We start from the raw sequence: 112507 nt of genomic DNA, 5'->3' as shown, positions 1-112507 counted from the left end.
CACGCTGGTCATCACCCACGACCTCGGCGTGGTGGCCGAGGTCGCCGACCGGCTTGCCGTCATGTACGGCGGGCAGGTGGTGGAGCAGGGCCCGACCATGGAGGTGCTGAGCGCGCCCCGCCACCCCTACACCCAGGGCCTGCTGCGGGCCATCCCGCGCCTGCTGGGCGACATCGACGAGGCCCGGGCCCTGCCGGGCCGCCCGCCGACGCTGGGCACCATCCCAGCGCAGGGATGCGTGTTCAGGGAACGGTGCGTCCTGCGCATGGACGTCTGCGAGACGGAACGGCCGCCGGTCGTCGTCTCCGGGACGTCGATCGTGGCCTGCCACGCGGTCGAGGCCGGTGCCGGGGCGGCAGCCGGGGACCGGCCGGCCGCCCCGGCACCGGTGGAAGTGCCGGAGGTCGTGGGAGCGCAGCGCGCCACCGGGGTACATGAAGGACGGGGGGAGCAACCGTGATCACGGGGCAGAACATTACGAAGACCTTCAAACAGCGGGGGAGCGTGCTCGCCGGCCGGGAGGTCAAGGCGCTGCGCGGCGTCGACTTCGCCATCGAGAAGGGCGGGGCGGTCTCGTTCATCGGCGAGTCCGGCTGCGGCAAGACGACGCTGGGCCGGATCATCGCCGGCCTGGAGAGCCACGACTCCGGCGAGATCACCATCGACGGCGTCTCCATGTCGTCGCTCAAGCCGCGCCGGCGGCAGCCGTACTTCCGCCGGATCCAGCTCATCCACCAGGACCCCTACTCGGCGCTCAACCCGACCCGCACGATCCACCAGACGCTGAACGCCCCCCTGGCCCTGCGGGCCCGGCAGACCGGCCGTCCGAGCTCGTGGGTGGACGGACGGGCCGAGGAACTGCTGGCGCTGGTCGGGCTCGACCCGGCCTATGTGCTGCCGCGCTACCCCCACCAGCTCTCCGGCGGGATGCGCCAGCGCGTCGTGATCGCCCGCGCGCTCACCGTGGACCCCGAGATGCTCGTCGCCGACGAGGCCGTCTCGATGATCGACGTGTCGCTGCGGCTGGGCATCCTGGCGCTGCTGAAGGACCTGCGCGAACGGCTCGGGGTGAGCGTGCTGTTCATCACCCACGACGTGGCGACCGCGCGCTACATCGGCGACGACGGCGAGCTCTACGTCATCTACCGGGGCCAGGTCGTCGAACGCGGCAACGTGGACACCATCATCTCCGACCCCGTCCACCCCTACACGCAGTCGCTGCTGTCGGCCATCCCGGTGCTGCACGGCCTGGAGCGGCCGGGCGAGCAGCCGGTGGTGCCGACCGAGGCGCTGAACGAGAGCCACCACGACGCGGGCTGCCTGTTCGCCCGGCGCTGCCCGTTCCGCACCGAGCGCTGCGAGTCCGAGCAGCCGCTGCTCGGTCGGGGAGAGGGCTTCCCGCAGGAGCACGCCTGCTTCCACCCCGAGCGCCGCAGCGTCGTCGCCACACCCATCGGGCTCGGGTGAGGGCCGTGCGGGCAATCCGCGGAGCCACCGCCGCCGACGCCGCGGCGATCGGCGAGGTCGCCGGGGCCGCGCTCGTCCTCGACGCCGCCGAGGCGCCACGGCTGGTGGCCCGGCTCTCCGACCCGCCCCCGGAGCGCCGCTGGACGGCGCTGGTGACCGACGACCTCGACGCCGTGCTGTTCGCCTCGGTGTCGGCGCGGGACGGCTCCGCCGGGCACATCGACCTGCTGGCCGTGCGCCCCGGCGCCCGGGGCGAGGGGCGCGGGCGGGCGCTGGTCGCCGCGGCCGAGGAGTGGCTGCGGGCCGAGGGGGTCACCGAGGCCCGTTTCGCCGGCAACCCGCCCTGCTACGCCTGGCCGGGCATCGACGTGCGTTACACCGCCGCGGCCTGCCTGGCCGAGAGCCTGGGCTACGAGCGCTACAACGTCGCCTGGAACATGACCGCGGACCTGTCGGTCGACCTGTCCACCGAGGCCGACCTCCTGCGGCTGGCCGACAAGGGCGTCACCGTGCACGCGGCCGGTCCCGGCGAGCGCGCCGCCGTGCTCGGCTTCATCCGGGAGCACTGGAACGACAACTGGGCGTGGGAGGCCGCGCAGGCGAGCGGCTGCCACTACGCCTCCCGGGACGGGCAGATCCTCGGTTTCGCCGCCTGGGGGGCCCGGCCCGCCTGGTTCGGCCCGATGGGCACCGCCCCGGCCGCGCGGGGGCTCGGCGTCGGCCGGGTGCTGCTGCGCCGCTGTCTCGCCGAGCAGCGGGAGGCGGGCCTGGCGAGCGCGCAGATCTCCTGGGTGGGGCCGCTGGGCTTCTACTCCCGGGCGGTCGGCGCGCACGCCGAGCGGGTCTTCTGGCTCTACCGCCGCGACCTGCGGTGACGCTCTGATGTCAGGGGTAGAGCAGCGGCCCGCCGTCCAGCCAGGTCTCTGGGGAGACGGGGGGCGGGCACAGGTCCGCCGGGTCCTTGCCCGCGTCCATGGTGTGCCGCAGCGAATCCGAGCCCCAGAGCTGGTCCATGAAGTACGACCTGCCGTCCTCACTGTGCCAGGCGAAGTCCTCCGGATGGAGCGACCGCGCCAGGTGCAGCATCGACAGGCCGGTCAGCACGGGCCGGAACGCCCCCTGGTCGTGCACGTGGAGCTGGACCCCCCGTACGGCCAGGCCCGCGTGCTTGTGGAAGGTCGGGGTGAACCAGGTGTCGCGGAAGCGCACGCCCGGCAGGCCCAGGCCGTTGAGTCCGGCGGCGAACCTGCCGTCCAGGTAGGGGGCGCCGACCAGTTCGAACGGCCTGGTGGTGCCGCGCCCCTCCGACAGGTTCGTGCCCTCGAACAGGCCGGTGCCCGGATAGACCAGCGCGGTCTCCCTGGTCGGCATGTTCACCGAGGGCATCACCCACGGCAGGCCGGTGGCCTCGAAGGGGGTGTCGCGCCGCCAGCCCTCCATGGTGATCACCCGCAGGTCCGCGCCGATCGAACGGTTGACGTGGACGGCGAGCTCGCCCGCGGTGAGGCCGTGCCGTACCGGGACGGCCGCCCGGCCCACGGGACCGGCGTAGGCGGGGTCGAGCAGCGGGCCCTCCGCGACGGTCCCGCCGATGGGGTTGGGCCGGTCGAGCACGGCGAAGCGCAGGCCGAGCCGTGCGGCCGACGCGATGAGGTCGTACATCGTCCAGACGTAGGTGTAGAAACGCGTGCCGACGTCGGAGATGTCGAAGACGAGCGTGTCGACCCCGGAGGACGCCACGAGGTCGTCCAGCGGGCCGCCGTCCTTGTCGTAGGTGTCGAAGACCGGCAGCCCGGTCGTGGGGTCGAGACTCTCCTGCCCGCCGAAGCCGGCCTGCGCCGTGCCCCGTATCCCGTGCTCGGGGCTGAACAGCGCCGTCAGCGGCACTCCCGCCGTCCGCAGCGCCGTGGCGCCGGGCGTCAGGTCCGGCAGGACGCCGGTCGGGTTGGTGATCAGGCCGATCCGGTCGCCGTGGAGGAGGCCGGGATCGGCGGCGAGCCGCTCGATTCCGGTGCGTACGTAAGACATGGCTCCATTGTCCGAAGAAAATTTGCATAATAGAAGTAGGAGATGAAAATTAGCGACATGGGGCGACATGATTGATCCACTCGCAAGCCTGTCAACGGAGCAGAGTGATCCGCGCTACAGCGACATCGATCGGCTCTCGACCGAGCAGGTCGCCCGGCTGATGAACGCGGCCGACGTCACCGTGCCCGCGGCGGTGGCCGTGGAGATCCCGGCGATCTCGGCCGCGATCGACGCGATCGCCGCCCGGATGCGGGACGGGGGGCGGCTGTTCTACGTGGGCGCGGGGACGTCGGGCCGGTTGGCCGTGCTGGACGCCTCCGAGTGCCCGCCGACCTTCGGCACCGACCCGGAGCTGGTGCAGGGCATCATCGCGGGCGGCGAGCCCGCGCTGACCCGGTCCGTCGAGGGCGCCGAGGACGACGGTGACGCGGGAGCCGCGGCGATCGCCGACCGGCAGGTGGGCGCGCTCGACTCGGTGGTCGGCGTCTCCGCCAGCGGCCGGGCGCCGTACGTGCTCGGCGCGCTCGCGGAGGCCGGCCGCCGCGGCGCCCTCACCGTGGGACTGTCGTGCAACGCCGGAGCCCCGCTCTCCGCGGCGGCGCTGCACCCGATCGAGGTGATCGTCGGCCCGGAGGTGGTGACCGGCTCCACCAGGCTCAAGGCCGGGACCGCGCAGAAGCTGGTCCTCAACATGATCTCCACGATCGCGATGGTCCGGCTGGGCCGGACCTACGGCAACACCATGATCGAGGTGTCGGCGATGAACTCCAAGCTCGCCGACCGGGCCACCCGGATGGTCCGCGACATCACCGGCGCGGACCTGTCGGTCGCCCGGCCCGCCCTGGAGGCGGCCGGATGGCACGTCAAGGTCGCGGTGCTGATGATCGAGCGCGGCCTCGACCCGGACGACGCCCAGCTCCTGCTGCGGGCCCACGGCGACCGTCTGGAGTCGGCGCTCGCCGCCGGAGAGGCGCAGGGTGCCTGAGGGCCCCGGCGGGGCCACCGGGACGTCCGGCGGCCCCGCCGGGGTGCCTGCCGGGCCGGGGACGTCCGGCGGCCCGGCCGGAGCCGGTGGGCCGGGGCTGGGTGTCGGGTCCGGCGGTCAGGCCGGTGGGGCGGGCGGGGGACCCGGGAGGGTGGCCGCGCCCGGCGGCTCGGCGGCGCTGGCCGCGATCCTGGCGGCGGCGGTGCCGGACGTCTGCTCGGCGGCGGTCGCCGTGATCGCCGTGGACGGGGCCACGGCCGCCGCCGCGGCACAGGGGGAGCTCGTACGGTACGCGGGTGCCTCGGGGGGCCTCCTGGCCGACCGCCCGGCCGTACGGCGAGACTCGATCTTCGATCTCGCGTCGCTCACCAAGGTCTTCACGACGGCCGTCATCCTGTCGCTGGCCGAGGAGGGCCGGCTCGACCTGGACGGGCCCGTCCCGGCCTGGCTGCCCGCCGGGCCCGCCGGGGCCACCGTCCGGCACCTGCTCACCCACACCGCGGGCCTGCCGCCCGGCCGCCGGGCCCACGAGGAGCTCCCCGGAGACGGGCCCGAGGTCCTCGCCGCCCGCCTGGAGCGCATCCTCTCGACACCGCCGCCGCACCCGGCCGGTGAGCTCCACCTCTACTCCGACGTCGGCATGATCATGGCGGGCCGGATCGCCGAGCTCGCCGGGGGCGCACCCCTCGACGAGCTGCTCCGCGCCCGCGTCACCGGCCCGCTCGGCCTGGACGACACCGGATACCGGCCCGCGCCGTCGCTGCGTCACCGCATCGCCGCGACCGAGGACAAGCCCGAGCGGGCCGGCTCCGGATGTGTGCGGGGCGAGGTCCACGACGAGACCGCCCACGGCCTGGGCGGGGTCGCCGGGCACGCCGGAATCTTCTCCACGGCCGACGACGTGCTGCGGTTCGCCGAGGCGCTGCGCACCGGAGGGGCCCCGATCCTGCGCCCGGACACGGTCGCGGAGATGACCCGCGACCAGGGCGTCAGGGGGGCGGCGTTCGGCCAGGGGCTGGGCCTGCGGATCGGCGACCCCGCCGTCGTCGGCCCGCTGACCTCCGCCTACGGACACTCCGGCTTCACCGGCACCGCCTTCGTCGTGGATCCCGGCCGGGCCCTGACGGCCGTCCTGTTGACCAACAACGTCCACCCGCTCCGGGGCCGCGCCGGCATCCGCGACCTGCGGCACGCCGTCGCCGCGCAGGCGCTGCGGCTGGCCTGACGCCCGTGCCCCGCCTGGCGCGGCGGGGCCGGCGTCACCTGCTCCGGCGGCGGGTGTCGGCCATGAACTCGTCGAGCGCGCCCCTGGTGGCTCGCAGCGCCGCGTCCGAGGTCTCGAACGTGCGCTGGGCGATGCCGACGAAGATGCAGTCCACGATCAGGAGCTGGCTGATCCGGCTGGCCAGCGCGCCGGGGCGGAACGCCGTCTCCCGGCCGGCCGAGACCAGGACGTGGTCGGCGAGCTCGGCCAGCGAGGAGCGCGGGTTGTTGGTGATCGCCACCGTGGTCGCGCCCGCCTTGTGCGCGACCTGCATGGGCGCGATCACGTCGGGGGTCTCGCCGGTGCAGCTCACCCCCACCGTGACGTCGCCCTCCCCGAGCAGCGCCGCGCTGGTCAGCGCGAGGTGCGCGTCGGTGAAGGCATGGCTGGAGCGGCCGATCCGCATCAGTTTCTGCGCCATGTCGGCCGCCACGAGGCCGGAGGCGCCGACCCCGTAGACGTCCACCCGTCGGGCGGCGGTCATGGCCTCCACCACCGCGCCCAGCCGGTCGGGGTTGAGCTGCGCCGCGGTGTCGGCCAGCGCCTCGGACTCGGCCCGGGTGACCTTCGCGATCACGTCGGTGAGCGGGTCGTCGGGCCCCAGGTCACCGGGGACGAGCCGCTCCGGCTCCTCCCGGGCCACCGCGGCGGCCAGGGCGAAGCGGAGCTGGGAGTAGCCGGCGAAACCGAGGGCTCGGGCGGTGCGGACGATCGTGGCCTCGCTCGTTCCGGAGACCGCGCTGAACTCGGTGATCGTGCTGCGCGCGACCATCCCCGGATCGTCCAGGATGAGCCGGGCGATCGCCTGAGCCGCGGGGGTGAGGGAGGGCAGGACCGCTCTCACCGTGGCCACCAGGTTCACGGGGGTGGGGCCGTCTTGGTCGTTCATTCGGGCACCTCTTCTGTCGGGATCAAGCCTATTGGCCGCCGGTCAGCCATAGGGCTGCGGCACGGGCCGAAACCCGGGAAATGCCGTGGGTTGCCACATAGACCGCGCCGATGGGCTCGCCGGGCAGTCCGGTCTCGATCACGATCGCGTCGGGGCGCCGCCGTACGGCCCGCGCCAGCAGGTCCCTGACCCACGCGTGGCGGGGGGCGTCGTGCACCACCAGGACGAGCGGGCGTCCGTCGTCGGACAGGTCGGGCAGCTCGGCCGTCTCGCCGGCGACGGTGTGCCCGCCGGTGCCCGGCAGCAGCTCGGTGAGGGCGCCGACGAGGCCGGTGGGGGTGGCGGGGTCGATCGCCAGGTTCAGGCGCGGGGCGATGTCGAGGACCAGCGGCGGCCGGGAGAGGACGGGCCGGGCGGGCGGGGCGCCCGCGGCGGTGACCACGCGCATGGCGGCGCGGGCCGCCAGCATGCCGAGCTCTTCGCCCTCGGCCCGTGGGTCCCGCGCCCCTCCCGGGTCGGAGACGCCCGCCGCCCCACGCGGGACTCCCGCGTCGAGGGCCCCCGCGTCTCCGGCTCCGTCCGTCCCATGCGCCCTTCCGGCGTCTCCGGCTCCGTCCGCGCCGCGCGCCCGCGCGGCGGCCTGCCCGGCGTGCCAGCCGGCCAGGGCCAGCACCCGCGCCGCCGCCTCGGCCAGGCGCTCCTCGGGCAGCCTCCCGTCGTGCACGGCCTCCACGATCGCATCCCGCAGCGCGTAGACGCTCTCCCCGCCCGGGGAGGACACCCCGACGCAGATCGCGTCCACCCCCGCGGCCAGCGCGCGGACCGCGATCTCACCCGGCGGGTGCAGGGCGGCGACGGCGCCCATCTCGATCGCGTCGGTCACCAGCAGCCCGTCGAAGCCCATCTCCTCGCGGAGCAGGCCGGTCAGGACGCGCCTGCTCAGGGTGGCGGGGTTGCCGGGATCGAGCGCGGGCACCAGCAGGTGGCCGCACATCACGGCCCGCACGCCGGCCTTCACGGCCGCGTGGAACGGCGGCAGGTCGCGCTCCCGGAGGAGTTCGAGGGAGGCGTGCACGGTCGGCAGCGCGTGGTGGGAGTCGGTGACGGTGTCGCCGTGGCCGGGGAAGTGCTTGGCGCAGGCGGCCACCCCGGCACTCTGCAGGCCCGTGATCCAGGCGACGGAGTGCCGGGCCACCAGCTCGGGGTCCGGGCCGAAGGAGCGGATGCCGATCACCGGGTTGGCGGGGTTGGCGTTGACGTCCACCACGGGGGCGTAGTCGAGGGTGATGTCGGCCGCGGCGAGGAGGCGGCCGATCTCGCGGGCGACCCGTTCGGTCCGTCCGGCGTCGTCGGCCACCCCGAGGGCCAGGTTGCCCGGCCAGGAACTGCCAGTCCTGGCCTCCAGCCGGGTGACCGCCCCGCCCTCCTCGTCCACCGCGACCACCACGGCCGGATTCTCCCGGCGCAGCCCGGCGACGAGTCCGGCGGTCTGCGCCGGATCGGTGAGGTTGCGGGCGAACAGCACGGCACCGCCGAGGCCCTCGCCGAGCGCCCGGCGCAGCCAGTCGGGCGGCGCGGTGCCGTCGAAGCCGGGCTGGAGCACGGTCATGGCCAGCCGGGCCAGGGTGGGGCTGTGGTGAGGCATGAGGGCACCTTCTCGCCGGAGACGTCTCGGGGCAGGTTACACATCAATGACACTTTCTTTCATCATCATTGCTTTGAAAGTAACTTTCTGCCATTCTCGCCGTCGAGACCCCGTGACCCTCCTGACCGGCTCCGCGTCCGTTCAACGGCCTCCGGCTGCGCTGCCCCGCGGCCGCGCGGCCGGAGCGGTCAGGGACGGCCAGGGGCGCAACACCCCCCTTGGAGTCCGTATGAACTCACCCACCCGACGCACCGTCCTACGCGGCCTCGCCCTCGCCGCCGCGGCGACCGCCGTTCCGCTCCCCGCCTTCGCCTCCTCCTCCGCCGAGTATGCGCCGCCGCTGCGCCAGATGCGCGGCATGTGGATCGCCTCGGTGGTCAACATCAACTGGCCGTCGAAGACGGGCCTGACCGTCGACCAGCAGAAGGCCGAGTATCTCGCCTGGCTGGACCTGGCGCAGGCCCGCAAGCTGAACGCGGTGTTCGTGCAGATCCGGCCGACCGCCGACGCCTTCTGGCCCTCGCCGTTCGAGCCCTGGTCGCAGTATCTGACCGGCACCCAGGGCCAGGACCCCGGCTACGACCCGCTGGCGTTCCTGGTCGAGGAGACGCACCGGCGGGGCCTGGCCTTCCACGCGTGGTTCAACCCCTACCGCGTGTCGATGCAGCCCGACCCCGCCAAGCTCCACCCGGACCACCCGGGCAGCAAGCACCCCGACTGGATCGTCCCCTACGGCGGCAAGCTCTACTACAACCCGGGCATGCCCGAGGTCCGCGCGTTCGTGCAGGACGCCATGATGGACGCGGTGACCAGGTACGACATCGACGGCCTCCACTTCGACGACTACTTCTACCCGGTCAACACCCCCGCCTTCGACGACAGCGCGGCCTTCGCCAAGTACGGTCAGGACTTCCCCGACCTCGCGGCCTGGCGGCGCAACAACGTCGACCTGCTCGTGCAGGAAATGCAGCAGCGGGTACGGCAGGCCAAGCCGGAGATCGCCTGGGGCATCAGCCCCTCGGGCATCTGGCGCAACAGGACCACCGACCCCCTGGGCTCGGACACGGGCGGCAGCCAGTCATACGACAACCTGCACGCCGACACTCGCGGCTGGGTCAAGAAGGGCTGGCTGGACTACATCGCGCCGCAGCTCTACTGGTACATCGGCCAGTCGAACGCCGACTACGCCAAGCTGGTCCCCTGGTGGTCCGACGTGGCGGCGGGCACCGCCACGCAGCTCTGGATCGGCCAGGCGGCCTACAAGGCGGGGGCTGCCGGGCAGCCGGCCCAGTGGTTCCAGCCCGACGAGCTCACCAGGCACCTGACCCTCAACCGGAACCACCCGCAGGTCGGTGGCGACATCTGGTACAACTCAGGCGACGTGCGTGACGACCGGCTCGGCTCGGTCACCACCGTCGTAAACGACCACTACACGCGTCCCGCCCTCGGCCCGCTGCTGCCCCGGCTCGCCGACGGCGAGGCCCCGCGCCGCCCCGTGATCACCTGGGCGCGCCGGGTGGACGGGGGCGTCGAGCTGCGCGCCGTCGCCACGGGCAAGGACGTCCCGTTCCAGTACGCGATCTTCCGGATCGACGGGCACGCCAGGCCCGAGGACTTCGCCGACGCCCGCAACCTGGTCGCGGTCGTCCCCGCCGAGCGGCACCTGCGCTGGGTGGACCCGGCGGGAACCAGGAACGCCTGCTACTACGTGACGGCCGTCGACCGGGCCAACCGGCAGAGCCGGCCGAGCCAGGGCCGCCGCGTGCACTGGTGACCCGCCCGTGCCGTCGCCGGGTGCCGTGAGCCGGTGACCGGCCCCGGCACGGACATCATCCGGGACAGGCCCCGGCCGCCCCGTCCGGGCGGCCGGGGCCTGTCCCGGTGGAGGCGGTCTCCTGCGGGCGGACGGCTCCGTGCCGGGGCCGTCGCCGGGCGACACGGGTGGTCGCCTCCGGCCCCGCGGGGCCGGAGGGCCGGGCGCGCGGGGCCCCTCGGCGAGGATCAGGGGCCGCACGCGCCCGGCCCTCAGCGCTCCTGGGCGATCAGCCGCCGGTGGGCGCCGGGCGCCGGGTGGACGCCGGCGCCGTGCAGGGCCAGGGCGGCGGCGCCGGCGGCGCTGTCGCGGGCCGGCACCACCACGCCGCCCTCCAGCCTGGCGCGGACCTCCGCCGCCAGCAGGGTGGGCTCGGTGAGCAGGGAGCCCGCCAGCACCAGCGGTCCCGGGCCGGGCCCCAGCGAGCGGACGGTGCCGGAGAGCCGGCGGGCGGCCTCCTCCAGGATCGCGACGGCCACCGCGTCGCCCGCGGCCGCGGCCGACTCCACCTCCGGCGCCAGCCGTGCCAGCCAGGCGGGACCGTCATCGGCGATCCCCCGGTGGACCATGCTCACGATCTGGTGGGCCGGCGCTCCGCCGAGGGTCCCCCGGTGCAGCGCGGTAGGCGCGGCCCGTCCGTCGAGCGCGGCCAGCACGGCCCGTACGGCCCGCCGCCCGATCCACGTCCCCGACCCCTCGTCGCCGAGCAGCCAGCCGTGCCCGTCGACCCGCCGGACGAGCCGCCGGTCCTCGATCCGGGCGGCCACCGCGCCGGTGCCCGCGATCAGGACCGCTCCGGAGGGTTCCTCGGTCGCCCCGGCGAAGGCCGCGAGCATGTCGGGCACCACCGAGGGCCGCCCGGCCAGACCGGCCGCGTGCCATGCCCGCGTGGCGACGGCCTCGGCCTGCTCGCGCGCCGAGCCCGCGCCCGCCAGCCCGAACACGCCACCTGCCACCCGCCCCGGATCGAGGGTCTCCAGCGCCGCGCTGAGCGCCGTGCGCAGGCTTCCGCCGGGATCGGCGGCCGACAGGGCGTTGGCGCCCCTGCCGTATCCCCGTCCCACCACCTCGCCGGACTCGGTCGCCACCACGCACCGGGTGCTCGTCCCGCCGCCGTCAACGCCGATGACCAGTGTCGTCACGCGAACTCCATGTGTAGATAATCTCCTCATGACTATATTCGTATGAAAAATTCCTGCAAGGAGAAGACGTGCGCGTGCTCGGACTGATCTCGGGGACGTCCCATGACGGGATCGACAGCGCGGTCGTGGACTGGTCGATGAGAGACGGCGTGCTCACCGGAGCCGTCGAGCGCACCGGCGAGCGGCCCTACGACCCCGGACTCCGGGCGCGGATCGTCGCCGCGCTGCCGCCGGCCCCGGTCGACATGGCCGAGGTATGCCGTCTCGACACCCTGATCGGCCAGGCGTTCGCCGACGCGGCCGAGGCGGCCGGTCCGGTCGACCTCGTCTGCTCGCACGGCCAGACGCTGTACCACTGGGTGGAGGACGGCCGGGTGCGGGGCACCCTGCAGCTCGGCCAGCCCGCCTGGATCGCCGAGCGGACCGGCGTGCCGGTGGTCTCCGACCTCCGGGTGCGGGACGTGAGCGCGGGCGGGCAGGGCGCGCCGCTGGTCTCCTTCTTCGACCTGCTGCTCCTGGCCGGCCTGCCGGGCCGCAGCGGCGCGCTCAACCTCGGAGGAATCGCCAATCTGACCGTGCGGGAGGCCGGGATCGCCTACGACACCGGCCCGGCGTCGGCGCTGATGGACGCGGCGGTCTCGGCCGCCACGGGCATGCCCTACGACGAGGACGGCCGGCTGGCGGCGGCGGGACGGGTCCACCCGGAGCTGCTGGAGGAGCTGCTGGCCGAGCCGTACTACCGGGCGCTGCCGCCCAAGAGCACCGGCAAGGAGCTCTTCCACCCGGGCTACCTGGCCCGGATCGCCGAGCCGTACGGGCTGGCCCTGCCCGACCTGCTGGCGACCCTGGCCGCGCTGACCGCCGAGACCGTGGCCGCGGAGATCCGGCGGCACCGGCTCGACACGGTGATCGTGTCGGGCGGCGGGGCGCGGAACCCGGCCCTGATGGACCTGCTGCGCGCGCGGGCCGGGCAGGCCCGCATCCTGCCCAGCGACGGGCTCGGCGTCCCCTCCGACGCGAAGGAGGCGATCGCCTTCTCGCTGCTCGGGTGGATGACGGCGCACGGGCTGCCCGCGACGGTCCCCGGCTGCACGGGTGCCGCCGGGCCGCGGGTGCTCGGCACGGTCACGCCCGGCCGGGGACCGCTCACCCTGCCCGAGCCGCTGCGCCGGGCGCCGGAGCGCGTGCGGATGGACGCAGCGCCGGTCCGGGGGCGGCACGCGGGTGACGGCCCGGCGGCGCTCCGGTAGCGGGCCGTACGGCGGCCCGGACCATCCTGCTAAGACGTCATCTCATTTGGTGAGGTGTCGTCGGATAAACGGTGCCGTTCCCAGGACGAGTGCGGCGAAGACGGTCAGTCGTTGAACGCCAGGCTGAGCGGCGAAGCTGCTGTGCTGGATGCCGTAGACCGCGTACCAGTTGGCGGCGAGGTCGGTCGCCATGATGACGCAGGCGAGGTCGACTCCTCGGCGTTTGCCCCTGATCAGGAACACAGCGGCGAGCGTGTCGAAGAGCGCCAGCGACGACCAGTAGAGGTTGAGCCAGCTCGGTGCCCAGGCGTAGGGGTGCAGACCGTGGCTGAGAAAGTCGGCTACATGCGCGGAAGCGCCGACGAAGAGCAGCATGGCCGCGATCACGCAGACCGATATGACCGCCCAGCGCGGGGTGTGGCGCATCCATCCGATCACGCTGTGGATCGTCCCATTTCCGGGCGCTGCCCGTCAGGCCGCCAGCCTGTGATAGCAGATGAGAGCGGCTGCGATCCCAGCAAAGGCCGGGAAGTGCTCGGCCTTGCGCTCGTAGCGGCGGTGCAGGCGGCGGCAGCCGCACATCACGGTTGCGGCAAGCCCTGCAACACTTCTCAGTATGGGAGAGCCAGTCGAGATCATGCCTTACGACCCTGCTTGGCCAGCCATGTTCGCCAAGTGGGGCACGTGCCTACGTGTCGCCCTCGGTGATGCTGCGGCTCGTATCGACCACATCGGGTCCACCTCGGTGCCAGGATTGGCGGCCAAGCCGGTGATTGACATCCAGATCTCAGTGGCATCGCTGGAAGCGACGGATGCATTTCTGCGCCCGCTGACAGAGATGGGGCTCGTATACCGGGCGGACAATCCCGAACGGACCAAACGCTACTTCCGGGAATCTCCAGGTCAGCGCCGTACCCACGTGCACGTGCGGCAACTGGGCAGCTTCTCACAGCAGTTCCCACTACTGTTTCGCGACTACCTCCGGTGCCACACGGCTGCCGCGAACGAGTACGCGGCAGCCAAGAAGCACTGCGCAGCCAAATTCCGCAACGACCGTCCCGGCTACGTCCAAGCAAAAGATGCCTTCGTATGGGACATCATCCGACGCGCTGACGCCTGGGCCCAGCACACCGGCTGGGCTCCCGGTCCCAGTGACGCCTGACCAAGCCTTCCGATCACAGTCGAAGCCAGGGCCGTCGGAGTTACGAGACAACCCTTACGGCAGAAGTCACCTCATTTGGTGAGTTGAGTCTGCGGTAGCAGATCAGGGTGCAGGCGATGCTGGTGAAGGCGAAGAAGTGCTCGGCCTTGCGTTCGTAGCGTCGGTGGAGTCGTCGGCAGCCGGCGAGCCAGGACATCGTTCGCTCGATGGTCCATCGGTGTCGTCCGAGTCGCTGGGAACTCTCGATGCCTTTACGGGCGATGCGGTGGCGGATGCCTCGGCCGGAGAGCCATCGCCGCAGGTGGCGGTAGTCGTAGCCCTTGTCGGCGTGAAGCTTGCCGGGCTTGCGCCGGCGCCGGCTACGGCGTGAACGGATCGGGGGTATGCCCTTCACCAGCGGGATCAGGGCCTGACTGTCGTAGAGGTTGGCGCCGGAGATCCCGACGGAGATGGGCAGACCGGTCCGCTCAGTGATCAGATGGATCTTCGACCCGTCCTTGCCCCGGTCGACAGGATTCGGACCCGTTAGCTCCCCCTTTTCATCGCTCGCACGCTGACCGAGTCGATTGCGCACCTCGACCAGTCCAGCTCGCCCCGAGAGCCGAGCTCGTCGAGGACCAGGCGGTGCAGCTTGGCCCACACCCTGGCCTTCGACCACTCGGCGAACCGGCGGTGAGCCGTGGCCCGGGAGGGCCCGAATGATGCGGCAGGCAACTGCTGCCAGGCGCACCCGGAGGTGGCTACGAACACGATCGCCGCCAGCACCTCCCGATCGCCATGCCGACGCCGGCCACCACCCTGAGGCCGCGAAGGAGCCTCCGGTACCACCCGCTGGAACAACTCCCACAGCTCATCCGGCACCAGCCGCTCAACGATCCCCGCCACGGGCACAGCCTACCGAGCCAATTGAGATGGCTTCTAAATCCCGTTACATATCTAATTCTCATTACATATCAGGTATCAGCGAGTCAAAGCTCTTGAAAAATTGACATGATCGATTCACGATTCTCCGGGTGGGCTGTAAAGATCATGTGCGGCCCACGTCGCCCTCCCCGGCGGGACACTCCCGCCCGGCGTGAAGGAGAATGTGTGTCCAACACCTCCCGGCACTGGCGAGCGCTCCTGACCGGAGCCGTCGCCGCCCTCGCGCTCGTGCTCCCCCAGGGGGTGGCCCAGGCCGCCCCCGACCCTGAGAAGATCGACAAGACTGTCCTGGCGGAGCTGGCCGCGGACGACAAGGCCACCTTCTGGGTGCGCCTGAAGAGTGACGCCGACCTCAGCGCGGCCCGCAGCGCGAAGACCAAGTCCGAGAAGGCCAGGCAGGTCTTCCGGGCCAAGACCGAGCTCGCCGCGTCCTCGCAGGCGGGCCTGCGCAAACTCCTGACCGCCCAGCACGCCGACTTCACCCCGTTCTGGATCGCCAACGCCGTCCGGGTGACCGGCGACGCGAAGCTGGCCGCGGAGATCGCCAAGCTGCCCGAGGTGGAGCAGATCGAGCCCAGCCGCGTCACCAAGCTGCCCGAGCCGCTGCCGGGCAAGGAGGTGGCGAAGGTCGACGCGGTCGAGTGGAACATCGACCGCGTCAACGCCCCGAGGGTCTGGAGCGAGCTCGGCACCCGGGGTGAGGGCATCGTCGTGGCCAACATCGACTCCGGTGTGCAGTTCGACCACCCGGCGCTGGCCGCGCAGTATCGCGGCAAGAAGGCCGACGGCAGCGTCGAGCACGACTACAACTGGTTCGACCCGGCGGGGGTGTGTCCCAGCGCCGCGCCGTGCGACAACAACGACCACGGCACCCACACCATGGGCACCATGGTGGGCGGCGCCGACGGCGCCAACACCATCGGCGTCGCCCCCGGCGCCAAGTGGATCGCGGCCAAGGGCTGCGAGACCAACAGCTGCTCCGACGCCTCGTTGCTCGCCGCCGGGCAGTGGGTGCTCGCGCCCACCGACCTGAACGGGAACAACCCGCGGCCCGACCTGGCGCCGGACATCGTCAACAACTCCTGGGGCGGCGCCGGCTTCGACGCCTGGTACAAGGAGACCGTCGAGGCGTGGGTCGCGGCGGGCATCTTCCCCGCCTTCTCCAACGGCAACGTCACGGGCGCGGGGTGCAACTCCAGCGGCTCGCCCGGGCAGTACGGCTCCAGCTACAGCGCCGGCGCCTTCGACGTCAACAACGCCATCGCGAGCTTCTCGACCCGGGGCTCCGGCGAGAACGGCGAGATCAAGCCCAACCTCGCGGCGCCCGGCGTCAACGTGCGCTCGTCCGTGCCCGGCGGGTACGACGCCTTCTCCGGCACGTCGATGGCCAGCCCGCACGTGGCGGCCACCGTGGCGCTCATGTGGTCCGCCTCTCCGGCCCTGCAGGGTGACATCGCCGCCACGCGGGAACTGCTCGACCGGACCGCGATCGACGTCGACGACACGCGCTGCGGCGGCACCGCCGCCGACAACAACGTCTGGGGCGAGGGCAGGCTCGACACCTTCGCCGCGGTCCAGGCCGCTCCCGTCGGTGAGCTCGGCGCGCTGCGGGGCACCGTCACCTCCGGCGGCTCGCCGGTGGCCGCGGCGACCCTCACCGTCGCCGGGCCGCTGAGCCGTACGGTCACCACCGCGCAGGACGGGACGTACGCGCTGCCCCGCCTGCTGGCCGGCGACTACCAGATCACCGTCAAGAAGTTCGGGTACGGCGACGCCACCGCGGCCGTCACCGTCGTGGCCGACCAGACGGTCACCAAGGACGTGGCGCTGACGGCGCAGCCCTCGGGCACGGTGTCGGGGACGGTCACCGCGGCGGGCACACCCGAGGCGGGCGCCGCGGTGGTCGCGGTGGGCACCCCGGTCAGCGCGGTCACCGACGCCGCGGGACGGTACCGGCTCACGCTGCCGACCGGCGGCTACGAGCTGAAGGTCACCCCGGTCTCCCGGTGCGCCGGCGGCCTCACCGTGCCGATCACGGTGGACGGCGACCTGACCAAGGACGTCGACCTGCCGCGCCGCGCCGACTCCTTCGGCCACACCTGCGCCGGCGCCGCCGACGCCTACGTCGCGGGCACCGACAAGCAGACGCTCACCGGCGACGACGCGGCCCAGCAGATCACGCTGCCGTTCACCTTCCCCTTCTACGGCGGCGGCCACACCAGCGCCTGGATCAGCAGCAACGGGTTCCTGAACTTCGCCGCCAGCAGCACCGCGGCGAGCAACGGAGCGCTGCCCTCCACCGGCACGCCCAACGCGGCGCTCTACCCCTACTGGGACGACCTGGTGCTGGACGCCCAGTCCGGCGTCTACACCGCCACCCTCGGGACCGCGCCGGACCGCACCTTCGTCGTCGAATGGCGCAACGCCCGGTTCTACTCCGAAGCCGACCAGCGCATCTCGTTCTCGGCGCTGCTCGGGGAGGACGGCTCGATCGGGTTCCGCTACCGCGGCATCGGCAGCGAGCGCGCCTCCGGGACCAGCGCCACGGTGGGCATCGAGAACGCCGCCGGCACCGACGCGCTGCAGTACTCCCACAACAGCGCCGCGCTCAGCGACGGCCAGAGCCTGACCTTCACCGCCAGCCGGCACGGACTGCTGACCGGTGTCGTCACCGACGCCAACGACGGCAAGCCGCTGGCGGGCGCGACGGTGAAGGTGGGCGACGTGGCGACCTTCACCACCGACGCCAACGGCGCCTTCCTCGGCCAGGTCCTGGTGGGCGACTACCGGGTCGAGGTCTCCAAGGACAACTACGGGACCTTCACCCAGGAGGTCACCGTCACCGCCGCGGCCCGGACCCGGGTCGACACGGCCCTGGCCACCGGCCGGGTGACGGCCTCGGCCGGTGAGCTGACCCTGGTGATGCCGGCCGCCTCCAGCCGGAGCGGCACGGTCGAGCTGTCCAACCTGGGCGGTGCCACGGCCTACACCGTCGTGACCGACCCCGCCCAGGGCTGGCTGGCCGTGACGCCCGCCGCCGGCGACCTCGGCCCGGGCAAGTCGGTGACGTTGAAGGTCACCGCCTCCAGCGAGGGCGTCCAGCCGGGCGGCGTCCGCACCGGCAAGCTGCTGGTGCGCTCGGCGAGCGGCCGCAACCCGCAGATCGAGATCGTCGTGACGGTCGTGGTGCCCAAGCACCAGGTCGCCGTCGACGCGGGCGGGACCAAGGACGTCGTCGACGCCGCCGGGGACCGCTGGAGCGCCGACCGCAAGTACACCCAGGGCGGCCACGGCTACGTGGGCAGCAACAAGACGAACACCACCAGCAGGACGATCCAGGGCACCGCCGAGCAGGGACTGTTCAAGAGCGCCCGGGAGTCGATGCTGGAATACCGCTTCGACCAGGTGCCCAACGGCACCTACACCGTCGAGCTGGGCTTCGCCGAGACCCGGGCCATGCGTGAGGGCAAGCGCGTCTTCGACGTCATCGTCGAGGGCCAGCTCGCCATCCCGGCCCTGGACCTGGCCCTGGAGGCCGGCACCTACACCGCCGTCACCCGGCAGTACACGGTGAAGGTCACCGACGGCCAGCTCAACGTGCGGTTCGCCGAGCGGACCGGCGATCCCATCGTCAACGTCATCCGCATCTCCGAGCGCCCCGACAAGGCCACCCCGTAGCGGCCTGAACCCCGCCGGCCCGTCCCGCCCCCCTGGCGGGACGGGCCGTGCCCGTCCCGGGGCGCACACGCCCTGCTTGGCGAAGAAATCGCCGAAACATATGCGATGCGTGCTCAGGATCATGTTCGTTGCCCTTTTCTGAGGGCACGTCCCGATTTGTGACGGAGCGTGAAGCCCGGCGGCGCCATTGTCTCGGCGGTGACCAGCGAGGACGTACCTGGCGCACCGCGTCTCCTGACAGTGGACAGGGCGACTCCGGCGGCGCCGCAGGCGGGTCTCCCGCGGTGGGCCGCCACTGCTCCGCTCAGCGCATGTGTCGGATGATCGGGGGGTTCCGCCGGCGGCCGTGTTCGGGCGGCCGGAGCGGCGGCGCCTCCCTCGCTCGTAGTGTCGCGGGCTCGCGACAAGGATGGGGTCGGGGATGAAGATCGTTGGAATTGCCGGCAGCGTTCGCCCGGGGGCGTACGTCCGGAAGCTGCTGGAGGCGTCGGCCCGGGAACTGCCGGCCTCGGCGGACTTCGAGATCTGGGACGGACTGGATCAGGTGCCGCCCTTCCAGGAGGGGCCGCTCCCGCGGGGGGTGGAGCAGCTGTGCCGCACCCTCTCCGGGGCGGACGGCGTGCTGATCGCGGCACCGGCGCACAGCGCCCTGCCGGCCCAGCTCGGCGAGGCGCTGGAGTGGGCGGCCTCCCGGCGCGGCGGCGCGGTCCTGGTCGGCAAGCCGGTCGCGGTGGTGACCGCCTGCCTGTACGCCCACGAGGCCACGTGGACGCAGATCGAGCTGTGCCGCGCCCTCGCCGCCGCCGGCGCGATCGTGCACGGCGTCGACCTGCTGGTGTCCCCGGCCGTGAGCCAGTTCGACTCCGAGGGCAGGCTCGTCGATCCGGCCTTCCGCACCCGGCTCTGCGGGATGCTCGAGAAGCTGTGCGCGTCGGTGCCCGTCAAGCCCGTGGTGCCTTTCGCCAGGACCACGGTGTAGGCCCGCGGCGGCCACCGCGCGACCTCCGGTGCCGGCCCGCCTGGACGGTCAGGGCGGTGGCCGCCGCGTGCCCGGGACCGCGCGTTCCGGGACCCCTTATGTTCGACATTCGTCGAACACTGCGCTAGCGTCCCGTCTCAGGCGGACAGTCGGACGAGCCGGATCGGAGACGGCGATGGGCATCGGTCGGATCGGTGTGTGGCACCCCATGTTCGGGCGGGACCGGGTCCCGGCCGTGCGGCGGGCGGCGGCGGAGATCGAGAAACTCGGCTACGGCACCCTGTGGTACGGCGAGGCGTCGGGGACGAGGGAGGCGTTCAGCCTCGCGGGGATCCTGCTTGCGGCCACCGAGAACGTCACGGTCGCCACCGGCATCGCCAACATCTGGGTGCGGGACGCGACCGCCATGGCGGCCGGGGCGAGGGCGTACGGCGAGGCGTACCCGGGACGCTTCGCCCTGGGCGTCGGGGTCAGCCACGCCCCGCTGGTCTCCCAGCGCGGCCACGACTACGCCCGCCCGCTCGCGGCGATGAGCGCCTATCTCGACGCGATGGACGCCGTAGCGCGCGATCTGCTGTTCACCGACGACCCGCCCGCGCCCAGGCTGCTGGCGGCGCTGCGCCCCCGGATGCTGGAGCTCGCCCGGGACAGGGCCGACGGCGCCCACCCCTACTTCGTGCCGCCGGAGCACACCGCGCTCGCCCGCGAGACCCTCGGCCCCGACCGGATCCTCGCCCCCGAGCAGGCCGTGGTCCTGGAGAGCGACCCCGCCAGGGCGAGGGAGATCGCCCGTGCGCACATGGCCGGCTATCTGCGGCTGCCGAACTACGTCGGCAACCTGCGCCACCTCGGCTACCGGGACGAGGACTTCACCGACGGCGGCAGTGACCGGCTGGTGGACGCGATCGTCGCGTGGGGGGACGTGGAGACCGTCGCCCGGCGGGTCGGCGCGCATCTCGACGCCGGCGCCGACCACGTCGCCCTCCAGCCCCTCCCCTCCGACCTGCTCGGGGGCGTCGCTCAGCTCGCGGAGCTGGCCCCCGCCCTCGGGGTGCGGCCGGGGGAGTAGGGCGCCACGTCCGGGGGCCGGCACACCCGCCCGCTCCACGCTCCCGCGGCCACCACGACGGCCTCGGCCGGCACGGGCGCGCCGTCCAGGAGCACCCCGCCCTCCGCGGTCAGGGCCGCCCCCCGGACCGGCGCGCCCCGCCGCAACCGCGGTGCCAGGCCGTACGAAAATAGGAAGGGGGCAGGGGAGGTCGTCGTGGATGGCTCGGACGAGGAGCGGGTGCTGCGGACCCTGGGCGCGGCGCTCGACGCCGGCGCCCCGGTCGTCCGACACGTGCTCAGGCGCTTCCCCGAGGGCGCGCCGTTCCTCTGGCTGAGCTTCCCCGGGTCGGGGGACGCCGCGGTCTTCGTCCACGGCTCCCAGTGGATCTACCTGAGCGAGCCGGAGGAGGGAGGGGTGGCCACCCAGCTCGTGGCCGGCCGGCTTGACGAGGACCCCGCGCTCGTCGCCGAGCGGCTGGTATCGGTCATGGCGCCGATCCACGGCCGCGCGGGCGGCCCCACCCGCGTGCTGAAGGCGTTCGGGGTCGGCCTGGCGGCGGGTGCGGGCGCGGGCCTGCTGAGCACGCTGATCATGGCCGTGCTCGTCGGCGGCAACGGCTACCTCTCGGACACCTCGACCACCGCGGTGTACGTCCTGGCCGCCCTGCTCGCCGTGGTGACCGGCCTGTGGCTGGCGGTGCGCTGGTGGAGGCTGGGCTGAGCGCCGAGTGATCGCCGCCCCGGAGGGCAGGGACGGGTGAGGCGATCAATTGGAGGGACGGCATGGCCGAGCTGCTGGTGATCTACAACGGGGAGGCGGGCGGCGCGGACGACGCCGCCCGGGCGGCGGCCGTGGACACGCTGCGCGGCGGCGCCGACGTGGTCGAGGCGCCCGTCGGTCAGAAGGACCTGGACGAGATGCTCGACGCCCATCCCGGCCGGGACGTGGTCGTGCTGGGCGGGGACGGCTCGCTGCACGTGACGGTCGCCGCCCTGCGCCGGCGCGGCGAGCTGGGCACCCGTACGGTGGGGCTCGTCCCGCTGGGCACCGGCAACGACTTCGCCCGCGGGCTGGGCCTCCCACTGGACCCCCAGGTGGCGGCCCGGGTCGTGCTCGCGGGCCGGCCCCAGCCCCTCGACCTCCTGACCGACGACGAGGGCGGGACCGTCGTCAACGTGGTGCACCTCGGCGTCGGCGCGGAGGCCTCCGAGCGGGCCAAGCCGCTCAAGTCCGGGCTCGGACGGCTCGCCTACGCGGTCGGCGGGCTGCTGGCGGGCGTGCGGAGCCCCGGGTGGCGGCTGCGCGTGAGCCTGGACGGCCGGCCCCTGGCCGAGGGGCGCCCGGTGCTCATGGTCGGCATCGGCAACGGCGTCACCATCGGCGGAGGCACCCCGCTCACCCCCGCGGCCAGGCCCGGCGACGGCATGGTGGACGTCGTCGTCGCGCTGACGACCGGGCCGCTGGACCGGCTCGTCTACGCGCTGCGGCTGCGCCGGGGGACCCATCCGGGCCTGCGTGACGTCGTCACCGGCCGGGGCCGTGAGGTGACGGTGACCGGCGGGCCGGTGCCGGTGAACGCCGACGGCGAACTGACCGGCCCGGCCGTCCACCGTCGCTGGACGGTCATGCCCGCCGCCTGGCGGATGTTCACCTGAGCGGCGGCCGTCCGGCTGTCCGGCGGTGCTGCCCGGCCCGCGTGCCCGCCCGGCCGGACCCGCCCGGCCGGACCCGCCCGGCCCACGTGCCCGCCCCCGGCCGGCCGGTCCGGGCCTCCGCCGGCCGGGTGCCCGGCTCAGCCGAGCGACTCCGACACCAGGGCCCTGGCCGCGTCCTGCACCTCGGCGAGGTGCTCGGGCCCCTTGAAGGACTCGGCGTAGATCTTGTAGACGTCCTCGGTGCCGGAGGGCCGGGCGGCGAACCAGGCGCTGTCGGTGCTGACCTTGAGCCCGCCCAGGGGGGCGCCGTTGCCGGGCGCCGAGGTGAGCACCTGCCGGATCGGCTCGCCGGCGAGGGTCTCGGCGGTGACCTGGTCGGCCGAGAGCCTGGCGAGCACGGCCTTCTCCTCCCGGCTCGCGGGGGCGTCGACCCGCGCGTAGGCCGGGTCGCCGAAGCGGGAGGTCAGGTCGGCGTAGTGCTCGCTCGGCGAGCGGCCGGTGGTCGCGATGATCTCCGAGGCGAGCAGCGCCAGGATGACGCCGTCCTTGTCGGTGGTCCACACCGAGCCGTCGCGGCGCAGGAACGACGCCCCCGCGCTCTCCTCGCCGCCGAAGCCGAGCGAGCCGTCGAGCAGCCCGGGCACGAACCACTTGAACCCGACGGGCACCTCCATCAGCCGCCTGCCCAGGTCGGCGGCCACCCGGTCGATCATGCTGCTGCTCACCAGCGTCTTGCCAACCCCGGCGTCCGCCGGCCAGTCGGGACGGTGCGAGTAGAGGTAGGAGATCGCCACGGCGAGGTAGTGGTTGGGGTTCATCAGGCCCCCGTCGGGGGTGACGACGCCGTGCCGGTCGGCGTCGGCGTCGTTGCCCGTGGAGACGTCGAACGCGTCGCGGTTGGCGATCAGGGAGGCCATCGCGTAGGGCGAGGAGCAGTCCATCCGGATCTTGCCGTCCCAGTCCAGCGTCATGAACCGCCATGTCGGGTCGGTCAGCGGGTTGACCACCGTCAGGTCCAGCCGGTGCCGCTCGGCGATCTCCCCCCAGTAGGCCACGCTCGCTCCGCCCAGCGGGTCGGCGCCGATGCGGACCCCGGCGGTCCGGACCGCGTCGAGGTCCAGCACCGAGGGCAGGTCGTCGACGTATCCGCCGAGGAAGTCGTGGCGGCCGGTCGTGTCGGCGGCCATGGCCCTGGCGTAGGGGATCCGCCGGACCTCCTTCAGCCCGTCCGCGATCAGCGCGTTGGCCCGGTCCTGGATCCAGGAGGTGGCGTCGGTGTCGGCCGGGCCGCCGTTCGGCGGGTTGTATTTGAAGCCGCCGTCGCCGGGCGGGTTGTGCGAGGGGGTCACCACCACGCCGTCGGCCCGCCCCGCCGTACGTCCCCGGTTGTGGGTGAGGATCGCGTGGGAGAGCGCCGGTGTCGGCGTGTAGCCGTCACGGCTGTCGACCAGGACCCGCACCCCGTTGGCGGCGAACACCTCCAGTGCCGACACCCGCGCGGGCTCCGAGAGCGCATGGCTGTCGGCGCCGAGGAACAGCGGGCCGTCCACTCCCTGCGACGCACGGTATTCCACGATGGCCTGGCTGGTCGCGAGGATGTGGTCCTCGTTGAACGCCACGTTCAGCGACGAGCCGCGATGCCCCGACGTCCCGAACGCCACCCGCTGGCCGACTTCCTGGGGGTCGGGGTGCAGGGCGTAGTAGGCGGTCACCAGACGGGCCACGTCCACCAGGTCGGACGGCTGGGCGGTCTTGCCCGCGCGCTCGTGCGTCATTGCGGTCTCCTTATGTCATCACGGCCAACGGTACCCATCCGCGAACAGGCGGAACTCTATTGAAAGCCGTTGTCCGCCGTTGATCCTCCCGTCTCATCGCAATCAGTGGAAAGGGGACATATGTATAGGTGCGGCGGGGCCGCCCGTGACCTGCTCCACCGGCCGGGCCGGCCGGTGGGCCGCGGGCGGCTCAGAGCCGGGGGACGACTCCCAGGACCTCGGCGACGTGGTCGATCATCATGCCGCGCCCCTTGAGGTCCGCGATGACACTGCCGGCGACGACGCCGTCCTGGCCGAGGAGCTGGCCGCCCGAGAAGCCTGGGCCCGCGGCGTCGTCCATCTGTCACACAGCCGGGGGCAGCACGGCGGCTGGGGCTTCGGGACGGCGGTGCGCACCTACCGTGGCGACTACGCGCCCATCGGCCAGTTCGGCTGGGACGGCGGAGCCGGCACCACCACATACGCCGACCCGGACAACCGGCTCGTCGGCATCCTGCTCACCCAGACCGGGATGTCCACCCCGGATTCGGCGCGGGCCATCCACGACTTCTGGACCACGCTCTACCAGGCCATCGACGACTGACCCGCCTACCCGGCCGAGGTCGGTCCGGCGGAAGACCCCGACCAGGCTCCGGCTTTCGACGCCACCACGTTCGGCACCGCTCGCCTGTCCATGTTCAAAAACCGATCTCAACGTCCAACACAGCACCAGGGCCGGAACCAGGGCCGTTGACAGGTGTTCCGGCCGGTGTGGGAAGGTTGATCGTTATGACAACGCCGCCACCCCTGCCTGCCGCTGTCATCGGATCGTGTCGGCTGGTGCCGCGCAAGGCGCGGGACGCCGACCGCGAAGAGCCCGCTGAGGTGTTCACAGCCAACAATCACGCGCACGGGCCGGCCGGCCGCCTGGACTTCACCGCAGCCGGCACCTTCTGGGCACACGACGCGCGGCCAGAAGGTGCCGCCGCCCTGAGCGCGTTCCGGCTCTGATGGCGGACAAGCGCGCCGCGCGGGCCGCCCGGTCGATCGACGTGACCCGGCTTCCCGAGGACGTCTTGGCGCTCATCGACGCCCTCGAGCCCGGGGAGGAACTGGTCATCACGCGGGCCGGTGAGTCGATCGCGGCGATCTCCAGCACCCTTCGCGTGCTCGACGGCGCCATCGTCGAGCCCGGCACTGCAGAGGAGGCTGACGAACAACCTCCGATCGACTACGACAACGTGACGGTCGTCGCCACCGCGATGAAGCTGTCGACGTCGGCTCGAGTCGCGCTGTCCACCCAGCTCGGCTCGGACTACGTCGTGCTCGACATGCACGCCGCTCCCACGACAGCCGACGTACTGCTGACGCCGCCGGTCAGCCCCCAGTTGATCGCAAGTCTCCGGTCGATGTTCCCGAAAGCTCGTGTCATCATCACTGAGATCGAGGACAACGAGCTCGGAGTCGACTACCACGGCCCGGTCCGGCGCCTGCTCGACGCCGGCGCGGAGGCGTATCTGCCGCCGGCGACCATCCCTCGTCTGGCGATGCAACTTGACTACACCCTCACCCAGCTGCGCCAGATCACCGACGACGCCACCACACCACTGGAGATCGAACCCGCCACGAGACCACCAGGTGACACTCAAGATGTGGCGTGAGCAGATCACGGGCGTAGATCCCGTGTCCCTTGAGGTGGCGGCTCGCCGTAGCCATAGGAGGTCCAGGCCTTCACCGGCGCCGCGCTACCTCCAGAAGTCCAGCCGGTGTTCGGCGGCGTAGTCGATCGGCCGCACCGCGCCGGGCGCGAGCGACTGGGTGCCTCGGGGGAGCGGCTGCCACCTGGGCAGGTCCGGGCCGTTGGGCGAGCCGGTGCGGGCGAAGTTCGTCCAGTAGCCGACCATCTGGTCCGACAGTTTCCGCTGGGCGGCCGTCAGCGACGCCTTCTTGTCCGGGAAGAGATACGGCAGGTCGGCGGCGTGGAAGGCGCCCCAGTCGAAGTCCGCCTTCAGCGGCAGGAACATCGGGGCCCTCCGGTCGGCGAACTCGTAGCCGTAGACGGGGGTGTGCTCGGCCAGCGAGGTGTTCTGCTCGTGCGTGCCTCTCGCCCACAGCCGGTCCGTCATCACGGCCGCCCACGCCTGGCTGGGAGAGGCGTAGGAGGCGAGCGGATACTTCCGCGTCACCCGTCCGGCGTCGTCGCCGAACGCCTCCTTGACCAGGGTGCCGTACTGCTGGGCGGTGACCGGCCGGCCGGCCACGTCGTAGTTCATCCCGACGAAGATCCGATGTTCGTCGCGTGTCGCGCCCGCCAGTACGGGCACCCGGTGGAAGCGCCCCCCGCGGATCGCCTTCGAGGGCAGTTCGGGGAGCACCTTGTTGCCGTAGGCGTACACCTGGAAGACGTTCATGATCTGCGGCACCGCGAGGATCTTCTGCACGGGCAGCGCGCGCAGGCACGCCAGGCTCCGGCAGCCGAGCCGCTCGGCGTACATCCGGCCCACCGCCTGGGCGTCCTCGGTGCTCCGCCAGGCGAACGTCGGGGCGGCCGGCACGCCGGGGATCACGCTGTTGGCCGGCATGTCCATCATCGTCTCGCCGCTCTGCATGGCCACTCGCCGCAACAGCCCCTTCGCGCCGGGGGAGGTGAGATGACCGCCGATGGCGAGCGCGCCGAAGGAGATGCCGAACGCCGTGACGTTCGACGGATCACCGCCGAAGGCCGCCGCGTTGCGCCGCACCCATCGCAGCGCCTCCTGCTGGTCCTGCAGGCCGTAGGTCCCGGAGTTCTTCAGGCCCGGGTACCCGAACCCGCTGAACACGCCGAGCCGGTAGTTGATCGTGACGACCACCACGCCCCGCGAGGCGAGCTTGCGCGCGTCGGAGAAGTGACCGGCGCCGACCGCCCCGTCGCCGTGGATCCAGACCATGACCGGGCGGTTCCTCCCCGGCGTGCGCGGGGTGGTGACGTTGAGGAACAGGCAGTCCTCGTCCGTGCTGGAGATGGGTGCGTAAACGGAGCCGACCTGGGGGCACAGCGCGCCCGGCTCGGTGGCGTCCTTGACGCCGTCCCAGCTCTCCGCGGGCACGGGAGCCTCCCAGCGGCCCGCGGTGGCGTAGGGGATCCCCTGGAAGAGGCGGTGCTCGCCGGTCACCGTGCCGCGCACGGCTCCCGTGTCGGTCCTGACGACCGCGGGATCGGCGTCGGTTCCGGCGGCGGCGAGATCCGGCGCCCGGCGTTCGGCGCCGTGTCCTGTGAGCAGTACGGCCGCCGCGACTGTCGTGTGAAGGATTCGCATGCCTCCACGCTGTCGGATCCTCGCCCGGCTCAGAAGGTCCGTCGATCCGGGATCACCCGGGACGGAAGTCCTGGTGCGCCACTCGGTCAGGCGGGCTCCGGGGCCCGCGCGGGTGGGGGGCCGGTGCTGCCGCGGATCGTCAGGTACGCCGCCCGGTCCTCGAAGGCGGAGGCCTGCCCGCCGTCGATCAGGGCGAGCAGCCGCTGGGCGGCGTGCGCGCCGTAGGCGGAGATGTCACGGCTGAGGGCGGTGAGCGGGGGGCGGACGACCTGGGAGAGGGGGGAGTCGTCCCAGGCGACGATCGACAGGTCGCGTGGGACGTCGAGGTGCATCTCCTGGGCGACGGAGAGGCCGGCCACGGCGGTGATGTCGTTGTCGTAGACGATCGCGGTCGGCCGGTCGGGGGAGCTGAGCAGCCGCCGGGTGGCCCGCGCCCCCTCCTCCCCGGTGTAGTCGGTGTGCACGGTGACGTGGCCGCTCAGTCCGAGACCGTCGCAGGAGGCGGCGAAGGCCCGGTCGCGCAGGGCGGTGTGCACGAGCTTGGGCAGGCCCGCGACGCGGGCGACGCGGCGGTGGCCCAGCGCGGCGAGGTATTCGATCGTCTCGCGCACGGCGGCGCCGTCGTCGGACCAGACCGAGGCCAGCGAGCCCGCCTCCGACGGGTGCCCGATCACCACGACGGGCATGCCCAGGGCCTGTAGCTCCGTCACCCGGGGGTCGGCGAAGTGCAGGTCGAGCAGGAACGCGCCGTCCACGCGGCCCTCGCCCCACCAGCGCTGGTGGACGGCCGTCTCCTGGCCGTGGTCGGCGGCGATCTGGAGCATCAGGGCGTAGGACCGGACCGACAGCTCGCTCTCGATCCCGCTGATCAGCTCCATGAAGAACGGCTCCATGCCCAGGACGCGGGCGGGACGGCAGAGCGCCAGGCCGATCGTGCGCGCCCGCGCGCCGTTCAGGGCACGGGCGGCGCTGTTGGGGCGCCAGCCGATCTCGGCGGCGATGGCCATGATGGTGGCCCGCGTCGCCTCCGACACCCCGGCCTGGCCGTTCAGCGCGTAGGAGACCGCCACCTTGGAGACCCCCGCGCGGCGGGCGATGTCGGCAATCGTCGGTCGCTTCATCCCGTTCCTCGGCTGAACCGGTTAGCCATGTCACCGTTCCCGCGCACTCTACTACGCGTCCTGCGCGGCCGGCGCGCGCTGTCCCGGGGAGGTTTTCCCGGGCCGGATGCCTGTAAAAGTGGGGTTTATGTCGTTAATGTGGCGGTGACATCGTTGTCGTGCCGGCTGTAGGTCCATCTCGCTTACCCGGTTAAGCAACTATCCCCCGGACTGCAGGAGGATCCTGTGAGCCCCCGCTCCCCAGGCCCGCGCGGCCTGCCTCCCCGCCCCTCCATCGAAGCATCCCGTGCCGGGCGCCGCGAGCCCCGGCCATGACGGTCCTGGCGATCGACATCGGCGGCACCAAGTTCGCCGCCGCGGCCGTCGACCCCGGCGGGACGCTGGTGCGCCGGGTGGAGCTGCCGGTGGGGGCCGACCCCACCGCGACGCTGACCGACCTGCTCGACGAGATCGGGACCGCGGGCCTGACCGGGGTCGGGATCGGCTCCGCGGGCCCGGTCGACGCGCCCGCCGGCACGGTCAGCCCGGTCAACATCCCGTCCTGGCGGGATTTCCCCCTGGTCGCGACCGTGAGCCGGCTCCTGCCCGGCCTTCCCGTCGTGCTCGCCGGGGACGCCCAGTGCATGGCGCTGGGCGAGTGGTGGCGGGGGAGCCACGTCTCGCGTTCCCGGGCGCTGCTGGGGATCGTGGTCTCCACGGGGGTGGGCGGCGGGATCGTCCTGGACGGCGTGCCGTACCTGGGGCCGACGGGGAACGCCGGCCACATCGGGCACATCACCGTCGACCGGGACGGCGAGCTGTGCCCCTGCGGGGCGCTCGGCTGCCTGGAGACGATCGCCAGCGGCCCGAGCATGGTCCGCTGGGCGCTGGCGAACGGCTGGGCCGCCCCGGCCGGGCACCCGGACGCCAAGGCGCTCGCGGCCGACGCCCGCCGTGCCGTCCCCGTCGCCCAGCGGGCCTTCCAGCGGACCGCGGACGCGCTGGCCGCGGCGGTCCTCACCACGGCGGCGCTGTTCGACATCGACGACGTCGTCATCGGTGGCGGGGTGGCGGCGGCGGGGGCGACCCTGCTCACCCCGCTGCGGCAGGCGGTCGCCAAGCAGGCCGGCCTCGGCTTCCTGCGCCGCCTCACCGTCAGCCCGACCTCGCTGGAGCGCGACGCGGGCCTGTACGGCGCCGCCGCGCTGGCCCTCACCGCCGCCGCACCAGACCTGTCACGCCAGAAGGGACCATTGGGATGAGTCTGCTCGCAGTTCAGCTGTACTCCGTGCGCGAGCAGGCGGCCGTCGACCGCCGTGCGGTGCTGCGCCGGATCGCCGAGATCGGCTACGGCGCCGTCGAGCCCTACGACGCGCACCTGGACCCCGACGGACTCGCCGCCGACCTGGAGGCGACCGGGCTGCGGGCGTGCAGCGCGCACGCCCCGCTGCTCGACGAGCGCCGGGCGGCGGCGCTCGCCGCCGCGGTCAGGATCGGGGCGGACACGGTCATCGTGCCGGCCGCTCCGGCCGAGTGGTTCGCCGACCGGGACGGCCTGGAGCGGGCGGCCCGGACCCTCAACGCGGCGGCCCGCGAGGCGGCCGACCTCGGCCTGCGGCTGGGATACCACAACCACTGGTGGGAGCTGGAGCAGCGGGTGGACGGCCGCCCGGCGCTGGAGGCGCTGGAGGAGCTGCTGGACCCGGAGGTGCTCCTGGAGGTGGACGTCTACTGGGCGGCGACGGGCGGGACCGACCCGTCCGCGCTGCTGGACCGGCTGGGCAGGCGGGTGCGCCACCTGCACGTCAAGGACGGGCCGGCGACCAAGGAGGGGCCGATGACGGCGGTGGGCGCGGGGGAGGTGCCGATCGTGGAGGCGCTGGTCGCCGCCCCCGACGCCGTGCGGATCGTGGAGCTGGACCACTGCGCCACCGACATGGTCGAGGCGCTGGCCGCCAGCCACGCCTACCTGACCGCCCTCGTCGCGGCCGGGCGGGTGAGCCCGTGACGGGCCCGGTCGGCGTGGCCGTCGTCGGCTGCGGCACCATCAGCCACCAGTATCTGCGCAACCTCACCTCCTTCCCCGACCTGCGGGTGGTGGGGTGCGCGGACCTCGACGTGGAACGCGCCCGGCAGGTCGCGCGGCAGTACGGCGTGCCGGTGGCCGGGGCGCCGGCCGAGGTGGTCGCCCACCCCGACGTCGAGCTCGTCGTCAACCTCACGATCCCGGCCGCGCACGCGGCGGTGGCCGCCGCGGCGGTCGCGGCCGGCCGCCACGTCTACAACGAGAAGCCGTTCGCCCTGGACAGGGAGTCCGGCATGGAGGTGATCGAGGCCGCGGCCGCGGCGGGGGTGCGCCTCGGCTGCGCCCCCGACACCTTCCTCGGAGCCGGCCTGCAGACCGCGGCCCGGCTCGTCGCCGAGGGCGCCATCGGCACCCCGCTGACCGCGCTGACGCTGCTGCAGACCCCCGGCCCCGAATCGTGGCATCCCAGCCCGGAATTCCTGTTCAAGCCCGGCGCCGGCCCGCTGTTCGACATGGGCCCCTACTATCTGACCGCCCTGGTGACGCTGTTCGGCCCGGCCGGGCGGGTGGCCGCGGTCGCCCGCCGGGCCCGGGAGGAACGGGTCGTCGGCTCCGGGCCCCGGGCCGGGACACGGTTCCCGGTGGAGGTGCCCACCCACACCACCGCGCTCCTGGAGTTCGCCGCCGGGCAGGCCGCCACCATGGTGTTCAGTTTCGACTCACCGCTGCCCCGGCTGGGCTTCATCGAGATCACCGGGACGGAGGCGACCATGGAACTGCCCGACCCCAACGCCTTCGACGGCGCGGTGCGCCTGCGCCGGGCCCTCGCCGACGACTGGGTCACCGTCCCGGCGGAGGGCGCCACCGCCGGCCGCGGGCTGGGCGTGCTCGACATGGCCCAGGCCATCCGGGAGGGCCGGCCGCACCGCGCGACGGGGGAGCTGGGCCTGCACGTCCTGGACACGATGCTGGCCGTCGCGGGCTCCGCGGAGCGGGGCGAGTTCCTGCCGGTCGGCAGCACCTGCGAGGTCCCCGGCCCGCTGCCCGCCGGCTGGGACCCGGCACAGGGCCTGCTGTGACATCCGGCGGCCCGCCGGTGGCCGCCGCCCTCGCCGGAGGCGGTGACCCGCCCTTCCCCCGGGGGCGCGCCGCCTCCCCCCGGGCGCGCGCCGCCGTCCGGAGTGTCAGGGGCCGGACCCGTCGCGCTCCGGCTCAGGGAGCCTGACCGGCCGCCTCCCGGCCGTCCGCCGTGGCCTCCTCCAGCCGGGCGCGGAGCCGGAGCCGGATCTCGTCCGGGGTGTAGGCCTGTCGCCGCCGTTCCGCCCGCGCGATCACCACTCCGGTCGCCGCCACGCCCGCGACGCCTGCCAGGCCGAGTATCTTCCACCACCGCATGTCCCTAGGCTACAGAGATGCCCGGCAAGAGCATCAGCCTCGACGAGGCGGTCAACCTGACCCGTACCGGCGACGTGTGGCTGTTCCGCGGCCGCACCGTGCCCGACCGAGCGATCCAGACGGTGACGAACAGTCCCGTCAACCATGTCGGAATGTCCGTCGTCATCGACGACATGCCCCCGTTGATGTGGCACGCCGAACTCGGCCGCTCGCTGCCCGACCTGTGGTCGGGCACCCACCAACGCGGGGTCCAGCTCCACGACCTGCGCGAGGCGGTCCGCGTGTGGGCCACCAAGTACGGCCAGCGCGCCTGGCTGCGTCAGCTCGACCCCCAGGTCACCCGGGAGATGGAGGACGCGGTCCTGCGCACCGTCGCCCGGCTGGACGGCACCCCGTTCCCGTCCACGGCCCGGCTCGCCGGGCGCTGGATCCGCGGGCGGGTGCCGAAGATCCTGAAGCGGGGCACCGAGGAGAGCGCCCTGGAGAGCGCCTACTGCGCGGAGGTCGTCGCCGTCACCTACGAGGCGATGGGGCTGCTGCCCGGCGGCCGCCGCCCGAACTGGTACGACCCGGGCCGGTTCTGGAGCGGCGACGATCTTGAGCTGTCCGGCGGGTTCCAGCTCGGCGGGGAGATCACCGTGAAGCTGGCGCAGGCCGTGGAGCGGACTTGACCGTGGACGCAACCCCCGGCGGCCCGTCACCCGAAGTCACAGGTGGCGGATCTCGTTGCCCGAGGCAGCCGCGGACACCCGCGGCGGGCACGTCGCCGTGAACGCGAGGGGGAGTGGGCCATGCCGGACACCGTGGTCGTCGTCGGGGCGGGACTCGCCGGTCTGGCATGCGCGGCGCGGCTGCACGCCGCGGGGGTGCCGGTCCGCGTCGTCGAGGCCGCGCGGGAGGTGGGCGGGCGCGTGCGCACCGACACCGTGGACGGCTTCCGGCTGGACCGGGGCTTCCAGGTGTTCAACACCGCCTATCCGGAAGCCGGCCGGGTCCTCGACCTCGGCGCCCTGGACCTGCGGGCGATCTCCTCGGGGCTGATCGTCTTCGACCGCGGACGGCGGGAGCGCCTCATGCTGCCCTGGCGGCATCCCGGGCACGCGCTCAGCGGGGTGCTGGCCGACCTGGGGTCGGCCCGCGACAAGGCCGCCCTGGCCGCGCTGACCGCCCGTGACATCGCCCTGCCCGCCGACCGGCTGCGCGCCGGCGCCGAACGCACCACCGAGCAGGAGCTGCGGCACTGGGGCATCTCGTCCGAGATGATCGACAAGCTGTTGCGCCCCTTCCTGTCCGGGGTCGTGCTCGAACGGGAGCTGCAGACCTCCAGCCGGTTCTTCCACCTGCTCTGGCGGGCCTTCGCCAGAGGCACGGTCGGGCTGCCGGCGCTCGGCATGGGGGAGATCCCCCGGCAGTTCGCCGCCCGCCTCCCGGCCGGGGCGCTGTCGCTGGGCATCCCGGTCGCCGCGGTGACGCCGGACGGGGTGCGGCCGGCCGGGGGCGGGACGATCCGGGCCCGCGCGGTGGTCGTGGCGACCGACCCGGCCACGGCGGCCCGGCTCTGCCCCGGGTTGAAGATCCCGCCGATGCGCGCGGTGACGACCTTCTACCACGCCGCGGCCCGCTCGCCGCTGGGGGAGCCCACGCAGATCGTCGACGCCGAGGGCCTGATCACCGACACCCTGGTCGTCACCGACGTCGCGCCCGGCTACTCCTCGGACGGCCGCGCCCTGATCTCCACCTCGGTCCTGGGAGTGCTGTCCGACGCCGACGAGCCGCGGGTCCGGTCGCGGCTGGCCCAGATCTACGGGACGGACACCTCCGCCTGGCGGCACCTGGCGACCTACCCGGTCGAGGCCGCGCTGCCCGCGATGACACCGCCCTTCCCGCTGCGCCGTCCGGTCCGTTCCGCGCCCGGCCGCTACGTGTGCGGCGACCACCGCGACACCGGCTCCCAGCAGGGCGCGCTGGTCTCCGGCCGGCGTGCCGCCGACGCCGTACTGGCCGATCTCGGCTGAGCGAGGCCCAGGGGCCGGACCGGACGGGGTCAGGCGGGGCGGGCAGGGGCAGGCGGGGCGGGTGGAGGTCAGGCGGGGCGGGCGGGGAAGCCCACGATGCGCCCCTCGGCGTCGACGCCGCAGGTCACCGGTGAGGCCTGGGGGCCGCCGTCGCGGCGCGCCGTGATGACCAGCGCGCGGTGGCGCCCGCGCAGGAACTCCAGCAGCCGATCACGGGAGACGACCTCGTTGGTAGCGATCTTCGGGCTCATGCCCCCATAGTCCGGGGCGCCCCACGGACGCCCCGGCATCTCCTCGCAACAGGGAGATATGTGGTCAAGAGTCGCCCTATGTGGCATTTAACCCGAAATTGGAGGGAATTGATCTACGAAAGATCGATGAGCGGCGCGGGGCCCGGCGGACGGATCCCGGAGGGCTCATCCATCCATCCAAGGAGATCACTGTGAAGAAGAAGGCTCTGCTCGCCTCGGCCCTGACCGCGCTGGCCCTGGCCGCGGTCCCCGTCGCCGGCCACGCCGCCGCCACGGGCTCCGTCCTCCGGGTCTCTCCCACGCCCATGCCAACGGACATGACCTCCGAGTCGCCCACGGACATGACCTCGGAGTCGCCCGGGGCCATGACCAAGCCGTTCGGCCCCGGCTGTTCCTCCCTGCCCGCCTCCGGTCCGGGCAGCCCCGGCAGCATAGCCTCGGAGCCGCTCGGCACCGCGCTCTCCCACATCCCGCAGCTGTCCACGCTGGCCAAGGCCGCCAAGCAGGCCGGACTGATCGAGAAGCTGGACTCCACACCGGACATAACGGTGTTCGCCCCCACCGACGAGGCCTTCGGCAAGATCCCCAAGGAGGTCCTCGCGAAGGCCCTGGCGGACAAGGAGCTCCTGACCAAGATCCTCAACAACCACGTGGTCGAGGGGAAGAAGACCCCCGCCGAGCTCGCCGAGGGGCCGCTGACCACGCTCGGCGGCGGCACGCTGGCCGTCAAGAAGGTCGACGAGGAGGACTACACCGTCGAGGACGCCAAGGTCGTCTGTGGCAACCTGCAGACCTCCAACGCCACCGTCTACCTCGTCGACATGGTTCTCCTCCCCCACGCCGAGGGGTCGCCGAGCTCCGAGGCGACGCCGAGCTGAACGGCCGTAGGGGCGCCTGCCGCGGGCGCCCCTCGCCGTCCCCCCTCCGGGGGACGACGAGTGCCGCCCCCGGGAGCCGGAGGGGTGCGGACCGCGCCGCGCGGGCTCCACGTCCGCCGCGAGACCCCGGAGCGGGTGGATTTCGCGGTCCAGAGCCCGCGTGGCGGCACGTCAGGACCACCTGATGCCTCAATAGGGTTTTAACAGCATTTTCATCCGAATTCTGCTATATCAGCAGATATCAGTGCATATGTGGAGAAAAGCGCTAATCCATTCGCGCACTGACGGGGGATCCAATGATCCGAAGGATTATCGTCCTGCTGGCCGTCGCGGCCGTCGTGCTGGGCGGCACCGCCGTAGCCATCGCCGCTCAGCCGAATCTCAACGAGCAGGACAAGAAGTTTCTGGTTCAGATACATCGGGTCAACCTGACCGAGATCCAGGCGGGGAAGCTCGCCCAGCAGAGGTCGACAGACCGCAGCATAAGCGACATCGGGAAGGTTCTGGTTGACAACCATACGGAGCTGGACGAGAGCGTGCGGCAGGCGGCCCAGAAGGCCGGAGTGCCGCTACCCGGACATCCGAACGCCGACCAGCGCGATCAGCTCACCGAGCTGTCGAGGCTGACCGGGCAGGTCTTCGACAACGTGTGGCTGGCCGCGATGATCGTCGGTCACCGCGAGACCCTCAACCGCCTGGATCAGGAGCTGAGCGAAGGTTCCTCCCCTGAGGTGAAGAAGCTGGCCGAGGACGCCAGGCCGGTGGTGCGGGAGCACCTGAATCTGCTCCGCAAGGCCCGTGGCGGCACCGTGCGTCCCAGCCCCAGCCCCAGCCCCAGCGGCACCGTGTCTCCCAGCCCCGGTGGCACCATGAGCCCCGGTCACGAGGAGACCGGGAGCCCCGCGCCCACCCCCGGCGGCACCGGCGAGTGACGGGCGGAGGAGGCGGGCGGACGACATGCCCGCCCGCCGTGTCTGCGCCTGGTCCGTCCGAGCCGTCCCGTCGCGGACCATGGTCGCGCTCTCCCCGCGAGACGGGGCGTGCTCCCCCCGAGGCCGGGCTCCCCGAGGTAGGAGAAGGGCACCGGAACGGCTGAGTGATCGACGGTGACGCGTATATCCCGCATTATCTATGATCTTTTCCGCCGAAGCCTTTCCGTCCGTGGCATGATGCGATGGGCTTGCCGTCACGCAGATCTGTGCGGATAGTTGATGATCTACGGACGAGCTCTAAGGAGAAGCCCGACATGCCGGAGGTCGAGCCCCTGCACTCTGATGATCCGCCTTATTTAGGTCCGTATCGGATTGTCGGGAAACTCGGCGAGGGCGGGAAGAGCACCGTCTACCTGGCGACGGGGCCGGGGGAGGAGCACGTCGCCGTCAAACTCGTGCACGCCGATCTGACCGGGAGCGAACGGTTCCTGCGCAAGGTCGAGGAGCTGCGGCAGGTCTCCGCCTTCTGCACCGCGCAGGTCGTCGAGACCGGCCTGGCCGGCGATCGGCCGTACGTGGTCAGCGAATACATCGACGGTCCCACCCTGTACAAGGCCGTCGAGGACGACGGTCCGCTGCGCGGCGCGGCGCTGCACCGGCTCGCCATCGGCACGATGACGGCCCTGGTCGCCATCCACCAGGCCGGGATCGTCCACCGCGATTTCAACCCGGGCAGCGTGCTGCTCGGCCCGGACGGGCCGCGAGTGATCGATTTCGGCATCGCCGAGGCGCTCGAGGCCGGCGCCGGCAGCACCACGCGGTCGGTCGGCATGCCCGCCTACCTGACGCCGGAGCAGCTGGAGGGCGAGCCCGTGGGGCCGGCGGCCGATCTGTTCGCGTGGGGCGCCACGATGCTCTTCGCGGCGTCCGGGCGGTCGCCCTTCGAGGCGGGCTCCATGTCGGCGACGATCAATCGGGTCCTGGGGAGCGAGCCGGACCTCACCGTCCTGGGCGACGACCTCCGTGGCCTGGTGGCCGACTGCCTGGCCAAGGACCCCCGGGACAGGCCGGCCGCGAGCGACGTCCTGCTCAGGCTGGTCGGGCACTCCACGATCCTCGCGACCGCCGAGCCACTGCCCTCCGTCCCGGCCTCCGCCGGCCCGGATCTCCGATCCGCTCCGCCGCCTGATCCGGCCACGCGCGTGCGGCTCCCGCCCCCGTCCCGGCCGGGCCGGCGTCGCCGTTCCGTGCTGCTCGGCGCCGCCGCCGTGGCCATCGCCCTCGTCTCGGGCGGCACCGTCTACGCGTTGACCCCCCGGGCGGCCCCCGTCCGGGTGGCCGCGCCGCCCCCCACGCCGCTCCCCTCCCCGTCTCCCGTCGTCATCGAGGCGTCACCGACGCCTCCCCCGGCGGCCACGGGGAAGGTGAAGGCCCCGGAGACGCGGCTCACGCTGCACGAGAACCCGGCGGACCCGGTGCGCCTGGCGTCCTACTTCGTCACCGACCACAAGGGCCCGGTCTACCGCACGTACGCGCGCGTCCCGGGCGGTGACGCGTTCCGCCTGGTGGCGAAGGACGCCGACTTCGGCGACCCCACGGTCTCACCGGACGGCAAGTGGGTCGCGGTCAACCCCTGGCTCAAGTTCGCCGCGTCGAGCTATGACTACGTCACCTTCATCAATTCGGCCACCGGCGAGAAGTTCTCGGTGGACACGCTCAAGCAGCCGCTGAGAGGGCTCTCGGGGACGTGGAGCCCGGACAGCAGGCGGCTGCTCCTGACCTTCTACGATTTCGACGTCAAGCAGAAGGTGCAGTACCCCGCGGGGTTCGTCGTCGTCGACGTCGGCACCCGCAAGGCGACCGTCGTCAAGACCGACGACCAACGGGACGGCTACGGCAACTTCGACTGGAGTCCCGACGGGACCCTCGTGGTCGGCGCCTACGAGCACAAGAAGCCGACGTTCGGAGTCCGGTTCCGCGACCAGAGCGGGAAGGTCGTGCGGACCATGCCCTGGGTGGGACTGATGCCCGGCCCCGGGATCTTCTCCCCTTCGGGCACGCGTTTCTACACCTACTGCCCGGAGAGCACGGGCAAACAGACCGCCGGATGCGTGTGGGACGCCAGGACCGGCAACAGGACGGCCTCGGTCCCGGTCTGGGACGGCGACACCACGATAGTGGGATGGTGGGACGAACATCACCTGATCGTCCGCGACCCACGGAAGGACCCCTTCAAATACGTCGTCGTGGATCTCCACGGCAAGGTGGTCCGCACCCTGGCCGAGATCACCAGGAAGAACGCCAAGCTCGTCCAGTTCAGATTCGCCCGGAAGTAAGCCGGCCATGACGGATCTTGCTCCGCTGCGCGCGGACGACCCTTCGCACGTGGGCGCCTACGAGCTCCTCGGGCGGGTCGGCGAGGGCGGCCAGGGCTCGGTTTTCCTGGGCGCCTCGCCCTCCGGGGAGCGTGTCGCCGTCAAGCTGCTGCGACAGAGCCCGGCCACGGACCGGCGGACGGGCCCGGTGCCGGACCCCCTCCTCCGGGAGATCGAGATCCTGCGCCGGGTGGCCCCCTTCTGCACCGCCCAGGTCGTCGAGACGGGCATGCTCGGGGCCCAGCCGTACATCGTCAGCGAGTACGTGCGAGGGCCCACGCTCCAGCAGGTCGTCGACGCCGAGGGGCCGCTGCGGGACGCCCGGCTGCGGAGACTCGCGGTGGGCACGATGACCGCGCTGAGCGCCATCCACCGGGCGGGCGTGGTGCACCGGGACTTCAAGCCGAGCAACGTCCTGCTCGGCCGGGACGGGCCCCGAGTGATCGACTTCGGCATCGCCCGCGCGCTGGACGCCGCGGCCACCGGTTCCGGCGTGGTGGGCACGCCGCCGTACATGGCGCCGGAACAGTTCGAGTCCGCCCCGGTGGGACCCTCGGCGGACCTGTTCGCCTGGGGTTCGACCATGGTCTTCGCGGCCACCGGGAAGCCGCCGTTCGGCAGGGACTCGCTCCCGGCGGTCGTCAACCGGATTCTGCACAGGGACCCCGATCTCGGCGACCTCGACGGCGATCTGCGCGATCTCGTGGGGGAGTGCCTGTCCAAGGACCCCGGACGGCGTCCCACCGCGAAGGACGCGCTCCTGCTCCTCCTGGGCGCACGCGAGCGGCGCCCGGACGGAGACCTGCTCACCGCGGGTACGGCCGCCGCCTCCGGAGCCCCCGAGTCCGTCGCCCCCGGAGCCCCCGAGGCCGCCGCCGTGCCCGGCGCGCCGCCCGCCCGGCGCGGCCGCCGGGGAACGCTCCTCGCGGGGGTGGCCGTGGCGGTGGCACTGCTGTCCGGCGGGGTGGTGTACACCATGATCCGCGGCTCCGCCCCCGATGACGCGGAGGTCTCCGCATCCCCCTCCCCGGCCGTCATCCGGGAGGTCACGGACGCGCCCGCCGCCCCGGCCAGAGAGATCCGGCTCCCCGAGCTGAAGACGAGGCTGCACGAGTCTCCCGGAGACCCGGTACATATAACGTCTTATATGCACCTTCGGAAGGATGTCTCTGACTCCTTCGCGCGAGAGGCGAAGGACGAGAAGTTCCAGTCGATCGGCCCCTACCAGGAGCCGCTGGTCTCGCCGGACGGGGCCTGGACGGCGGTCCTGCCCTGGATCAAGGCGAGCACGCCAGGCCCCCGCGACTCCATACGGCTGATCAAACGGGCCACCGGCCAGGAGTTCCTGGTGCACACGGTGAACAAGCCGATGGCGAACTACAACCCCTACTGGTCCTCCGACGGCAGACGGGTCCTGTTGACGACCTACGACCGGGCCCTCGGCAGGAGGCAGGTCCTCGGGTTCGTCGTCGTCGACGTGGCGACGGCCACGGCGACGGTCGTCTCGGTCGACACGAGGGGGATCGGCGACTTCCCCTTCATGTGGGCCCCCGGCGAGTCCGCCGTCGCCGTACGCTTCCCGAGCGGCTCGGGCGCCGGTCTGCGCTTGTTCGATCTGAGGGGGAAGACCGTCCGCACCATCCCGTCCGTGGGCGAACCCAGCAGCAGCGAGAACACGTTCTCTCCGGCCGGCAGGCAGTTCGTCACCATCTGCCCGGACCGGATCGCGACCGCCTGCCTGTGGGACACCGCGACCGGCCGGCGGCGGGCCACGATCCCGGTTCCCGTGGCCAACACGCTCATCGGCTGGTACAACGACGCCCACGTCCTCCTGCTCGACCGGACGCGGGATCCCCGCCGGGTCGTCGCCGTGAACACGGAGGGAAAGGTCGTCCGGGTGCTCGCCGAGATCCCGGCCGCCGAGCTGGGCGGAGCCGGCGGACGCTTCGTGCCGCGCTACACGAGGAACTGACTCGATCGGCGCCGGCCCCGGCTAGCCGGTCTTGCGGGCGACCCCGGCCACGGTCCAGACCTTCTCCGGGCGCTGGGCGGCGAGCGGGTTGTCGGGACGCCACTGGCGGATGTAGACCAGGCCCGGGTCGAGGAGCTCCATGCCGTCGAAGAAGCGCAGCACCTGCTTGCGCGTGCGCGAGGCGTCCTCGCTCCGGCCGAGGACCCGCCGGTAGATGTCGACGAGCGGCCCCGCCGCCTCGGGGCGGGTGTCGAAGACGGCGTGGGCGATGACGAGGTGGCTGCCGACGGCCACCGCGTCGCGCAGCAGGGCCACGCTCTTGAACGGGCCGTCCTCGCCGGGGATGAACTGGAGCGCGGAGGGGATCAGGAGGGCCACCGGCCGCTCCAGGTCGATGAGTCGCCGCAGCTCGTGGTCGGCCAGCAGCTCGTCGGGGTGGAGCAGGTCGCCCCTGACCACGGAGGTGCGGGGGTCGGTGGCCAGCAGGGCCATGGCGTGGGAGAGCACCACCGGGTCGTCGGCGACGTAGGCCACCCGGGCGGCGGGGTCGAGGGACTGGGCGACCTGGTGGACGTTGCGCTGGGTGGGCAGTCCCGACCCGATGGAGACGAACTGCGTGATGCCCAGCTCGACGAGATGGCGCACCGCCCGGCCGACGAAGGCCTGGCTCTCCTTGGCCATCGTCCTGATCTCCGGGGCGATGGCGAGCACCTCTTCGGCGGCCGCCCGGTCGGCCGCGAAGTTGTCCTTGCCGCCGAGGAAGTAGTCGTTCATCCGGGCGACGTTGGGCACGCTGGTGTCCAGGCCTGCCGGTGGCCGCCGGGCCGCGTCGCTCATCGGTCATCTCCTTGGTTGCCTGTGAGACTAAAGAACCGCGGCGCCCATGGGTAGATGTGAGATTGCGAGCAATAGGAGAAATATGTCGATTGTTCTGTAGGGCCGGCTATTGCTTGCGGCCGACCCCGCCGACGACCCACACCGAGTCCGGCCGGTGGGGCCCGGTCCCGTCGGGACGCCACCGGGGGACGTAGACGACCCCGGGCTCGACGAGCGCGAGCCCGTCGAAGAAGCGTCCGACCTCGGCGCCGGTGCGCAGGTTGCCGCGGCGGGGGCCGGTGACCGAACCGCGGTCCTGGTAGAGGGCGGCGAGCTTCGCGGTCGTCTCCGGACGCATGTCGGAGACCGCGTGGGAGACGGCCAGGTAGCTGCCCGGCGCGATCGCCCTCCGGAGGTCGGTGACGATCCGCAGGGCCAACGCGTCGTCGGTGATGTCCTGTAGCACCGAGAAGAGGAGGACCGCCACGGGGCGGTCGAAGTCGATCATTCCGGTGAGCCGGAGGCGGGACAGCAGCAGCTCCGGCCGGCGCGCGTCGGCCTCGACCACCGTGGTCAGGCGGTCGTCCTGGAGCAGGGCCTGGGCGTGGACGACGACCATCGGGTCGTTGTCGACGTACGCCACCCGCGCCTCGGGCGCGACGGCATGGACGATCTCGTGCACGTTTCCCTGTGTCGGCAGGCCGCAGCCGATGTCGACGAACTGCCGGATGCCGGCCCCGGCCAGGAAGCGGACCACCCGTGCGAGGAAGAGCCGGCCCTCTCTGGACATCGCGGGGAGCTCGGGGGCGAGTGCGAGCGCCGCCTGCGCGGCCGCCCGGTCGGCCGCGAAGTTGTCCTTGCCGCCGAGGAAGTAGTCGGCTATCCGGCCCCCGTTGGGGACCGTGGGGTCGAACTTCGGGCGTTCGGTCTTCGACGGCACCATGTCATCTTCCATCCGGCCGGTGCGGGGTTGAGCGGACAATATCCATCCTTCACCGAATATGGGACATATTCCGTGAATCTCCGCTGCCGGGCGTGGTATCGGTCAGTGGCATGCCTCCAGATGGCGCCCCGTCCTCGGGGGGAGGGTGAAGGCCGCCCACACGGCCTTGCCCCGGCTCTCCAGCGGCGCCCAGCCCCACATCTCGCTGACCCCCTGGACGAGCTGGAGGCCGCGGCCGTTCTCGGCCTCGAAGTCGGGCTCGCGCAGGCTGGGGCCCTGGTCGCTGGGGTCGGTGACCGCGCACAGCACCGAGCGGCCGGTATGGCAGAGGATGACTCTGACCTCCTGCCCGCGGTGGCCGTTGACCCCGTCCCGCACGCCGTGCCGCACGGCGTTGGTCACCAGTTCGGAGACCACCACGCCGGTGTCGTCGACCAGACAGGCCAGCTCCCACGAGCGCAGCGCGGCGGAGGCGAACTCGCGGGCGGTCCGTGCCGCGCGGGGATCGTGGCGCAGGCTCCGCACGGCCATCTGGAGCTGGTCGACGTGGCTGTCGCCGTCCGCCCAGGGCGGCAGCCCGCTCGGCGGGAGCAGGTGATCGAGCATCGACAGCCACCGCTCCCACCCGCCGATCTCCGTCTGGATGGGTGTGGCTCGGGCTTGATGTCTTTGGTGACCAGTCATCGGTGACCTTGGGGAGGGGGGTGATCGTGTGACAAGGATGATCCGTCTAGTCATCTTGCCCGCCATGATGTGCATAAGCAAGTACAGATGCACGTGCATATGCACAAAGCCCTATGCTTGTGGTGATGTTTCCCTCCCTAATCGGTGAGAGGCGAGGATGAATCAGCTGTACAACGGCATGCCTGCCGTGCTGCTGGACGGGATCGTCTGGCGCAAGAGCCACTTCAGCAACCCCAGCGGGAACTGCGTCGAACTGGCCGCGCTGCCCGGCGACGCGGTCGCGATCCGCAACTCACGGGACCCGGAGGGCCCCGCGCTGATCTACACCCGGCGCGAGCTCGACGCCTTCGTGCGGGGCGTGAAGGGCGGCGATTTCGATGATCTGATCATCTCAATTGATTGAAGAATGAAATTCCATGTGGCCGGGAAGATATGACCGGAGTACGGTGAAGGCTCGCGACGGCCACAAAGAGTGGGCGGGGGCTCGCGTTCCGCGCTCGAAGGAATGTAAATGATCACACCTCACGCCGGAGGCGAGCCGGTCCCCCCGACCCCCATGGCCATGCCCCGGGGGAGTTCGACGGTGCTGAGGATCGTGCTGGGCGCGCAGCTGCGGCGGCTCCGCGAGCAGTGTCACATCACCCTGGAGGAGGCCGGCCACGCCATCCGCGCCTCGCACTCGAAGATCAGCCGTATGGAGCTGGGCAGGGTCAGCTTCCGGATCAGGGACGTGGCCGACCTGCTGACGCTGTACGGCGTCTCGGACGAGGACGACCGGCAGGCGCTGCTGGCCCTCGTCGGGCGGGCCAACGTCACCGGGTGGTGGCACAACTACAACGACGTCCTGCCGAGCTGGTTCGAGACGTACGTGGGCCTGGAGGAGTCGGCCACCGGCATCCGCAACTACGAGGTCCAGTTCGTCCCCGGCCTGCTCCAGAGCGAGGGCTACGCGCGGGCCGTCATCCGGCTGGGGTTCCCGGCCGCCTCCGAGGAGGAGTTGGAGCGCCGCCTGCGGCTGCGCCTGGCCCGCCAGCGGCTGCTGCGCAGCGCCGAGCCGCCCCACCTGTGGGCGGTGCTCGACGAGGCGGTGCTGCGCCGGCCCCTGGGCGGGGCCGAGGTGATGCGCGGCCAGATCGACCACATCCTCCAGGCGCTCGAACTGCCCAACGTGACCGTCCAGATCGTGCCCTTCAGCGTCGGCGGCCACGCCGCGGCCGGCGGGCCCTTCAGCATCCTGCGCTTCTCCCAGCCCGACCTGCCCGACGTGGTCTACATGGAGCAGCTCACCAGCGCCGTATACCTCGAAAAGCGCGACGACGTGGACCGCTACCTCGAGGTGATGGAGCGCCTGTGCATCGAGGCCGAGCCGGCCTCGCGCACCCGGGAGATTCTCACCCGGATCCGCGAAGAGCTATAGGAGCGGCCACAGAACGGTCAAGCCGGCAACCGTCCCGGCCCACCGTACGAAGATGGTCAGATGAGATGCCTCGTGACCGGAGCGACGGGATACATCGGCGGACGGCTCGTGCCCGAACTGCTCGACGCCGGCCACGACGTGCGGTGCATGGTGCGCTCGGCCGGCCGTCTGCGCGACCAGCCGTGGGCCTCCCGCGTGGAGAGCGCCGAGGCCGACGCGGCCGACGCCGCCCGGACGAGGGAGGCGCTCGGCGGCGTCGACGTCGCCTACTACCTCATCCACACGATGGGCGGGGGACGGGGCTTCGCCGCGGCCGACCGCCGCGCGGCCGCCACGTTCGCCGCCGCGGCCCGGGAGGCGGGGGTGCGCCGCATCGTCTACCTGGGCGGCCTCGCCCCGGACGAGGACCTGTCGCCCCACATGCGCTCCCGCGCGGAGGTGGGGGAGACCTTCCTGCGTTCCGGGGTGCCGTCCGTGGTGCTGCGGGCGGCCGTCATCATCGGATCGGGCTCGGCCTCCTTCGAGATGCTGCGCTACCTCACCGAGCGGCTGCCGGTGATGACGACGCCGCGGTGGGTGCGCACCAGGACGCAGCCCGTCGCGATCCGCGACGTCCTGCGCTACCTCGTGGCCTGGGCGGCCGTCGAGGAGGAGGTGAACCGCTCCTTCGACATCGGCGGCCCGGACGTGCTGACCTACGCCGACATGATGCGCGGCTACGCCGAGGTCGCCGGGCTGCCCCAGCGGGTGATCATCCCCGTCCCGATGCTCAGCCCCGGCCTGTCGAGCCACTGGGTGGGACTGGTCACCCCCGTCCCGGCGAACATCGCCCGCCCGCTGGTGGAGTCGCTGCGCAACGAGGCCGTCTGCGGCGAGCACGACATCGCCGGCTACGTCCCGGACCCGCCCGAGGGGCTGATCGGGTTCCGGGAGGCCGTCGCGCTGGCCCTGCGGCGGATCAAGGAGGCGGAGGTCCTCACCCGATGGTCCTCGGCCTCGACGCCGGGGGCGCCGAGCGACCCGCTGCCCACCGACCCCGACTGGGCGGGCGGCAGCCTCTACGCCGACAGGCGGGCCCGCCGCGTCGAGGCGTCCCCGGAGGCCCTCTGGGAGGTGATCGAGTCGATCGGCGGCGAGCGGGGCTGGTACTCCCTGCCCGTCGCCTGGCATGCCCGGGGCCTGCTCGACCGCCTCGTCGGAGGCGTGGGGCTGCGCCGCGGCCGCCGCGACCCGCGGCGGCTCCGCGTCGGGGACTCGGTCGACTTCTGGCGGGTCGAGGAGGTCGAGCCCGGCCGTCTGCTCCGGCTGCGCGCGGAGATGCGCCTGCCCGGTCTGGCCTGGCTGGAGCTGAGCGTGCGCCGGGACCGGGGGCGGACGGTGTACGGCCAGCGCGCGATCTTCCATCCCCGGGGGCTGGCCGGCCACCTCTACTGGTGGTCGATCTCGCCCTTCCACAGCCTGATCTTCGGCCGGATGCCGCGCAACGTGGCGGCCGCCGCCGAGCGCGGCGACGCGTCCGCGCCCTCCGCGTCCGCCACGGCGGGGGGAATCTCCGATGTTGACCCTCCGCCGCTGCCGGGCACGATCCAAGGGACACTGTTCCCACCTGATCACGGAGGTGCCGCAGATGGCCAAGGTGCTGATCGTCACCGGTGACGCAGCGGAGGACCTCGAGGTCTTCTACCCCTACCAGCGCCTGCTGGAGGAGGGGTACGAGGTCCACATCGCCGCGCCGAGCACCAAGAAGCTCCAGTTCGTCGTACATGACTTCGTCGACGGCTTCGACACCTACACCGAGAAGCCCGGCCACACCTGGCCGGCCGACCTGGCCTTCGCCGAGGTCGACCCCGAGGGCTACGCGGCCCTGGTGATCCCCGGCGGCCGCGCCCCCGAATACATCCGCGCCGACCCCGACCTCAGGCGGATCGTCGGGCACTTCGCCGACGCGGCCAAGCCGATCGCCGCGCTCTGCCACGGTCCGCTGGTGCTGGCCGCCGCCGGGGTGCTGCGGGGCCGCTCCAGCAGCGCCTATCCCGCCTGCGCCCCCGACCTCGAGGCCGCCGGAGGCTCCTGGGTGGACAGCCCGGCGCACATCGACCAGAACCTGGTCACCGGCCGCGCCTGGCCGGACCACCCGGCGTGGATGCGCGAGTTCATGAAGATCCTCAAGGTGGAGGCACCCCTCTGAGGGGCGGGCCCGCCGGCCGGCGGATCCGCACCACCGCGACCGGCGGGCGGCCGGGGATCGGACGGGGCGGAGACCTCACGGTCCCACGAGGGCGTCGATGACGTCCTCGTGGCTGATCCCCTTGTGGGCGAAGTGGCCGGCCGTGGCGAGCTCGGCCAGGCCGTGGGCGGTGGACAGCAGGGCCATCACCCCGGCCTTGGGGACGGCCTGGCCGCCGGTGGCCTCCAGGTCCAGTGCGGCCATCACCTCGTCGATCGCCTTCTCCAGCTCCGGATGGTGGCCGATGAGGAACTCCGAGGCGAACACGAGCCGGTATTCGTTGCGGTGGCCCAGGGCGTACTCGACATAGCTGGTGTAGAAGGCCCGCAGCCGGTCCCGGCGGCCGGCCTCTTCCAGGACCGCTCCGGCGACGTGCGCGCTGAGGTCGACGATGACCCGGGCGGCGAGGGCGGCCAGCAGCGCGGTCTTGTCGGCGAAATGTCGGTAGGGGGCCATGCGGGACAGGCCGGTCAGGTCGCCGACCGCGCGCAGCGTCACGGCGTCGAGGCCCTCCTCGCGCAGCAGGCTCAGCGCGCTCTCGACGAGTCTGGTCCTGGTGTCGTCCACCACGTCGTTCACCCTCTCACACGCTCCCCTGTTGACATCGTCAACATAGTGTGCTGACACTGTCAACATGATGTTGACGACGTCAACAGGAGAGCTATGAAGATCATGCTGAACGGCGCCCCCGTTCTCGTGGACGCCGACCAAGACGACGTGACCGTGGACGTCCTGCGTGAGCGGCTCGGTCTCACCGGGGCCAAGGCCGCCTGCCGTACCGGGGTCTGCGGAGCCTGCACGGTCATGGTGGACGGCACGCCGCAGGCCGGCTGCCTGCTGCCGGCCGTCGCGGTGGAGGGACGGGAGGTCACCACCGCGGAGGGCCTGGACCACCCCGTCCAGCGGGCGTTCGCGGTCCACGACGGCCTGCAGTGCGGTTACTGCACCCCGGGGTTCGTGGTGGAGGCCGCCGCGTTCGTGGACCGCTGGCGCGCCGAGCACGGCGACACCACGCCACCGCGCGAGCGGATCGCCGCGGCGATGGCCGGGCACCTGTGCCGCTGCGGGGCCTACGAGGGCATCCACGCGGCGATCGCGGCCGCCTGCCGCGGCGAGCACGACGCCGGCACCGGGACGCCCGCGCGGGTGGAGGCGATGGACAAGATCACCGGCCGGGCCCGCTACACCACCGACATCCGCCTGGACGGCCAGCTCGAAGGCGTGATCATCCGCTCCACGGAGGCGCACGCCCGGGTCACCGGCGTCGAGGTGGACGGCCCGCACACCGTCGACCTGCTCCCGCCCGACCGGACCGTCCGATACGTGGGCCAGCCCGTCGCCGCCGTCGCCGCCCCCACCCTCCGCCAGGCGCTGGCCATCGCCGAAGGCGCGCGCGTCTCCTACGACCCGGTCCCCGCCGCCCTCGACGACGCGCCCGACGCCCCGCCCGTCTACGACGAGCGGAGCAGGAAGCACGCTCCCAGCTCCAGCGAGGGGCTGAACCTGCCAGGCGGCTGGAACGGCAACGTCAAAGGCCCCTTCGCCATGGCGGGCTGGCGCAGCCGTACCGCCCTGAACCGGATCGAGGCCGCACGGCGCCGCGCCGACCCCCACCTGGTGACCGGGACGTTCACCACGGCGGTGCAGGTGCACACCCCGCTGGAGCCGCACGCGTGCGTGGCCCGCTGGGACGGCCCCGGCGAGCTCCACCTGCACCTGTCCACCCAGACGGTGGGTCTGGCCGCCGAGCAGGTCGCCGGACGCTGGGGTCTCGCCGTGGACCGGGTCCACATCGTGGCCGACCACGTCGGCGGCGGTTTCGGCGCCAAGACGGGGGTCACCGCCGAGACGGTCGCGGCGGTCGAGCTCGCCCGGGTCTGCGGCGCGCCGGTGCGCGTGGTGCTGAGCCGCGCCGAGGAGCTCACCGACGCGGGGAACCGGCCCGGCACCCGGACCAGGCTCGCGCTGCTCACCGACGACAAAGGTGACCTCGCGGCCCTCGCCATGGACGTCCGCGGACGTGGAGGGGTGGCGATCGGGTCGGCCGTCGCGGTGCTCGCCCGCCTCATGTACGGCACGGCGCCCCGGATGCTCCGCGACTCCGACGTCGTCACCAACGAGCCGCCCGGCACGCCGTTCCGCGGGCCCGGGGCGGCGCCCATGCTCTGGGCGCTGGAACAGGCCGTGGACGAGGCGGCCCACCGCCTGGACGAGGACCCGATCGCGCTGCGCCGCCGCTGGGACGGCAACCGCAAGCGCCACGCGCTCTACGACTGGGCGGCCGGCCTGCCGGTCTGGCTCGACAGGCCGCCGACCGGCTCGCAGACGGGCAGGTTCCGCCGGGGTGTCGGGGTGGCCGCCGCCAACTGGGCCTACATGCTCGATCCGGCCACCGAGGTCGAGCTGGAGGTCCAGGGGGACGTGGTCGTCGCCCGCACGACGGTCCAGGACATCGGGACCGGCACCCGCACCGTCATCGCCGGCGTCCTGGGTGAGGAGCTCGGCCTGCCCCCCGAGCGGATCCGCGTGGAGATCGGCAGGACCGGCGCCGTGCACGGCCCGCCCTCCATCGGCAGCCGTGCCACGGCCTCGGTGGCTCCGGCCGTGCGGGACGCCGCGCGGCGCCTGCGGGCGCAGGGCCTCGCCGACGGACGCAGAGTCGTGGGCAGGCGCCGCGGCGACCGGCGCGGCTACCTCACGCCCGTCGCGGTGGCCGGCATGGCGCTGGGCCGCGGGTTCAGCGGCTCCGTCCACGTCACCGAGGTCGAGGTCGACACCCGCCTGGGCGTGATCAGGCCGCTGCGGGTGTGGGCCGGGATCGCGGTCGGCCGCGTCTACGCCGAGCGGCTGGCGCGCAGCCAGTGCGAGGGCGGCGTCGTCCAGGGCATCGGCTACGCGCTGCACGAGGAGCGCCACGTCGACCCGGTGACGGGGGCCGTGCTGACCGCGAACCTGGAGGACTACCGGATCCCCGGGATCGGGGACACCCCGGAGATCACCGTCCACTTCCACCAGGACGGGTGGGACCACGTCAACGGCGGAGGCGTCGGGGTGGGCGAGATCTCCACGATCGGCGTGGCCGCCTCGGTCGGCAACGCCGTCCACAGCGCCACCGGCTGGCGCCCCCGTGACCTGCCCGTCCGGCCTGACCGGCTGCTCGAAGGGATCAGACGTTGACCGCCCCCACCGATCTCGGCCAGGCCGCCGGACACGCGGGCGAGTTCCGCGCGGGTGGCACCGACCTGATGGCCCGCCGCCCGGCCGGGCCGTACGTGGACCTGCACGGTCTGCCCGGCCTGTCCGGCCTCACCTGGCGGCCGGACGGCTCGGCCCGGATCGGCGCGCTGACCACGGTCGCGGAGCTGGCCGGCGACGTGCGGCTCCGCGCCGCCCATCCCTCCCTGGCGCTGACGGCGCAGGCCCTGGCCACACCCCAGATCCGGGCGGTGGCCACCGTCGGCGGCAACCTGCTCCAGCGCAACCGCTGCTGGTACTACCGCAACCCGTCCTTCTCCTGCCACCAGAACGGCGGTGACTCCTGCCCGGCCCGCGCGGGGCTCACCCTCTACTCCGCGGTGATAGAGACCGGCCCGTGCGTGGCCCCGCACCCGTCGTCGCTGGCGATGGCGCTGCTCGGGTGCGAGGCGTCCGTCGAGGTGCGCGGCAGGGAGCCGTTCCCGGTCGGCGAGCTGTACGGCGACGGCTCCGATCCGGCCCGCGACCACCTGCTCGGACCGGGCGAGATCCTCGTCGCGATCGACCTGCCGCCGCCCGTGCCGGGGGAGCGGGCCGCCTACCACCGCGCGATCGGCAGGTCCGAGGCGGAGTGGCCGCTGGTGGAGGCGGTGGCGCGGCTGGTCCTGGCGGAGGGGAGGATCACCTCCGCCGCGGTTGCCGTGGGCGGCGTCGCCCGCGTCCCCCTGCGCCTGCCCGAGGTCGAGGAGGCGCTCCTGGCCGGTGAGCCCCTCGACCGGGCGGCCGGCCGGGCCGCCGCCCGATGCTCCCCGACGGCCCAGAACGGCTACAAGGTGGCGCTGCTCACCGGGACGGTCCTGGAGGTGCTGGAGCGCGCCTCAGGAGCGGCCGGGGACCGGTCCTGAGGCCGGCCCCGGCCGCGAGCGCGCGCCCCGGGGCTCAGAAGTACTTCGGGGAGAGGTCGGTCGTCGGCCAGGCGGTGACCTTGCCGATCTCGGCGTTCATGCGCGGGCTGAGCACGTCGAAGTCGAGCGAGCCGGCCTCCTCCCGCCGGTTGAACAGGGCCGCGTAGGTGAAGCCGTTCTGCAGCCGGGCGAGGTAGGTGTAGGTCCCCGGCAGCGATCCGTTGTGCCAGGTGTTGAGGTGGCCGGTGACCTGGCGCACGTACCAGCCGCCGCCGTACCACCATCCGTCGCCGCTGACGCCGATCTCCGGCTTGGCGAACAGCCTGGCGATCGAGGTCGCGTCGAGCACCGGCCCGGCGGCGTCGAAGACCCGCGAGAACCGCACCAGGTCGACCGCCGAGGCCAGCCAGCCGCCGCCGGCTCCCCGGTTCTCCATGCTGAAGCCGCCGTAGGGAGCCGGCGTCACCGTGCCCGACTCGTCCATGACGGTCTTGCCGGTGTACTGGGAGGAGTAGACGACCTCGGTCGGCGCCGCCGCCGACCTCAGGGTGCGGCCGAGCCGCATCCGGGTGATGCCGACCGGGGCGAGGAGCTTCTGCTTGACGTAGGACTCGTAGCTCGTGCCGGAGACCTTCTCGATGATCCGGCCGAGCAGCATGTAGCCGTAGTTGCTGTAGGCCATGCGCGTACCCGGGGCGAAGTCCAGGGGCCGGCCGCCGGCATAGCGGATGATGTCGTCCTGGCTGAGCGGCAGCGGCGTGTCCAGCGTGGCGGAGATCTGGTGGTCCAGATACAGGTAGTCGTTCGAGACGTCCCGGTCCCAGCCGCCCAGGTGCTGCATCAGGCGGAGCACGGTGACCTGCGCCAGGCGCGGGTCGGCCTCGGCCGACAGGCCGAGCAGCGTGGTGACCGGCGCCGACAGGCTGAGTTTGCCGTCCTGGACCAGCCGCATGATCGCCGCCGAGGTGATGTGCTTGCTCAGGCTGGCGATACGGAACAGCGAGGTCGGGTCCACCGACGGCAGGGCCTGCGCGCCGTCCGAATACCGGTAGCCGCGGGCCAGGACGATCTTGCCGTTCTTGGCGATCGCGAGCTGCGCGCAGGAGATGTCGCGCTCCTTGACGTAGGTCTTCATGACATTGTCGAACCCGGCCAGCGCCGCTGGGGCGATGCCCGTGGTGGTCAGGACCGGCGCGGACGCCGCCTGGGCGGGCCGGGCGCCCAGGGCCACGGCGGGAACGGAGACCGCGCCCGCCTTGAGCAGGTTCCGGCGGCTGAGCATCGTCACTTCTGTCCCCCAAGTCACATGCGTACGAGAAGGGCAGCATTTTACGGATATTTCGGTCTTTGGAGGCCGGTTCTCCGCCTTCCCGGCATGCCCGCCGTACAAGATCGCGGGCCGCGTCCGCCTGAGGGTCCCTCAGCGTGGCCGGCGCGGCGCCGCCGAGACCAGGCCGCTCTCGTAGGCGACGATGACGAGCTGGGCGCGGTCGCGGGCGCCGAGCTTGCCGAGCAGCCGGCCGATGTGCGTCTTCACCGTCGCGAGGCTGAGGTTCAGATGGCCGGCGATCTCGGTGTTGGACAGCCCCCGGGCGATGAGCGTGAGCACGTCGCGCTCCCGGCCGGTGACGCCGTCGAGCTCCCGGACGGGTGGTTGCGACGGCTCGGGGCGCCTGGCGAACTCGGCGATGAGGCGGCGCGTGACCGTCGGCGCGAGCAGCCCCTCGCCGGCGGCCACGACGCGGATCGCCGTCAGCAGCTCGCCGGGCGGCGTGTCCTTGAGCAGGAAGCCGCTGGCTCCCGCCCGCAGCGCCGCGTAGACGTATTCGTCCAGGTCGAACGTGGTGAGCATCAGGACGCGCACGCCCGCGGTGTCGGCTGAGCCGCAGATGCGCCGGGCCGCCTCGATGCCGTCCATCTCCGGCATGCGCACGTCCATGAGCACCACGTCCGGCTGCTCGCTGCGGGCCAGGGCGACGGCCTCGGCGCCGGTCCCGGCCTCGCCGACCGCCGTCAGGCCCGGCGCGGTGTCCACCAGGAGCCGGAAGCTGCCGCGGAGCAGGGCCTGGTCGTCGGCGACCAGCACGCGGATCTCGCCGTCCTCCCGCTGAGCCGATGGACTCACCCCTTCACCCGTCCTCGCCGTACGGCAGCCGCGCCGACACCCCGAACCCGCCCTCCGGCCGCCGCCCGGCCGTGAAGGTCCCGCCGTACATGATGACCCTCTCACGCATCCCGATCAGCCCGTGCCCCTGCCGGCTGGGCAGGACCCGGTGGCCCGGCCCGTCGTCGGTCACCTCGACCCGCACCTCCCGCCCGTCCGCCTCGACCGCCACCCGGCACCGCGCCGGGGCGGCGTGCCTGACCACGTTGGTCAGGGCCTCCTGCACGATCCGGTAGACCGACAGCCCGACGCCCTCGGGCAGCGCGGCCGCGGTGACGTCCAGGTCGACGCGGACGCCGGCCATCGCCGCCCGGCCGGCCAGCTCGGGCAGGCCGTCGAGGCCGGGTGCGGGGGAGAGGCCGGAGACCGTGTCCGGCGCCGCGCCGGGGCCGGAACGCATCACGCCCAGCAGGTGACGCATCTCGGTGAGCGCTCCCCGGCTGGTGGCCTCGATGACGCGCAGCGCGTCCCTGGCCTCCTCCGGCCGGGCCTCCGCGACGTGGTTGGCGATCCCCGCCTTGACCGCGATGAGGCTCATGCTGTGCGCGACGACGTCGTGCAGCTCGCGCGCGATGCGCAGGCGCTCCTCGGTGACCGCCCGGTCGGCGAGCTGCACGGCCGAGCGCGCCGCGTACGCGCGCCGCTCCCGCACGGCGCGGCCGACCGTCCAGATGCAGCCGAGGAACGCCGCGCCCGCGACCAGGACGCCGAGGGGGCGCGCCCATCCGGCCGGGGCGGGACTGCCCGCCAGCGACAGCATCAGGAAGGCCGCCGCGCCGCACACGCCGATCGCGACCGTGGGCTCCCACCGGCGCCTGGGACGGGTGAGCGCGACGGGGTAGAGCGCGAAGGCCGCCGCGGCGAACCCGTCGTGCGCCAGGCCCAGGGAGAACGACGCCAGGGACGCGCCGAGGACGAGAGCGAAGACCGGCAGCGGCCACAGCCGCCGGACGGCGAGCGCCGCCCCGATCCCGGCCGGCAGCAGGCACTGCGCCCACAGCGGCGTCCCCGCCGCCGGCCGCGTGATCGCCGCCAGCAGGAACGCGACCACATACGCCGCCCCGGCCAGCGCGTCGAGGGCGAGGAGCTGGCTGCGGCTCCACCGGCGCAGGAGCAGCGAGCCGTCCACGTCGAGATCGTCCACACCGAGACGGTATCGGCCCACCTCCGGCTCCGGCCTCCACCCGGAGGACGTCATCCTCGGGTATGACCCGCCCCGGACGGGGCCGCCGGCGCCGGACCCCGGTCCGACGGCGCGATCCCGGCCGTGGTCCGACGCGCCGCCGGCCCGCCGTACGGGACCCTCGACGACATGATCGAAGTCAAGGAGCTGACCAAACGCTACGGCGCGACCGTCGCGGTGGACGGGCTGTCGTTCCGGGTGGAGCCGGGACGGGTGACCGGCTTCCTTGGGCCGAACGGCGCAGGGAAGTCGACCACGATGCGTGTCCTGCTCGGCCTGGACGCCCCCGGCTCGGGCGAGGCGCTCGTCAACGGGCGCCGCTACGCCACGATCCGGCACCCGATGCGCGAGGTGGGCGCGCTGCTCGACGCCGCGGCCGTGCACGGCGGCCGCAGTGCCTTCGACCACCTGCGCTGGCTGGCCCGGAGCAACCGCATCGGGGTGCGCCGGGTGACGGAGGTGCTGGAGCAGGTGGGCCTGGCCGGGGCCGCCCGCAGGCGGGTCGGCGGGTTCTCCCTCGGCATGCGGCAGCGGCTGGGGATCGCCGCGGCGCTGCTCGGCGACCCGGGCGTGCTGATGTTCGACGAGCCGGTCAACGGGCTGGACCCGGAGGGGGTGCGGTGGATCCGCCACCTGATGCGCTCGCTGGCCGCGGAGGGACGCACCGTCCTGCTCTCCAGCCATCTGATGAGCGAGATGGCGCTCACCGCCGACCGTCTCGTCGTCATCGGGCGCGGCCGGCTGATCGCCGAGACCTCGGTCCAGGACCTGGCCGGCCGCTTCGAACGGGGCGTGCTGGTGCGCTCCCCGCGCGCGGCGGAGCTGACCGCGGTGCTCCGCGCCGCCGGGGCGACGGTCCTGGCGGAGCCGGACGGAGGGCTGGCGGTGAAGGGGCTCGAGGTGACGGAGATCGGCGACCTGGCCGCCGGGCACGGGTTCGCGGTGCACGAGGTGACGCCGCGCAGCGCCTCCCTGGAGGAGGCGTACCTGGAGCTCACCGGCGACGGCGTCGAGTATCGGGCGGCCGGGCGATGACCGGCGCGCTCGCATCCGAGTGGCTGAAGCTCCGCTCCGCCCGTTCCACCTGGTACGTCCTCGGCGCCGTCGTGGCCTCCGTCCTGCTCATGGCGGTCTTCACCCGCTACGTGGTGAACCTGTGGGAGGGCCTGCCGGCCGAGCGCCGGGCCGGGCTGCGGGCCGCGGAGCCGGAGCGGCTCGTCCTGCTGCCCGTGCAGATCTGCGCGGCGGTGCTCGGCGTCCTCACGATCACCTCGGAGTACGCCACCGGCATGATCCGCACCAGCCTCGTGGTGATGCCGCGGCGTGGCGCGGTGCTGGCGGCGAAGGCCGTGGCCGTGGCCGCCGTCGCCCTCGCCGCCGGGCAGGCGAGCGTGTTCGCGGCGTTCCTCGCCGGCCGGGCGATCGTCGGGGACCGCCCCATCCACGGTTTCACGGCGCCGCCGGCCGGCGAGCTCCCCGAGATGCTGGCCACCGGGCTGTCGCCGACGGTGCTCGCCCTGGTGGGGCTCGGCCTGGGCACCGTCCTGCGCTCCACCGCGGGGGCGGTCACCTGCGTCGTCGCACTGCTGTACGTGGTCCCGAGGTTCGCGGTCGCGCTGCCCGCGCCCTGGAACGCCAGGGTCGGCTCGGTGCTGCTGGAGGACCTGACACGGCAGCTCGCGGGTGAGGTCCCGATGGCGGTCGGCCTCGGGAGGGCGGGCGCGGGGATCGGCCTGTCCCCGCCGGTGGCGCTGGCGGTGATGGCCCTGTACGCCGTCGTCGCGCTCGGTGCGGCGGCCGCCGTACTCGGCAGGAGGGATGTCCGGTGACCGAAGTGCTCGCGTCCGAGTGGCTGAAGCTCCGCTCGGTCCGATCCACCTGGTACGTCCTCGGCCTGGTCGCCCTGGCCGTGCCGGTGGCCGCCTTCCTGGCGCTGCAGGGCGTGAACGGCTGGGACGGCCTGCCGCCCGAGCGCCGGGCGCGCTTGCAGGCTCCGCCCGTCGAACAGGTCCTCCTGCCGCTCGTCCAGCTGTGCATGGGCGTCCTCGCGGTGCTGGCGATCACCTCGGAGTACGCCACCGGAACGATCCGCGCCAGCCTGGCGGCCGTGCCGCGCCGCCGGAGAGTGCTCGCCGGGAAGGCGGTGGTCGTCGCCGGGATCTCCCTCCTCGGCGGTCTGCTGTTCCTGGCCGGGGCGTTCGCCGCCGGCCGGGCGGTCGTCGGCGACCGGCCGATGAGCCCCGGCTACGTGACCCCGCCGGAGGCGGAGATCCCGATGCTGCTCGCCTCCGGCCTGTCGGTGGCCGTGGTGGCGCTCGTCGGCCTGGGCCTGGGGGCGGTCCTGCGATCGGCCGCCGGGGCGATCGTCACCGTCAGCGCGCTGCTGTTCGTGCTCCCCGTGGTGGCGGGCCTGCTGCCCGCCCCGTGGGGCGGGCGGGCCGGCTCGGTGCTGCTGCCCGGCCTCGCAGGGCAGCTCGTGGACCACCCGTCCGCCGTGGGGGACCTCCCGCCGCTCGGGGCGCTGGCGGTGCTGGCGGCGTACGTGGTCGCCGCCCTGGGCGCGGGCGCCGCCGTGCTGGCCCGCAGGGACGCCTGACCCGCGGGCCGGACCGTCGCCCTGTGCGGTCGGTCAGCGTCGACGGCCGACCTGACCGGCGCTCATGCCTACTCCGCCCCTGAGGCGTCGATCCTTGCGGAAGGCCCGGCACGCCTGGACGAGCCGCCTCTGCCGGTCCGGGGTCAGCCGGCCGGGCACGTGGACCGCCCCGGGCGCGACCTGCAGCCGCGGCCGGGGGGACAGCCCGGTCATCGGGGGGCCCCGTCGTGGTGCGGGCCGTCTGGGTCGGAGTCCTCGGCGCCGTGCGGACGGCCGCCCCGGCCGGGCCGGTCGCCGCCACGGCGCGGACGGCTCCCCTGGCTCTCGCCGGGGTGCGGGTAGTAGGTGATCAGGCCGCGGCCGATCCGCCAGGTGCTGCCGTCCGCCGCCACCCCGCGCATGTCCTCCAGCGTGGCCGGCCCGGCCAGCTCCACGACCCGCACGTCGCCCAGGCAGGCGAAGGCGTAGGTGCGCCCCGGCTGCCAGCCGGTGCTGTGCCGCAGCCGGCGGCTCATCTGCGCCCATCCCAGCGCGGCGCCGGCCACCACCCACGCGTCGGGATCGCCGGCGGCGAACCGCCGCGCCGGGCGCAGCCAGGACGCGGCCTCCTCGGGCCAGTCGACGACCGCCGGAACGGTCCCGCCCACGGCCTCCCAGCTCCGGACGAACGCCTGGGCCGCGGCCCGGGAGGCGGCGTCGCGGCCGTGGCCGACGGTGACCGTCTCGATCCGCGGCCGGGCCGCCCTCAGCTGCTCCACCAGCGCCGCCACCTCGGCGGCGGTGTGCCCGGCCGGCTGCGCCGCAGCCGCCGCCCGCGCGGCGGGGAGGGGGCGGACCAGCGGTGAACGCGGCCGGGTGACTCTTCCGGTGCTCGCGATGATGGTCATGTCGTGTGCTCCCTGTAGGGGCGCCTGCCGGCGCCCGGCAACGTGTGGGACCGGGCCTGTCACGGCCCGGCGGGCCGCACGGTGACCGTCCCCCTTCATGCGGCGTCGTGGAAGACCAGGCCCAAGGTGTGACGGGTGCCCGAGCGGATGGTGCTGACCCCGTGGCGGACCGGGGCGGCCGACCAGCCGCGCGCCGACTCCACCGGGCGGTCACGGGTGGTGAAGACCAGGCCGTGGCCCTGCCGCAGCAGCGTCGAGGTGCCCCGGGACTGGGCGCGGGGCCGCTGCTCGACCATCAGGAACTCCCCGCCGGTGTGGTCGACGCCGGGCTCGTCCAGGCCGATGACGACCTGCAGGGGGAAGACGAGGTCGCCGTACAGGTCGCGGTGGAGGGCGTTCCAGTCGCCCTGGCGGTAGCGCAGCAGGATCGGCGTGGGCTTGGTCTGTCCCGCCGCGTGGCACATCTCCAGCCACTCGTCCAGGCTGTCGGGCCAGGGCGCGCTCCTGCCGAGCTTGGCGGCCCAGTCGCGGGCGATGGGCAGCAGCCGCGGATAGAACGCCTGCCGCAGCCGCTGCACCAGGTCGGGGAACGGGCTGTCGAAGTAGCGGTACTGCCCGGATCCGAACCGGTAGCGGGCCATGTCGACCGTGGAGCGGAAGAGCCCGGCCTCCTCGTACAGCCCGGAGACGCTCGCGCACTCGGCGGGGGTCAGCAGCGGCGGGGTCAGGGCGCACCCGTAGGCGTTGACCTCCGCTGTCAGCGCGGGCCAGTCGATCCGGTCGACGGGGGTGGTGGTGCGGGCCCGCGGGCCCGCGATGGCGTCGGCCCGCCGGGATGCGGTGCTCATGGGGTGGCCTCCAGTGGCTGCGGGGTCTTCTCGGCGTCGGACACCGCCGGCGGGCGCCGCCGGCGGCCACGAGGCGGGTTCGGTGTGCTCCGCGCGTCGCCCCGTGCGTGGCTCCCTCTCCTCCGGAGGGATGTCTCGTCCCATGTCCGGTAAACGTCCCAGGCCGGTGAGATGTGAGGTCACGATCTCAGGCTCGTCCCGGCGCGGGAGAGCCTGTCCGGATCGCCGTCCCCGTTCCGGCGCCGCCGTACGGCCCGGCCGCAGGTCAGGGAGCCGGGGCGGCGTCCGCCCCGGCGGGGGCGCCGCCGGGCTGGGGCCCCGGATACCGGGTGGCCGGCAGGCGCACGGTGCGCAGGAACGCCGGCAGCAGCCACGGCCGGCGCCCCCAGACGGCCACCTTGCCGGTCAGCGCGGCCCGCGCCCGGCTGACCCGGCCGAACAGCATCAGGTTGAGCGTCACCGGATCGAAGGACAGCCGTACGTCGGCGCCGCGGCCCGGTCCCCCGACCGAGACCCGGCCTTCGTGCAGCACCAGCGTCACGGGAGTGGTGTGCCTGGAGCGGAACTCGACCGCGATGCGGCGCTCCCGCGGTGGCTCGTCCGTCTCCAGCAGCCGCCCGACGTCGTGACGCACCATCCCGATGACGAACAGCTCGAAGAACAGCGCGGCGTCCCGCGCCGGTATCACCCAGCGCGCCCCGACGGCCCGGGCGATGTCGCGCCCGTGGATCAGCAGCTCGTTGAGCAGGTGGGCGAGCACTCCGGCGACGGGGACCCGCGAGCCGCCCAGCCAGGTCACCGGCTCCGCGGGGTCGAGGCCGTCGCTGACCCGCAGCAGGTGGTCGATGTCGGTGCGCAGCCGGTGGGCGAGCAGCCGCGGGTCCCGCTCGGTGAAGCTACGCAGGGTCAGGTCGTTGAGCTCGCCGACGGTGTCCACGGTGGTGGCCAGGAGCCGGTCCTCGACGGCGAAGGCCGGCAGGGGGACGGCGCCGGGCCGGACGACGGAGACGTACATCGAGGCGATGGCGGCCACGTGGGCGGCGGTGTCGGCCACCGACCAGTCGGCGGTCGCCCGGGCCCGGGGCTCGCGCGTGGTGGCCACCATTTCGGCGAACCGGTCGCCGGTCTGTCTGACGGCGGCGCGTGTCGCCTTCCACTGGTCGTGCGTGATGGGTGCGGTCACGCTCTTCCCCTCCTCCGGGGAGCCTCTCGCGGCAGCCGCCCGGCACGGGTCCCGGGGCGCGGCCGGCCCCTCGATCGCGCTCGCGACCACGTCGTCAGGGGCAGGGACACCGCCACGCTAACACCCGGCCGGTGCGGCACGGTTATCCCGTCGTGCGCTGCCGCGAGCGGACGGCAGGCGCGCTCCCCACTGACAGTAGATGTCAGTGGGGAGCGCCTAAGGTCCGGACCATGGCTTTCATCGAGAAGAACCTGCGCTCCCTCGCCCCCGTCACGCTCGGCGGCAGGCCGTACAAGCGCTACCACGTCGACCGCGAGGGGCACGAGATCGAGCCGGAGGTGGAGAAGGCCGCCTACGCGTACGCGCCGCGGCTCGTGCCCGCGCTCGCCGACGACTCGCCCGCCGGGTGGACCGTGCTGCACAGGGGCGGCGACAGCGGGGCCTACCTGCTGGTCTACACGTGGGTGTGGGACAACGTGATCGAGATCCACACCGCGGCCGCGGGGCAGCCCGCGATCGGCTGCCCCGACGAGGACCCGGCGAACTTCGTGACGCTGGAGCGACCGTGGGTCGGCTGCGTCTGGGAACTGCCGCCGCTGGAGCACGAGCGCGGCGCGTTCGTCCGCCACATGCTGGCGCCCGACGTCGCCGACCTCGACGCCTACCTCGCCGACGTACGGCCGGCGGGACCCGTGGGGCTCTGAACAGCCCCGCGTGTGGGCCGGGACGCCGTCAACGGCGGTCCGGGCGGACCGTCTGGACCGCGAACCAGATACCGGCCGCGGCGCACGCCGGCGCCGGGAGCAGGAGCGCGGCCGCCGACGCGATCGTGGCGTCCTGGCCGGCGAGAGCGCCCATGGCCGCGACCCCGATCGCGGCACCGGCCTGGCGGACGGCGTTGAGCAGCCCTCCGGCGGCTCCGGCCGTTCCTTCCGGCGCGGCGCCGATGACGGCGGAGACCAGGGCGGGCAGCACGAGTGACACACCGAGGCCGGTGAGCAGCAGGCCAAGGGCCAGCCACCGGTAACCGGCGCCCGCCCAAGCCGCCCCACCGAGCGCGACGGCGCCGGCGGTGAGCAGCGCCGTCCCCGCCAGGATGGGCGGCCGTGGGCCGAAACGCGCCACGATCCGGCCGGTCACCGGCGGGCCGAACACGAACGGCAGGGTGAGCGGCAAGAACGCCAGGCCGGTGGCGAGCGCGCCGAAGTGCCGCTCCTGCTGGAACAGCAGCGGCAGCACGAACAGGTTCCCGCTGAGGACGGAGTTCGCCGCCGCGCCGACGGCGAGTCCGGCCCGCACGCCCGCACTGCGCAGGAGCTCCCGGTTGAGCACGGGGGCCGTGCTGCGCCGTTCCAGGGCCGCGAACAGGGCCGCCCCGAGCATGGCGGCCGCCGCCGACCCGGCCGCGTGCGCCCAGGAACGCGCGCCGGCGGCGACGAGCGCGTCGGTCGACAGCGCCAGGACCGCGCAGACCGCCAGCTGCGCCGTCCAATCGATGCGGCGCTCGCCGCGCGGGCAGCGGACCGTCCGCCCGGCCGTCAGCGTCAGCACCAGCACGGTGATCGGCACGTTGATCAGGAAGATCGCCCGCCAGCCCGCCAGCTCGACCAGGAGGCCGCCGGCGATCGGACCCGCGGCCACCGCGCTGCCGCTGACGGCCGCCCAGGCCGCCACCGCGCGGGTGCGCTCGGCCGGGCCGGGGTAGAGCCGGGCGATCATCGCCATCGAGGCGGGCACGCAGGCCGCCGCGGCGGCGCCGAGCACCACCCGCAGCATGATCAGCGGCCCCAGCGCCGGAGCGAGGGCCGACAGCAGCGAACCGAGGCCGAACACCGTGACACCGAGGCGGAAGACCCGGTGCGCGCCGTATCGGTCGGCGACGGCGCCGGCGGACAGGAGCAACGCGCCGAACACCACCGTGTAGCCCGTGGTCGCCCACTGCAGACCGGTGACCGAGGCGTGCAGCGAGGCGGCGAGATCCGGTTCGGCGACCGAGAGCACAGTCATGTCCAGCAGCACCATGAAGTAGCCAAGGGAGATGCCCGACAGCGCGGACCCCCGGCGGGCGGCCGGCGCAGGCCCCTGAACATGCCTGTCCCGCGCAGAGGGGTGAAAAGTGGTCATGGCCTCCACTGTCCGGATGCGGCCCCGCCGCCTCCACCGGCGCGGCCGCACGCTCCGTTCGGAAATTCCGAACGCCCGCCGGGAGTTGAGGGGATCATGGAGCTTCGCCAACTGAGGACCTTCGAGGCGGTGGCACGTCACAGGACGGTGACCGACGCCGCCGTCGCGCTGGAGATGGCGCCCTCCAGCGTCTCCCAGCAGATCCGCACCCTGGAGAACTCACTGGGTGTGACGCTGTTCGAGCGGACGGCCAGGGGGATGAGCCTGACCGGTCCGGGCGAGCGGCTGCTGGGCTGGGCCCGCCGTCTGCTGGACCAGGCCGAGCGGGCGCGCCGCGAGGTGACCGGACAGCCGGTGGAGCTGCGGCTGGGCGCGCTGGAGACCATCGCCGCCACCCAGGTGCCGCGGGTGCTGGCCAGGCTCGCCGGACGCCGGCCCGACCTGCGCCTCCAGGTCCGTCCGAGTGCGAGCCGTGACGACCTGCTGGCCGACGTGGCCGCCGGACGGCTGGAAGCCGCACTGCTGCTGGACCTCGGCGACGCGCTGGGAGATCTCGGGTTCCCCTCACCGCCCGCGCCGCTGACCTTCCTCGACGTCGGGACGGTGCCGCTCGTGCTGGTCGCGGCGCCCGGCCACCGGCTGGCCGGGCGTCCGCGCGTGCTCCCCGGCGACCTGGCCGGTGAACGGCTGCTGGTCAACGTGCCGAACTGTTCCTTCCTGATGGCCGCCGACAAGGCCATCGGACCGGTTCCGGAACGGGTGCGGGCCGGTGGGGTCCCGGTGATGCGCGCCTGGGCCGAACAGGGCCTGGGCGTCTCGCTCCTTCCCCGGTTCGCGGTGTCGGCCGCGCTTGAGGCCGGCACGCTCACCGAGCTCGCCTTCCTCGCCCCGGAGCTGAGCCTGCGGCTCGTCTGGCGAGGCGACAGGGAGGACCTTCCCGGACTGCGCGAGGTCCTGTACGCCGCCAGCGCCTGAGCCGGAGGCCGGGGCCACCCGCCGGGGCCCGCCCGGCGGCACCGCGACCACGGCCCCGGCGGCCCTCACGCGTCGCCGGGATCCCGCGGCGGCCCTCACGCGTCGCCGGGATCCCGCGGCGGCACCGCGCCGGGCTCGGGGCACTCGCGCTCCGGCCGGCGCGTTGCCCCCGGTGAAGGGTCCCCGCGCGGGGCCGGCCGCCTACGGTCGGTTAACGTTGCGGACAAATAGCCTTAACCACTTCCGGAGCCGCTGAAGGACCGAGAGAAGGATCAGGTGATGGTGTCCGTGTCGTCGGACTCCGGCAGCCGCAGAGCCCGTCGATCACAGGGCAGGGACCCGCGATGAGCATCGCGCTCGGCCTGCTGGCCGTCTTCCTGCTGACCCTGGCCACCGGCTACTTCGTGGCCCAGGAGTTCGCCTACGTCACCGCCGACCGGCTGTCGCTGTCGCAGCGGGCGGCCGGAGGAGACCGGAAGGCCGCCCGTGCCGTCAAGGTGATGGAACGGCTGTCGTTCATGCTCTCGGGCGCCCAGCTCGGCATCACCGTCACCACCCTGGTCGTCGGCTTCATCGCCAAGCCCGCGCTGGCCGAACTGATCGCTCCCGGTCTCGGCGCGGCCGGCGTGCCCGAGGGCGCGACCGGCGGCATCGCCCTCGGGCTGGGCTTCGGCATCGCCACCGTCGTCCAGATGGTGCTGGGCGAGCTCGCTCCCAAGAACCTGGCCCTGGCCAGGCCCGAGCCGCTGGCCCGCGCGCTGGCCTCCTCCACGCTGGTCTACCTGACGATCGCCGGGCCGATCGTCAAGCTGTTCGACACGGCGGCCGACAGGCTGCTGCGCGCGGTCGGCATCGAGCCGGTGGAGGAGCTGCACCACGGCGCCACCCTGGAGGAGCTCGGGCACATCATCGGTGAGTCCGAGGCGTACGGGCACCTGCCCGGCGACCAGGCCGACCTGCTGGAGCGGGCGCTGGCCTTCTCCGACCACACCGCAGAGGAGGTCATGGTCCCCCGGGTGGAGGTCGTCACCGTCGCCGGCTCGGCGCGGATTCCCGAGCTGGACGAGCTCATCGCCCGGCACGGGCATACCCACTATCCCGTTCTGGGCGACGGTCTGGACGACGTGATCGGCATCGTGAGCCTGCGCGAGCTGGTCACCGTCCCCCTCGACAAGGCGGCCGGCACCAAGGTCGCCGATGTCGCACGCGAGGTGCTGGTGGTGCCGTTCTCGGCCTCGCTGCCCGACCTGGTCCTCCAGATGCACGCCCGCGGCGAGGAGGTCGCCTGCGTGGTCGACGAGCACGGCGGCCTGGCCGGGCTGGCCACCTGGGAGGACGTCGCCGAGGAGCTCGTCGGTGAGATCGCCGACGAGAACGATCTCGACATTCCCACGGCGGTCCGGAAGGACGGCGGCTGGGAGATCGACGCGGCCCTGCGCGTCGACGAGGTCGCCCTGGCCACCGGCCTGGAGCTCCCCGACGAGGACGACTACGACACCGTCGGCGGGCTGGTCCTGCAGCGCCTGGGCCGCTTCGCCGTCCCCGGTGACGTCGTCACCGTCGAACTCGTACCGGACATGGCCGAGCACGCGCCCACCCACGTCGAGATCGAGGTGCTGACCCTGGACCGGCACGTGCCGGAGCGGGTGGGGCTGCGTCCCGTCCGTCGCGCCGAGGAGACCGGAGAGAGCGAGGGGGAGAAGTGAACCTGCCTACCGGCCTGATCCTCACCCTGCTCCTCCTGGCCGGCAACGGCTTCTTCGTCGCCTCCGAGTTCGCGCTGGTCGCGGCCAAGCGGCACCGGCTGGAGAAGGCGGCGGCCCAGGGCGACCGCGCCGCCGCGGCAGCCGTGAAGGGCATCCGCGAGCTGTCGTTGATGCTCGCCGGCGCCCAGCTCGGCATCACCTTGTGCTCGCTCGGCCTGGGTGTGGTCTCCGAGCCGCTCATCGCCGGCACTCTGGCCCCGCTGTTCGACAGCCTCGGCCTGCCCCGGGCCGCCGCTCACGCGGTCGCCTTCGTCATCGCGCTGGGCATCGTGACGTTCCTGCACATGGTGGTCGGAGAGATGGCGCCCAAGTCGTGGGCAATCGCCCATCCAGAGCGCTCGGCCACGATCCTGGCCCTGCCGTTCCGCGCCTTCACCGTGGCCGTCCGGCCGGTCCTGACCGCGCTCAACGGCGCCAGCAACCTGCTGCTGCGCATGGTCCGCGTGCGGCCCGGCGACGGGACGGCCGCACCGCGGACCCCCGAGCAGCTGCAGCACCTGGTGGAGGAGTCGCGCCGGCTGGGCCTCATCGACACCGACGAGCACGTCGTGCTCTCCCAGGCGCTGGACGCGCCGAACGCCGAGATCGCCTCGCTGGCCGTTCCGGTGACCGCCATCGTCGGCGTTCCCGCCGGAGCCCCGCCCCAGGACGTGATCGACACCTCCGCGCGGAGCCGCCGCACGCGCCTGGTGGTGTGGGACGGTGACCGCCCGGCCGGTGTGATCCACGTCCGGGACGCCTACCTCGCCCGCAGACGTGGCTCGCGGGTCCGGGCCGGCGATCTCGCCTACCGCCTTCCCGCGCTCTCGTCGAAGACCTCGATCTCCGACGCGGTCGGCGCGCTGCGCGCCGCCCACAGCCAGCTGGCGCTCGTCCACGCGGCGGACGGGACCCTGAAGGGGATGGTCAGCCTGGACGACCTGTTGACCACGCTGCTCATCCCGGCGTAGGCGCACGCCGTACGGGGACGCGCGCCGGCGGTGTCACTTCACCGGCAGCCAGACATCGCCCGTCCCCGTGCTCCGGGACAGATGCACCTTCCAGCACCCGGCTTTCGAGAAGACGAGCCCGGTCCCCCATTCGTCACCAGGCCGCTTCCAGCTCGACCCACTGTGTTCCTCCGGCCCGAAGGTGAACTCCGCCGCGGTCCCGTCCGGGTGCGTGGCGGAGACCCGGAGGGGCCCACTGCCGGTCATCCGCCAGACGATCTTGACTGCCTTCCCGGAGGGGAGCGGCAGGGGCGTGAACAGCAGGCCCCACAGCTCCGCGTCCCGGGCCACTCCCCGTACTTCCGGCAGCGACCCCACCCTTCCCGGGGAGGCGCCGGCGGAAGCGCACGCGGACGCGTCGCTCGCGGCGCCGGAACCAGCCGTCGTGGCGTCCGCCGAGGGCCGGGGTGTCTCAGGGGCGCCCGCCGTGCCCGCCCGGGGCGGGGAGGCGCTGCAACCAGCCATCGAGATGATCATCAGGGTCGCTGTCAACCGCCGCATTCCGTCTCCTTGTCGTCCCCTCTCCTACCTCTCCTGGCCGGTGGAGGTTCCCGGAACGCGTGCGGCCGGGCCGTCCCGGCGGATGGCGCCGGCCGGCGCCACGCCCCTGACGGCGGGCGTTGTCCGACCCGCGATCGCCGACGCGGCCCGGAGGTCACTGCTCCGGGCCGCGCGTGTTCAGCCTGTTACCTGGTCAGGACCATCAGCGTGAAAAAGCCTGTGTACTCGCAGTAGTACGACAGGTACGTCCCGTTCCGCCGCAGTTCCTCGCCCTTCGCCTTGCACTTCGCCTCGGTCGAGTAGTCGCCGTACTTGATCCAGGTGTACGCGGGGGCGACCGAGACACTCGACGTGCCGGCGCCGGTGGTCGCGGCGCCGGCGGGCGTCGCCAGCACGGATCCCGCGGCTGCCAGGGCGACGGCCGCGAACGACGTCGCGGCCAGCTTGGTGATCTTGGTGGACATGAGCCATCCCTTCAGGGGTGGGGGGTCGGCCGTTCTGGGCGGGGTGATGTGCGGCCCCCGCCAGAACCATGATCATAATCACGCCGGCGGTGGAGGAGGAGGGTTTTGAGCGCGACTGTTTCATCAGTTTTGGGCGGACGGTTCTCGGCGCGGTCGCCTGTGGCGCGTTCACCGCACGTCCGGTGGCCGCCGGGGTGGCCGCGCGCCCGTTCAGCCGGCGTCGGCGAGGCGCGCGGGCTGTAGCCGCCCTATCAGCTCCTGCATCCGGGCCACGCCCTCCGGGCGCACGGAGTAACAGATCTGCGTGCCGCGACGGCGGGTGCTGACCAGCTCGGCCTCGCGCAGCACCCTCAGGTGCTGGCTGATCGTCGGCTGGGTGACGCCGAACATCTCGGTGAAGTCGCAGGCGCACGTCTCGGGTGCCGCGACCAGGGCGCGCATGATGCCCAGCCGCACGGGATGCCCGAGTGCCCGCAGCATCGCCACATCCAACCGGTCCTCGAACATGTCGGCACTCTATCAAGCCTCCTCTATATAGAGGGTTGTCTATATAGAGGAGGGCGGAGAGGCGCGACCGGTGACGGCGGCATCCTGTCCTCGCGACACCGGGAGGCGGTCGGGCGCCGCAATTGTCGGACCGCTCCGCTAGGTTGCCGCCATGACAGACTTCGTACTAGTCGCGGGCGCGTGGCTCGGATCGTGGGCATGGGACGAGGTGGTGCCGGAGCTGCGCGCGGCCGGCCACGGCGCCCACCCGGTGACGCTGTCCGGCCTCGCCGACAGGCAGGGCGTGCCGGCCGGGCAGCAGACCCATGTCCAGGACATCGTCGACGAGGTCGAACGCCGCGATCTGCGCGACGTCGTCCTGGTCGGGCACAGCTACTCGGGCATCCCGGTCGGTCAGGCCGCCGAGCGGATCGGCGACCGGTTGACCCGGGTGGTCTTCGTCGACTCCAACGTCCCGGCCGACGGCGAGTCGTTCCTGTCCGGCTGGTCGGACGGCCGGGCGGCGGTGGAGGCCTCGATCGCCGGAAACAAGGGCTTCTGGGCGCCGTTGACCGCGGCCGACTACGACGGCCAGGGTCTCACCGGAGAGCAGATCGCCCGGATCGTGGACGGCTCGACGCCGCATCCGGGTGCCACGCTGACCGAGCCGGCCGTGCTGGCCCGGCCGCTCGGCGAGCTCCCGGCGACATACATCAAATGCCTGCTCGACGGCGACAAGCCGAGCCGCGACGTGGCCGAGCTGCTGACCGGCGAGCGCTGGCGGCTGGTCGAGATGGACACCGGCCACTGGCCGATGTTCTCCCGGCCGCGCGAGCTGGCGCGGATCCTGCTCGACGCGGCCACCCCGTGAGCGTTCCCGCCGGCGCTGGGCGTGTGCGCGCCTCCACGCCGCACCCGCCGCGCCGTGCGGGCCGCCCCCGCCCGGGCCGCGCCCCCACGCGCCCCGGCCTGAACCACTCCTGAAGCCCGGGCCGGCGGGCCCGGCGTCGGGCGCCGTGATCCCGTCGGGGGAGCCGAGGTCGCCTCCGGCGACGGCCCTGACCCCGGCCCCGGGGACGGCGCCGGCGGTGCCGACGGTCCGGCGTTGTGCGCCGGATGTCCGTCTCCGTCTGGCTGGAAGGGCATCCGACGCCGTGACTTCATTACTTTCCGTTGTACTCATGTGACCTTCTGTGTTAACCCTTGTCGGGTCGTGCAGTCGGGGTGTGCGCACTGGTCTGCGGAGGCGAGGAGACACGATGACGTCTGATCCCCAGTGGCCCGGGACGGACCCTCTCCAGCAGCTCCACGCCGCGGCGGCCGAGCTGGCCCGGACGGCGGAGGAGATCAGGGAGATCTGCGCGCGCACGACGGCCACGCTGACCGCCGCCGCCACCCGTTCCCCGGGATTCCCCTCCGGGATCCACTGGAGCCTGCTGCGCGCGCTGACCAACCGCGGCGGGCTCGGCTACGCCTTCGAGGGTGGGCGGTTCGGCGGCCCGGCCGCCCGCCTGGGCGCGCTGGCGGGGCGGAGCAGCCTCGCCACGCTGGTCGCCGTCACCTCCCTCCGGCTGCGGATCGCCGGCGTCCTGCACCAGCACCCGGAGCTGGCCGCCGACCCCGTCATGCGGCGGCTGCTCGAGGCGGTCGGCGCCGACCGCGACACCGAGGCGGTCCGGGCCATCCGGGCCCTGTTCAGGGAGAACCGGGCCCTGTTCAGGGAGAAGCGGACCGTGCGGGCGGTCGGCGACATCGCGCCGCTCTTCGGCGAGGTGCTCGCGATGCGGGCGCTGTTCGACGACAACCCCTTCAACGACCAGGGCGGCCGGCCGGCGGCGACGGACCGGGGACCGGCCGCCGAGCCCCTGCCCGGCCTCCCGGGCAGGGCGACCCGGAGACGGGACGGCGGCGAGGGCGCCGCCGGAACGGTCTCCGCCCCGCGCGGACCCAGATGGCTGCTCCTGCTGGCCGGGCTCGCCGGGCTGGTGATCGCCGCCGCATGTCTCCGGCGCGCCCGCCGGGCTCCGCGCGGGTGACGGGGATGGCCGTGACCCCCGGATACGGGGCGCTCGCCGAGCAGCTCGCCGCCGACGCCGCGCGGCTGGCCGACCACGCGGTCAGGCTGAGCGATCTCGCCGCACGCGTCCGCGGCAACCCGATCGTGTCCGGGTGGTTCGGCGAGCTGATCGACGGCCAGATCGCCCGCTGCGCCGCCGCCTCGGCCGATCTCACCCGGGCCGCCGTGGCCACCCGCGAGCGCGCCGCCAGGGAGCGGGACCGCACAGCCGGGGAGGACGACACCCCGCGGCCCGCCGTCCCCCCCGAACCGCGGCCGCCCGGATGAGGGCGAGCCGGCCGGATCCCGATGAGACCGCTTCGAGAGGAGACTCCATGCCCACCGATCCGCACCGCTCCCAGCCGCCCGCCGATCCACGGCGCCCCGAGACGCCCACCGGTCCGCACCTGTCCGGGCCCGACCACGCATCCCTCAGGCCGGGCCATCGGCGGGTCCCCCCGCAGGTGGTCAGAACGGTGCGGGAGGGCCTGCCCGCCCGCCAGGACACGCCGAAGCGGGTCCTGGTCATCGGCGCCGGCATGGCGGGCCTGGTCGCGGCCTACGAGCTGATGCGCCAGGGACACGACCCCGTCGTGCTGGAGGCGCAGCAGCGCGTCGGCGGGCGTGTCCACACCCTGCGCGGCTTCGCGGAGGGGCTGTACGCCGAGGCCGGGGCCATGCGCATCCCCCGGGTCCACGACCTGACGCTGGCCTACTGCCGCGAGTTCGGGCTCGGCCTGCGCCCCTTCGTCATGGGCAACCCCAAGACTCTCGCCTTCATCCAGGGCAGGCGCATGACGATGAAGGACCTCAACGCCGATCCCGGCCTGGTGGACTTCGAGCTGGCCGAGCACGAGCGCGGCAGGACCTACGAGGAGCTGTGGGAGGCGGCCACCGCGGAGGTCCGGGAGCGCTACTCGAGCGAGGGGGACGCCGCGCTCGACCGTCTCTGCGCCGACTACGACCACCACTCGATCCGCAGCTTCCTGCGCGAGCGGGGCTTCTCCCCGGGAGCCGTCGAGCTGTACGGGATCATGAGCTTCCGCGAGTCGAACCTCAACGCCGCGGTCATCGAGCAGTTCCGGGAGATCATCGGCCGGGCGTTCGAGGACATGCAGGAGATCGTCGGAGGGGCCGACCGGCTGCCGGCCGCCTTCTACGAGCGGCTCAAGGACCGCGTGCGCTTCGGCCACGAGGTGCACGCGATCGAGCAGGACGACCACTCGGTGACCCTGCACGTCAGGACCGCCGCCGGCCGTACCGCCGTGACGGGTGACTACGCCGTGTGCACCATGCCCTTCTCCGTGCTCCGTGACATCGAGATACGGCCGGCCTTCACCCGGCGCAAGCAGCGGGCGATCAGGGAGCTCAACTACAACGCCTCGACCAAGATCCTGTTTCAGGTGCGCGAGCGGTTCTGGGAGCGCACCGACGGGATCGTCGGCGGGACCACCGTGACGGACCTGCCCGTCCGCCGGATCTGCTACCCCTCCCACTCCGACCCGGACGAGCGCAGGGGCGTCCTGCTCGCCAGCTACACCTGGGGCCAGGACGCGCTGCGCTGGGGCGCGATGAGCAGGGAGAAGCGGATCCAGCAGGCCGTGGAGGACGTCGCGAAGGTCCATCCGGAGATCGTCGACGTCTTCGAGTTCGGGGTGAGCCACGCCTGGTACGAGGATCCCTTCGCGGCCGGTGCCTTCGCCCTCTTCGAGCCGCACCAGCAGTCCACCCTGCACGAGGCGATCATCCAGCCGGAGGGGCGCGTCCACTTCGCCGGCGAGCACTGCTCGCTCTGGCACGCCTGGATCGAGGGCGCGCTGGAGTCGGGGCTCCGCGCCGCCGCCGCCGTCCACGCGGGTCCTTCCTGAACGTTCTCCCGGGGCGGTGGAATCGATCACTTGGGCATGATGTTCGATTGACCAATAGGCACACCGCCGATCGTGGAGGTCCACGTGGGAAAGCTGAACGATGACGCCAAGCAACTGCTCGGCCAGCCGATTCACGGCTGGGCGACGACCGTCCGCCCGGACGGCTCGCTGCACAGCACGGTCGTCTGGGTGGACGTCGACGGAGACGACGTCATCTTCAACACGGCCGTCGGCCGCGCCAAGGAGCGACACCTGCGCGACAACCCGCAGGTGTCGGTGAGCGTCCTGGACCCCAAGGACGCCTTCCACCTGGTCAGCGTCTCGGGCACCGCGGAGCTGGAGCTGGAGGGGGCCGACGAGGTCATCGACGGCCTGGCCGGCAAATATCTCGGGGTGGACAGCTACCCCTACCGGCAGCCGGGTGAGCAGCGCATCACGGTGCGGGTGAAGCCGGACCAGGTGATCTACAGCCCGGGCGGCTGAGCGGCGTCCTCCGGCGGGCCCGCCTCCCGGCTACCATGTCGCCCGGTACCAGGACATCGGAAGGACCGGGTGTTGAAGGATCTAGGAGACGGGTTCCGCGCCTTCTGGCGGGAGCGTCACCTGTGCACGCTGACCACGGTGCGGGCCGACGGCACGCCACACGTCGTCCCCGTGGGGGCGACGCTGGACGTCGACTCCGGGATCGCCAGGGTGATCACCTCCGGTGGCTCGCACAAGGTCCGCCACGTGCGCGCCGCCGGCGGCGAGGGTGCGGCGGTCGCGCTCTGCCAGGTGGACGGGCGACGCTGGTCGACCCTGGAGGGACGTGCGGTGATCCGTGAGGACCCCGAGTCGGTCGCCGACGCCGAGCGCCGTTACGCCGAGCGTTACCGGCAGCCCCGCGAGAACCCGGCCCGGGTCGTGATCGAGATCCGCGTCACCCGGGTGCTGGGCAATGTCTGATCTCGTCACGGTCGTCGGCATCGGGGCGGACGGCTGGGCGGGCCTGTCCCCGGCGGCGCGGCACGAGCTGCACGCCGCGCAGGTGCTGATGGGCAGCGCCCGGCAGCTCGCGCTGGTCCCCGAGCCGACCGCCGAGCGCGTCGCCTGGCCCTCGCCGCTGCTCCCGGCCCTGCCCGCGCTGATCGCCTCCCACCAGGGGCGCCGGGTGTGCGTGCTGGCCAGCGGCGACCCCATGTTCCACGGCATCGGCACGACGCTGGTCCGGCTGCTCGGCACCGACCGGGTCAGGGTGCTGCCGCACCCGTCGTCGGTCTCGCTGGCCTGCGCCAGGCTCGGCTGGGCCGTCGATCAGGTCGAGGTGGTCAGCGTGGTGGCGCGGCCGGTCGAGTCGGTGCACACCGCGTTCCACGAGGGCCGCCGGGTGCTGGTCCTCAGCTCCGACGGCCGCACCCCGGCCCGGGTCGCCGCGCTGCTGGCCGCACGCGGATACGGCGGGAGCCCGATGACCGTCCTGGAGCGGCTCGGCGCCGCCGAGGAACGCGTGATCTCCGGTACGGCGGGCGGCTGGTCCCTGCCGGCGGCCCACGACCTCAACGTCGTGGCCGTGGAGTGCCGTGCCGACGCCGGGACCGTGCCGCTGCCCTGCGTCCCGGGTCTGCCGGACGGGGCGTTCGAGCACGACGGTCAGCTCACCAAGAGCGAGGTGCGCGCGGTGACCCTGTCCCGGCTCGCGCCCGTCCCCGGCGAACTGCTGTGGGACGTCGGCGCGGGGGCGGGCAGCATCGCGATCGAGTGGATGCGCGGCCACCCGGCCAACCGGGCGGTGGCGGTGGAGAGCAACCCCGAGCGGGCCGCGCGGATCTCCCGCAACGCCGCGGGGCTGGGCGTGCCCGGCCTGAGCGTGGTGGCCGGGACGGCTCCGGCGGCGCTCGCCGGCCTGGAGCCGCCCGACGCCGTCTTCATCGGCGGCGGGGTGACCGTCCCCGGGGTGGTGGAGGGCTGCTGGGAGGCGCTGCGGCCCGGTGGCAGGCTGGTCGCCAACGCGGTGACCGTGGAGTCCGAGGCGGTTCTGGCCTCCTGGTACGGCGAGCTCGGCGGCGACCTGGTCCGGCTGGCCGTCAGCAGGGCCGCGCCGGTGGGCGGGTTCACGGGCTGGCGCCCCATGATGCCGGTGACGATCTGGACGGCGGTCAGGCCGGCCGCCGTGGACGCCGGGCGGTGACGCCGGATGGCACGGCGGCGCGGTGGGGACGGAGCGTGGCCGAGATGGCCGGTGACGCGGTGGGGCGCGATGGGACGGAGCGTGGCCAGGTGGCAGGCGGCATGATGACATGTGACGGGCGCTCGCGCGTCCCGGTGGAGGATGAGCGATGACGGTGCGGTTCATCGGGGCGGGCCCCGGCGCCGCCGACCTGATCACCCTGCGGGGACAGCGGGCGGTCGCGTCCTCGCCGGTGTGCCTGTACGCGGGGTCCCTGGTCCCGGCCGAGCTGCTGGAGTGGTGCCCGCAGGGGGCGCGGCTCGTGGACACCGCCAAGATGGCGCTGGAGGAGATCGTGGCGGAGATGCTCGCCGCCCACGGGGCCGGTCACGACGTGGCCCGCCTGCACTCCGGCGACCCGTCGGTGTTCAGCGCGATGGCCGAGCAGATGCGGCGGCTGGACGCGGCCGGGGTGCCCTACGAGGTGGTCCCCGGCGTGCCCGCGTTCGCCGCGGCCGCCGCGTCGCTGAAGCGGGAGCTCACCGTGCCCGGGGTGGGCCAGACGGTGGTGCTGACCCGGACCTCGGCGCGGGCCACCCCCATGCCCGAGGGGGAGGACCTGGACACGCTCGGCCGCAGCCGGGCCACGATGGTTCTCCACCTGGCCGTGCAGCGCGTCGAGGCGGTCGCCGGGGAGCTGATCCCCAACTACGGCGCCGACTGCCCGGTGGCCGTGGTGGCCCGGGCCAGCCGGCACGACGAGGTGATCCTGCGCGGAACCCTGGCCGACATCGCCGACCGGGTCCGCGCCGCGGGGGTCGTCCGCACCGCGGTGATCGTGGTCGGCCGCGTGCTGACCGCCTCGGAGTTCCCCGACAGCCACCTCTACTCGGCGGCCCGCTGCCGTGACTGACCCCGGCGCGGCCGGATCAGCCGGCGCGGCCGACGATCACGCCGGCGCGGTCGATGACGACCACGTCCACCGTCACCGGTGCCTCGCGCAGCACGCCGGCGGCTGTCAGCCGGGCGCGCTCGGCCACCAGGTCGCCCAGCGGCAGGCCCGCCTCCTGGCAGAGCCGGAGCGCGTGCAGGGCCGTGTTGGCCGTCAGCACCCGCCCGGCCAGCGCCTCGTCCCCGCCCGCCGAACGGACGATCTCGGCGAGCATGCCCGGGTTGACCTGCGAGCGGCCCGAGTGGAGGTCCAGATGGCCGTCGGCGAGTTTGGAGAGCTTGCCGATGCCCCCGGCGATGGTCAGCCGGGGCACGGGATGCCTGCGCAGATACTTCAGCACGGCTCCCGCGAAGTCGCCCATGTCGAGCAGCGCGTCCTCCGGCAGCCCGTACAGCTCGGCCGCGACCCGCTCCGAGGTGCTCCCGGTGCATCCGGCGACGTGCCGGCGGCCCGCCGCCCTGGCCACGTCGACGCCGCGCCGGATGCTGTCGATCCAGGCCGAGCACGAGTACGGCACCACGATGCCGGTCGTGCCCAGGATGGACAGCCCGCCCAGGATCCCCAGCCGGGGGTTCCAGGTCTTCCTGGCCAGCTCCTCGCCGTGCTCCACCGAGATCTCCACGACCACGTCACCGCTCCCGCCGTGCCGGGCGGCCACCGCGGCGACGTGCTCGCGCATCATCCGCCGGGGCACCGGGTTGATCGCCGGTTCGCCCACCTCCAGCGGGAGCCCCGGTTTGGTGACGGTGCCGACTCCGGGTCCCGCCGCGAACACCACGCCGGTGCTGGGGGCGCCGGGCCGTACCGTCGAGGAGATCAGCGCGCCGTGCGTCACGTCGGGATCGTCACCGGCGTCCTTGACCACCGCGGCCATGGCCGCGCCGCCCACCAGCTCCTCCCTGGCCAGCGCGAACGCCGGGCGCTGCCCCTTCGGCAGCGCGATCTCCACGGGGTCGGGGAAGTCGCCGGTCAGCAGCGCGGTGTAGGCGGCGGTGGTGGCCGCGGTCGCGCACGCGCCGGTGGTCCATCCGTGGCGTAGCGGCGTGCTCACGGCCGGGGCACCGGCCGGTACGGCAGGGCGAGGCCCTGCGACGGCAGAGAGACGAGAGAAGTGATGACGTGCTGAACATCCTCGTGCTGGGCGGCACCGACGAGGCCAGGCGGCTGGCCGCCGCGCTCGCCGGACGCGCCGGGACGCATGTGGTGTCCTCCCTGGCGGGACGGGTGCGTGACCCCAGGCTGCCGGTGGGCGAGGTGCACGAGGGCGGCTTCGGCGGCCCCGGCGGGCTGGCGGCGTGGATCGGCGAGCGCCGGATCGACGTCGTCGTGGACGCCACGCACCCCTTCGCCGCCCGGATGACCGCCTCGGCGGTCGAGGCGACCGGCCGGGCCGGGGTGCCGCTGCTGACCCTGCGGCGGCCGGGCTGGCAGGCGGGCCCCGGCGACGACTGGCGCTGGGTGCCCTCGCTCGCCGCGGCCGCCGAACTGCTGCCCGAGCTGGGGGAGCGGGTGTTCCTGACCACCGGACGCCGGAGCCTGCCGGTCTTCGCCGGCCTCGACGGCCTGTGGTTCCTGGCCCGCTCGGTGGACCCGCCGGAGCCGCCCGCCCCGCGCCGCATGGAGGTGTTGCTCAGCCGCGGCCCGTTCACCGTGGAGGGCGAGCTGGCCCTCATGCGTGCCCACCGGGTGGACGTGCTGGTCACCAAGGACAGCGGCGGCGAGATGACCACGGCCAAGCTGCTGGCCGCCCGGGAGCTCGGGCTCCCGGTCGTGATCGTACGGCGGCCGCCGCCTCCCGTGGGCGTTCCCGCCGTGGAGACGGTGGAGGCGGCGCTCGCCTGGCTGGAGAGCGTGGCGGGTCACGCCGGTCACGCCGGGTAACGGCGGGGGGTGAACACCACCCGGCCGCCGTCGCCCCGCTCGGCCACCCGGGTGGTGGAGGATCCCACCAGCAGCAGGCAGCGCATGTCGACCATGGCCGGATCGAGGTCGGCGAGCGTGGTGACGGTCACGCTCTCCCCGGCCCCGCCGACGTCACGGCCGATGACCACGGGCGTCTGCGCCGCGCGGTGTTCCAGCAGCAGGTCCCGCGCGGCGGCCACCTGCCAGGTGCGGCTCCTGGACGCGGGGTTGTAGATCGCCAGGACCAGGTCGGCCTTCGCGGCGGCGGTGATCCGCCCGGCGACGACCTCCCATGGCTTGAGCAGGTCCGACAGTGACAGCACGCAGTAGTCGTGGCCGAGCGGCGCGCCCGCCCGGCTCGCCACCGCGTGCGCGGCGGTCAGGCCCGGCAGCACCCGCACCGGGACGTCCGCGTACCGGGGCTCGCAGGCCACCTCCAGCACCGCGCTGGCCATCGCGAACACCCCCGGGTCGCCCGAGGAGACCACGGCCACCCGGGATCCGGCCGCGGCCAGCTCCAGCGCGTGCGCGGCCCGCTCGGCCTCCACCCGGTTGTCCGTGGGGTGGCGGCGCTGGCGCGGGTTCGGCGGGACCCGGTCCAGGTAGGGGCCGTAGCCGACGAGCTCGTCGGCCACGGCCAGGGCGTCCTGCGCCTCCGGGGTCAGCCATGGCCGGCCGGCCGGGCCGAGGCCGACCACGACCACCTCGCCGGGGCCGCCGGCCGGGGCCGCGGGCTCCGCCCGCCGCACCGGCGCGGCCTGCGCCGCGTTGACCGGGCTCGGGATCAGCGCCAGCGAGAAGTACGGCACGCTGTCCGGGTCCACCTCGGCGAGCGGGGCCAGGCGCTGGCCGCCGGTGGTGGCGCGTTCCACGTACCAGGCCTCGTCGAGGCGGCCGGCCCGGGTCAGCGCGTCGCGCACCTTGGTGAAGGTCCGGCCGAGTTTGAGGACCGCCGCCGAGTCGGCGGCGGCCAGGCGCTCGGCGAGGACCTCGGCGGGGAGCGTCCCGGGCAGCACGGTCAGCGTCTCGTCCCGCTCGACCAGCGGCCGTCCGAGGACCGCGGCGGCGCCGCTCACGGAGGTCACACCGGGGACCACCTCGGTGACGTAGCGGTGGGACAGGCGCTTGTGCATGTGCATGTAGGAGCCATAGAAGAGCGGGTCGCCCTCGCACAGCACCACCACGTCACGGCCGGCGTCCAGGTGGGCGGCCAGCCGCAGCGCGCAGTCGGCGTAGAAGTCGTCGATGGCGCCCTGGTAGCCGCCGGGATGGTCGGTGGTCTCCGTGGTGAGCGGATAGACCAGCGCTTCCTCGATCTGGCCCGCGCGCAGGTACGGCGCGGCCACCGAGCGGGCGATGCTCCGGCCGTGGCGGGCGCTGTGGAAGGCGATCACGTCGGCCTCGCCGAGGAGGCGGGCGGCCTTGACGGTCACCAGCTCCGGATCTCCGGGTCCGAGTCCCACACCCCAGAGCCGTCCGGTCACCATGTCGTTCATTCGTCCTCACTCGCGATCGCGTTGACCGCGGCCGCGGTCATCGCACTCCCACCCCGGCGGCCGTGCACGACCAGGTGTTCCAGACCCGCCGGATGCTCGGCGAGGGCCAGCTTCGACTCTGCGGCGCCGATGAAGCCGACCGGGATCCCGAGCACGGCGGCCGGCCGGCCGGCGCCCTCCTCGACCATCTCCAGCAGCCGGAACAGCGCGGTCGGCGCGTTCCCGACGGCGACCACGGAGCCCTCCAGCCGGTCGCGCCACAGCTCCAGCGCGGCGGCGCTGCGGGTGGTGCCCAGCCGTGCGGCGAGCTCCGGCACGCCCGGCTCGCCCAGCGTGCAGATCACCTCGTTGCCGGCGGGCAGGCGGCGGCGGGTCACCCCGGAGGCGACCATCATCGCGTCGCACAGCACCGGCGCGCCCGCGCGCAGGGCCGCGCGCGCCGAGGCCACGACGCCGGGCGACCAGCCGAGGTCGGCGACCAGGTCGACCATCCCGCAGGCGTGGATCATCCGGACCGCCACCTGGGCGACGTCCGGAGGCAGGCCGCTCAGATCCGTCTCGGCGCGGATGGTGGCGAAGGAGCGGCGGTAGATCTCCGCGCCGTCGCGGACGTAGTCGGTCACGATCCCCCTCTGGCGGCCGTCACCGCGGCCGTGGTCTCTTCGATGTCCGCACAGTTCAGGCTCCGGCCGTCGAGGTCCACGCGGTAGCCGTCGCCGGTGGCGACCACGTCCGCGACCCGCCCCCGGGGGCGACCGCAGCGCCTGTCGCAGCCCGCCCAGTGCACGGGGAGCGTACCGGTGCGCGGCCGGTCCGCCGCACGGGGGGCGACCGTCCCCGGCGTCCCGGCGGCCCCGTCCCCGGCGGGCACGGTGGCGTGGGCCGCGTCGGCCTGCACGTCGGCCAGGGACTTGGCGCAGCCGGGACGGCCGGTGCAGGCCGTCACGCCGATCCACGGGGAGCCGGGGTCGGTGACCAGGCCGGCCTCCGCCAGCCGGGCGAGTGCCCGGGGGAGGTCCACGCGGGCCAGACCGGGCAGGACCACGCCCCGCCACGGCGTCAGCCGTACCCCGTCGGCGCAGGCCAGGCCGGCCAGGAGCTCCGCCTGGGCGGAGGACAGCCGGCCCAGCGGCACCGCGACGCCCAGGGCCACCCGTCCGCCGGGCTGCCGGACGGCTCCCACCGGTCCCCCCGCCACGGCCGGCGGCGGGGTCCGGAGGCGTCCGGCGGGCGGGCGGAGCCGTACCGGGCCGGCCGCTCCGGTCTCCAGGGCGGCGCGGACCCGGGCCGCGACCGGCTCGGCGCCGCCGGGCAGCTCGCCGATCCGCCAGGCGTGCACGCCCCGGGCGGCGAGCTCGGCCAGGAACGCCTCGGCCGCGGCGAGCAGGGCGGTGACCGCCGAGGTCACCGGCACGCGCAGGCCGCTGTCGGCGCCCGCGAGGACGAGGGCGGCCTCCTCCGGGCCGGTCGGCAGCATCCCGGCGTCGGGGCCGAGCCAGGCCACGTCCCCCCGGCCGTCGTCGAGGGCGAACAGGAACCGTCCCGGCAGGCCGGCCAGGCCGGGCCGGGCGCACAGCCGCAGGTCCAGCTCGGAGACCAGCGGGCCGACGTCGAGGGTCCCCTCCGCGTCGCAGCCGGTCAGCGGGGAGGCCAGGATGTTGCGGATCCGTTCGTGGGTGGGCGAGGGCAGCAGGCCGGCCTCCGCCATGCGCGCCGCGAATCCGTCCCCCTCGCCGAGCCCGCGCACCTGGACGTTCGCACGGGAGGTCAGCTCGATGACGCCGGTCCCGTGGACGGCCGCCGCGCCGGCGAGTCCGCGCAGCTGGGAGGCCGTCAGCCGGCCGCCGGGGACACGGATCCGCGCCAGGCCGCCGTCGGCCGCGGCATGCACCTGAAGCGCCCCGGGACATGCGTCGAGTCGCGATCGTCCGGAAAAGTCGCCAATGACCACGGAGAGGATGTTAAGCCAGTTTCTTGCAATGAACGGGGCTGCCGTAGTCTGATCGTTGGCGACGGCAAGGGAGGAAGCCGGTGTGAATCCGGCGCGGTCCCGCCACTGTGACCGGGGAGCGAACCCCACTCAGGCCACTGTCCGGAGACGGACGGGAAGGCCGGGGGGAGCGTCGATCCGGGAGCCAGGAGACTCCAGCCGTCGTAGCCGACGACGACCCGGGGCGAGGACCCCGAGGGAGGAAGCCCTGTGCGCTTTTCGCCGTTCCCGGGCCACCCCGTGGCCCCGCCGAGCCGTACCATGCCGCCTCCGCGGGGGTGTGGCGCGTGATCCTCCTGCTCTCGACCTCCGACACCGACCTGCTCAGCGCCCGCGCGAGCGGCGCCGGCTACCGGCTGGGCAACCCCGCCCGGCTCGCCGCGGCGGACCTGCCGCCCCTTCTCGACGGCGCCGACCTGGTGGTGGTCCGGCTGCTCGGCGGCCGCCGCGCCTGGGAGGAGGGCCTGGACGCCCTGCTCGCCGGGCCCCGGCCCGTCGTCGTGCTCGGCGGCGAGCAGGCGCCCGACGCCGAGCTGATGGAGCTGTCCACGGTTCCCGGCGGGGTCTGCGCCGAGGCGCACGCCTACCTCGCCCACGGCGGCCCGGCCAACCTCACCGAGCTCCACCGGTTCCTGTCCGACACCCTGCTGCTGACCGGGCACGGGTTCGCCGCACCCGCCCCCACCCCCGGCTGGGGGGTGCTGGAGCGCGTGGCCCGCCGCGAGGACGGGCCGGTCATCGGCGTGCTCTACTACCGGGCCCACCACGTCGCCGGGAACACCGCGTTCGTGGAGACCCTCTGCTCGGCGGTCGAGGACGCGGGAGGCCGGGCGCTGCCCGTCTACTGCGCCTCGCTGCGCAGCGCGGAGCCCGGCCTGCTGGAGGTCCTGGGCACGGTGGACGCCTTGGTGGTGACCGTGCTCGCGGCCGGCGGCACCCGCCCGGCCACCGCGTCGGCCGGCGGCGACGACGAGGCCTGGGACGTCGGCGCGCTCGCCGGGCTGGACGTGCCGATCCTGCAGGGCCTGTGCCTGACGAGCAGCCGGTCCACCTGGGAGGACAGCGACGACGGCCTGTCCCCGCTCGACGCGGCGACCCAGGTCGCGATCCCCGAGTTCGACGGCCGGATCATCACGGTGCCCTTCTCCTTCAAGGAGATCGACGACGACGGGCTGACCGTCTACGTCGCCGACCCGGAGCGGGCCTCCCGGGTGGCCGGCATCGCGGTACGGCACGCCGCGCTCCGGCACATCCCGGCCGGTCAGCGGCGGATCGTGCTGATGCTGTCGGCCTACCCCACCAAGCACTCCCGGATCGGCAACGCCGTCGGCCTGGACACCCCGGCGAGCCTGGTGCGGCTGCTGGCGGTGATGCGCGAGCGGGGCTACGACATCGGCGCCGAGGGCGAGCTGCCGGGCGTGACCGAGCAGGACGGCGACGCGCTGATCCACGCGCTGATCGCGGCCGGCGGGCAGGACCCCGACTGGCTCACCGAGGAGCGGCTCGCCGGCAACCCGGTGCGCATCGCGGCGGGCCGGTACGCCGAGTGGTACGGCACGCTCCCGGCGGACCTGCGCGCCGGGATGGAGGAGCACTGGGGGCCCGCGCCGGGCGAGCTGTTCGTGGACAGCTCGCACGACCCGGACGGCGAGATCGTGCTGGCCGCGCTGCGCGCCGGGAACGTCGTGGTCATGGTGCAGCCGCCGCGCGGCTTCGGCGAGAACCCCATCGCGATCTACCACGACCCCGACCTGCCGCCCAGCCACCACTACCTGGCGGCCTACCGGTGGCTGGCCGACGGCTTCGGCGCGCACGCCGTGGTGCACGTGGGCAAGCACGGCAACCTGGAGTGGCTGCCCGGCAAGTCGGCCGGGCTGTCGGCCTCCTGCGGCCCCGACGCCGCGCTCGGCGACCTGCCGCTGATCTATCCCTTCCTGGTCAACGACCCCGGCGAGGGCACCCAGGCCAAGCGCCGCGCTCACGCCACCCTGGTCGACCACCTCGTCCCGCCGATGGCCCGCGCCGACACCTACGGTGACATGGCCCGGCTGGAGCAGCTTCTCGACGAGCACGCCTCCATCGCCGCGATGGACCCGGCGAAGCTCCCCGCGATCCGCGCCCAGATCTGGACCCTGATCCAGGCCGCCCGGCTCGACCACGACCTGGGCATCGAGGACCGCCCGCACGACGCCGAGTTCGACGACTTCCTGCTGCACGTCGACGGCTGGCTGTGCGAGGTCAAGGACGTCCAGATCCGCGACGGCCTCCACGTGCTGGGCGCCGCCCCGGAGGGGGGGACCCGCGTCGACCTGGTGCTCGCGATGCTCCGGGCCCGCCAGATGTGGGCGGGCGCGCAGGCCCTGCCCGGGCTCCGCGAGGCGCTGGGCCTGACCGAGGACGGCACGGCCGGCCGGATCGGCACGGACGGAGCCGAGACCCTCGCCCGGGCGCTGGTCGAGGCCATGGAGGAGCGGGCCTGGGACCCGGCCGCCGCCGCCGAGGCGACCGCCGCCGTCCTGGGCACGGCCCCTTCCCCGGCTCAGGCCCCCGCGGCCGACCCCGGGCTGGTGGAGCGGATCCTGCGGTTCGCGGCCGCCGAGGTCGTGCCCCGGCTGGCGCGGACCACCGACGAGATCGACGCGATCCTGCACGCCCTCGACGGCGGCTACGTCCCGGCGGGGCCGAGCGGGTCGCCGCTGCGCGGGCTGATCAACGTGCTCCCCACCGGCCGGAACTTCTACTCGGTCGACCCCAAGGCGGTGCCGAGCAGGCTCGCCTGGGAGACCGGGCAGGCGATGGCCGACTCCCTCCTGGAGCGCTACCGGGCCGACACCGGCGACTGGCCGCGCTCGGTCGGGCTGTCGGTGTGGGGGACCAGCGCCATGCGCACCGCCGGGGACGACGTGGCCGAGGTGCTGGCCCTGCTCGGCGTGCGGCCGGTGTGGGACGAGGCGTCCCGGCGGGTCACCGGGCTGGAGGCGATCCCCGCGGCGGAGCTCGGCCGTCCGCGCGTGGACGTCACGGTCCGGATCAGCGGCTTCTTCCGGGACGCGTTCCCGCACGTGGTGGCCCTGCTGGACGACGCGGTGCGGCTGGCCGCCGGGCTGGAGGAGCCCGCGGAGCTCAACTACGTCCGGGCGCACGTGCTGGCCGACCGGGAGGTCCACGGCGACGAGCGCAGGGCCACCATGCGGATCTTCGGGTCCCGGCCCGGGGCCTACGGCGCGGGGCTGCTGCCGCTCATCGACAGCCGTAACTGGCGCGACGACGCCGATCTGGCCGAGGTCTACGCGGTGTGGGGCGGCTTCGCCTACGGCCGGGGCGTCGACGGGGTGCCGGCCAGGCAGGACATGGAGGCGGCCTACCGGCGGATCGCGGTGGCGGCCAAGAACGTCGACACCCGCGAGCACGACATCGCCGACTCCGACGACTACTTCCAGTATCACGGCGGCATGATCGCCACCGTCCGCGCCCTGACCGGGAAGGCGCCGGCCGCCTACATCGGCGACAGCACCCGCCCGGACGCGGTCCGCACCCGGAGCCTGTCGGAGGAGACCTCCAGGATCTTCCGCGCCCGGGTCGTCAACCCCCGCTGGCTGGCCGCCATGCGCAGGCACGGCTACAAGGGAGCCTTCGAACTCGCCGCCACCGTCGACTACCTGTTCGGCTACGACGCCACCACCGGCGTGGTCGCCGACTGGATGTACGACAAGCTGGCCGCGACCTACGTGCTGGACCAGGAGAACCAGGACTTCCTGGCCACGTCCAACCCGTGGGCGCTGCACGGCATCGCCGAGCGCCTGCTGGAGGCGGCGGAGCGGGACATGTGGGAGCACCCCGACCCCGACGTCCTGCGCGGCCTCCAGGAGGTCTACCTCAAGTCCGAGGGAGATCTGGAGGACGGCGCCTGATCCCGCGGGGGCGGCTCTCCGGCCGCTCCCGCCCGCCGGTGACGCGTCCGGGCCGCTCGCGAGGAGTGGTCCGCGCGGCCGGAGGCCGGCGGCCGTACCCTCCGTGGTTCTCAGATGGCGAGGACGGTCAGCGCGGCCTCCACGGCGGCGGCCTTGACCTCGTCGAACGGAAGGTCGGCGTGTTCCACCACGCAGTCCGACATGCCGCCGAGCGCCACGGTCGCGTGGATCTGCGCGACCGTGGAGGGGGCGGGGCCGAGCAGGAGCGTGGTCAGCCGCTTGCGCCACTCCCACATCCGGTCCATCAGGTTGAGCTCGACCAGCGTGGCGGGCGCGTGCAGGACCACCACGATCACCTCTCGGTGCCGCCAGACGAGGTCGAAGTAGTCTTCGAGCAGCCGCCGCCCGTCTCCGGGCCCGCGCTCGGCCACGAACCTCTCCAGGTCGTCGATGAGCGGCTGGATGATGCTTCTGACCAGGTCTTCCCTTGACTCGAAGTGATAGTAGAGGGCCGGTTTGGTGATGCCGAGCCGGTCGGAGATCTGCTTCAGGCTGGTGTTCTGCACGCCCTGCTCCAGGAAGAGCTCGCGAGCCACCGCCTGGATGCGCGTCTTGGTGTCCGAAGGCCTCGCCATGGGTCCAAGCGTAGCGCTTACCTATCGTTAAGTAAGCCCTTGCGTCCAGCCGCGACCCGTGCTTACCTATCGTTAAGTAAGTAATTTACCTTCCGTTAAGTAAGGGAGTGGCGTATGCGTATCCTCATCTCCGGCGCCAGTGTCGCCGGTCCCGTCCTGGCCTACTGGCTCAACAGCTACGGCTGCGCCGTCACCGTGGTGGAGCGGGCCCCTGCGCTGCGCAAGGCGGGCGGGCACGCGGTCGACCTGTTCCGCCCGGCGATGGACATCATCGACAAGATGGGCCTGATCAAGCCGGTCCAGGCCAGGAGGACCGGCACCGAGTGGCTCTCGTTCCGCGCGGAGAACGGCGACCGCCTGCACGAACTGGAAGTCGGCAAGCTGATGAGCATCGTGTCCGACCGGCACGTCGAGATCATGCGGGACGACCTGGGCGAGATCCTCTACGACGCCACCCGGCACGACGTGGAATACCTCTTCGGCGATTCCATCGCCGCCCTGGCCGAGACCGCCGACGGTGTCGACGTCACCTTCGAGCGGGGGCCCGCCCGCAGGTTCGACCTGGTGATCGGGGCCGACGGACTGCACTCCAACGTCCGGCGCCTGGTCTTCGGCGAGGAGTCGCGCTTCTCCACCTGGATCGGCGCCTACCTGGCGGTCATGTCGATCCCCAACTACCTGGGCCTGCGCGACCGCATGGACGGGATCACGGGCGTGAACAGGATGGTGGGCGTGTACGGCGGAGCGCACATGGACGACGCCCGCGCGGTCTTCATGTTCCGCCCCGACGCCGAGCTCGACTACCACCACCGGGACGTCGACCGGCAGAAGGAGCTGCTGCGCCGGCACTTCTCCGGGCTGGGCTGGGAGGTGCCCCGCCTGCTGGGCGAGGAGCTGGAGCGCGCCTCGACGTTCTACTTCGACTCGATCACCCAACTGCGCATGGACACCTGGTCCCGGGGACGGGTGAGCCTGGTCGGCGACGCCGGCTACTGCCCGGGCCCCGCGGTCGGCGGCAGCGCCAGCCTGGCCGTCGTGGGCGCCTACGTCCTGGCCGGCGAGCTGGCCGAGGCCCGCGGCGACCACACGCGGGCGTTCCCGGCCTACGAGCGGGAGATCGGCGACTACGTACGGCGCAGCCGTACCTTCGCCGTCGGCGCCGCCAAACGGCTCGTCCCCGACACCCGCCTGGGCCTGTGGGGCCTGATCCAGGGGGTGCGACTGGTCAACCGCGTCCCCACGCCGATCGCCCGCACCCTGGCCGGTCTCGGCGGCAGGGGCGTGCGGCTGCACGACGAGATCGAGGTGAAGGACTATCCGCGGGGGTCCGTCGTGAGGACGGACGTCACAGGGTGACCTCCGTCCTCGTGGCGGGCCGGGCGGTGCGGCCGCGGCTCGGCGTCCTCGCGACCACCGCTCTTGGCCGGCGGTCGCAGAACCCGGAACCGGCCCTGGCGGGGGAGCCGGTGGGCGGGGGTGGGCCGCCGAGGCGGAAGGAGACCCGATAGCGGCACTGCGGCCGACCGGAGGGGCGAGCGTTCCAGAGCCTCACGGCGCCGACGCCCAGACCGTGTTCCTCTGCTTCCTCGGGCGCCGCCCCTGACCCTCGCCGGCGGCCGTCCCCTCCTGGCCGGCCAGCCATGCTCCTCTGAGGGGCGTCTTGCGTTAAAAGTGAAAATCATTATCATTCTCCTATGCCTGATACGGTGGTTTAGGAGGCGTGTTGTGGCATCTTCTGGTGGTCGAGAGCCGGGTGGGGACGGCGAGCGCCCCCCTCAGGCCACGGGTTCACCGTGCTGAAGGCCGGGGCGGGATCCCCCGATCCGGGCGACGGCCCGGCGCGGATCGCCGCGGTCCGCGCCGCGGGCGGACCGGACGGCCCGCTGCGGCTCTCCGGCCGTCCCGGCCCCGGCGTCCGGCGGATGCGGTGAGGACCTTCCCCTCCTTCCCGCTGCCCGAGCGGCTCCTGCTGATCAACCAGATGGGTGTCAACACCGGCTCCTACCTGCTGGTGCCCTACCTCGCCGGATATCTCGAGGGCGACCTGGGACTGCCGGCCACGGTCGTGGGAGTGGCGCTGGGCGTGCGCAACCTCAGCCGACAGGGCCTGTTCCTGATCGGCGGGACGGCCTCCGACAGGCTCGGCCGGCCGCTCTGCGCCGCGCTCGGAGCGGGATCGGCGATCGCGGTGCGGCGCACCGTTTCCGGCTGATCCGTCTGGCGATCGGCTCCATGCCGTGGCACGGCCGCGGCACTCACCCCGTGAAAGGACCCTCCTCCCATGCACTCCCTGAACCGCCGTGCCTTCCTGGGCGCCACCGCCGGCCTGTCGGCCGCCCTGCTCACCGGGTGCGGCACCGGCGCCCCGGCCGGGACCGCCGCGACGGGCGGACCGCGCAGGGGAGGGCGGCTGCGCGTCGCGTTCGCCGGCGGCGGGGCCCAGGAGACCCTGGACCCGCACCTGTCCAACCTGTACGTCGAGGCGTCGCGGTCGAAGGCGCTGTTCGACAAACTCGCCGACTACGGCCCCGACCTGTCCGTCCGGCCCCGTCTCGCCGAACGCTGGGAGCCCGGCGCCGGCCTCACCAGGTGGCGGGTCACCCTGCGCCCGGCGCGCTTCCACGACGGCAGGCCCGTCCGGGCCGACGACGTCCTCTACAGCTACGCCCGGATCGGCGACCCAGCCCGCGCCTTCCGCGCCAAGGCCACCCTGGCGGTGGTCGACCTGGCCAACAGCAGGGCGATCGACGAGCGCACCGTGGAGTTCGCCCTCAGGCAGCCGTTCGCCGAGTTCCCCAACGTGCTGGCCGCCTTCGGGGTGTTCATCGTCCCGGAGGGGGCCGAGGACTTCACCAGGCCGATCGGCTCCGGCCCGTTCACCTTCGGCTCCTTCGAGCCGGGCCGCTCCCTGCTGCTCAGGCGCAACGCCGACTACTGGGAGGGCGCGCCCCACGTCGACGAGCTGCACTACCTCATCGCCAACGAGGAGTCGGCCCGCGTCAACGCGCTGCTCGGCGGGCAGGCCGACTACGCCCACGACATCACCGCGGCCACCGCCCGGACCTACGGGGGCGGAGACCGGCTGGCCGTCACGCGTCTCACCAACAGCGGCATGCAGGCCTTCGCGATGAAGCTGGACCGCCCGCCCTTCGACGACCGCGACCTGCGCGAGGCCATGTTCCTGCTGGCCGACCGAGAGCAGCTCGTCGAGACCGTGCTGGCCGGCGCCGGGCAGACCGGCAACGACCTGTTCGGCAAGGGCTACCAGTACTACGCCGAGGAGATACCGCAGCGCGCCCGCGACCTGGACAGGGCGGCGTGGCTGATCGAGAAGGCCGGGGCGAGGGGACTGCCGGTGCGGCTCGACACCTCCGCGGCGGCCAGCGGCTTCGTGGAGTCGGCGAGCGTCTTCGCCGACCAGATGCGGCAGGCCGGGCTCGACGTCAGGGTCGCCGTGGGCGACAAGGACACCTACTGGAAGGACGTCCTCGACAAGGGCAGCCTGTGCTGCTTCCGCTCCGGCGCGATGCCCATCGAGTCCCACTTCGCGCAGCGCCTGCTCACCACCTCCACCACCAACGTCACCAAGTGGAGGCGTCCGGAGTTCGACGCGCTCTACGCCAAGGCCGTCTCGCTCGCCGACGAGAAGGCGCGCCGCGGCGTCTACGCCGAGATGCAGCGCATGCAGCACGCCGAGGGGGGCTACCTCGTCTGGGGCTTCGCCGACTGGCTCGTCGCGACCACGCCCGGGGTGGGCGGCGTCGTCGACGCCCCGGCCAACACCCTGGACTGGGCCCGCTTCGACAAGGTGTGGCTGACGTGAGCGAGCGGCACCGTGGCGAGTACGGCGGCCCGCGAGCGCGGCCGGGACGGCAGAGTCCGGGTGTGAGTCCTGGGCGGCGGCGTCCGCCGGTGGGGCTTGGGCGGCGGAGCCCGCGCGCGGGATCGAAGGGGGAGCGCCGGTGAGCCTGCCCCGCTACGCCCTGCGGCGCCTGCTGCTCGGCCTGGCGCAGATCGTGGCGGTCACGGCGCTGGTGTTCCTCCTCACCGAGGCGCTGCCCGGGGACGCCGCAGTGGTGCTGGCCGGCGACGTGCCCGATCCGGCGCGGATCGAGCTGATCCGCCAGGAGCTGGGGCTCGACCGGCCCGCGCCGCTGCGCTACGCCGACTGGCTGCTCGGCCTGCTCCACGGCGACCTCGGGACGTCGCTGGCGGCCGGACGCCCGGTCGCCGGGTTCCTCGCCGAGGCCGGCGGGCCGACCGTCCAGCTCGCCGGGGTCACCCTGCTGCTCCTGGTCCCGCTGGCCGTGGCCGCCGGAGCCGCCGCCGCGGTCCGGGAGGGCAGGCTGCTCGACCGGGCGCTCACCGCGGCCGGCGTCGGCCTGTACTCGGTGCCGGAGTTCGCCCTCGCCGTCGTGCTGGTCGCGCTGTTCGCGCTCCGGCTCGGCTGGTTCCCGCCCACCGCGGTGGGCGTCGGCCCGGACCTGCTCGCCCAGCCGGCCGTGCTGGCACTGCCCCTGCTCGTCCTGCTCGCCCGGCCGATCTGCTCGGTCGGCAGACTGGTCCGGGCCGGGATGATCGACGCCCTGCGCTCCGGCTACGTCGGCCACGCCCGCAGGCTCGGGCTCTCCGTCCACCGGGTGAGGCTGGCGCACGCCCTGCCCAACGCGGTGGCGCCGGCCGTACAGCAACTCGCCCGGACCACGGACTGGCTGCTGGGCGGCGTGATCACCGTCGAGGCCGTGTTCGTCATCCCCGGCCTCGGCACCGCCCTGGTGAGCGCGGTCTCTGCGCGGGACATCCCGGTGATCCAGGGACTCGCCCTGGTCTTCGCGGCCACCACGGTGACCGTGAACCTCCTGGCCGACGTCGCCGCCTTCCGCCTCGCCCCGCGCGCCGGAGGTGTGGCGTGAGGGCGGTGCCGAGATGGGGGCTGGGCGCCGCCCTGCTGGCCGTGCCGCTGGTCATGGCCGTCGCCGGCCCGTCGCTGGTGGGAGAGCCGGGCCCGCGCGGCGTCCCGTTCGGCTCCGGCCCTCCGCTGGGGACGGACTTCGTCGGGCGGGACGTGGGGGAGCAGGTGCTCACCGGTGGCCGCACGGTCGTGGTGGTCGCCTCGGCCGCCACCGCGCTGGCCTATCTCGCCGGCACGCCGCTGGGCGTGCTGGCCGCGATGACCCGGCGCCGGTGGCTCGACGAGCTGCTGATGCGGCCCCTGGACCTGGTGCTGGCGGTCCCCTCGCTGCTGCTGCTCATCCTGCTGGCCGCCACCGCCCCGCCCGGGCCGCTCACCCTGACCGTGATCGTCGCGGTGATCAGCGTGCCGGAGGTGGCCCGGATCTCCCGCGCGGCGGCCCTGGAGCTCGCCGCCGGACCGGTCATGGAGGCGATGCGGCTGCAGGGCGAGAGCTGGTGGCGTCGGGCGGCCGGATACGTCGGCCGGTCGACGCTCCACACGCTCCTGGCCGACCTGGGCGTCCGCGTCGTCGGCGCGCTCTACCTGGTCGCGACGGCGAGCTTCCTGGGTGTCGGCGTCCCCCCGGACGCCAGTGACTGGGCGGTGATGGTCGACCGCAACCGGACCGGCATGTTCCTCCAGCCGTGGGCGGTGCTCGCCCCGGCGCTGCTCGTCGTCACGCTGTCCGTCGGGCTGAACCTGCTCTTCGACGGGGTACGCGGGCGCGGAGAGGAGGCCCCGTGATCCGCGTCACGGAGCTGCGCGCCGAGGCGGCCGGCGGCACGCTGGTCGACGGGGTCTCCTTCGAGCTCGCCGCCGGCCGGGTGCTCGCCCTGGTCGGGGCCTCGGGCAGCGGCAAGACCACGATCGGGCGGGCGCTGCTGGGCGAGCACGCGCCCGGCGTGCTCCTGTCCGGGACGGTCGAGGTGACCGGCACGGTGGGCTACCTGCCGCAGCACCCCGCGTCGGTGCTCAATCCGGTCCGCCGGACCGGCGCGGTGCTGCGCGAGATCGCCCGGCGGCACGGGCCGGCCGGAGACGCGGCGGAACGGATCTCCGCGGTGCTCCGCCGCACCGGGCTGCCCACGGGCGAGGACCTGCTGCGCCGCTACCCCCACCAGCTCTCCGGGGGCCAGCAGCAGCGTCTGGTGCTGGCCCAGGCGCTCCTCACGGCCCCGTCGGTGATCGTGGCGGACGAGCCCACCACCGGCCAGGACGCCGTCACCAAGCGGGAGGTCGTCGCCGAGCTGAGGGGGCTGGCGCGTCAGGGCCTCGCCGTGGTCCTGCTCAGCCACGACCTGGACGTGGTGCGCGCGCTCGCCGACCACGTCACCGTCCTGCGCGGCGGCCGGGTGGTGGACGGCGGCCCGGCCGGGGACGTGCTCACCCGGCCCCGGCACGGCTACACCCGGCGGCTGCTGGCCGCCGAGCTCCCGCTGAGCCCGCCTGCCGGCCCGCCCCTCCCGGCGGGGCAGGCACGGCTCGGAACGGACGGTCTGACGGCCGGACACCGCTCGGTCCCGGTGCTCGCCGACGTGTCGCTGCGGGTGGCCGCCGGACGGTGCCTGGCACTGGTCGGACGCTCGGGGAGCGGGAAGACCACCCTCGCCCGCTGCCTGGCCGGGCTGCACGAGCCCGCACGCGGGACCGTGCTGCTCGACGGGCGACCGCTGGCACGGTCACTGTCACGCCGCGGCCGGGAGGACGTGGCCCGCGTGCAGTATGTCTTCCAGGACGCGCACGCCTCCTTCGACCCGGGCCGGTCGGTGGCCGCCCAGGTGAGCCGGACCGCCGTACGGCTGCGCGGTCTGAGCCCCGGCCGGGCGCGGGAGGCGGCGCTGGACATGCTCGCACGGGTCGGGCTCGGCCCGGCCCAGGCGGCCCGCCGGCCCGCCGGGCTGTCCGGCGGGGAGCTCCAGCGCGCGGCGCTCGCCCGCGCGCTGCTCGCCTCGCCCGACGTCCTCATCTGCGACGAGATCACCTCCGGCCTGGACATGGTCACCCAGGCCGGTGTTCTCGACCTGCTCGACGGACTGCGCCGCACCCGCGGCCTGACCCTCGTGCTGATCAGCCACGACATGGGCGTCGTCGCGCGGCTGGCGGACCAGGTCGTGATCCTCTCGGAGGGCGGGATCGCGGAGGAGGGCACCGTCGCGCACGTTCTCGGCCGGCCCCGGCACCCGCTGACCCGTGACCTGCTGGCCCCGCTCCTCCACCAGGAGAGCCGGTCATGAGCCCGCCCGGTCGGTCCGGCCCGGCCCGGAGCCGGCGCGTCCCACCCGGCTCGGTCATGAGCCCGGTCCGTCCGCCCAGCCCGGCCGGTCCGCCCGGTCCGTCCGCCCAGCCCGGCCGGACCGGCCCGCACGGTCCGGTCAGGAGCGGCGGCCGAACCAGCGCCGGGCCTTGCCGGGCTTGGCGGCCGCCCCGGCCTCCGCTCCGGCCGCGGCCCTGGCGTAGCCGGCCTGCGGCTGGACGGTCGGGGCGCAGTCGTCCAGGGCGACCGGGTCGCCCATGGTGACCACGATCTTGCGGGGGCCCTTGAAGGACTCGTGGGCGTGCGCGGCGAGGATGTTGTCGACGATCAGGAGATCGCCCGGCCGCCACGTCTCCCTGACCGTCGCCTGGCGGTAGGCCGCGTCGATGGTCTCCACATCCTCTCTGGAGATCGGCTCGCCGTCGCCGTAGGCGGTGTTGAAGGGCAGGTTGCCGTGTCCCAGATCCTCCAGGAACACCTCGCGGACCTCCGGGTCGAGCGCCCACTCGTTCCAGAAGACCGTGTGGTTGAACCAGACCTCCTCGCCGGTCCCGGGGTGGCGGATGGTCGCCGAACGGCGCTGCACGGTGCGGAGCCGGTCCTCGCCCACCCACTCGTGGGCGATGTGGTTGGCCGCGCAGTAGGCGGCGACCTCGTCCCGGTCCTCGGTGCCGAAGGCGGTGCGCCAGCCCAGGCTGATGTGGTCGCCGTAGTTGCGCACCAGGGACCAGCCGTGCGCGCGGAAGCGGTCGGCGAGCGGCCGCGGGATGCCCCTGAGCACCTTGCGCACGTCGGTCACCGGGGTCGCGCCCCCCTCGTCGGGGGCGACCAGGCAGCCGAACATCAGCAGCCCGGGGAAGTTGAGCGCGTAGCTGTTCTCGTTGTGCGGGCGGATCGCCTGGGACGGCGGCAGGTCGGTGGAGGAGTAGACGTCCTTGCCGAAGTGGCTGCGCGGGGTGGCCTTCTCGACGTATCCGGCGAGCTTGGAGACCAGGGCGTCGCGCACCTCGGCGAAGTCCTCCACGCTCTTGACCGGCAGTCCCCGCAGGTAGAGGGCGCCGTGCTCGTCCAGTCCCGCGCGGATGGCCGCACGGCTGCCGCGCAGCCACTCGCAGGTCTCGCCCAGGTCCGAGCCGTGGGCGTCGGCCGCGGCGGGGCGGCCGTCCCTGACCTCCCAGGCGATGGTGGTGGTGTTCACGATGCGTGGGTCCTTTCCAGCTCTTCGATGCCGATGAGGTCGTCGGGCTTGGCGTCGGGCACCTCGTCGTCGAAGCGCGCGAGGGCCGCGATCCGGGTGCCGGCGAGCACCAGCAGGGTGATGCCGAGGCCGCACAGCAGGTAGAGCAGCCCGATCCCGCGTCCGGGCCCGGTGCCGATGAGCGCGCCGACGGTGCTCGCGAGCGGGCCGTCGGCGGCCATCAGCGGGTCGAGGAGCGGGCCGGCGAACGGGGCGATGACGCCGAAGCCGATCGGCACGGTGGCCGCGGCGATCATGGTGTTGACCGCGATGATGCGGCCCTGGAAGCGGTGCGGCACCTTCACCTGGATGATCGTCATGATCGTGCCGTTGATCAGCGCCAGCGCGAAGGACATGCCGAAGGCGCCGGCGCCGATCAGCCAGAGGCTGGGCCGCAGCCCGGTCAGCACGCCGGCGACCGCCAGCAGCATCGTCGCGGCGACCGCGCCGCGCAGCCGGCGGTGGGTCGGGCCGCCCCACAGGCTCATGACGACGCCGCCGGTGACCGCGCCCGCGCCGGCCGCGACCGCCACCGCGCCGGCCGCCTGGAGCGTGGCGAAGGACAGCACGAGCGGCGAGACCATGACGAACATGGGCGCGAGGAAGAGGTTCACGCCGGCGAAGAAGAACAGCATGGCGCGGAAGCCCCGGTGCCCCAGCGAGAACCGGAAACCGCCCGCGATCTCGGCGGAGATCGGCTCGCGGCGGCGCAGCCCCAGCGTGGTGGGGAACTTCACGAGCAGGACCACGACGACGGCGAAGGCGTAGGCCGCCACCTGGATGGTCAGGATGCCCTCCAGCCCGATCGCGGCCAGCAGCCCGACCGCGATGAGCGGGACCAGGAACTGGGCGGTGCCGATCGCCAGCTGCACGATGCCGTTGGCGTGCCCGAGATAGCGCTTGGGCACCAGCTGCGGGATCGACGCCTGGTAGGCGAGCCGCTGGAAGGTCACCGAGACCGAGACGAGGGCTATCAGCGCGTACAGCGGGGCGACCGTGAGCCGGTCGGTCAGCAGCAGGGCGAGCATCACCGCCTGCGAGAGGCCCGACACCAGGTCACCGGCGATCATCACCCGCCGCCGGTCGTAGCGGTCGACCACCGCGCCCGCCAGCGGGGCCACGACGATCCCCGGCACCAGGGCGAGCAGCGCGATGAGCCCGAAGTGGGCCAGCGACCCGGTGACCGTGTAGATCCAGATCGGCACCGCGAACTCGGTGAGGGCCGATCCGGTGAGCGAGACCAGCTGTCCCAGCGCGACGGGCAGGAACCGCCGCATGCTCGGCTCGCGCTCCTCCCGTACGGCCCGCCGCTCCACGGTGTCCTGCAGCCACCAGGTGCCGCCCGCCTCGCGCGAGTGCGCCTCCCGCCAGGCCGCGTCGGCGGTGTGGACGCCGGTGAGGATCTGGGCGAGCTCGTCGGCGCGGTACTTGGGGAAGAAGTGCCCGGCCTCGTCGATGACGACCAGCGACGAGGAGTCCGACAGCACGCACCATTCCTTGAAGCGCTCCTGGTAGAACTCGGTGCTCGGGTCGCGCTCGCCGACCACCGAGACGATCGGCGCCCTCAGCCGGGGCTGTTCGGTGCTCAGCAGCCTGGTGAAGTGCTCCTCGGCCATCCGGCCGTCCTCGCGCATCAGCTCGACGGTGAAGGCGACCTGTTCCTCGTCGAGGCCCGACATGTCGCCGCCGAGCGCGCGCAGCTCCGCCGCGACCGTGCGGGTACCGTGCAGGCGGTCGTTGACCAGCCTGCTGAGCGAGCCCAGGAAGCGGCCCCTGGGCCGGGCGAAGGGGAAGATGCCGCCCAGGTAGAGGGCGTCCAGCTCGCGCCCCGACGCCTCGATGCGCTGGGCCAGCTCCACGGCCAGCGCGCTGCCCGGGGCGCAGTGCCCGTAGACCACGATCGGACCCTGGACGTGCTCGGCGATCTCCTCGACGCAGCGTCTGGCCACCTCCTCGTAGGACAGCTGCCCCTCCTCGCCCGGCTCGCGCCCGGGGGCGGCGACCGCGTAGAGGGAGTAGCCGGCGGGCATCGCGTCGGCGAGCGTCTGGTAGACGACCGCGTTGGCGCCGCCGTACGGCACGCAGATGACGGAGCCGGCGCGCTCCCGCGGATCGATGGGGCGGGTCAGCTCGGCCAGTATCCGGCGCGGCGCGGCCGTCTCCCCCCGCCGCTCGGTGACGAGCCCGGCCAGCTCGGCGACCGTGGGGTGCTTGAACATCTCCAGCACGCCGATCGGCGGCCTGCTGTCCGGGAAGGACTTGCGCATCCGCGCCACGACCTGGGTGGCGAGCAGCGAATGGCCGCCGAGGTCGAAGAAGTTGTCGCCGGTGCCGACCGTCTCCAGGTCGAGGACGGCCGCCCAGATGGCGGCGATGGCCTCCTCGGTCGGGTCGGCCGGGGCGGTGTGGCCGGGCCGCTGGTCCAGGCGCTCGGGCTCGGGGTCCGGCAGCGCCCTGCGGTCCACCTTCCCGTGGGCCTGGAGGGGGAAGCGGTCGAGCCAGCCGAACCGGCCCGGGACCATGTATTCGGGGAGCCGTTCGAGCAGGTGCGCCCGGAGCTCGGCCACCGGGGCCTCCACCGCGCCCGGCTCCTTCTCCAGCCACGCGAGGAGGCGGTCGCCGCGCAGGTCCACCACGCCCTGGACGACTCCGGGGAGCGTGCCGAGCGCGGCCTCGACCTCGCCGAGCTCCACCCGGTAGCCGCGGATCTTCACCTGGTGGTCGGTGCGGCCGAGGAATTCCAGGCGCCCGTCGTCGAGCCTGCGGACCAGGTCGCCGGTGCGGTACATGCGTGATCCGGGCTCGCCGTACGGGTCGGCGACGAAGCGCTCGGCGGTCAGGGCCGGACGGCCGAGGTAGCCCCGGGCCAGGGTGTCGCCGCCGATGTAGAGCTCGCCCGCGACGCCCGGCGGGACCAGGCGCAGCGTCCGGTCCAGCACGTAGACGCGGGCGTCGGGGAGCGGGCGGCCGATGGGCCAGGCCGTGCCGGCCGCGGGCGCCCCGGGGTCCACCCGCTCGGTGGTCACCGCGACGACCGTCTCGGTGGGGCCGTAGCTGTTGAAGATCGCACAGCCCGCGCGGGCGGCCAGCTCGCGGACCCAGGCGGTCGGCGACGCCTCGCCCGCCAGGATCAGCGCGCGGCGCGGCAGCAGCCGTCCGGGCTCCACCTCCGCGCCCAGCGCGGCCAGGTGGGAGGGCGTCATCTTCAGATAGTCGAGGTCCCGCACGGCCTCGGCCAGCTCCGGCCCGGAGCCGCGGCGGGGGAGCTGGTGGAGGGTGCCGCCGCCGGTGAGCGGCAGGTAGAACATCAGCATGCTGAAGTCGAAGGCGAGTGACTGGAGCAGGCCGAAGGCGGCGCCGGGCACGATGTCGTAGTCCTCGCGGATGTACTCCAGGTAGGACACGATGTGCCGGTGCTGGACGCCGACGCCCTTGGGCCGCCCCGTGGTGCCGGAGGTGTAGATCACGTAGGCGAGGTCGTCGGGGCCCGCGAGCGGTTCCAGCGGTCCGTCGTCGCCCTCGCCGGCCAGCCGGTCCAGCTCGACGACGGAGCCGGTGAACCCGGCCGCCCGCTCGCGCAGCGCCGAATCGGTGACCAGCGCGACGGCCGACGAGTCGGCCAGCAGGAACTCCAGCCGCTCGCGCGGCTGCTCGGGGTCGAGCGGCAGGTAGGCGCCGCCCGCCTTGAGCACCCCGAGGATCGCGACGGCGGCGTCCACGGCCCCGTCCAGGCAGATCGCGACGCGGGCGTCGGGCCCCACCCCACCGCTCCGCAGGTGCCTGGCCAGCCGGTTGGCCCGGCGGTGCAGCTCGGCGAAGGTGAGTGAGCGCTCCCCGGCGACGAGGGCGGGCGCGTCGGGGGTCCGCGCCGCCTGGGCCTCGGCCATCTCGCCGAGCGTGCGGTGCGCGGGCCGCCAGGTGCGGGTGCCCGCCCAGTCGCCGAGCAGCGTCCCGCGTTCCTGCTCGTCGAGCAGCGACACCTCCGACAGGCGGTGGCCGTGGCCGGTGACGGCCTCCTTGAGGAAGCGGCGCATCGAGCGCTCGATCCGCTCGACGGTGGCCGGCTCGAACAGGTCGCTGCGGTAGGTGAACAGGCCGTTCAGGCCGTCGTCGGTCTCGGTGACGTAGAGGGCCAGGTCGAACTGGGTGATCGCGAGCGGCGGGTCGAACGGGACGACGTCCAGCCCGGCGACGGTCCTGTCCCGGCTCACCTGGCCGGTGAGCGTGAAGGTCGCCTGGAAGATCGCCGAGCGGCTGGGGTCCCGCTCCACGCGCAGGTCGTTGACGAGCTGGTGGAAGGGGTAGTCCTGGTGCGCGAGCGCGCCGAGCACCGTCTCCCTGGTACGGAGCAGGCGCTCGGCGACGGTGGGGTCGTCGCCGGTGCGGCTGCGCAGGGTCACCATGTTGACGAAGGAGCCGACCACCTCCTCCAGCTCGCGGTAGGGCCGTCCGGCCACCGGCGAGCCCACCGCGAAGTCGTCCTGGTCCGCGTGCCGGGCGAGCACCGCCTGGTAGGCCGCGAGCAGGGTCATGTAGAGCGTGGCGCCGTGCGAGCGGCCCAGCTCGCGCACGGCCTCGCTCAGCTTCGACTTCGGCGGGGCCGCGCCGCCCCCCGGCCCGCCGCACCGCTACGTCTTCGCCGTCCACGCCCTCGGTGTCGAGAGCATCGAGGTCACCCCCGACCAGACGGCCGCCGTCTTCGGCGGGACGGTCAACCACCACGCCCTGGCCCGTGCGGTGCTCGTCGCCGAGTACGGCGTGTGACCTGGCAGGACGTGCGGCCTGGTACGGCGTGTGATCTTGTGTGGCGCGTTATCCGGTGGGTTATGCGACCTTGTGCGGCGCGTGATTCCGTGGGACGTGCGATCTTGTACGGCGTGCGCCCCTGTGCGGCGCGTGATCCCGCGCGGCGTGTGTCCTGGTGGGGCGGCGCGATCCGCCTCACCGGAGTCTGAGGGCGAAAACGGCCATCGGCCAGGTGTTTTCGGTCCGACCATTTCCGGTCCGGACGTTCCGGCCCATTATTTCTGGTCCGGTTATTTCTGGTCCGGCCGGTTTCGGTCCGGCCATTACGGGGCCGGGCCGGCCCTCCGGAGCCGGTCCGGCCCCGCGCCCCGCGGCGGCCGGGCGCGGGGCGGGGGTCGGGACGCCGCTCAGACGTAGAGGCGGAGCAGGTCCTCCTCGGTCTCCCGGCGCACGATCACCCGGGCCGCCCCCTCGCGGACGGCGACCACCGGGGGACGTGTCACGTGGTTGTAGTTGCTGGCCATCGACCGCTGGTAGGCCCCCGAGGCGGGGACCGCCAGCAGGTCGCCGGGCCGTACGTCGGCGGGCAGCGGCAGGTCGCGGACGAGCACGTCGCCGCTCTCGCAGTGCCGGCCGACCACGGTGACCTCGCGGAGCGGGGCGTCGGAGGCGCGGGAGGCCAGGAGCGCGGTGTAGGCGGCGCCGTACATGGCGGGGCGGGGGTTGTCGCTCATCCCGCCGTCCACGCTGACGTAGGTGTTGACGCCGGGGATCTCCTTGACCGTGCCCACCTCGTAGAGGGCGACGGCGGTGGGCCCGGCGATCGAGCGGCCCGGCTCCACGGCGAGCCGCAGGTGGTCCGGGACGGACTCGCGCAGGGCCGCGACCACCTCGGCCGGGCGCGGCGGCACCGGGTCGCCGGGCCGGTAGACGATGCCCAGGCCGCCGCCGAGGTCGAGCTTGGGGATCGTCACGCCGTGCTCGCGCTCGGCGGTCAGCAGGAAATCGGCCATCCGGCGGGCGGCCAGGGTGAAGCCGCCCAGATCGGTGATCTGCGAGCCGATGTGGGAGTGCAGCCCGGTCAGCTCCAGTGAGGGGGCGGCCAGCACCCGGCGGACCGCCTCGGCCGCCAGGCCCGCGCTGAGCGAGAACCCGAACTTCGAGTCGTCGCCCCCGGTGGCGATGAACTCGTGGGTGTGGGCCTCCACCCCGGGGGTGACCCGGATCATCACGCGCTGCCGGACCCCCGCCTCGCCGGCCAGCGCGGCCAGGCGCTCGATCTCGGCGAAGGAGTCCACGACCACGCAGCCGACGCCCCAGGCGACGGCGCGGCGCAGTTCGGCGACCGACTTGTTGTTGCCGTGGAAGACCACCCGCGAGGGGTCCATGCCGCCGGCCACCGCCACGGCCAGCTCGCCCCCGGTGCACACGTCGAGGCAGAGCCCGGCCGCGTCCAGCCAGCGCACCACCTCGGGGCAGAGGAACGCCTTGCCGCCGTAGTGCACCTCGCCGTCGGGCAGCGCGTCCCGCCACTCCGCGCAGCGGCCCTGGAACTCCTCCTCGTCGAGGACGTAGGCGGGCGTGCCGAATTCGGCGGCGAGCTCCCGCACGCCGATCCCGCCGATGCGCAGTTCCCCGCCGGTCCATGCCGCGGTGCGCGGCCAGCCGTTCTCGATGACCAAGCTCATGCGGTCGAAGGTAGAGCTTCATGGCTTTTGTCCGGTCCCAGCGTCGAAGGTTTCGATGCTGAGACTCGCAAGCATTCATGTGCGTTGGGGCTGTTACCTCCCGCCGACAGCATGAGCTCATCAATTCGCAAACCGGGAGGTTCTATGACAAAGCGCCTGTATTCGGTTATCGCTGTCGCGCTGGCCGTATCGGCGTTCGCCGGCGGCTGCGGGCGCTCGTCGTCGGGGACCGACGCCGGCGCGGGCGCCGCCTCGGCGGCGGGCAAGACCGCGAAAGACCTGGTGCCCGAGGCCGTGCGCAAGACGGGCAAGCTCCGGATGGCGACCTCCGAGGGCTACCCGCCGATGGAGATGTACAAGCCGGGCACCCAGGAGCTCACCGGCGTCGACCCGGACCTCGCCGCCGCGATCGCGGCCAAGCTCGGCCTGGAGGCCACGGTGACCAACGCCGCCTTCGACGGCCTCATCCCGGGCCTGCAGGCGGGCCGGTGGGACGTGGTGATGTCCTCGATGAGCGACACCGAGGAGCGCCGGGCGGCCGTCGACTTCGTCGACTACTTCAACGCCGGCGGGGCCATCATGGTCAAGAAGGGCAACCCCGAGGGCATCAAGACCCTTGAGGACCTGTGCGGCCGCACCGTCGTGCTGGCCAAGGGCAGCTCGAACCTCGCCATCGGGCAGCGGCAGGACGAGAAGTGCGCCAAGAAGATGCAGATCATGCAGAGTGAGGACGCGCCGACCGGTCTGCTCAGCATCGACTCCGGCCGCGCGGCCGCGACCATCGTCGACTCGCCCGTCGCGGCGATGTACGCCAAGGACACCGGCAAGTACGACGTGCTGCCCGAGCAGTACGACGCCGGCCCCTGGGGCATCGCCGTCGACCGCCGCAACACCGCGCTGCGCGACGCCGTCGCCAAGGCCATGCAGGAGCTGACGGCCGACGGCGGCTACAAGGCGATTCTGGACAAGTACGGCGTCGCGAGCAACGCCGTACCCGAGGTGATGGTCAACACCAAGCCATGGAAGTGACCAAGACCCCCCAGACCGCCGAGGCCGCGCACCTGCCGATCGACGCGGTCCGCCCGCCGCGGCCCGGCCGGTGGATCGCCGCGGTGGTCGCCGCGTCCGCCCTGGTCTGGCTGGCCTACACGATCATCGTCAACGAGAACCTGCACTGGGACGTCATCGCCGAGTACCTGATGGACGGCAGGGTCCTGGGCGGCCTGTGGGTCACGATCCAGCTCACCGTGCTGTCGATGGTGATCGGCCTGGCGCTGGGCATCCTCGCCGCCGTGATGCAGCTGTCCGGCAGCCCGGTGCTGCGGGGCGCCTCGGCGCTCTACACCTGGTTCTTCCGCGGCACCCCGCTGCTGGTCCAGCTCATCTTCTGGTTCAACATCGGGCTGGTCTTCCCCTCCTTCGGCATCGGCGTGCCGTTCGACGGCCCCAAGCTGGTCGAGTGGCAGGCCAACGAGCTGATCACGCCCTTCACCGCGGCCCTGCTCGGTCTGGCGATCAACGAGGGCGCCTACATGGCCGAGATCGTCCGGGCGGGCATCCGCTCGGTGGACCCCGGCCAGCGCGAGGCGGCCGAGGCGCTCGGCATGTCGCACCGGCAGGTGCTCCGCCGGGTCGTGCTCCCCCAGGCGATGCGGGTGATCATCCCGCCCACCGGCAACCAGTTCATCTCGATGCTCAAGACCACCTCGATGGTCTCGGTCATCGCCGGGGCCGAACTGCTGACGGTCTCCCAGCGCATCTACCTCGGCAACTTCGAGGTGATCGCGATGCTCATCGTGGCCTCCATCTGGTACATCGTGCTCACCACTATCGCGAGCGTCGGCCAGCACTTCATCGAGAAGCGGTTCGAGCGCGGCCACCACGCGCTGCAGACCAGGGTCCGCCGCAACCTGCGGCCGTTCGGCAAGGGGAACGTGTGATGGCCGAGCCCATGGTGAAGATCCGCTCGGCGCGCAAGTGCTTCGGCTCCGTCGAGGTGCTCAAGGGCATCAGCCTGGACGTGCCCGAGGGCGGTGTCGTCTGCGTCGTCGGCCCGTCCGGGTCCGGCAAGTCGACGCTGCTGCGCTGCGTCAACCGGCTGGAGACCATCGACTCCGGCCGCATCTGGGTGGACGGCGACCTGATCGGCTACGCCGAGCAGGGCGACCGGCTCCACCACCTGCGCCCCGCCCAGCTCTGCCGCCAGCGCCAGGACATCGGCATGGTCTTCCAGCGCTTCCACCTGTTCCCGCACCGTACGGCGCTGGAGAACGTCATGGAGGGCCCGGTCGTCGTCAAGGGCGTCGCCAAGGGTCGGGCCAGGGAGAGGGCGATGGAACTGCTGGAGCGGGTGGATCTCGCCGACCGCGCGGGCCACTACCCCGCCCAGCTCTCCGGAGGCCAGCAGCAGCGCGTGGCGATCGCCCGCAGCCTGGCCATGGACCCCAAGCTGATGCTCTTCGACGAGCCGACCAGCGCGCTCGACCCCGAGCTGGTCCAGGAGGTGCTCGCGGTCATGCGGGACCTGGCCGCCAGCGGCATGACGATGATGGTGGTGACCCACGAGATGGGATTCGCCCGCGAGGTCGGCGACAACCTGATCTTCATTGACGGCGGCGTGATCGTCGAGCAGGGACACCCCCGCGACGTGCTCGCCAACCCGCGCCACGAGCGCTTCCGCGCCTTCCTCGGGCAGGTTCTGTGACCCACTTCGACCTGCTGCTCCGGGGCGGCCTGGTGATCGACGGTACGGCGGCGCCCGACGCCGCCCGGCACGCCGACGTCGGCGTCCTCGACGGCCGCCTCACCCTGCTGCCGCCGGGGGCACCCGCCACCGCGCGCGAGACAGCGGACCTGACCGGTCTCGTCCTCGCCCCCGGCTTCATCGACGTGCACACCCACTCCGACGGCGTCACCCTGATCGACGGGGAGCTGGGCGGCGACATGGTCCGGGCCGCCGTCCTTCAGGGGGTCACCACGGAGATCTGCGGCAACTGCGGTTCCAGCCTCTTCCCCGCCCTGCCCGGACGGCTGGCCGCGATGCGCGCGGAGACCCGGGTCTACTTCGGCGGCGACGTCGGGATGTACGAGGGCTTCGCCGAGTTCGCCGCCGCGCACGCCGCGGTGCCCCGCGCCAACCACATCACCTCCCTGGTCGGGCACGGCACGCTCCGCGCCGGGGTGATCGGCCCCGTCGACCGTGCCGCCACCCCCGGTGAGCTGGACACCATGTGCGCGCTGCTCGACCGGGCGCTGTCGGCGGGGGCGGCGGGGCTGTCGACCGGGCTCATCTACACCCCCGGCACCTACGCGAGCACCGACGAGGTCGTCGCGCTGGCGGCCGTGGCGGCCGCGCACGGCAAGCCTTACGTCACCCACCTGCGCGATGAGATGTCGCGGGTGGAGGAGGCGCTGGAGGAGGCCGTCGAGATCGGGCGCAGAAGCGGCGCGCCGCTGCACGTCTCCCACCACAAGACGGCGGGCAAGTACGCCTGGGGACTGACCCGGCGCACCCTGCCGAAGCTCGCCGCCCTGCGCGCCGGGGGCATGGACGTGACCTGCGACGTCTACCCCTACACCGCGGGGAGCACGGCGCTGGGCGCGATGCTCCCACCCTGGGCCTCGGACGGCGGGATCGCCGCGCTGACGGCGCGGCTGGCCGACCCCGGACAGCGCGACCTGATGCGCCGGGCCATCGCCGAGGGCGTCCCCGGCTGGGAGAACACCGTCGGCAACGGCGGCTGGGACCGCATCTCGATCGCGTGCGCGCCGCGCCACCCCGAGACGGAGGGGCACACGATCGCCGAGCTGGCCGCCGCGCGCGGCCAGGACCCCCTCGACATGGCCGCCGAACTGCTCGTCGCCGAGCAGGGCGAGGTGACGATCATCAGCCACTCCATGATCGAGGACGACGTGCGGCGGGTGCTGGCCGCGCCGTACTCGATGATCGGTTCCGACGGGGTGCCCAAGCCCGGCGGCCGGCCCCACCCCCGCTGGGCGGGGACGTTCCCGCGCGTGCTCGGGCACTACGTCAGGGAGCTGGGACTGCTGAGCCTGGAGACGGCGGTGCACAAGATGACGGGCATGGCCGCGGCCAGGTTCGGACTGACGGAACGCGGCGTCATCAGGGACGGCGCCCACGCCGACCTGGTCGTCTTCGACCCCGGCACGGTCGCCGACGGCGCCACCTTCGCCGACCCGCTGGTCCCCCCGGCGGGGATCCACCGGGTGATCGTCGCCGGTGAGACGGTGATCAGGGACGGGGCCGAGACCGGCGCCCGGCCCGGGGCGGTGCTGGCCACGTGAGAGGAGACCTCGCGCCGCCCGCGGTGGCGGCCTCTGCAAGGATGACGGGTTCCGGAAGGGTGAGACGATGACAGAGCTCGACGCGGCGTGCGAGGGCGGCACCTGCACGGTGGCCGTGTCGGTGCCGGGACTGATCTCCCTCGACGAGGACACCGAGCTGACCCTCGCGAGCACCGGCAAGCTGCTGCTGCTCGCCGCGGTGGCCCGGGCGATCGCCGCGGGGGAGCTCGACCCCGCCGAGGTCGTGGAGATCCAGGAGGACGACCGCTGCGGCGGCTCCGGCCTGCTCGGCGACCTGTCCGCCCGCCGCTGGGCCGTCGGGGACCTCGCCGTGCTCACCGCCTCGGTCAGCGACAACACCGCGACCAACGCGCTGCTGCGCCGGCTCGGCCTGGACCGGGTGGCCGAGGACGCCGCCGCGCTCGGCTTCGTCCGGACGCGGATCCTCGACCGGATCCGCGAGCCGCGCCTGCCCTCGCACCCGCCGACCTTCGCCGTCGGTACGGCCGGCGAGCTCGCCCGGTTCGCGGCCGGGCTCGACGGCCGGCAGGAGTGGACCCGGCTCATGCTGGGCTGGATGGCCTGCAACACCGACCGGAGCATGGTCCCCGCCCTGCTGCCGCACGAGCCGGAGGACCGGGAGGTGCCCGCCTCCGTCCCGCCCGGAAGGGTCTGGGTGGCGAACAAGACCGGCACCGACGTCGGCGTGCGGGCCGACGTCGGGGTGATGATCGGCTCCGGTCGCCGGATCGGCTACGCCGTGCTGGCCAACGGCCCCGCCGGAGACGAGCACGCCCTGCTGGAGAGCGTCCGCCAGGCCGGCCTGGCCATCGGCCGCCTGGCCGGCCTGCCCGCCGGTCGGCGCTGACCACCTGACGGGCCGGCCCCGCCGGTCGGCGCTGAGCATCCGGCGGGTTACCGCTGACCGCCGGTCTGCGCGGCCTGCCCGGTCCGCTCGGTCTGCCCGCCGGTCGGCGCCGACCGCCTGGCGGGCCCTGCGGGGTCATCGCCGACCGGCTGGGCCGGTGCGCCCGAGACCCCGCGCGCACCGGCCCGGCCGGCTATGCCGGCGCGACCTCCCCGGCCCGTGACAGGACCAGCTCCACCAGATCGGCGACGGCCCCGTCCGCGCAGGCGCCCACCACGACGCCGGCCGCGGCCCGGACCTCCGGATGACCGTCACCGACCGCGACGCCGAGCCCGGCGGTTTCGATCATGTCGATGTCGTTCGGGTTGTCGCCGATGGCCGCCACCTGCTCCAGCGGCACGCCCCGGGAGGCGGCCAGCTCGCGGAGCGCGGCGCCCTTGGTGGCGCCCACGGGCAGCACTTCCAGGTAGGTGGCCTCGGAACGGACCGTGATCGTCCCCGGGATGTCCAGATCAGGCAGCGGGTCGCCGATCAGCATGCACTTGGTGATCTCGCCCGGGGGCAGCGCGGACCAGTCGCCCGGATCGCGCAGCGTGATCCCGTCCCGGCGGGCGTAGTCCCGCAGCTGGGGCACGTCGTGGACCGCCAGCGCCTCGCCGCCGGAGAACGCCACCGGATAGACACCCTCCGGCAGCCCGTCGAACCGGTCGAGCAGCGCCTTCCACGCGTCCGCCGGCAGGTGGCGGGAGCGCAGCACGGCTCCCGTGCCGAGGTCCACGGTCCGGGCGCCGTTGTAGAGGATCGCCGCCCCGGTGAGGCCCAGCTCCTCGTAGTAGCGCAGGGCCGAGGCCTCCATCCGCCCGGTCGCGATGACCACCTCTCCGCCCGCGGCGAGGAAACGGCGCAGCGCGTCCCGGCCGGAGGGCACCATGGCCAGGTCGCGTCCGACGAGCGTCCCGTCCAGATCGGTGACGATCCACCGGATCACGAGACCTCCCTCGCCGTGGAGACCTCGGCCATCACCGAACCCGCGAGGTCGAAGCCGCCCACGCAGGCGAGGTAGCCACCGGGGGTGAAGATGTCGCCGGACAGCGGGATGTACGTGCCGCCGGCCCGCTCCACCAGCAGCGAACCGGCCGCCACGTCCCAGGCGTTGACATGCGTGCCGTACGCGACGTCGGACCAGCCGGCGGCGATGTGCGCCAGCTTCAGCGCCGCGCTTCCCGGGCGGCGCGTGCTGGCGAAGGCGTTGACCATCCGGGCGAAGCGGTGCAGCGCCGCGTCGCCGCCCGCGGCCAGGTCACGCGGTGTGGGATAGCTCGACAGCAGCACCGCCTCCCGGTCGGTGCGCGCGCCGGAGCTGCGGATCGGCTTGCCGTTGCAGAAGGCCCCGTCGAGCGAGGCGGTGAACTCGTCGTCGCGGACGGGGTCGTAGACGGTGCCCGCCACCACCTTTCCGTCCACCACGGCTCCGATGGAGGTGCAGAAGAACGGCAGGCCCGCGGCGAAGTTCGCGGTGCCGTCGATGGGGTCGACGTACCAGCGGATGTCGCCCTCCCCCCGGACCCCGCCCTCCTCTCCCTCCACGACGCTGCCCGGGCACAGGCGGTCCAGGACCTCGCGGATGCGCTCCTCGGCGGCCTTGTCGTGCTCGGTCACCGGGTCGTGGAAGTCGCGTTTGGTCTTCACCTCGGGCCGGGAGCGGAAAGCGTCCCTGAGCTGGTCGCCGACCGCTCTGGCCGCCTCGACCGCGATGGCGGCCAGCTCGCGCGAAGTGTTCATATCCATGTCTCCTCCAGGAGGTTCAGAAGTCCGCGGGGGTCCTCGACTGTCGCCTGAGGGCTCTGGCGCACCTTGTAGGGGATCTCGTCGGTGCTCCGGGAGACCATCAGGACGGTGGCCCCCACTCCGGCGCGGGCGCCGCAGACCACGTCGCGGTCGTAGTTGTCGCCGACGTACCAGGTCTCCGCGGGGTCGACGCCCAGTGCCCGGCAGGCGATCCAGATCATCTCCGGATTGGGTTTGCGCACGCCGACCTCGTCGCTGTAGACCTGCACCGCCACCTGGCGGTCGAGGCCGTTGAGGGCCATGTAGTCACGGTGGACGGCTCCGCACAGCGCGTTGCTGACGACCGCGGGCGTGACGTCGTGCGCCCAGCAGGCGGTCAGCAGCTCCTGCAGCGCGGGCCGGGTCTTGCGGTCGCTGCGCAGCTCGCCCATCCGCCTGCAGAGCGGCGTCGCCTCGGCGATCACCAGCGAGCGGGCCTGCTCCGGCCAGTCGCCCGCCACGAAGTCGGCCCAGAACCCGCGGTGCGTCATCTCCGCCGGGGCGAACTGCCGGGAGGTGGAGTCCTTCCAGTACTTGTCGGCGCGCGCGCCGGCCCGGATGTCGCTCTCGACGTCGTCGAGGCCGAGGCCGTGGAAGCCGGCCCTGAGGAGGAGGTCGTGCACCTCCGCGGCGAGCTCGGCCGCCCACGACGGGCGCCGGGAGGTCTCCACGATGACACCGCCGAAGTCCAGCAGCAACGCCTTGGGCCGGATCACGCCCCCACCTCCGTCCGGTCCCAGGAGGAGAGCCGGACGCCGTCGGCGCCGAACAGGTGCATCTGGTCGGTCCAGCAGGTCAGCACGTCGCCGGCGGCGGCCTCGACCGGCGTGTAGGAGACCGCGTACAGCTCGGTGTCCAGGATGCGCAGCCGTACGGTCCAGGAGGAGCCGGCCGGCAGGACGGCCTCGACCACGGCCTCCTCGTGCCAGGCGGTGCCGGGCGGCGTGCCCAGACGCAGCGCCTCGGGCCGGATGCCCACGGCGGTGGGGGCGCACTGCCCGGCGCGGGCCTCGATGGAGCGCATCAGCGAGCCGGCCAGGCCGGTGGGGGAGGGGCCGACGTCGACGATCGCCATCGGCGGGCTGCCGACGAACTCGGCGACGAACCGGTTGGCGGGCCTGGCGTACATCTCCATCGGGGCGGCCAGCTGCTGCAGCTCGCCGTCCTTCATGACCGCGACGTCGGTGGCCATCGTGAGCGCCTCGAGCTGGTCGTGGGTGACGAAGACGATCGTCGCGCCGGACTCCTCGTGGATGCGTTTGAGCTCGGCGCGCATCTCCAGGCGGAGCTGGGCGTCGAGGTTGGACAGCGGCTCGTCGAGCAGCAGCACCGTGGGGTTGATCGCCAGCATCCTGGCCAGTGCGACGCGCTGCTGCTGGCCGCCGGAGAGCTGGGAGGGGTAGCGGTCCATGGCGGCGTCGACGTGGACCATCTTGAGCGCCGTCTCCGCCCTGGCCCGCCTCTCGGGACCGGGCACCTTGCGCATGCGCAGGCCGAACTCGACGTTCTCACGCACCGACAGGTGGGGCCAGAGCGCGTAGTTCTGGAAGACCAGCCCCATGCCGCGCTTCTCCGGCGGGACGTAGAGACCGCGCTCGACGGAGTCGAGGACCCGGTCGCCGACGGCGATGCTGCCCGCGGTCGGCTGCTCGAGCCCGGCTATCATCCGCAGCGTGGTGGTCTTCCCGCAGCCGGAGGGGCCGAGCAGGCACATGAACGCGCCGTCGGGAACGGTCAGGTCGAGGTTCTTCACAGCGTAGTCGCCACCGCCGTAGCTCTTGGCGACTCCGCTGAGGGTGATGTTCGGCATCTATCCTCCTAGGCCGGACGCCAGGCTGCTCTTGGTCAGACGCTGGGTCAGGTAGGTCATGGTGAAGGAGACCAAGGCGATCACGAGTACGACCGCGTTGGCGAGCTGGGTGTATCCGTAGTCCACGAGGCCGATCGACAGGGTCGTCAGGAGCTGCGTCCCGGTGGTGGTCAGCATGATGACGATGCTGAGCTCCTTGAGCCCGGAGATGAACGGCAGCACGATCCCTGTGACGAGAGCGCCCTTCTGGATCGGGAAGATGATCCGCCGCATCCGCTGCGACCAGGAGGCCCCGGCGATCTGCGCGGCCTCCTCCGGCTCGCGGCCGAGCTGCATCATCGCCGCGATGCCCGAGCGCGAGCTGTACGGCAGGTGCGTCACGGCCATCACCAGGATCAGCAGGAACGTCGTCCCGTACAGCGCGGGGAGGGGTCCCCTGGCGACGGCGAACAGCGACAGCGAGGCGGCCGCGAACGCGATGCCGGGGATGAGGTAGGGCAGGAAGGAGACCTGCCGGAGGAACGCGGCGACGCGTGGAGCCGTCCCGCGCACCACGACGTACCCGATCAGCAGGCCGGCGACCGCGCAGATCAGCGAGGCCAGGCCGACGATGCGCAGCGAGTTCCACGCCGCCGTCCACAGCTCCGAACCGCGCAGGACACCGTGCGGGAAGCCGACCGCTCCGGGCAGCTTCTCGGCGAGCCAGTAGTCGAGGGTGAAGGTCGACAGGTCCAGCGGTGTACGGGTGACCGTCGACAGCAGCAGCGTGAACACCGGGACCAGGACGCTCACCACGAAGACCAGCAGGCCCAGCCCGAACAGAGGCCAGCGCCAGCGGCGCAGGTCGCTCAGCCGGTCCATCGCGCCCTTGCCGCCCACGGTGACGAACCGGCGGTGCTCGCGCATCAACCGGGTGTCGGTGAGGACGATCAGGACTCCGATGACCACGATGACGGTGGCGAGCACGGACGCCACGCCGGTGCTGCGGTCCCGGATCGACTGGAACAGCCCCGTGGACAGCACCCGGTAGTCGGCCGGCAGGCCGAGCACGTAGGGCGTGCCGAACGTGCCGAGCACCCGGCCGACCACCAGCAGCACGGCGGAGGACAGCGCCGGGAGCATCAGCGGCACCACGATCCGCCGGATGACGGTCCGCTGCGGGGCGCCGAGGATCCGCGCGGAGTCCTCCAGCTGCGCGTCGATGCGGCGCAGCGCGTTCCCGACCAGGAGCAGCACGAACGGGTAGTAGTGCAGCCCCAGGGTGACGATGATCGGTACCGCGCCGTAGGCGAGCCAGTCGGGGGTCCGGATGCCCTGGGCCTGCAGGAACCCGACCTGCCCGGCGGCCCGCTCGTTCTTGAACAGCGACAGCCAGGCCAGGGAGAAGGTCCACGAGGGCAGCATGTAGGGGACCACCAGGGCACCGGCGAGCCACTTGCGCCCCGGCACGTTGGTCCTGGTCACCAGCCAGGCCATGCCGCCCCCGACGACCAGCGCGAACAGCGTGGTGCCCACCGCGATCACCAGCGTGTTGAGCAGCGGCTCCCAGAACAGCAGGCCGCTGATCTGGGACCGGAACACCCGCCACATGTAGTAGCCGGTCCATTCGCCCGGCTGCTGCCCGGCGTGCACGTCGTCGCCGTACTGCAGGCGGAAGGCGTCCGACAGCACCGCGATCAGCGGTGCCACGACAAGATAGGCGAGCAAAATGACAAGGATCAGCCCGAGTGCGGCGGTGGGGTCGTGGCGCAGCACGCGGAGCCGGTACACCAGTCTGCGCCGCCTAGAGGGAGGTGGCGGCGTTTCCGGCTTGGTGAGAAGAGCCATGGGTACTTCCTTCAGGGGGTTGGCGAGGACCGACGCGGTGCGCGGCCCGTCGGCTTCCTCAGTGGCTTCGCTTGGTCATCAGTGGCTCCGTTTGAGCATCGCGTCGGCGAGCGCGTCGGCCGCCTCGCCGAGCCGTCGGCCCACCGCGTCGAGACGCGACAGCAGCTCGCGTCCGCGTAGGGTGTCCATCTCCAGCGGCCCGGTGAACAGCTCGGTGAGCCGGGTCTGGTAGAGCTGGCGGACCCGGCTGCAGGCCTTGCGCGTGGCCAGCACGGCCACGGTGACCGAGCCGGGATCCTCGATCATCTTCAGGACGGCGGTCTCCAGCTCGTCGAGGCCGTCGATCACCGCCTGCAGCGGCTCGACGGCGAAGCCGAGATCCTCCGGTCCGAACAGGTCGGTCTCGCGTACGTAGTCGCGCAGATGGTCCAGCACGTCGTCGATCGACCGCGAGATCCGGAACAGGTCCTCCCGGTCGATGGGGGTGGCCAGCACCCGCCGCAGGACGCGCACCAGCTCGCCCCGCGCCGCGTCGCCCTCGTGCTCCACCTCGGCCATCTGGGTGCGCGCGGCCGACCGTTCGATCTCGCCGGTCGCGGTCGAGCGGGCCAGTACGGCTCCTGCCCGGACGACGGCGACCTGGTGGCGGACCAGGTCGACGACCCGCCGCCCGGACCGGCCGCGCACATCGTCCCAGGCCCGCCGGAACCGCCGGGCGCGGCCGTCGGCGCCGCTCACAGCAGCCTCAGCGCGAGCCCGGCCAGGCAGCCCAGGGCCATCGACGACGGCAGCGTGACCAGCCATGCCGTACCCATGTTCATGACGCTCTGCCATCGCACTCTCCTGGCTCCCTCACTGGCCGCCACGCCGACGACTCCGGCTGTGATCGACTGGGTCATGCTCACCGGACTGCCCAGAGCCGAGCTGCCCAGGACGGCGCCGGTGGCCGCCGTCTCGGCGGAGACGATGTGCAGCGGCCGGGTGATGACCAGGCCGCGGCCCAGCCGCTCCCCGACACGGGTCAGGCTGGTCAGGGCTCCGGCGAGGAAGAGTGCCACCAGGACGGCCATCCACGCCGGCGGCACCTCGACGGGGCCGACCCCGCCCAGCCCCTCGCGGCCCACGTCGACCGCGACGCTCACCACCGCGATCATCTTCTGGCCGTCGTTCACCGCGTAGGCCACGCACTGGGCCGCGTAGGCCAGCAGGTGGGCGGCGAGCACGAGCCGGGGCATCCGGCGGTAGGACGGAACCCTGCGCGACAGGGTCCCCAGCAGGTAGCCCAGGGCCAGGCCGACCAGGGGCGCGCCGGCCCCGATCGCCAGGACCGCGCCCAGACTCGACCACGACACCGGCAGGCCGGCGCCGAACCCCGCGCCGGTGATGCCGCCGATCACCGCGAGCGTCAGGCTGGTCGGCAGGCCCCTGCCGGTCAGGACCGCGACCACGGCCACCGCGATCACCACCCCCGCCAGGAACGCCGTCGCCCCGCCGCTCGTCCCCAGCCCCGCCAGCCGCTCGGTGAAGGTCCGGGCGACCGCGATGCCCAGCAGGTACGGTCCGGCGAAGAGCACCACCACGAGCAGCGAGGCGATCGCCCATCCCGGCGAGCGGGGGAACCTGAGCCCGAGGCCGATGAGCGTGGCTCCGTCGTTGGCCCCGCTGATCAGCACGAAGAGGATCGCGACCGTGGCGAAGGCGAGCGTCCACCCCATCAGAGGTAGGGCCGCTGGTCGCGTTTGTGATCTTCGTAGTGCCGGCGCGCGGTCCTGACCTCGGGCAGGCTCGACACCTCGGCCACCGGCACGTCCCACCAGGCCGTGGTCTCTGGGCCTGGGCCGGGGACGGGCTGGACGTGGACGACCGTGGTGCGCGCGGACGCCATGGCCTTGGCCAGTGCGGTCCGCAGCGTGCCGGGGTCGTTCGCCGTCAGCACGTCGGCGCCCAGGCTGGCGGCGTTGGCGGCCAGGTCCACCGGGAGGAAGGCCCCGTCGAGCTCGCCCGAGGGGCCGCGCATCCGGTAGGAGGTGCCGAGCCGCTGGGCGCCGACGGATTCGCTGAGGTTGCCGATGGAGGCGAAGCCGTGGTTGTCGACCAGCACCACGACGAGTTTGACGCCCTCCTGCACGGCGGTGGCGATCTCCTGGGCCATCATCAGGTAGGAGCCGTCGCCGACCAGCACGAACACCTCTCGCTCCGGCGCGGCCAGCTTCACCCCGAGCCCGCCGGCGATCTCGTACCCCATGCAGGAGTAGCCGTACTCCACGTGGTACTGGCCGGGGTCGGTGGCCCGCCACAGCTTGTGCAGGTCGCCGGGCATCGACCCGGCCGCGTTGACCACCACGCCGCCCTCGGCGGCCTGGTTGACGATTCCCAGCACCACCGGCTGGGTCAGCTCCGTCCCCCCGTAGGCGCGCTCGATCTCGGCCTGCCAGTCGCGGGTCAGCTCGGTGGCTCTGGCGCTCCATGCGGGGTCGGCGTTCCAGTCGCCGGGCTCCAGCGCGTCCAGCGCTTGGCGGGCGTCGGCGACGAGCATCTGGCCGGAGTGCTTGGCCGCGTCGAAGGCGGTGACGTTGATGTTGAGGAAGGCCGCGCCGGCGAACAGCGTGCGTGAGGCGGTGGTGAAGTCGCTGTAGCGGGTGCCGATGCCGATGACCAGATCGGCCTCGCGGGCCAGGGTGTTGGCCGCGGCGCTGCCGGTGTGGCCGATCGCGCCGGCGGCGTACGGGTGGTCGTACGGCACGGCGCCCTTGCCCGCCTGGGTCTCGGTGACCGGGATGCGGTGGCGGGCGGCGAAGGCGGCCAGCTGATGCGAGGCCTGGCTGTGTTTGACGCCGCCGCCGGCCACGATCAGCGGCCGACGTGATCGCCGCAGCAGGTCCTGGGCGCGGGCCAGCGCGGCGGGTTCGGGCACCGGGCGGGCCACGTGCCAGACGCGCCGGCGGAACAGCTCCTCGGGCCAGTCGTAGGCCTCGGCCTGGACGTCCTGGGGCAGGGCCAGGGTGACCGCGCCGGTCTCGGCCGGGTCGGTCAGCACCCGCATCGCGGCCAGCAGTGCCGAGGGCAACTGCTCGGGGCGGTTGATCCGGTCGAAGAAGCGGCTGACCGGCCGCAGGGTGTCGTTGACGGTGACGTCGTAGGAGCGGGGGTCTTCCAGCTCCTGCAGCACCGGGGAGGCGGCGCGAGTGGCGAAGACGTCGCCGGGCAGCAGCAGCACCGGGATGCGGTTGATGGTGGCCAGGGCGGCGCCGGTGACGAGGTTGGTGGCGCCGGGGCCGATGGAGGTGGTGCAGGCGAAGGTGGACAGGCGGTCGCGGGTACGGGCGTAGCCGACGGCGGTGTGCACCATGGCCTGTTCGTTGCGGGCCAGGTAGTAGGGCAGGGCCGCGTGGGTGCCGGCGCCCTGTTCGGCGAGGGCCTGGCCGATGCCGGCGACGTTGCCGTGGCCGAAGATGCCCAGGCATCCGGCGATCAGCCGCTGCTCGGCGCCGTCGCGTTCGGTCCACTGCTGGGCGAGGAAGCGCACGAGCGCCTGGGCCACTGTCAGTCTCATGGAGCGTCTCCAGGGGATCCGCCACGGGCGTCCGTGACGCGACGCGGCAGGCGGGGGTCGACCACCTGGTCCGCCCAGGAGGAGCGGATCCAGGCGTGATTGGGATCGTCGCAGAAGGCCATGGACCGCGTGGGGGCGGGTCCGGCCAGGACGTTGAGGTAGTACAGGTCGTAGCCGGGGGCGGCCATCGACGGGCCGTG

102 protein-coding genes, 1 pseudogene and 1 riboswitch (1 of these 104 cut by a window edge) are annotated in these 112507 nt (G+C 73.3%); of the genes and pseudogenes, 60 read left to right on the top strand and 43 right to left on the bottom strand.

Annotated features, from left to right (window positions below):
• The 3 genes in view from ACZ6R6_RS35865 to ACZ6R6_RS35855 are tightly spaced (at most 5 nt apart) and all read left to right on the top strand, a layout consistent with a single transcriptional unit that may run on beyond the window.
• Positions 1-460 carry the end of an ABC transporter ATP-binding protein gene (locus tag ACZ6R6_RS35865; RefSeq protein ID WP_470101002.1) on the top strand. Its footprint begins 641 nt before the window's first position, so 460 of the gene's 1101 nt are visible here — the last part of the coding sequence; the start codon falls outside the window, past its left edge; its stop codon occupies positions 458-460.
• Positions 457-1467 (top strand): ABC transporter ATP-binding protein, encoded by a 1011-nt coding sequence (locus ACZ6R6_RS35860; protein WP_470101000.1) that lies wholly within the window; start codon positions 457-459, stop codon positions 1465-1467. The genes ACZ6R6_RS35865 and ACZ6R6_RS35860 overlap by 4 nt, the downstream gene beginning before the upstream one ends.
• 5 nt (positions 1468-1472) lie before the next feature.
• Positions 1473-2342, top strand: a complete 870-nt coding sequence (locus tag ACZ6R6_RS35855) for a GNAT family N-acetyltransferase (protein WP_470100998.1) — start codon at positions 1473-1475, stop codon at positions 2340-2342.
• A 10-nt stretch (positions 2343-2352) separates the two neighbouring features.
• Here ACZ6R6_RS35855 and ACZ6R6_RS35850 read toward each other — a convergent pair whose 3' ends face one another.
• Positions 2353-3495, bottom strand: a complete 1143-nt coding sequence (locus tag ACZ6R6_RS35850; RefSeq protein ID WP_470100996.1) for an exo-beta-N-acetylmuramidase NamZ family protein — start codon at positions 3493-3495, stop codon at positions 2353-2355.
• A 67-nt stretch (positions 3496-3562) separates the two neighbouring features.
• Between ACZ6R6_RS35850 and murQ the strand changes: the two genes are divergently transcribed.
• Both murQ and ACZ6R6_RS35840 read left to right on the top strand, forming a co-directional pair.
• The gene (murQ, locus tag ACZ6R6_RS35845; RefSeq protein ID WP_470100994.1) at positions 3563-4480 is read left to right on the top strand and encodes an N-acetylmuramic acid 6-phosphate etherase; all 918 of its coding nucleotides are present in this window, start codon (positions 3563-3565) and stop codon (positions 4478-4480) included.
• Between the two features lie 151 nt (positions 4481-4631).
• Positions 4632-5705 (top strand): serine hydrolase domain-containing protein, encoded by a 1074-nt coding sequence (locus ACZ6R6_RS35840; protein ID WP_470100992.1) that lies wholly within the window; start codon positions 4632-4634, stop codon positions 5703-5705.
• A gap of 34 nt (positions 5706-5739) precedes the next feature.
• On the opposite strand, the gene ACZ6R6_RS35835 is transcribed toward ACZ6R6_RS35840, so the two are convergent.
• Together ACZ6R6_RS35835 and ACZ6R6_RS35830 are read right to left on the bottom strand one after the other, a co-directional pair.
• Positions 5740-6633: a MurR/RpiR family transcriptional regulator gene (locus ACZ6R6_RS35835; RefSeq protein WP_470100990.1), complete on the bottom strand. Its 894-nt coding sequence runs from the start codon at positions 6631-6633 to the stop codon at positions 5740-5742.
• A 28-nt stretch (positions 6634-6661) separates the two neighbouring features.
• The gene (locus ACZ6R6_RS35830; protein ID WP_470100988.1) at positions 6662-8278 is read right to left on the bottom strand and encodes a glycoside hydrolase family 3 protein; all 1617 of its coding nucleotides are present in this window, start codon (positions 8276-8278) and stop codon (positions 6662-6664) included.
• A 229-nt stretch (positions 8279-8507) separates the two neighbouring features.
• Here ACZ6R6_RS35830 and ACZ6R6_RS35825 point away from each other — a divergent pair, with 229 nt between their 5' ends.
• Positions 8508-10052, top strand: coding sequence for a glycoside hydrolase family 10-like protein (locus ACZ6R6_RS35825; protein ID WP_470100986.1), 1545 nt, complete (start codon positions 8508-8510; stop codon positions 10050-10052).
• A gap of 251 nt (positions 10053-10303) precedes the next feature.
• Here ACZ6R6_RS35825 and ACZ6R6_RS35820 read toward each other — a convergent pair whose 3' ends face one another.
• Positions 10304-11233, bottom strand: a complete 930-nt coding sequence (locus ACZ6R6_RS35820) for an N-acetylglucosamine kinase (protein WP_470100984.1) — start codon at positions 11231-11233, stop codon at positions 10304-10306.
• Positions 11234-11301: 68 nt separating this feature from the next.
• Between ACZ6R6_RS35820 and ACZ6R6_RS35815 the strand changes: the two genes are divergently transcribed.
• Positions 11302-12483, top strand: a complete 1182-nt coding sequence (locus tag ACZ6R6_RS35815; RefSeq protein WP_470100982.1) for an anhydro-N-acetylmuramic acid kinase — start codon at positions 11302-11304, stop codon at positions 12481-12483.
• Positions 12484-12525: 42 nt separating this feature from the next.
• Here the strand turns inward: ACZ6R6_RS35815 and ACZ6R6_RS35810 are convergent, their stop codons facing one another.
• Together ACZ6R6_RS35810 and ACZ6R6_RS35805 are read right to left on the bottom strand one after the other, a co-directional pair.
• Positions 12526-12921, bottom strand: coding sequence for a hypothetical protein (locus ACZ6R6_RS35810; protein WP_470100980.1), 396 nt, complete (start codon positions 12919-12921; stop codon positions 12526-12528).
• A gap of 33 nt (positions 12922-12954) precedes the next feature.
• Positions 12955-13065, bottom strand: a pseudogene (locus ACZ6R6_RS35805) (IS5/IS1182 family transposase); the annotation flags it as partial.
• Positions 13066-13099: 34 nt separating this feature from the next.
• On the opposite strand from ACZ6R6_RS35805, the gene ACZ6R6_RS35800 reads away from it, so the two are divergent.
• The gene (locus ACZ6R6_RS35800; protein ID WP_470100978.1) at positions 13100-13645 is read left to right on the top strand and encodes a GrpB family protein; all 546 of its coding nucleotides are present in this window, start codon (positions 13100-13102) and stop codon (positions 13643-13645) included.
• Positions 13646-13685: 40 nt separating this feature from the next.
• On the opposite strand, the gene ACZ6R6_RS35795 is transcribed toward ACZ6R6_RS35800, so the two are convergent.
• Positions 13686-14521, bottom strand: a protein-coding gene (locus tag ACZ6R6_RS35795; protein WP_470101010.1) for an IS5 family transposase whose coding sequence is annotated in 2 segments (ribosomal slippage) — positions 13686-14183 and positions 14186-14521 — 834 coding nt in all. Because the reading frame shifts where the segments join, the coding sequence is not laid out codon by codon here.
• A gap of 213 nt (positions 14522-14734) precedes the next feature.
• Between ACZ6R6_RS35795 and ACZ6R6_RS35790 the strand changes: the two genes are divergently transcribed.
• The 5 genes from ACZ6R6_RS35790 to ACZ6R6_RS35770 all read left to right on the top strand — a co-directional run bounded on the left by ACZ6R6_RS35790 (position 14735) and on the right by ACZ6R6_RS35770 (position 21932).
• Positions 14735-18247, top strand: coding sequence for a S8 family serine peptidase (locus ACZ6R6_RS35790; protein ID WP_470100976.1), 3513 nt, complete (start codon positions 14735-14737; stop codon positions 18245-18247).
• A 421-nt stretch (positions 18248-18668) separates the two neighbouring features.
• On the top strand, positions 18669-19226 hold the full coding sequence (locus ACZ6R6_RS35785; protein WP_470100974.1) for an NADPH-dependent FMN reductase: 558 nt from the start codon (positions 18669-18671) through the stop codon (positions 19224-19226).
• Between the two features lie 175 nt (positions 19227-19401).
• Positions 19402-20295, top strand: a complete 894-nt coding sequence (locus tag ACZ6R6_RS35780; RefSeq protein ID WP_470100972.1) for a TIGR03620 family F420-dependent LLM class oxidoreductase — start codon at positions 19402-19404, stop codon at positions 20293-20295.
• Between the two features lie 195 nt (positions 20296-20490).
• The gene (locus ACZ6R6_RS35775; protein WP_470100970.1) at positions 20491-20997 is read left to right on the top strand and encodes a hypothetical protein; all 507 of its coding nucleotides are present in this window, start codon (positions 20491-20493) and stop codon (positions 20995-20997) included.
• A 62-nt stretch (positions 20998-21059) separates the two neighbouring features.
• Positions 21060-21932, top strand: coding sequence for a diacylglycerol/lipid kinase family protein (locus tag ACZ6R6_RS35770; protein ID WP_470100968.1), 873 nt, complete (start codon positions 21060-21062; stop codon positions 21930-21932).
• Between the two features lie 137 nt (positions 21933-22069).
• Here ACZ6R6_RS35770 and pgm read toward each other — a convergent pair whose 3' ends face one another.
• Positions 22070-23707, bottom strand: a complete 1638-nt coding sequence (gene pgm / locus ACZ6R6_RS35765; RefSeq protein ID WP_470100966.1) for a phosphoglucomutase (alpha-D-glucose-1,6-bisphosphate-dependent) — start codon at positions 23705-23707, stop codon at positions 22070-22072.
• Positions 23708-23852: 145 nt separating this feature from the next.
• On the opposite strand from pgm, the gene ACZ6R6_RS35760 reads away from it, so the two are divergent.
• The 3 genes from ACZ6R6_RS35760 to ACZ6R6_RS35750 all read left to right on the top strand — a co-directional run bounded on the left by ACZ6R6_RS35760 (position 23853) and on the right by ACZ6R6_RS35750 (position 25347).
• Positions 23853-24290, top strand: a complete 438-nt coding sequence (locus tag ACZ6R6_RS35760) for a serine hydrolase (protein ID WP_470100964.1) — start codon at positions 23853-23855, stop codon at positions 24288-24290.
• Between the two features lie 236 nt (positions 24291-24526).
• Positions 24527-24697, top strand: coding sequence for a hypothetical protein (locus ACZ6R6_RS35755; RefSeq protein ID WP_470100962.1), 171 nt, complete (start codon positions 24527-24529; stop codon positions 24695-24697).
• On the top strand, positions 24697-25347 hold the full coding sequence (locus ACZ6R6_RS35750) for a hypothetical protein (RefSeq protein ID WP_470100961.1): 651 nt from the start codon (positions 24697-24699) through the stop codon (positions 25345-25347). The genes ACZ6R6_RS35755 and ACZ6R6_RS35750 overlap by 1 nt, the downstream gene beginning before the upstream one ends.
• A gap of 84 nt (positions 25348-25431) precedes the next feature.
• Here the strand turns inward: ACZ6R6_RS35750 and ACZ6R6_RS35745 are convergent, their stop codons facing one another.
• Complete coding sequence (locus ACZ6R6_RS35745) at positions 25432-26985, bottom strand: carboxylesterase/lipase family protein (protein WP_470100959.1); 1554 nt, start codon at positions 26983-26985, stop codon at positions 25432-25434.
• An 86-nt stretch (positions 26986-27071) separates the two neighbouring features.
• Complete coding sequence (locus ACZ6R6_RS35740) at positions 27072-28106, bottom strand: LacI family DNA-binding transcriptional regulator (protein ID WP_470100957.1); 1035 nt, start codon at positions 28104-28106, stop codon at positions 27072-27074.
• Between the two features lie 311 nt (positions 28107-28417).
• Between ACZ6R6_RS35740 and ACZ6R6_RS35735 the strand changes: the two genes are divergently transcribed.
• The 3 genes from ACZ6R6_RS35735 to ACZ6R6_RS35725 are packed head-to-tail and all read left to right on the top strand — an operon-like array spanning position 28418 to position 31190.
• The gene (locus ACZ6R6_RS35735; RefSeq protein ID WP_470100955.1) at positions 28418-29347 is read left to right on the top strand and encodes an ROK family protein; all 930 of its coding nucleotides are present in this window, start codon (positions 28418-28420) and stop codon (positions 29345-29347) included.
• Positions 29344-30093: a sugar phosphate isomerase/epimerase family protein gene (locus ACZ6R6_RS35730; protein WP_470100953.1), complete on the top strand. Its 750-nt coding sequence runs from the start codon at positions 29344-29346 to the stop codon at positions 30091-30093. Before ACZ6R6_RS35735 ends, ACZ6R6_RS35730 begins: the two co-directional genes overlap by 4 nt.
• Positions 30090-31190 (top strand): Gfo/Idh/MocA family protein, encoded by a 1101-nt coding sequence (locus ACZ6R6_RS35725; RefSeq protein WP_470100952.1) that lies wholly within the window; start codon positions 30090-30092, stop codon positions 31188-31190. The genes ACZ6R6_RS35730 and ACZ6R6_RS35725 overlap by 4 nt, the downstream gene beginning before the upstream one ends.
• A gap of 133 nt (positions 31191-31323) precedes the next feature.
• On the opposite strand, the gene ACZ6R6_RS35720 is transcribed toward ACZ6R6_RS35725, so the two are convergent.
• Positions 31324-31506, bottom strand: a complete 183-nt coding sequence (locus ACZ6R6_RS35720) for a hypothetical protein (protein ID WP_451933485.1) — start codon at positions 31504-31506, stop codon at positions 31324-31326.
• Positions 31507-31523: 17 nt separating this feature from the next.
• Here ACZ6R6_RS35720 and ACZ6R6_RS35715 point away from each other — a divergent pair, with 17 nt between their 5' ends.
• Positions 31524-32177 carry a hypothetical protein gene (locus ACZ6R6_RS35715; RefSeq protein WP_470100950.1) on the top strand — a complete coding sequence of 218 codons (654 nt, stop codon included), beginning with the start codon at positions 31524-31526 and terminating at the stop codon, positions 32175-32177.
• Positions 32178-32297: 120 nt separating this feature from the next.
• A complete protein-coding gene (locus ACZ6R6_RS35710) occupies positions 32298-33521 on the top strand; it encodes an NAD(P)/FAD-dependent oxidoreductase (protein WP_470100949.1) in 1224 nt (407 codons plus the stop codon).
• A 68-nt stretch (positions 33522-33589) separates the two neighbouring features.
• Here the strand turns inward: ACZ6R6_RS35710 and ACZ6R6_RS35705 are convergent, their stop codons facing one another.
• Positions 33590-33772: a hypothetical protein gene (locus ACZ6R6_RS35705; RefSeq protein WP_470100947.1), complete on the bottom strand. Its 183-nt coding sequence runs from the start codon at positions 33770-33772 to the stop codon at positions 33590-33592.
• A 191-nt stretch (positions 33773-33963) separates the two neighbouring features.
• On the opposite strand from ACZ6R6_RS35705, the gene ACZ6R6_RS35700 reads away from it, so the two are divergent.
• From ACZ6R6_RS35700 to ACZ6R6_RS35685, 4 genes are all read left to right on the top strand, one after another.
• Positions 33964-34650 (top strand): fasciclin domain-containing protein, encoded by a 687-nt coding sequence (locus tag ACZ6R6_RS35700; protein WP_470100945.1) that lies wholly within the window; start codon positions 33964-33966, stop codon positions 34648-34650.
• A gap of 296 nt (positions 34651-34946) precedes the next feature.
• Complete coding sequence (locus ACZ6R6_RS35695) at positions 34947-35582, top strand: DUF4142 domain-containing protein (RefSeq protein ID WP_470100944.1); 636 nt, start codon at positions 34947-34949, stop codon at positions 35580-35582.
• Between the two features lie 314 nt (positions 35583-35896).
• Complete coding sequence (locus ACZ6R6_RS35690) at positions 35897-37918, top strand: serine/threonine protein kinase (RefSeq protein ID WP_470100942.1); 2022 nt, start codon at positions 35897-35899, stop codon at positions 37916-37918.
• 7 nt (positions 37919-37925) lie between these two features.
• Complete coding sequence (locus ACZ6R6_RS35685; protein WP_470100941.1) at positions 37926-39929, top strand: protein kinase domain-containing protein; 2004 nt, start codon at positions 37926-37928, stop codon at positions 39927-39929.
• 21 nt (positions 39930-39950) lie between these two features.
• On the opposite strand, the gene ACZ6R6_RS35680 is transcribed toward ACZ6R6_RS35685, so the two are convergent.
• The 3 genes from ACZ6R6_RS35680 to ACZ6R6_RS35670 all read right to left on the bottom strand — a co-directional run bounded on the left by ACZ6R6_RS35680 (position 39951) and on the right by ACZ6R6_RS35670 (position 42294).
• Complete coding sequence (locus tag ACZ6R6_RS35680) at positions 39951-40766, bottom strand: SAM-dependent methyltransferase (RefSeq protein ID WP_470100939.1); 816 nt, start codon at positions 40764-40766, stop codon at positions 39951-39953.
• A gap of 106 nt (positions 40767-40872) precedes the next feature.
• Positions 40873-41727, bottom strand: a complete 855-nt coding sequence (locus tag ACZ6R6_RS35675) for an SAM-dependent methyltransferase (RefSeq protein WP_470100938.1) — start codon at positions 41725-41727, stop codon at positions 40873-40875.
• A 63-nt stretch (positions 41728-41790) separates the two neighbouring features.
• Positions 41791-42294: an ATP-binding protein gene (locus ACZ6R6_RS35670; protein WP_470100936.1), complete on the bottom strand. Its 504-nt coding sequence runs from the start codon at positions 42292-42294 to the stop codon at positions 41791-41793.
• Positions 42295-42529: 235 nt separating this feature from the next.
• On the opposite strand from ACZ6R6_RS35670, the gene ACZ6R6_RS35665 reads away from it, so the two are divergent.
• The 4 genes from ACZ6R6_RS35665 to ACZ6R6_RS35650 all read left to right on the top strand — a co-directional run bounded on the left by ACZ6R6_RS35665 (position 42530) and on the right by ACZ6R6_RS35650 (position 45977).
• A complete protein-coding gene (locus tag ACZ6R6_RS35665) occupies positions 42530-42775 on the top strand; it encodes a DUF397 domain-containing protein (RefSeq protein WP_470100935.1) in 246 nt (81 codons plus the stop codon).
• Positions 42776-42883: 108 nt separating this feature from the next.
• Positions 42884-43789 (top strand): helix-turn-helix domain-containing protein, encoded by a 906-nt coding sequence (locus ACZ6R6_RS35660; RefSeq protein WP_470100934.1) that lies wholly within the window; start codon positions 42884-42886, stop codon positions 43787-43789.
• A 60-nt stretch (positions 43790-43849) separates the two neighbouring features.
• Entirely contained in the window at positions 43850-45445 is a 1596-nt protein-coding gene (locus tag ACZ6R6_RS35655; protein WP_470100932.1) for an SDR family oxidoreductase, read from the top strand.
• Entirely contained in the window at positions 45417-45977 is a 561-nt protein-coding gene (locus tag ACZ6R6_RS35650; protein ID WP_470100930.1) for a DJ-1/PfpI family protein, read from the top strand. The genes ACZ6R6_RS35655 and ACZ6R6_RS35650 overlap by 29 nt, the downstream gene beginning before the upstream one ends.
• A 75-nt stretch (positions 45978-46052) precedes the next feature.
• Here the strand turns inward: ACZ6R6_RS35650 and ACZ6R6_RS35645 are convergent, their stop codons facing one another.
• A complete protein-coding gene (locus ACZ6R6_RS35645) occupies positions 46053-46595 on the bottom strand; it encodes a TetR/AcrR family transcriptional regulator (protein WP_470100928.1) in 543 nt (180 codons plus the stop codon).
• A gap of 84 nt (positions 46596-46679) precedes the next feature.
• On the opposite strand from ACZ6R6_RS35645, the gene ACZ6R6_RS35640 reads away from it, so the two are divergent.
• Positions 46680-49193, top strand: coding sequence for a molybdopterin-dependent oxidoreductase (locus ACZ6R6_RS35640; RefSeq protein WP_470100926.1), 2514 nt, complete (start codon positions 46680-46682; stop codon positions 49191-49193).
• A complete protein-coding gene (locus ACZ6R6_RS35635; RefSeq protein ID WP_470100925.1) occupies positions 49190-50116 on the top strand; it encodes an FAD binding domain-containing protein in 927 nt (308 codons plus the stop codon). Before ACZ6R6_RS35640 ends, ACZ6R6_RS35635 begins: the two co-directional genes overlap by 4 nt.
• A 34-nt stretch (positions 50117-50150) precedes the next feature.
• On the opposite strand, the gene ACZ6R6_RS35630 is transcribed toward ACZ6R6_RS35635, so the two are convergent.
• From ACZ6R6_RS35630 to ACZ6R6_RS35620, 3 genes are all read right to left on the bottom strand, one after another.
• The gene (locus ACZ6R6_RS35630) at positions 50151-51398 is read right to left on the bottom strand and encodes a serine hydrolase domain-containing protein (protein WP_470100923.1); all 1248 of its coding nucleotides are present in this window, start codon (positions 51396-51398) and stop codon (positions 50151-50153) included.
• A 138-nt stretch (positions 51399-51536) separates the two neighbouring features.
• The gene (locus ACZ6R6_RS35625) at positions 51537-52241 is read right to left on the bottom strand and encodes a response regulator (RefSeq protein WP_470100921.1); all 705 of its coding nucleotides are present in this window, start codon (positions 52239-52241) and stop codon (positions 51537-51539) included.
• Between the two features lie 4 nt (positions 52242-52245).
• On the bottom strand, positions 52246-53424 hold the full coding sequence (locus tag ACZ6R6_RS35620) for a sensor histidine kinase (protein WP_470100920.1): 1179 nt from the start codon (positions 53422-53424) through the stop codon (positions 52246-52248).
• 168 nt (positions 53425-53592) lie between these two features.
• Between ACZ6R6_RS35620 and ACZ6R6_RS35615 the strand changes: the two genes are divergently transcribed.
• From ACZ6R6_RS35615 to ACZ6R6_RS35605, 3 genes are read left to right on the top strand one after another with little or no spacing between them, the layout of a single operon-like run.
• Entirely contained in the window at positions 53593-54498 is a 906-nt protein-coding gene (locus ACZ6R6_RS35615) for an ABC transporter ATP-binding protein (protein WP_470100919.1), read from the top strand.
• Positions 54495-55292, top strand: a complete 798-nt coding sequence (locus ACZ6R6_RS35610) for an ABC transporter permease (RefSeq protein WP_470100918.1) — start codon at positions 54495-54497, stop codon at positions 55290-55292. Before ACZ6R6_RS35615 ends, ACZ6R6_RS35610 begins: the two co-directional genes overlap by 4 nt.
• Positions 55289-56059, top strand: a complete 771-nt coding sequence (locus ACZ6R6_RS35605; RefSeq protein ID WP_470100916.1) for an ABC transporter permease — start codon at positions 55289-55291, stop codon at positions 56057-56059. The genes ACZ6R6_RS35610 and ACZ6R6_RS35605 overlap by 4 nt, the downstream gene beginning before the upstream one ends.
• A 209-nt stretch (positions 56060-56268) precedes the next feature.
• On the opposite strand, the gene ACZ6R6_RS35600 is transcribed toward ACZ6R6_RS35605, so the two are convergent.
• From ACZ6R6_RS35600 to ACZ6R6_RS35590, 3 genes are all read right to left on the bottom strand, one after another.
• A complete protein-coding gene (locus tag ACZ6R6_RS35600; RefSeq protein WP_470100914.1) occupies positions 56269-56946 on the bottom strand; it encodes a hypothetical protein in 678 nt (225 codons plus the stop codon).
• 95 nt (positions 56947-57041) lie between these two features.
• Positions 57042-57794, bottom strand: coding sequence for a 2OG-Fe(II) oxygenase (locus tag ACZ6R6_RS35595; protein WP_470100913.1), 753 nt, complete (start codon positions 57792-57794; stop codon positions 57042-57044).
• 265 nt (positions 57795-58059) lie between these two features.
• Positions 58060-58977 (bottom strand): maleylpyruvate isomerase N-terminal domain-containing protein, encoded by a 918-nt coding sequence (locus ACZ6R6_RS35590; protein ID WP_470100911.1) that lies wholly within the window; start codon positions 58975-58977, stop codon positions 58060-58062.
• A 230-nt stretch (positions 58978-59207) separates the two neighbouring features.
• Here ACZ6R6_RS35590 and ACZ6R6_RS35585 point away from each other — a divergent pair, with 230 nt between their 5' ends.
• Positions 59208-59681 (top strand): hypothetical protein, encoded by a 474-nt coding sequence (locus ACZ6R6_RS35585; RefSeq protein WP_470100909.1) that lies wholly within the window; start codon positions 59208-59210, stop codon positions 59679-59681.
• Positions 59682-59709: 28 nt separating this feature from the next.
• Here ACZ6R6_RS35585 and ACZ6R6_RS35580 read toward each other — a convergent pair whose 3' ends face one another.
• Positions 59710-61101, bottom strand: a complete 1392-nt coding sequence (locus tag ACZ6R6_RS35580) for an MFS transporter (protein ID WP_470100907.1) — start codon at positions 61099-61101, stop codon at positions 59710-59712.
• A gap of 96 nt (positions 61102-61197) precedes the next feature.
• Here ACZ6R6_RS35580 and ACZ6R6_RS35575 point away from each other — a divergent pair, with 96 nt between their 5' ends.
• The 3 genes from ACZ6R6_RS35575 to ACZ6R6_RS35565 all read left to right on the top strand — a co-directional run bounded on the left by ACZ6R6_RS35575 (position 61198) and on the right by ACZ6R6_RS35565 (position 64792).
• Positions 61198-62076, top strand: a complete 879-nt coding sequence (locus ACZ6R6_RS35575; protein WP_470100905.1) for a LysR family transcriptional regulator — start codon at positions 61198-61200, stop codon at positions 62074-62076.
• A 344-nt stretch (positions 62077-62420) separates the two neighbouring features.
• Positions 62421-63782, top strand: coding sequence for a hemolysin family protein (locus tag ACZ6R6_RS35570; RefSeq protein WP_470100903.1), 1362 nt, complete (start codon positions 62421-62423; stop codon positions 63780-63782).
• On the top strand, positions 63779-64792 hold the full coding sequence (locus tag ACZ6R6_RS35565) for a hemolysin family protein (RefSeq protein WP_470100901.1): 1014 nt from the start codon (positions 63779-63781) through the stop codon (positions 64790-64792). The genes ACZ6R6_RS35570 and ACZ6R6_RS35565 overlap by 4 nt, the downstream gene beginning before the upstream one ends.
• 33 nt (positions 64793-64825) lie before the next feature.
• On the opposite strand, the gene ACZ6R6_RS35560 is transcribed toward ACZ6R6_RS35565, so the two are convergent.
• The 3 genes from ACZ6R6_RS35560 to ACZ6R6_RS35550 form a co-directional block, all read right to left on the bottom strand.
• On the bottom strand, positions 64826-65332 hold the full coding sequence (locus ACZ6R6_RS35560) for a hypothetical protein (RefSeq protein ID WP_470100899.1): 507 nt from the start codon (positions 65330-65332) through the stop codon (positions 64826-64828).
• A 185-nt stretch (positions 65333-65517) separates the two neighbouring features.
• Positions 65518-65796: a hypothetical protein gene (locus ACZ6R6_RS35555; RefSeq protein WP_470100897.1), complete on the bottom strand. Its 279-nt coding sequence runs from the start codon at positions 65794-65796 to the stop codon at positions 65518-65520.
• A 210-nt stretch (positions 65797-66006) separates the two neighbouring features.
• On the bottom strand, positions 66007-66303 hold the full coding sequence (locus ACZ6R6_RS35550) for an ArsR/SmtB family transcription factor (protein WP_470100896.1): 297 nt from the start codon (positions 66301-66303) through the stop codon (positions 66007-66009).
• A 151-nt stretch (positions 66304-66454) separates the two neighbouring features.
• On the opposite strand from ACZ6R6_RS35550, the gene ACZ6R6_RS35545 reads away from it, so the two are divergent.
• The 8 genes from ACZ6R6_RS35545 to cobM all read left to right on the top strand — a co-directional run bounded on the left by ACZ6R6_RS35545 (position 66455) and on the right by cobM (position 73265).
• The gene (locus tag ACZ6R6_RS35545; RefSeq protein ID WP_470100894.1) at positions 66455-67153 is read left to right on the top strand and encodes an alpha/beta fold hydrolase; all 699 of its coding nucleotides are present in this window, start codon (positions 66455-66457) and stop codon (positions 67151-67153) included.
• A gap of 388 nt (positions 67154-67541) precedes the next feature.
• Positions 67542-68318 (top strand): hypothetical protein, encoded by a 777-nt coding sequence (locus ACZ6R6_RS35540; protein WP_470100892.1) that lies wholly within the window; start codon positions 67542-67544, stop codon positions 68316-68318.
• A 5-nt stretch (positions 68319-68323) separates the two neighbouring features.
• Positions 68324-68626, top strand: coding sequence for a hypothetical protein (locus ACZ6R6_RS35535; RefSeq protein ID WP_470100890.1), 303 nt, complete (start codon positions 68324-68326; stop codon positions 68624-68626).
• Between the two features lie 47 nt (positions 68627-68673).
• Positions 68674-70206, top strand: coding sequence for a flavin monoamine oxidase family protein (locus ACZ6R6_RS35530; protein WP_470100888.1), 1533 nt, complete (start codon positions 68674-68676; stop codon positions 70204-70206).
• Positions 70207-70290: 84 nt separating this feature from the next.
• Positions 70291-70689: a TIGR03618 family F420-dependent PPOX class oxidoreductase gene (locus tag ACZ6R6_RS35525; protein ID WP_470100886.1), complete on the top strand. Its 399-nt coding sequence runs from the start codon at positions 70291-70293 to the stop codon at positions 70687-70689.
• Positions 70690-70761: 72 nt separating this feature from the next.
• Positions 70762-71151: a pyridoxamine 5'-phosphate oxidase family protein gene (locus ACZ6R6_RS35520; RefSeq protein ID WP_470100884.1), complete on the top strand. Its 390-nt coding sequence runs from the start codon at positions 70762-70764 to the stop codon at positions 71149-71151.
• Positions 71144-72373 (top strand): precorrin-6y C5,15-methyltransferase (decarboxylating) subunit CbiE, encoded by a 1230-nt coding sequence (cbiE, locus tag ACZ6R6_RS35515; RefSeq protein WP_470100882.1) that lies wholly within the window; start codon positions 71144-71146, stop codon positions 72371-72373. The genes ACZ6R6_RS35520 and cbiE overlap by 8 nt, the downstream gene beginning before the upstream one ends.
• A gap of 148 nt (positions 72374-72521) precedes the next feature.
• Positions 72522-73265 (top strand): precorrin-4 C(11)-methyltransferase, encoded by a 744-nt coding sequence (gene cobM, locus ACZ6R6_RS35510; protein WP_470100880.1) that lies wholly within the window; start codon positions 72522-72524, stop codon positions 73263-73265.
• A 16-nt stretch (positions 73266-73281) separates the two neighbouring features.
• On the opposite strand, the gene ACZ6R6_RS35505 is transcribed toward cobM, so the two are convergent.
• Complete coding sequence (locus ACZ6R6_RS35505; RefSeq protein WP_470100878.1) at positions 73282-74355, bottom strand: cobalt-precorrin-5B (C(1))-methyltransferase; 1074 nt, start codon at positions 74353-74355, stop codon at positions 73282-73284.
• A 68-nt stretch (positions 74356-74423) separates the two neighbouring features.
• On the opposite strand from ACZ6R6_RS35505, the gene ACZ6R6_RS35500 reads away from it, so the two are divergent.
• The gene (locus tag ACZ6R6_RS35500) at positions 74424-75185 is read left to right on the top strand and encodes a cobalt-precorrin-6A reductase (protein ID WP_470100876.1); all 762 of its coding nucleotides are present in this window, start codon (positions 74424-74426) and stop codon (positions 75183-75185) included.
• Here the strand turns inward: ACZ6R6_RS35500 and ACZ6R6_RS35495 are convergent.
• From ACZ6R6_RS35495 to ACZ6R6_RS35485, 3 genes are read right to left on the bottom strand one after another with little or no spacing between them, the layout of a single operon-like run.
• Positions 75173-76702, bottom strand: a complete 1530-nt coding sequence (locus ACZ6R6_RS35495) for a precorrin-2 C(20)-methyltransferase (protein ID WP_470100874.1) — start codon at positions 76700-76702, stop codon at positions 75173-75175. The genes ACZ6R6_RS35500 and ACZ6R6_RS35495 overlap by 13 nt on opposite strands.
• The gene (locus tag ACZ6R6_RS35490) at positions 76699-77325 is read right to left on the bottom strand and encodes a precorrin-8X methylmutase (RefSeq protein ID WP_470100872.1); all 627 of its coding nucleotides are present in this window, start codon (positions 77323-77325) and stop codon (positions 76699-76701) included. Before ACZ6R6_RS35490 ends, ACZ6R6_RS35495 begins: the two co-directional genes overlap by 4 nt.
• Positions 77322-78593, bottom strand: coding sequence for a precorrin-3B synthase (locus tag ACZ6R6_RS35485; RefSeq protein ID WP_470100870.1), 1272 nt, complete (start codon positions 78591-78593; stop codon positions 77322-77324). Before ACZ6R6_RS35485 ends, ACZ6R6_RS35490 begins: the two co-directional genes overlap by 4 nt.
• 83 nt (positions 78594-78676) lie before the next feature.
• A riboswitch (cobalamin riboswitch) is annotated at positions 78677-78865 on the top strand.
• Positions 78866-78979: 114 nt separating this feature from the next.
• Between ACZ6R6_RS35485 and cobN the strand changes: the two genes are divergently transcribed.
• Positions 78980-82603, top strand: coding sequence for a cobaltochelatase subunit CobN (cobN, locus tag ACZ6R6_RS35480; protein WP_470100868.1), 3624 nt, complete (start codon positions 78980-78982; stop codon positions 82601-82603).
• Between the two features lie 110 nt (positions 82604-82713).
• Here cobN and ACZ6R6_RS35475 read toward each other — a convergent pair whose 3' ends face one another.
• Positions 82714-83238, bottom strand: coding sequence for a TetR/AcrR family transcriptional regulator (locus tag ACZ6R6_RS35475; protein ID WP_470100866.1), 525 nt, complete (start codon positions 83236-83238; stop codon positions 82714-82716).
• 114 nt (positions 83239-83352) lie between these two features.
• On the opposite strand from ACZ6R6_RS35475, the gene ACZ6R6_RS35470 reads away from it, so the two are divergent.
• The 6 genes from ACZ6R6_RS35470 to ACZ6R6_RS35445 all read left to right on the top strand — a co-directional run bounded on the left by ACZ6R6_RS35470 (position 83353) and on the right by ACZ6R6_RS35445 (position 90426).
• Positions 83353-84594 carry an FAD-dependent monooxygenase gene (locus tag ACZ6R6_RS35470; RefSeq protein ID WP_470100864.1) on the top strand — a complete coding sequence of 414 codons (1242 nt, stop codon included), beginning with the start codon at positions 83353-83355 and terminating at the stop codon, positions 84592-84594.
• 571 nt (positions 84595-85165) lie between these two features.
• A complete protein-coding gene (locus tag ACZ6R6_RS35465; protein ID WP_470100862.1) occupies positions 85166-85450 on the top strand; it encodes a hypothetical protein in 285 nt (94 codons plus the stop codon).
• Positions 85451-85519: 69 nt separating this feature from the next.
• On the top strand, positions 85520-87061 hold the full coding sequence (locus tag ACZ6R6_RS35460) for an ABC transporter substrate-binding protein (protein ID WP_470100860.1): 1542 nt from the start codon (positions 85520-85522) through the stop codon (positions 87059-87061).
• 139 nt (positions 87062-87200) lie between these two features.
• Entirely contained in the window at positions 87201-88151 is a 951-nt protein-coding gene (locus ACZ6R6_RS35455) for an ABC transporter permease (RefSeq protein WP_470100858.1), read from the top strand.
• Between the two features lie 5 nt (positions 88152-88156).
• Positions 88157-88936, top strand: a complete 780-nt coding sequence (locus tag ACZ6R6_RS35450) for an ABC transporter permease (protein WP_470100856.1) — start codon at positions 88157-88159, stop codon at positions 88934-88936.
• Positions 88933-90426, top strand: a complete 1494-nt coding sequence (locus tag ACZ6R6_RS35445; protein ID WP_470100854.1) for an ABC transporter ATP-binding protein — start codon at positions 88933-88935, stop codon at positions 90424-90426. The genes ACZ6R6_RS35450 and ACZ6R6_RS35445 overlap by 4 nt, the downstream gene beginning before the upstream one ends.
• Before the next feature lie 138 nt (positions 90427-90564).
• Here ACZ6R6_RS35445 and ACZ6R6_RS35440 read toward each other — a convergent pair whose 3' ends face one another.
• On the bottom strand, positions 90565-91644 hold the full coding sequence (locus ACZ6R6_RS35440) for a TauD/TfdA family dioxygenase (protein WP_470100852.1): 1080 nt from the start codon (positions 91642-91644) through the stop codon (positions 90565-90567).
• Complete coding sequence (locus tag ACZ6R6_RS35435) at positions 91641-96254, bottom strand: non-ribosomal peptide synthetase/MFS transporter (protein ID WP_470100850.1); 4614 nt, start codon at positions 96252-96254, stop codon at positions 91641-91643. Before ACZ6R6_RS35435 ends, ACZ6R6_RS35440 begins: the two co-directional genes overlap by 4 nt.
• On the opposite strand from ACZ6R6_RS35435, the gene ACZ6R6_RS35430 reads away from it, so the two are divergent.
• Positions 96223-96447 (top strand): hypothetical protein, encoded by a 225-nt coding sequence (locus ACZ6R6_RS35430; RefSeq protein WP_470100848.1) that lies wholly within the window; start codon positions 96223-96225, stop codon positions 96445-96447. The two genes, ACZ6R6_RS35435 and ACZ6R6_RS35430, sit on opposite strands and share 32 nt — an antisense overlap.
• A 389-nt stretch (positions 96448-96836) precedes the next feature.
• Here ACZ6R6_RS35430 and lysA read toward each other — a convergent pair whose 3' ends face one another.
• A complete protein-coding gene (lysA, locus tag ACZ6R6_RS35425) occupies positions 96837-98117 on the bottom strand; it encodes a diaminopimelate decarboxylase (RefSeq protein ID WP_470100846.1) in 1281 nt (426 codons plus the stop codon).
• 144 nt (positions 98118-98261) lie between these two features.
• Between lysA and ACZ6R6_RS35420 the strand changes: the two genes are divergently transcribed.
• The 5 genes from ACZ6R6_RS35420 (at position 98262) to ACZ6R6_RS35400 (ending at position 103290) form a co-directional block, all read left to right on the top strand.
• Positions 98262-99146, top strand: coding sequence for an ABC transporter substrate-binding protein (locus ACZ6R6_RS35420; RefSeq protein ID WP_470100844.1), 885 nt, complete (start codon positions 98262-98264; stop codon positions 99144-99146).
• Positions 99137-100057, top strand: coding sequence for an amino acid ABC transporter permease (locus ACZ6R6_RS35415; RefSeq protein ID WP_470100842.1), 921 nt, complete (start codon positions 99137-99139; stop codon positions 100055-100057). The genes ACZ6R6_RS35420 and ACZ6R6_RS35415 overlap by 10 nt, the downstream gene beginning before the upstream one ends.
• Complete coding sequence (locus ACZ6R6_RS35410; protein WP_470100840.1) at positions 100057-100821, top strand: amino acid ABC transporter ATP-binding protein; 765 nt, start codon at positions 100057-100059, stop codon at positions 100819-100821. The genes ACZ6R6_RS35415 and ACZ6R6_RS35410 overlap by 1 nt, the downstream gene beginning before the upstream one ends.
• Complete coding sequence (locus tag ACZ6R6_RS35405; protein ID WP_470100838.1) at positions 100818-102422, top strand: N-acyl-D-amino-acid deacylase family protein; 1605 nt, start codon at positions 100818-100820, stop codon at positions 102420-102422. Before ACZ6R6_RS35410 ends, ACZ6R6_RS35405 begins: the two co-directional genes overlap by 4 nt.
• A 67-nt stretch (positions 102423-102489) precedes the next feature.
• A complete protein-coding gene (locus tag ACZ6R6_RS35400) occupies positions 102490-103290 on the top strand; it encodes a serine hydrolase (RefSeq protein WP_470100836.1) in 801 nt (266 codons plus the stop codon).
• A gap of 193 nt (positions 103291-103483) precedes the next feature.
• Here ACZ6R6_RS35400 and ACZ6R6_RS35395 read toward each other — a convergent pair whose 3' ends face one another.
• The 9 genes from ACZ6R6_RS35395 to ACZ6R6_RS35355 form a co-directional block, all read right to left on the bottom strand.
• Entirely contained in the window at positions 103484-104278 is a 795-nt protein-coding gene (locus tag ACZ6R6_RS35395; protein WP_470100834.1) for a Cof-type HAD-IIB family hydrolase, read from the bottom strand.
• Positions 104275-105072, bottom strand: a complete 798-nt coding sequence (locus ACZ6R6_RS35390; protein WP_470100832.1) for an inositol monophosphatase family protein — start codon at positions 105070-105072, stop codon at positions 104275-104277. The genes ACZ6R6_RS35395 and ACZ6R6_RS35390 overlap by 4 nt, the downstream gene beginning before the upstream one ends.
• The gene (locus ACZ6R6_RS35385; protein ID WP_470100830.1) at positions 105069-105833 is read right to left on the bottom strand and encodes an HAD family hydrolase; all 765 of its coding nucleotides are present in this window, start codon (positions 105831-105833) and stop codon (positions 105069-105071) included. The genes ACZ6R6_RS35390 and ACZ6R6_RS35385 overlap by 4 nt, the downstream gene beginning before the upstream one ends.
• Positions 105830-106927 (bottom strand): ABC transporter ATP-binding protein, encoded by a 1098-nt coding sequence (locus ACZ6R6_RS35380; RefSeq protein ID WP_470100828.1) that lies wholly within the window; start codon positions 106925-106927, stop codon positions 105830-105832. The genes ACZ6R6_RS35385 and ACZ6R6_RS35380 overlap by 4 nt, the downstream gene beginning before the upstream one ends.
• Positions 106928-108682, bottom strand: a complete 1755-nt coding sequence (locus ACZ6R6_RS35375; protein ID WP_470100826.1) for an ABC transporter permease — start codon at positions 108680-108682, stop codon at positions 106928-106930. It lies immediately after the preceding gene.
• Between the two features lie 150 nt (positions 108683-108832).
• Positions 108833-109492, bottom strand: a complete 660-nt coding sequence (locus ACZ6R6_RS35370) for a DUF47 domain-containing protein (RefSeq protein WP_470100825.1) — start codon at positions 109490-109492, stop codon at positions 108833-108835.
• Positions 109489-110469 (bottom strand): inorganic phosphate transporter, encoded by a 981-nt coding sequence (locus tag ACZ6R6_RS35365; RefSeq protein ID WP_093890662.1) that lies wholly within the window; start codon positions 110467-110469, stop codon positions 109489-109491. Before ACZ6R6_RS35365 ends, ACZ6R6_RS35370 begins: the two co-directional genes overlap by 4 nt.
• The gene (gene iolD / locus ACZ6R6_RS35360) at positions 110469-112307 is read right to left on the bottom strand and encodes a 3D-(3,5/4)-trihydroxycyclohexane-1,2-dione acylhydrolase (decyclizing) (protein WP_470100822.1); all 1839 of its coding nucleotides are present in this window, start codon (positions 112305-112307) and stop codon (positions 110469-110471) included. Before iolD ends, ACZ6R6_RS35365 begins: the two co-directional genes overlap by 1 nt.
• Positions 112304-112507 (bottom strand): 5-deoxy-glucuronate isomerase (locus ACZ6R6_RS35355; protein ID WP_470100820.1); only part of this gene is annotated, 204 nt, incomplete at its 5' end. The genes ACZ6R6_RS35355 and iolD, both read right to left, overlap by 4 nt.

This window comes from Streptosporangium sp. NPDC048886, from assembly GCF_055586905.1.
This window is presented reverse-complemented; position numbering and strand designations above follow the sequence as displayed.

What these genes read in the sequence shown, in the direction of transcription:
- ACZ6R6_RS35850 (WP_470100996.1), bottom strand. Translation starts at nt 3,495, where the DNA reads ATGTCTTACGTACGCACCGGAATCGAGCGGCTCGCCGCCGATCCCGGC.
- murQ (WP_470100994.1), top strand. Translation starts at nt 3,563, where the DNA reads ATGATTGATCCACTCGCAAGCCTGTCAACGGAGCAGAGTGATCCGCGC.
- ACZ6R6_RS35835 (WP_470100990.1), bottom strand. Translation starts at nt 6,633, where the DNA reads ATGAACGACCAAGACGGCCCCACCCCCGTGAACCTGGTGGCCACGGTG.
- ACZ6R6_RS35830 (WP_470100988.1), bottom strand. Translation starts at nt 8,278, where the DNA reads ATGCCTCACCACAGCCCCACCCTGGCCCGGCTGGCCATGACCGTGCTC.
- ACZ6R6_RS35825 (WP_470100986.1), top strand. Translation starts at nt 8,508, where the DNA reads ATGAACTCACCCACCCGACGCACCGTCCTACGCGGCCTCGCCCTCGCC.
- ACZ6R6_RS35800 (WP_470100978.1), top strand. Translation starts at nt 13,100, where the DNA reads ATGGGAGAGCCAGTCGAGATCATGCCTTACGACCCTGCTTGGCCAGCC.
- ACZ6R6_RS35785 (WP_470100974.1), top strand. Translation starts at nt 18,669, where the DNA reads ATGAAGATCGTTGGAATTGCCGGCAGCGTTCGCCCGGGGGCGTACGTC.
- ACZ6R6_RS35780 (WP_470100972.1), top strand. Translation starts at nt 19,402, where the DNA reads ATGGGCATCGGTCGGATCGGTGTGTGGCACCCCATGTTCGGGCGGGAC.
- ACZ6R6_RS35770 (WP_470100968.1), top strand. Translation starts at nt 21,060, where the DNA reads ATGGCCGAGCTGCTGGTGATCTACAACGGGGAGGCGGGCGGCGCGGAC.
- pgm (WP_470100966.1), bottom strand. Translation starts at nt 23,707, where the DNA reads ATGACGCACGAGCGCGCGGGCAAGACCGCCCAGCCGTCCGACCTGGTG.
- ACZ6R6_RS35750 (WP_470100961.1), top strand. Translation starts at nt 24,697, where the DNA reads ATGGCGGACAAGCGCGCCGCGCGGGCCGCCCGGTCGATCGACGTGACC.
- ACZ6R6_RS35745 (WP_470100959.1), bottom strand. Translation starts at nt 26,985, where the DNA reads ATGCGAATCCTTCACACGACAGTCGCGGCGGCCGTACTGCTCACAGGA.
- ACZ6R6_RS35740 (WP_470100957.1), bottom strand. Translation starts at nt 28,106, where the DNA reads ATGAAGCGACCGACGATTGCCGACATCGCCCGCCGCGCGGGGGTCTCC.
- ACZ6R6_RS35735 (WP_470100955.1), top strand. Translation starts at nt 28,418, where the DNA reads ATGACGGTCCTGGCGATCGACATCGGCGGCACCAAGTTCGCCGCCGCG.
- ACZ6R6_RS35730 (WP_470100953.1), top strand. Translation starts at nt 29,344, where the DNA reads ATGAGTCTGCTCGCAGTTCAGCTGTACTCCGTGCGCGAGCAGGCGGCC.
- ACZ6R6_RS35720 (WP_451933485.1), bottom strand. Translation starts at nt 31,506, where the DNA reads ATGCGGTGGTGGAAGATACTCGGCCTGGCAGGCGTCGCGGGCGTGGCG.
- ACZ6R6_RS35715 (WP_470100950.1), top strand. Translation starts at nt 31,524, where the DNA reads ATGCCCGGCAAGAGCATCAGCCTCGACGAGGCGGTCAACCTGACCCGT.
- ACZ6R6_RS35710 (WP_470100949.1), top strand. Translation starts at nt 32,298, where the DNA reads ATGCCGGACACCGTGGTCGTCGTCGGGGCGGGACTCGCCGGTCTGGCA.
- ACZ6R6_RS35705 (WP_470100947.1), bottom strand. Translation starts at nt 33,772, where the DNA reads ATGAGCCCGAAGATCGCTACCAACGAGGTCGTCTCCCGTGATCGGCTG.
- ACZ6R6_RS35695 (WP_470100944.1), top strand. Translation starts at nt 34,947, where the DNA reads ATGATCCGAAGGATTATCGTCCTGCTGGCCGTCGCGGCCGTCGTGCTG.
- ACZ6R6_RS35690 (WP_470100942.1), top strand. Translation starts at nt 35,897, where the DNA reads ATGCCGGAGGTCGAGCCCCTGCACTCTGATGATCCGCCTTATTTAGGT.
- ACZ6R6_RS35685 (WP_470100941.1), top strand. Translation starts at nt 37,926, where the DNA reads ATGACGGATCTTGCTCCGCTGCGCGCGGACGACCCTTCGCACGTGGGC.
- ACZ6R6_RS35680 (WP_470100939.1), bottom strand. Translation starts at nt 40,766, where the DNA reads ATGAGCGACGCGGCCCGGCGGCCACCGGCAGGCCTGGACACCAGCGTG.
- ACZ6R6_RS35670 (WP_470100936.1), bottom strand. Translation starts at nt 42,294, where the DNA reads ATGCTCGATCACCTGCTCCCGCCGAGCGGGCTGCCGCCCTGGGCGGAC.
- ACZ6R6_RS35665 (WP_470100935.1), top strand. Translation starts at nt 42,530, where the DNA reads ATGAATCAGCTGTACAACGGCATGCCTGCCGTGCTGCTGGACGGGATC.
- ACZ6R6_RS35660 (WP_470100934.1), top strand. Translation starts at nt 42,884, where the DNA reads ATGATCACACCTCACGCCGGAGGCGAGCCGGTCCCCCCGACCCCCATG.
- ACZ6R6_RS35655 (WP_470100932.1), top strand. Translation starts at nt 43,850, where the DNA reads ATGAGATGCCTCGTGACCGGAGCGACGGGATACATCGGCGGACGGCTC.
- ACZ6R6_RS35650 (WP_470100930.1), top strand. Translation starts at nt 45,417, where the DNA reads ATGGCCAAGGTGCTGATCGTCACCGGTGACGCAGCGGAGGACCTCGAG.
- ACZ6R6_RS35640 (WP_470100926.1), top strand. Translation starts at nt 46,680, where the DNA reads ATGAAGATCATGCTGAACGGCGCCCCCGTTCTCGTGGACGCCGACCAA.
- ACZ6R6_RS35630 (WP_470100923.1), bottom strand. Translation starts at nt 51,398, where the DNA reads ATGCTCAGCCGCCGGAACCTGCTCAAGGCGGGCGCGGTCTCCGTTCCC.
- ACZ6R6_RS35615 (WP_470100919.1), top strand. Translation starts at nt 53,593, where the DNA reads ATGATCGAAGTCAAGGAGCTGACCAAACGCTACGGCGCGACCGTCGCG.
- ACZ6R6_RS35610 (WP_470100918.1), top strand. Translation starts at nt 54,495, where the DNA reads ATGACCGGCGCGCTCGCATCCGAGTGGCTGAAGCTCCGCTCCGCCCGT.
- ACZ6R6_RS35600 (WP_470100914.1), bottom strand. Translation starts at nt 56,946, where the DNA reads ATGACCATCATCGCGAGCACCGGAAGAGTCACCCGGCCGCGTTCACCG.
- ACZ6R6_RS35595 (WP_470100913.1), bottom strand. Translation starts at nt 57,794, where the DNA reads ATGAGCACCGCATCCCGGCGGGCCGACGCCATCGCGGGCCCGCGGGCC.
- ACZ6R6_RS35585 (WP_470100909.1), top strand. Translation starts at nt 59,208, where the DNA reads ATGGCTTTCATCGAGAAGAACCTGCGCTCCCTCGCCCCCGTCACGCTC.
- ACZ6R6_RS35580 (WP_470100907.1), bottom strand. Translation starts at nt 61,101, where the DNA reads ATGACCACTTTTCACCCCTCTGCGCGGGACAGGCATGTTCAGGGGCCT.
- ACZ6R6_RS35575 (WP_470100905.1), top strand. Translation starts at nt 61,198, where the DNA reads ATGGAGCTTCGCCAACTGAGGACCTTCGAGGCGGTGGCACGTCACAGG.
- ACZ6R6_RS35570 (WP_470100903.1), top strand. Translation starts at nt 62,421, where the DNA reads ATGAGCATCGCGCTCGGCCTGCTGGCCGTCTTCCTGCTGACCCTGGCC.
- ACZ6R6_RS35560 (WP_470100899.1), bottom strand. Translation starts at nt 65,332, where the DNA reads ATGCGGCGGTTGACAGCGACCCTGATGATCATCTCGATGGCTGGTTGC.
- ACZ6R6_RS35555 (WP_470100897.1), bottom strand. Translation starts at nt 65,796, where the DNA reads ATGTCCACCAAGATCACCAAGCTGGCCGCGACGTCGTTCGCGGCCGTC.
- ACZ6R6_RS35550 (WP_470100896.1), bottom strand. Translation starts at nt 66,303, where the DNA reads ATGTTCGAGGACCGGTTGGATGTGGCGATGCTGCGGGCACTCGGGCAT.
- ACZ6R6_RS35545 (WP_470100894.1), top strand. Translation starts at nt 66,455, where the DNA reads ATGACAGACTTCGTACTAGTCGCGGGCGCGTGGCTCGGATCGTGGGCA.
- ACZ6R6_RS35540 (WP_470100892.1), top strand. Translation starts at nt 67,542, where the DNA reads ATGACGTCTGATCCCCAGTGGCCCGGGACGGACCCTCTCCAGCAGCTC.
- ACZ6R6_RS35535 (WP_470100890.1), top strand. Translation starts at nt 68,324, where the DNA reads ATGGCCGTGACCCCCGGATACGGGGCGCTCGCCGAGCAGCTCGCCGCC.
- ACZ6R6_RS35530 (WP_470100888.1), top strand. Translation starts at nt 68,674, where the DNA reads ATGCCCACCGATCCGCACCGCTCCCAGCCGCCCGCCGATCCACGGCGC.
- cbiE (WP_470100882.1), top strand. Translation starts at nt 71,144, where the DNA reads ATGTCTGATCTCGTCACGGTCGTCGGCATCGGGGCGGACGGCTGGGCG.
- cobM (WP_470100880.1), top strand. Translation starts at nt 72,522, where the DNA reads ATGACGGTGCGGTTCATCGGGGCGGGCCCCGGCGCCGCCGACCTGATC.
- ACZ6R6_RS35495 (WP_470100874.1), bottom strand. Translation starts at nt 76,702, where the DNA reads ATGAACGACATGGTGACCGGACGGCTCTGGGGTGTGGGACTCGGACCC.
- ACZ6R6_RS35475 (WP_470100866.1), bottom strand. Translation starts at nt 83,238, where the DNA reads ATGGCGAGGCCTTCGGACACCAAGACGCGCATCCAGGCGGTGGCTCGC.
- ACZ6R6_RS35470 (WP_470100864.1), top strand. Translation starts at nt 83,353, where the DNA reads ATGCGTATCCTCATCTCCGGCGCCAGTGTCGCCGGTCCCGTCCTGGCC.
- ACZ6R6_RS35460 (WP_470100860.1), top strand. Translation starts at nt 85,520, where the DNA reads ATGCACTCCCTGAACCGCCGTGCCTTCCTGGGCGCCACCGCCGGCCTG.
- lysA (WP_470100846.1), bottom strand. Translation starts at nt 98,117, where the DNA reads ATGAGCTTGGTCATCGAGAACGGCTGGCCGCGCACCGCGGCATGGACC.
- ACZ6R6_RS35420 (WP_470100844.1), top strand. Translation starts at nt 98,262, where the DNA reads ATGACAAAGCGCCTGTATTCGGTTATCGCTGTCGCGCTGGCCGTATCG.
- ACZ6R6_RS35415 (WP_470100842.1), top strand. Translation starts at nt 99,137, where the DNA reads ATGGAAGTGACCAAGACCCCCCAGACCGCCGAGGCCGCGCACCTGCCG.
- ACZ6R6_RS35410 (WP_470100840.1), top strand. Translation starts at nt 100,057, where the DNA reads ATGGCCGAGCCCATGGTGAAGATCCGCTCGGCGCGCAAGTGCTTCGGC.
- ACZ6R6_RS35400 (WP_470100836.1), top strand. Translation starts at nt 102,490, where the DNA reads ATGACAGAGCTCGACGCGGCGTGCGAGGGCGGCACCTGCACGGTGGCC.
- ACZ6R6_RS35390 (WP_470100832.1), bottom strand. Translation starts at nt 105,072, where the DNA reads ATGAACACTTCGCGCGAGCTGGCCGCCATCGCGGTCGAGGCGGCCAGA.
- ACZ6R6_RS35380 (WP_470100828.1), bottom strand. Translation starts at nt 106,927, where the DNA reads ATGCCGAACATCACCCTCAGCGGAGTCGCCAAGAGCTACGGCGGTGGC.
- ACZ6R6_RS35365 (WP_093890662.1), bottom strand. Translation starts at nt 110,469, where the DNA reads ATGGGGTGGACGCTCGCCTTCGCCACGGTCGCGATCCTCTTCGTGCTG.
- iolD (WP_470100822.1), bottom strand. Translation starts at nt 112,307, where the DNA reads ATGAGACTGACAGTGGCCCAGGCGCTCGTGCGCTTCCTCGCCCAGCAG.